General features: G+C 73.7%; 96 protein-coding genes, 1 tRNA gene and 5 pseudogenes (1 of these 102 running past the window's edge). 34 read left to right on the forward strand and 68 right to left on the reverse strand.

Going from position 1 to position 114,614, the window contains the following annotated elements:
- Positions 1-22 precede the first annotated feature (22 nt).
- Positions 23-94, forward strand: a tRNA-Val gene (locus P3T27_RS23500).
- Positions 95-392: 298 nt separating this feature from the next.
- Here P3T27_RS23500 and P3T27_RS23505 read toward each other — a convergent pair.
- A complete protein-coding gene (locus tag P3T27_RS23505) occupies positions 393-593 on the reverse strand; it encodes a hypothetical protein (RefSeq protein WP_280681610.1) in 201 nt (66 codons plus the stop codon).
- Positions 594-1,001: 408 nt separating this feature from the next.
- On the opposite strand from P3T27_RS23505, the pseudogene P3T27_RS23510 reads away from it, so the two are divergent.
- Positions 1,002-2,273, forward strand: a pseudogene (locus P3T27_RS23510) (protein kinase); the annotation flags it as partial.
- A 731-nt stretch (positions 2,274-3,004) separates the two neighbouring features.
- Here P3T27_RS23510 and P3T27_RS23515 read toward each other — a convergent pair.
- Positions 3,005-3,124, reverse strand: a pseudogene (locus tag P3T27_RS23515) (rRNA methyltransferase); the annotation flags it as partial.
- A 336-nt stretch (positions 3,125-3,460) separates the two neighbouring features.
- Here P3T27_RS23515 and P3T27_RS23520 point away from each other — a divergent pair.
- From P3T27_RS23520 to P3T27_RS23545, 6 genes are read left to right on the forward strand one after another with little or no spacing between them, the layout of a single operon-like run.
- Entirely contained in the window at positions 3,461-10,411 is a 6,951-nt protein-coding gene (locus P3T27_RS23520; protein WP_280681612.1) for a type I polyketide synthase, read from the forward strand.
- A gap of 8 nt (positions 10,412-10,419) precedes the next feature.
- Positions 10,420-15,096 carry a type I polyketide synthase gene (locus P3T27_RS23525; protein WP_280681614.1) on the forward strand — a complete coding sequence of 1,559 codons (4,677 nt, stop codon included), beginning with the start codon at positions 10,420-10,422 and terminating at the stop codon, positions 15,094-15,096.
- A 17-nt stretch (positions 15,097-15,113) separates the two neighbouring features.
- Positions 15,114-15,419, forward strand: coding sequence for a phosphopantetheine-binding protein (locus P3T27_RS23530; RefSeq protein ID WP_280681869.1), 306 nt, complete (start codon positions 15,114-15,116; stop codon positions 15,417-15,419).
- Between the two features lie 2 nt (positions 15,420-15,421).
- On the forward strand, positions 15,422-16,282 hold the full coding sequence (locus tag P3T27_RS23535) for an alpha/beta hydrolase (protein WP_280681615.1): 861 nt from the start codon (positions 15,422-15,424) through the stop codon (positions 16,280-16,282).
- Positions 16,279-17,475, forward strand: coding sequence for a glycosyltransferase (locus P3T27_RS23540; RefSeq protein ID WP_280681617.1), 1,197 nt, complete (start codon positions 16,279-16,281; stop codon positions 17,473-17,475). Before P3T27_RS23535 ends, P3T27_RS23540 begins: the two co-directional genes overlap by 4 nt.
- Positions 17,472-18,620 carry a class I SAM-dependent methyltransferase gene (locus tag P3T27_RS23545; protein WP_280681619.1) on the forward strand — a complete coding sequence of 383 codons (1,149 nt, stop codon included), beginning with the start codon at positions 17,472-17,474 and terminating at the stop codon, positions 18,618-18,620. Before P3T27_RS23540 ends, P3T27_RS23545 begins: the two co-directional genes overlap by 4 nt.
- An 82-nt stretch (positions 18,621-18,702) precedes the next feature.
- On the opposite strand, the gene P3T27_RS23550 is transcribed toward P3T27_RS23545, so the two are convergent.
- Positions 18,703-20,283 (reverse strand): Na+/H+ antiporter, encoded by a 1,581-nt coding sequence (locus tag P3T27_RS23550; RefSeq protein ID WP_280681621.1) that lies wholly within the window; start codon positions 20,281-20,283, stop codon positions 18,703-18,705.
- 288 nt (positions 20,284-20,571) lie between these two features.
- Complete coding sequence (locus P3T27_RS23555; protein WP_280681622.1) at positions 20,572-21,393, reverse strand: RNA methyltransferase; 822 nt, start codon at positions 21,391-21,393, stop codon at positions 20,572-20,574.
- Positions 21,394-21,493: 100 nt separating this feature from the next.
- On the opposite strand from P3T27_RS23555, the gene P3T27_RS23560 reads away from it, so the two are divergent.
- Positions 21,494-24,235, forward strand: coding sequence for a SpoIIE family protein phosphatase/ATP-binding protein (locus P3T27_RS23560; RefSeq protein ID WP_280681624.1), 2,742 nt, complete (start codon positions 21,494-21,496; stop codon positions 24,233-24,235).
- Between the two features lie 77 nt (positions 24,236-24,312).
- On the opposite strand, the gene cobA is transcribed toward P3T27_RS23560, so the two are convergent.
- From cobA to P3T27_RS23645, 17 genes are all read right to left on the reverse strand, one after another.
- Complete coding sequence (gene cobA / locus P3T27_RS23565) at positions 24,313-25,590, reverse strand: uroporphyrinogen-III C-methyltransferase (RefSeq protein WP_280681625.1); 1,278 nt, start codon at positions 25,588-25,590, stop codon at positions 24,313-24,315.
- Between the two features lie 104 nt (positions 25,591-25,694).
- Complete coding sequence (cobT, locus tag P3T27_RS23570) at positions 25,695-29,546, reverse strand: nicotinate-nucleotide--dimethylbenzimidazole phosphoribosyltransferase (protein WP_280681627.1); 3,852 nt, start codon at positions 29,544-29,546, stop codon at positions 25,695-25,697.
- 493 nt (positions 29,547-30,039) lie between these two features.
- Positions 30,040-31,311: a precorrin-6y C5,15-methyltransferase (decarboxylating) subunit CbiE gene (cbiE, locus tag P3T27_RS23575; protein ID WP_280681629.1), complete on the reverse strand. Its 1,272-nt coding sequence runs from the start codon at positions 31,309-31,311 to the stop codon at positions 30,040-30,042.
- A 235-nt stretch (positions 31,312-31,546) separates the two neighbouring features.
- Positions 31,547-32,182, reverse strand: a complete 636-nt coding sequence (locus P3T27_RS23580) for a GNAT family N-acetyltransferase (protein ID WP_280681631.1) — start codon at positions 32,180-32,182, stop codon at positions 31,547-31,549.
- Between the two features lie 198 nt (positions 32,183-32,380).
- Positions 32,381-33,205 (reverse strand): MetQ/NlpA family ABC transporter substrate-binding protein, encoded by an 825-nt coding sequence (locus tag P3T27_RS23585; RefSeq protein ID WP_280681633.1) that lies wholly within the window; start codon positions 33,203-33,205, stop codon positions 32,381-32,383.
- Between the two features lie 57 nt (positions 33,206-33,262).
- Positions 33,263-33,988 (reverse strand): methionine ABC transporter permease, encoded by a 726-nt coding sequence (locus P3T27_RS23590; RefSeq protein WP_280681635.1) that lies wholly within the window; start codon positions 33,986-33,988, stop codon positions 33,263-33,265.
- Positions 33,985-35,010, reverse strand: a complete 1,026-nt coding sequence (locus P3T27_RS23595) for an ATP-binding cassette domain-containing protein (protein ID WP_280681637.1) — start codon at positions 35,008-35,010, stop codon at positions 33,985-33,987. The genes P3T27_RS23590 and P3T27_RS23595 overlap by 4 nt, the downstream gene beginning before the upstream one ends.
- A 561-nt stretch (positions 35,011-35,571) precedes the next feature.
- Positions 35,572-36,075 (reverse strand): GNAT family N-acetyltransferase, encoded by a 504-nt coding sequence (locus tag P3T27_RS23600; RefSeq protein WP_280681639.1) that lies wholly within the window; start codon positions 36,073-36,075, stop codon positions 35,572-35,574.
- Positions 36,076-36,488: 413 nt separating this feature from the next.
- A complete protein-coding gene (locus P3T27_RS23605; RefSeq protein ID WP_280681641.1) occupies positions 36,489-36,746 on the reverse strand; it encodes a hypothetical protein in 258 nt (85 codons plus the stop codon).
- Positions 36,747-36,856: 110 nt separating this feature from the next.
- On the reverse strand, positions 36,857-38,281 hold the full coding sequence (argH, locus tag P3T27_RS23610) for an argininosuccinate lyase (RefSeq protein ID WP_280681643.1): 1,425 nt from the start codon (positions 38,279-38,281) through the stop codon (positions 36,857-36,859).
- Positions 38,282-38,327: 46 nt separating this feature from the next.
- Positions 38,328-39,521, reverse strand: coding sequence for an argininosuccinate synthase (locus P3T27_RS23615; RefSeq protein WP_280681645.1), 1,194 nt, complete (start codon positions 39,519-39,521; stop codon positions 38,328-38,330).
- A 132-nt stretch (positions 39,522-39,653) separates the two neighbouring features.
- Positions 39,654-40,202, reverse strand: coding sequence for an arginine repressor (locus P3T27_RS23620; RefSeq protein WP_280681647.1), 549 nt, complete (start codon positions 40,200-40,202; stop codon positions 39,654-39,656).
- Positions 40,203-40,225: 23 nt separating this feature from the next.
- Positions 40,226-41,431 carry an acetylornithine transaminase gene (locus P3T27_RS23625; RefSeq protein ID WP_280681649.1) on the reverse strand — a complete coding sequence of 402 codons (1,206 nt, stop codon included), beginning with the start codon at positions 41,429-41,431 and terminating at the stop codon, positions 40,226-40,228.
- Entirely contained in the window at positions 41,428-42,303 is an 876-nt protein-coding gene (argB, locus tag P3T27_RS23630; protein WP_280681871.1) for an acetylglutamate kinase, read from the reverse strand. Before argB ends, P3T27_RS23625 begins: the two co-directional genes overlap by 4 nt.
- Positions 42,304-42,405: 102 nt before the next feature.
- Complete coding sequence (gene argJ / locus P3T27_RS23635; protein ID WP_280681873.1) at positions 42,406-43,560, reverse strand: bifunctional glutamate N-acetyltransferase/amino-acid acetyltransferase ArgJ; 1,155 nt, start codon at positions 43,558-43,560, stop codon at positions 42,406-42,408.
- A gap of 14 nt (positions 43,561-43,574) precedes the next feature.
- Complete coding sequence (gene argC, locus P3T27_RS23640; RefSeq protein WP_280681651.1) at positions 43,575-44,603, reverse strand: N-acetyl-gamma-glutamyl-phosphate reductase; 1,029 nt, start codon at positions 44,601-44,603, stop codon at positions 43,575-43,577.
- A gap of 129 nt (positions 44,604-44,732) precedes the next feature.
- Entirely contained in the window at positions 44,733-45,932 is a 1,200-nt protein-coding gene (locus P3T27_RS23645) for a methyltransferase (protein WP_280681653.1), read from the reverse strand.
- Positions 45,933-46,014: 82 nt separating this feature from the next.
- Here P3T27_RS23645 and P3T27_RS23650 point away from each other — a divergent pair, with 82 nt between their 5' ends.
- Both P3T27_RS23650 and P3T27_RS23655 read left to right on the forward strand, forming a co-directional pair.
- Complete coding sequence (locus P3T27_RS23650) at positions 46,015-46,419, forward strand: VOC family protein (protein WP_280681655.1); 405 nt, start codon at positions 46,015-46,017, stop codon at positions 46,417-46,419.
- A 50-nt stretch (positions 46,420-46,469) separates the two neighbouring features.
- The gene (locus P3T27_RS23655) at positions 46,470-46,844 is read left to right on the forward strand and encodes a S4 domain-containing protein (protein WP_280681657.1); all 375 of its coding nucleotides are present in this window, start codon (positions 46,470-46,472) and stop codon (positions 46,842-46,844) included.
- Between the two features lie 5 nt (positions 46,845-46,849).
- Here P3T27_RS23655 and P3T27_RS23660 read toward each other — a convergent pair whose 3' ends face one another.
- The gene (locus P3T27_RS23660; RefSeq protein ID WP_280681659.1) at positions 46,850-47,356 is read right to left on the reverse strand and encodes an FBP domain-containing protein; all 507 of its coding nucleotides are present in this window, start codon (positions 47,354-47,356) and stop codon (positions 46,850-46,852) included.
- Positions 47,357-47,517: 161 nt separating this feature from the next.
- Complete coding sequence (locus tag P3T27_RS23665; protein ID WP_280681661.1) at positions 47,518-48,402, reverse strand: SAM-dependent methyltransferase; 885 nt, start codon at positions 48,400-48,402, stop codon at positions 47,518-47,520.
- A 275-nt stretch (positions 48,403-48,677) separates the two neighbouring features.
- Here P3T27_RS23665 and P3T27_RS23670 point away from each other — a divergent pair, with 275 nt between their 5' ends.
- On the forward strand, positions 48,678-49,583 hold the full coding sequence (locus P3T27_RS23670; protein ID WP_280681663.1) for a polysaccharide deacetylase family protein: 906 nt from the start codon (positions 48,678-48,680) through the stop codon (positions 49,581-49,583).
- A 21-nt stretch (positions 49,584-49,604) separates the two neighbouring features.
- On the opposite strand, the gene P3T27_RS23675 is transcribed toward P3T27_RS23670, so the two are convergent.
- The gene (locus tag P3T27_RS23675; protein WP_280681665.1) at positions 49,605-50,423 is read right to left on the reverse strand and encodes an SDR family oxidoreductase; all 819 of its coding nucleotides are present in this window, start codon (positions 50,421-50,423) and stop codon (positions 49,605-49,607) included.
- A gap of 282 nt (positions 50,424-50,705) precedes the next feature.
- Here P3T27_RS23675 and P3T27_RS23680 point away from each other — a divergent pair, with 282 nt between their 5' ends.
- The 3 genes from P3T27_RS23680 (at position 50,706) to P3T27_RS23690 (ending at position 53,611) form a co-directional block, all read left to right on the forward strand.
- Complete coding sequence (locus P3T27_RS23680; RefSeq protein WP_280681667.1) at positions 50,706-51,575, forward strand: 3-hydroxybutyryl-CoA dehydrogenase; 870 nt, start codon at positions 50,706-50,708, stop codon at positions 51,573-51,575.
- 124 nt (positions 51,576-51,699) lie between these two features.
- Positions 51,700-52,326, forward strand: a complete 627-nt coding sequence (locus P3T27_RS23685) for an HAD family hydrolase (RefSeq protein WP_280681670.1) — start codon at positions 51,700-51,702, stop codon at positions 52,324-52,326.
- 100 nt (positions 52,327-52,426) lie between these two features.
- Positions 52,427-53,611: a helix-turn-helix transcriptional regulator gene (locus tag P3T27_RS23690; RefSeq protein WP_280681674.1), complete on the forward strand. Its 1,185-nt coding sequence runs from the start codon at positions 52,427-52,429 to the stop codon at positions 53,609-53,611.
- 229 nt (positions 53,612-53,840) lie between these two features.
- Here P3T27_RS23690 and P3T27_RS23695 read toward each other — a convergent pair whose 3' ends face one another.
- Positions 53,841-54,200, reverse strand: coding sequence for a hypothetical protein (locus P3T27_RS23695; RefSeq protein ID WP_280681676.1), 360 nt, complete (start codon positions 54,198-54,200; stop codon positions 53,841-53,843).
- A 199-nt stretch (positions 54,201-54,399) separates the two neighbouring features.
- On the opposite strand from P3T27_RS23695, the gene P3T27_RS23700 reads away from it, so the two are divergent.
- From P3T27_RS23700 to P3T27_RS23710, 3 genes and pseudogenes are all read left to right on the forward strand, one after another.
- Positions 54,400-54,882, forward strand: coding sequence for a hypothetical protein (locus tag P3T27_RS23700; RefSeq protein ID WP_280681678.1), 483 nt, complete (start codon positions 54,400-54,402; stop codon positions 54,880-54,882).
- Between the two features lie 41 nt (positions 54,883-54,923).
- Positions 54,924-55,091, forward strand: a complete 168-nt coding sequence (locus P3T27_RS23705; protein WP_280681680.1) for a hypothetical protein — start codon at positions 54,924-54,926, stop codon at positions 55,089-55,091.
- Positions 55,092-55,139: 48 nt separating this feature from the next.
- Positions 55,140-55,241: pseudogene (locus P3T27_RS23710) on the forward strand (3-hydroxyacyl-CoA dehydrogenase family protein); the annotation flags it as partial.
- Between the two features lie 66 nt (positions 55,242-55,307).
- On the opposite strand, the gene P3T27_RS23715 reads toward P3T27_RS23710, so the two are convergent.
- The 11 genes from P3T27_RS23715 to infC form a co-directional block, all read right to left on the reverse strand.
- On the reverse strand, positions 55,308-56,150 hold the full coding sequence (locus P3T27_RS23715) for a chitosanase (RefSeq protein WP_280681682.1): 843 nt from the start codon (positions 56,148-56,150) through the stop codon (positions 55,308-55,310).
- 178 nt (positions 56,151-56,328) lie between these two features.
- Positions 56,329-57,303, reverse strand: coding sequence for an ABC transporter permease subunit (locus tag P3T27_RS23720; RefSeq protein WP_280681684.1), 975 nt, complete (start codon positions 57,301-57,303; stop codon positions 56,329-56,331).
- The gene (locus P3T27_RS23725) at positions 57,300-58,226 is read right to left on the reverse strand and encodes an ATP-binding cassette domain-containing protein (protein WP_280681686.1); all 927 of its coding nucleotides are present in this window, start codon (positions 58,224-58,226) and stop codon (positions 57,300-57,302) included. The genes P3T27_RS23720 and P3T27_RS23725 overlap by 4 nt, the downstream gene beginning before the upstream one ends.
- Entirely contained in the window at positions 58,226-58,663 is a 438-nt protein-coding gene (locus P3T27_RS23730) for a GntR family transcriptional regulator (RefSeq protein WP_280681688.1), read from the reverse strand. Before P3T27_RS23730 ends, P3T27_RS23725 begins: the two co-directional genes overlap by 1 nt.
- A 103-nt stretch (positions 58,664-58,766) precedes the next feature.
- Positions 58,767-61,268 (reverse strand): phenylalanine--tRNA ligase subunit beta, encoded by a 2,502-nt coding sequence (gene pheT, locus P3T27_RS23735; protein ID WP_280681690.1) that lies wholly within the window; start codon positions 61,266-61,268, stop codon positions 58,767-58,769.
- On the reverse strand, positions 61,268-62,389 hold the full coding sequence (pheS, locus tag P3T27_RS23740) for a phenylalanine--tRNA ligase subunit alpha (protein ID WP_280681692.1): 1,122 nt from the start codon (positions 62,387-62,389) through the stop codon (positions 61,268-61,270). The genes pheT and pheS overlap by 1 nt, the downstream gene beginning before the upstream one ends.
- 246 nt (positions 62,390-62,635) lie before the next feature.
- Positions 62,636-63,739 (reverse strand): ATP-binding protein, encoded by a 1,104-nt coding sequence (locus P3T27_RS23745; protein WP_280681694.1) that lies wholly within the window; start codon positions 63,737-63,739, stop codon positions 62,636-62,638.
- 120 nt (positions 63,740-63,859) lie between these two features.
- Positions 63,860-64,726: an RNA methyltransferase gene (locus P3T27_RS23750; RefSeq protein WP_280681696.1), complete on the reverse strand. Its 867-nt coding sequence runs from the start codon at positions 64,724-64,726 to the stop codon at positions 63,860-63,862.
- A 125-nt stretch (positions 64,727-64,851) separates the two neighbouring features.
- The gene (gene rplT, locus P3T27_RS23755; protein ID WP_030055649.1) at positions 64,852-65,247 is read right to left on the reverse strand and encodes a 50S ribosomal protein L20; all 396 of its coding nucleotides are present in this window, start codon (positions 65,245-65,247) and stop codon (positions 64,852-64,854) included.
- A 108-nt stretch (positions 65,248-65,355) separates the two neighbouring features.
- Complete coding sequence (gene rpmI, locus P3T27_RS23760) at positions 65,356-65,550, reverse strand: 50S ribosomal protein L35 (RefSeq protein WP_030055648.1); 195 nt, start codon at positions 65,548-65,550, stop codon at positions 65,356-65,358.
- Positions 65,551-65,693: 143 nt separating this feature from the next.
- The gene (gene infC, locus P3T27_RS23765) at positions 65,694-66,413 is read right to left on the reverse strand and encodes a translation initiation factor IF-3 (protein ID WP_280681875.1); all 720 of its coding nucleotides are present in this window, start codon (positions 66,411-66,413) and stop codon (positions 65,694-65,696) included.
- Positions 66,414-66,873: 460 nt separating this feature from the next.
- Between infC and P3T27_RS23770 the strand changes: the two genes are divergently transcribed.
- Entirely contained in the window at positions 66,874-67,251 is a 378-nt protein-coding gene (locus tag P3T27_RS23770; RefSeq protein WP_280681703.1) for a DUF1844 domain-containing protein, read from the forward strand.
- Positions 67,252-67,324: 73 nt separating this feature from the next.
- On the opposite strand, the gene P3T27_RS23775 is transcribed toward P3T27_RS23770, so the two are convergent.
- The gene (locus P3T27_RS23775) at positions 67,325-68,068 is read right to left on the reverse strand and encodes an SseB family protein (RefSeq protein WP_280681705.1); all 744 of its coding nucleotides are present in this window, start codon (positions 68,066-68,068) and stop codon (positions 67,325-67,327) included.
- 90 nt (positions 68,069-68,158) lie between these two features.
- Here P3T27_RS23775 and P3T27_RS23780 point away from each other — a divergent pair, with 90 nt between their 5' ends.
- From P3T27_RS23780 to P3T27_RS23790, 3 genes are all read left to right on the forward strand, one after another.
- Positions 68,159-69,376 carry an alanine racemase gene (locus tag P3T27_RS23780; RefSeq protein WP_280681706.1) on the forward strand — a complete coding sequence of 406 codons (1,218 nt, stop codon included), beginning with the start codon at positions 68,159-68,161 and terminating at the stop codon, positions 69,374-69,376.
- 64 nt (positions 69,377-69,440) lie between these two features.
- Entirely contained in the window at positions 69,441-69,851 is a 411-nt protein-coding gene (locus P3T27_RS23785) for a hypothetical protein (protein ID WP_280681707.1), read from the forward strand.
- 249 nt (positions 69,852-70,100) lie between these two features.
- On the forward strand, positions 70,101-71,015 hold the full coding sequence (locus tag P3T27_RS23790; protein ID WP_280681708.1) for a lytic polysaccharide monooxygenase: 915 nt from the start codon (positions 70,101-70,103) through the stop codon (positions 71,013-71,015).
- Between the two features lie 286 nt (positions 71,016-71,301).
- On the opposite strand, the gene P3T27_RS23795 is transcribed toward P3T27_RS23790, so the two are convergent.
- From P3T27_RS23795 to P3T27_RS23810, 4 genes are all read right to left on the reverse strand, one after another.
- Positions 71,302-72,477, reverse strand: coding sequence for a DUF2510 domain-containing protein (locus P3T27_RS23795; RefSeq protein ID WP_280681709.1), 1,176 nt, complete (start codon positions 72,475-72,477; stop codon positions 71,302-71,304).
- A gap of 101 nt (positions 72,478-72,578) precedes the next feature.
- Positions 72,579-73,367: a 3-oxoacyl-ACP reductase gene (locus P3T27_RS23800; protein ID WP_280681711.1), complete on the reverse strand. Its 789-nt coding sequence runs from the start codon at positions 73,365-73,367 to the stop codon at positions 72,579-72,581.
- A 7-nt stretch (positions 73,368-73,374) separates the two neighbouring features.
- Complete coding sequence (locus tag P3T27_RS23805) at positions 73,375-74,757, reverse strand: aldehyde dehydrogenase family protein (protein WP_280681713.1); 1,383 nt, start codon at positions 74,755-74,757, stop codon at positions 73,375-73,377.
- Positions 74,758-74,762: 5 nt separating this feature from the next.
- Positions 74,763-76,148 carry a glutamine synthetase family protein gene (locus tag P3T27_RS23810; RefSeq protein WP_280681716.1) on the reverse strand — a complete coding sequence of 462 codons (1,386 nt, stop codon included), beginning with the start codon at positions 76,146-76,148 and terminating at the stop codon, positions 74,763-74,765.
- 155 nt (positions 76,149-76,303) lie between these two features.
- Between P3T27_RS23810 and P3T27_RS23815 the strand changes: the two genes are divergently transcribed.
- Complete coding sequence (locus P3T27_RS23815; protein ID WP_280681718.1) at positions 76,304-77,053, forward strand: gamma-glutamyl-gamma-aminobutyrate hydrolase family protein; 750 nt, start codon at positions 76,304-76,306, stop codon at positions 77,051-77,053.
- A 110-nt stretch (positions 77,054-77,163) separates the two neighbouring features.
- On the opposite strand, the gene P3T27_RS23820 is transcribed toward P3T27_RS23815, so the two are convergent.
- The 8 genes and pseudogenes from P3T27_RS23820 to P3T27_RS23855 all read right to left on the reverse strand — a co-directional run.
- Positions 77,164-77,910 carry an SGNH/GDSL hydrolase family protein gene (locus P3T27_RS23820; protein ID WP_280681720.1) on the reverse strand — a complete coding sequence of 249 codons (747 nt, stop codon included), beginning with the start codon at positions 77,908-77,910 and terminating at the stop codon, positions 77,164-77,166.
- A 15-nt stretch (positions 77,911-77,925) separates the two neighbouring features.
- A complete protein-coding gene (locus P3T27_RS23825; RefSeq protein WP_280681722.1) occupies positions 77,926-79,134 on the reverse strand; it encodes a beta-ketoacyl-[acyl-carrier-protein] synthase family protein in 1,209 nt (402 codons plus the stop codon).
- A gap of 11 nt (positions 79,135-79,145) precedes the next feature.
- Entirely contained in the window at positions 79,146-79,388 is a 243-nt protein-coding gene (locus P3T27_RS23830) for an acyl carrier protein (protein WP_280681724.1), read from the reverse strand.
- A gap of 13 nt (positions 79,389-79,401) precedes the next feature.
- The gene (locus P3T27_RS23835; protein ID WP_280681727.1) at positions 79,402-80,847 is read right to left on the reverse strand and encodes an MFS transporter; all 1,446 of its coding nucleotides are present in this window, start codon (positions 80,845-80,847) and stop codon (positions 79,402-79,404) included.
- 9 nt (positions 80,848-80,856) lie between these two features.
- The gene (locus P3T27_RS23840; RefSeq protein ID WP_280681877.1) at positions 80,857-81,762 is read right to left on the reverse strand and encodes a cyclopropane-fatty-acyl-phospholipid synthase family protein; all 906 of its coding nucleotides are present in this window, start codon (positions 81,760-81,762) and stop codon (positions 80,857-80,859) included.
- A 37-nt stretch (positions 81,763-81,799) separates the two neighbouring features.
- Positions 81,800-82,021 carry a hypothetical protein gene (locus P3T27_RS23845; RefSeq protein ID WP_280681895.1) on the reverse strand — a complete coding sequence of 74 codons (222 nt, stop codon included), beginning with the start codon at positions 82,019-82,021 and terminating at the stop codon, positions 81,800-81,802.
- A 54-nt stretch (positions 82,022-82,075) separates the two neighbouring features.
- Positions 82,076-82,252: pseudogene (locus P3T27_RS23850) on the reverse strand (hypothetical protein); the annotation flags it as partial.
- Positions 82,210-82,350: pseudogene (locus P3T27_RS23855) on the reverse strand (acyl-ACP desaturase); the annotation flags it as partial. The pseudogenes P3T27_RS23855 and P3T27_RS23850, both read right to left, overlap by 43 nt.
- A 390-nt stretch (positions 82,351-82,740) precedes the next feature.
- Between P3T27_RS23855 and P3T27_RS23860 the strand changes: the two are divergent.
- The 3 genes from P3T27_RS23860 to P3T27_RS23870 all read left to right on the forward strand — a co-directional run bounded on the left by P3T27_RS23860 (position 82,741) and on the right by P3T27_RS23870 (position 85,666).
- Positions 82,741-83,850, forward strand: coding sequence for a cation diffusion facilitator family transporter (locus P3T27_RS23860; protein ID WP_280681729.1), 1,110 nt, complete (start codon positions 82,741-82,743; stop codon positions 83,848-83,850).
- Between the two features lie 58 nt (positions 83,851-83,908).
- Entirely contained in the window at positions 83,909-84,811 is a 903-nt protein-coding gene (locus P3T27_RS23865) for a 5'-3' exonuclease (protein WP_280681879.1), read from the forward strand.
- 366 nt (positions 84,812-85,177) lie between these two features.
- Positions 85,178-85,666 carry an SAM-dependent methyltransferase gene (locus tag P3T27_RS23870; RefSeq protein ID WP_280681731.1) on the forward strand — a complete coding sequence of 163 codons (489 nt, stop codon included), beginning with the start codon at positions 85,178-85,180 and terminating at the stop codon, positions 85,664-85,666.
- Positions 85,667-85,945: 279 nt separating this feature from the next.
- On the opposite strand, the gene P3T27_RS23875 is transcribed toward P3T27_RS23870, so the two are convergent.
- The gene (locus tag P3T27_RS23875) at positions 85,946-88,801 is read right to left on the reverse strand and encodes a DEAD/DEAH box helicase (protein WP_280681881.1); all 2,856 of its coding nucleotides are present in this window, start codon (positions 88,799-88,801) and stop codon (positions 85,946-85,948) included.
- A gap of 266 nt (positions 88,802-89,067) precedes the next feature.
- Between P3T27_RS23875 and P3T27_RS23880 the strand changes: the two genes are divergently transcribed.
- Entirely contained in the window at positions 89,068-89,442 is a 375-nt protein-coding gene (locus P3T27_RS23880; protein ID WP_280681732.1) for a hypothetical protein, read from the forward strand.
- A 28-nt stretch (positions 89,443-89,470) separates the two neighbouring features.
- On the forward strand, positions 89,471-89,803 hold the full coding sequence (locus P3T27_RS23885; protein WP_280681733.1) for a metalloregulator ArsR/SmtB family transcription factor: 333 nt from the start codon (positions 89,471-89,473) through the stop codon (positions 89,801-89,803).
- An 83-nt stretch (positions 89,804-89,886) separates the two neighbouring features.
- On the opposite strand, the gene P3T27_RS23890 is transcribed toward P3T27_RS23885, so the two are convergent.
- Positions 89,887-91,059 (reverse strand): aminotransferase class V-fold PLP-dependent enzyme, encoded by a 1,173-nt coding sequence (locus P3T27_RS23890; protein ID WP_280681735.1) that lies wholly within the window; start codon positions 91,057-91,059, stop codon positions 89,887-89,889.
- Positions 91,060-91,142: 83 nt separating this feature from the next.
- On the opposite strand from P3T27_RS23890, the gene P3T27_RS23895 reads away from it, so the two are divergent.
- Together P3T27_RS23895 and P3T27_RS23900 are read left to right on the forward strand one after the other, a co-directional pair.
- On the forward strand, positions 91,143-93,209 hold the full coding sequence (locus P3T27_RS23895; protein ID WP_280681737.1) for a prolyl oligopeptidase family serine peptidase: 2,067 nt from the start codon (positions 91,143-91,145) through the stop codon (positions 93,207-93,209).
- Between the two features lie 148 nt (positions 93,210-93,357).
- Positions 93,358-95,730, forward strand: a complete 2,373-nt coding sequence (locus P3T27_RS23900; protein WP_280681739.1) for an immune inhibitor A domain-containing protein — start codon at positions 93,358-93,360, stop codon at positions 95,728-95,730.
- A 75-nt stretch (positions 95,731-95,805) separates the two neighbouring features.
- Here the strand turns inward: P3T27_RS23900 and P3T27_RS23905 are convergent, their stop codons facing one another.
- Positions 95,806-95,985 (reverse strand): hypothetical protein, encoded by a 180-nt coding sequence (locus P3T27_RS23905; RefSeq protein WP_280681745.1) that lies wholly within the window; start codon positions 95,983-95,985, stop codon positions 95,806-95,808.
- 83 nt (positions 95,986-96,068) lie between these two features.
- On the opposite strand from P3T27_RS23905, the gene soxR reads away from it, so the two are divergent.
- The gene (soxR, locus tag P3T27_RS23910) at positions 96,069-96,569 is read left to right on the forward strand and encodes a redox-sensitive transcriptional activator SoxR (RefSeq protein WP_280681747.1); all 501 of its coding nucleotides are present in this window, start codon (positions 96,069-96,071) and stop codon (positions 96,567-96,569) included.
- Positions 96,570-96,772: 203 nt separating this feature from the next.
- On the opposite strand, the gene P3T27_RS23915 is transcribed toward soxR, so the two are convergent.
- The 10 genes from P3T27_RS23915 to P3T27_RS23960 form a co-directional block, all read right to left on the reverse strand.
- Positions 96,773-97,750 carry an oligopeptide/dipeptide ABC transporter ATP-binding protein gene (locus tag P3T27_RS23915; RefSeq protein WP_280681749.1) on the reverse strand — a complete coding sequence of 326 codons (978 nt, stop codon included), beginning with the start codon at positions 97,748-97,750 and terminating at the stop codon, positions 96,773-96,775.
- Complete coding sequence (locus tag P3T27_RS23920; protein ID WP_280681751.1) at positions 97,747-98,745, reverse strand: ABC transporter ATP-binding protein; 999 nt, start codon at positions 98,743-98,745, stop codon at positions 97,747-97,749. Before P3T27_RS23920 ends, P3T27_RS23915 begins: the two co-directional genes overlap by 4 nt.
- Complete coding sequence (locus tag P3T27_RS23925) at positions 98,745-99,731, reverse strand: ABC transporter permease (RefSeq protein ID WP_280681753.1); 987 nt, start codon at positions 99,729-99,731, stop codon at positions 98,745-98,747. Before P3T27_RS23925 ends, P3T27_RS23920 begins: the two co-directional genes overlap by 1 nt.
- Positions 99,728-100,687 (reverse strand): ABC transporter permease, encoded by a 960-nt coding sequence (locus P3T27_RS23930; RefSeq protein WP_280681755.1) that lies wholly within the window; start codon positions 100,685-100,687, stop codon positions 99,728-99,730. The genes P3T27_RS23925 and P3T27_RS23930 overlap by 4 nt, the downstream gene beginning before the upstream one ends.
- Positions 100,688-100,700: 13 nt before the next feature.
- A complete protein-coding gene (locus P3T27_RS23935; RefSeq protein ID WP_280681757.1) occupies positions 100,701-102,452 on the reverse strand; it encodes an ABC transporter substrate-binding protein in 1,752 nt (583 codons plus the stop codon).
- A gap of 261 nt (positions 102,453-102,713) precedes the next feature.
- Positions 102,714-103,043 carry an XRE family transcriptional regulator gene (locus tag P3T27_RS23940; RefSeq protein WP_280681759.1) on the reverse strand — a complete coding sequence of 110 codons (330 nt, stop codon included), beginning with the start codon at positions 103,041-103,043 and terminating at the stop codon, positions 102,714-102,716.
- Complete coding sequence (locus tag P3T27_RS23945; protein ID WP_280681761.1) at positions 103,040-103,270, reverse strand: type II toxin-antitoxin system RelE/ParE family toxin; 231 nt, start codon at positions 103,268-103,270, stop codon at positions 103,040-103,042. The genes P3T27_RS23940 and P3T27_RS23945 overlap by 4 nt, the downstream gene beginning before the upstream one ends.
- A 20-nt stretch (positions 103,271-103,290) precedes the next feature.
- Positions 103,291-104,313, reverse strand: coding sequence for a nitronate monooxygenase (locus P3T27_RS23950; RefSeq protein ID WP_280681763.1), 1,023 nt, complete (start codon positions 104,311-104,313; stop codon positions 103,291-103,293).
- A gap of 58 nt (positions 104,314-104,371) precedes the next feature.
- A complete protein-coding gene (locus P3T27_RS23955; RefSeq protein ID WP_280681765.1) occupies positions 104,372-105,010 on the reverse strand; it encodes a response regulator transcription factor in 639 nt (212 codons plus the stop codon).
- Positions 105,007-106,296: a sensor histidine kinase gene (locus P3T27_RS23960; protein ID WP_280681767.1), complete on the reverse strand. Its 1,290-nt coding sequence runs from the start codon at positions 106,294-106,296 to the stop codon at positions 105,007-105,009. Before P3T27_RS23960 ends, P3T27_RS23955 begins: the two co-directional genes overlap by 4 nt.
- A 165-nt stretch (positions 106,297-106,461) precedes the next feature.
- Between P3T27_RS23960 and P3T27_RS23965 the strand changes: the two genes are divergently transcribed.
- Entirely contained in the window at positions 106,462-107,538 is a 1,077-nt protein-coding gene (locus P3T27_RS23965) for an ABC transporter permease (RefSeq protein ID WP_280681769.1), read from the forward strand.
- Complete coding sequence (locus tag P3T27_RS23970) at positions 107,535-108,218, forward strand: ABC transporter ATP-binding protein (protein ID WP_280681771.1); 684 nt, start codon at positions 107,535-107,537, stop codon at positions 108,216-108,218. The genes P3T27_RS23965 and P3T27_RS23970 overlap by 4 nt, the downstream gene beginning before the upstream one ends.
- 157 nt (positions 108,219-108,375) lie before the next feature.
- On the opposite strand, the gene P3T27_RS23975 is transcribed toward P3T27_RS23970, so the two are convergent.
- Positions 108,376-109,086, reverse strand: coding sequence for a GntR family transcriptional regulator (locus tag P3T27_RS23975; RefSeq protein ID WP_280681773.1), 711 nt, complete (start codon positions 109,084-109,086; stop codon positions 108,376-108,378).
- 302 nt (positions 109,087-109,388) lie between these two features.
- On the opposite strand from P3T27_RS23975, the gene P3T27_RS23980 reads away from it, so the two are divergent.
- Positions 109,389-109,535 carry a hypothetical protein gene (locus tag P3T27_RS23980; RefSeq protein WP_280681774.1) on the forward strand — a complete coding sequence of 49 codons (147 nt, stop codon included), beginning with the start codon at positions 109,389-109,391 and terminating at the stop codon, positions 109,533-109,535.
- A 3-nt stretch (positions 109,536-109,538) separates the two neighbouring features.
- On the opposite strand, the gene P3T27_RS23985 is transcribed toward P3T27_RS23980, so the two are convergent.
- The 5 genes from P3T27_RS23985 to P3T27_RS24005 form a co-directional block, all read right to left on the reverse strand.
- Positions 109,539-110,435, reverse strand: a complete 897-nt coding sequence (locus P3T27_RS23985) for an ornithine cyclodeaminase family protein (protein ID WP_280681882.1) — start codon at positions 110,433-110,435, stop codon at positions 109,539-109,541.
- Positions 110,436-110,548: 113 nt separating this feature from the next.
- Complete coding sequence (locus P3T27_RS23990) at positions 110,549-111,577, reverse strand: proline racemase family protein (RefSeq protein WP_280681775.1); 1,029 nt, start codon at positions 111,575-111,577, stop codon at positions 110,549-110,551.
- Complete coding sequence (locus P3T27_RS23995) at positions 111,577-112,941, reverse strand: aldehyde dehydrogenase family protein (RefSeq protein ID WP_280681776.1); 1,365 nt, start codon at positions 112,939-112,941, stop codon at positions 111,577-111,579. The genes P3T27_RS23990 and P3T27_RS23995 overlap by 1 nt, the downstream gene beginning before the upstream one ends.
- Before the next feature lie 50 nt (positions 112,942-112,991).
- On the reverse strand, positions 112,992-113,996 hold the full coding sequence (locus P3T27_RS24000; protein ID WP_280681777.1) for a proline racemase family protein: 1,005 nt from the start codon (positions 113,994-113,996) through the stop codon (positions 112,992-112,994).
- Between the two features lie 109 nt (positions 113,997-114,105).
- A protein-coding gene (locus P3T27_RS24005; protein ID WP_280681779.1) for a dihydrodipicolinate synthase family protein crosses the window boundary here: on the reverse strand, positions 114,106-114,614 show its 3' portion. It continues 400 nt past the right edge of the window; the window shows 509 of its 909 coding nt (coding positions 401-909); its start codon lies beyond the right edge, outside the window; it ends in the stop codon at positions 114,106-114,108.

Consider the following 114,614-nt stretch of genomic DNA (forward strand, 5'->3'; position numbering starts at 1 on the left):
TGCTGCAGGACCGCCACACCAGGCGCGATTAGCTCAGCGGGAGAGCACTACCTTGACACGGTAGGGGTCACTGGTTCAATCCCAGTATCGCGCACAGTAACGGCCGGGGCCGTGACCCGTAAGGGTTGCGGCCCCGGCCGTTTTGGCGTTGTCGTGACCTCGGGCCGCAGGGCCGTCCGACCGTCGGGAAGAAGATCAGGAAAAGAGAAGAGCCGCGTACGGTCGCCCTCACCGACGTCCGTACGCGGCGTCTCCGCCTGCCGGGGCGCTCTGCGCACCACTCACGCCCGTCCGCGTGTCATTGCGGCCGCGGCCTCCCCGGCGGCACTGCTCCCCGTCCCCAGGGGACCAGTGCCCGTTCTGTGGCCGACCCCGTCGGGGCCGGCGTGATCTCAGCGGCCGATCAGATCGGCGACGGCCTGAGCCTGGTTCGCCATCTGGTCCCAGCCGCCGAACAACATCACCAGCAGCACCGCGCACGGCAGGGCCATGGCCAACGCCACGGCCGGGTGCCGGGTGGGCTGCTCCGTCGACCGGGACTGGGTGACGGCCGGCCGACGGCGGCGGGAGGTTCCCGTGAGCTGCGGTGCCATGCCCTTACTCCTGTGATCCGGTCGAGTTGGCGCGGTGGACGGCTTACCTCGGGGGACGAGCTCCCCGTCCACCGCTGAACACAACGCTATTGCTCAGGGGGCCGTCCGGGCGTCATGCCGTCGTACTGTTCCTCGGGCATCCCGGAGTATGACGCTCAGACCCAAGGCGTACTACCGCAGGGGGAGAGAGCCTTGCCCGCACCCCCGGGGGAACCCTGAGGGGCAACCCCGAGAAACGATTCGGCACCCCTATGACCTGCGGGTCAACGCAAGATCCGACAATCGCACGGCTGGTTGAGGCGTTGCGTATCAGCACACCGCAGTGGGCAGTCCGTAAGCTGTGCCAGACAGGAACTGACGATGCCCCACCCGACGGGGCCTCACCCACAGGCTGACGGGGAACGAAACATGGCGATGATGCGGCTGAGGCGTGAGGACCCCCGCATCGTCGGGCCGTACCGCCTGCACCGGCGACTGGGCGCCGGCGGCATGGGTGTGGTCTACCTCGGCTCCGACCGCCGCGGGCAGCGCGTCGCCCTCAAGCTGATCCGCGCCGAACTCGCCGAGGACCAGGAGTTCCGCACCCGCTTCGCCCGGGAGATCGCCGCCGCCTCCCGCATCCGGGGCGGCTGCACCGCCCGCGTCGTCGGCTCCGACATCGAGGCCGACCGCCCCTGGCTCGCCACCGCGTACGTGCCCGGGCCCTCGCTCTACAAGCGGGTCGGCGACGAGGGGCCGCTGAGCTGGCCCGAGGCCGCCCGGATCGGCGCCGCGCTCGCCGACGGGCTGGTCAAGGTGCACGAGGCCGGGGTCGTCCACCGCGACCTCAAGCCCTCCAACATCCTGCTGTCGCCCCGGGGCCCGCGCATCATCGACTTCGGCATCGCCTGGTCGCGCGGCGCCAGCACGCTCACCCACGTCGGCACCGCGGTCGGCTCACCCGGCTTCCTCGCGCCCGAGCAGGTGCGCGGCGCCGCCGTCACGCCCGCCACCGACGTCTTCGCCTTCGGGGCCACCCTCGCCTACGCGCTCACCGGGGACACCCCGTTCGGGTCGGGCGCGTCCTCCGAGGTCATGCTCTACCGGGTCGTCCACGAGGAACCCGACCTCTCGGCCGTACCGCCGCAGCTGGCACCGCTCATCCGGGCCTGCCTCGCCAAGGAATCCGCCGAACGGCCCGGCGCGGCCGCCCTGCACGAGCGGCTCAGCGAACTGGCGGCGCGCGGCGCGGCGACGGGAGCCGGCAGCGGCTCGCGCAGTGCACGGCCCGGCCACGGGCGGGCCGCAGCCCAGGCCTCGGCAGGCCCGACGGCCCCGTCCGCCCCCGACGGCGCGCGGCACGGCGTGCCCGCCCCCGGACGCTCCCCCGAACCCGCCGCCCCCGCGCGGGCCCGGGCTGCCGCCGCGGCTGCGGCACGGCACCCGCAGGGGGTCACCGCCCCGCTCCCCCGGCCCGAGGCGACACCGGCGACCCGCCCGCTGCGGGCCCGGCCGCAGACCCCTCCCCCCGGCCGGCCCGGCGCCCCTGACCGGGGGCGTCCCCGGGACCGCCAGCACACCCCCGCCCCGGGCGGGCGGCCCGTCGGCGCGCGGCAGCGGCTGCTGCGGCAACGCCTCATCGTCTTCGTCACCGTGACGGTCGGTGTCGCGCTGGCCATCGCGGCCGCGCAAGGGTGCGAGAACCGCAGCAACCAGGGTCTGCGGCCCTCGGGAGGATCGACCGCCAGTGCGCCGGCCACGGCCGGTGAGCGGGCTCTGGCCGGGACCTCGGTGGACGGGGCCGCCGTGTCCTCCACCGCCGCCCGGCCCTCCGCCGCCGTCCCGTCCCCCGCCGCCACCCAGCCGTCGGCCACGCCGCTCGCGGCGGCCGCGCACGGCGGCGCGGGCGACAGCCCGTTGGCGCCGCCTCAGGGAGCGGGGCCGGTGGTGGACTGGCCCAACCGCAGCTACCCCGACGGGGCCGGCGGGCCCGGCATCGCGCTGCGGGACGGCCGATCGGTCGGGGCCGGCCCGCAGGTCGCCCTCAGCACCGTACTGCCGGCCCGGTACAAGGGCGCCCCGGCAGCGGTCGTCGTGCTGCGGCGGGCTGAAGGCTCGGTGCCCGTCGACCTCGTCCAACTCTTCACCTTCACCGGGGACACCCCGGTCGCCGCCACCTCCCGCACCTCGGCGGCCGACCCGCAGGCGACGGCCGCCTGGCGGCTCGACGGCGGGACGGTCGTGCGGGAGGAGCGGGTCGCCGCGACCGGCGCGGCCACCTCCACCCGCTACACCGTCCGCGCCGACGGCACGCTGGAGGAGTCCTGGCCCGGCGCCTCCACCTCCGGCCCCGCCACGCCGCCCCCGGCCGCCGCCCCGGCTCCGCCCACCGCCCCGGCAGGCTGAGCGCAGGAAGTCGGCTGATCGATTCTGCTGGCGACGGCGTAGCAGGAGACGGCGCCGGCGCGCCGGTAGAGCGGGTCGGCGCGGTCGGGCGAGAGCAGGACGGCGTCCATGCCGAGGGCGGCGGCACTGCGGAAGACGGCGCCGACCGTCTCGGGAGCTTTCGGGCGTGCGGATGTCGGTCGTCGACGGACGCCTGTGGAAGACGGCGATCGGCCAGCGTGGGGCTCGCGGGCCGGAGCGGCACCGTGGGGCCGGCGGTGGGGCTGGATCCGGGTTCGAGCGGCTCCCCTCTGCCGATCTGTTGACATGCACTCGCCATATGGGTTTAACCTGGCGGGCCTTACCACTCAGTAGCCTTGATGTTGGACCGGATCACGGGATGGCGCAATGGTGCCCTCGCGTCCGCGGTGAGGGGTTGCCCGTGGCACCCTTCCGAATTCGCTCATGCCCCGACCTGCACCACGATGCATACCGGAGAGTCCATGAGACCCCATTGCTCACTGACCGACGTCGTCATCGGGATCACCCCGTTCCACTTACCGGACGCCGGGCTCGCCGAAGCCGTCTGCCGTGCGGGCGCACTGGGCGTGCTGGACCTGGGAGTTGGTGATCGGCGGTCGCGCGAGGAGCTCGCCGGGCTGCGGGAGCGGGCCCCGGCCGGGTTCGGTGTCCGGGTGGGCCCCGGCTGCCGGATGGTTCCCGAGGAGCTCCGCTCCGCAGGGGGCGCCGGCCCGCAGGTGGTCGTGCTGGCGGTGGACACGCCCGGCTGGGACATTGCGGCGCTCCGTGCCGAGTACCGCCTGCTGGTGGAGGTGACGGACCTGGCGCAGGCCCTGGCCGCCGTCCGCGCCGGGGCCCACGGGCTGATCGCGCGCGGCTGCGAGAGCGGCGGCCGGGTCGGGGAGTTGAGCACGTTCGTGCTGCTGCAGCAGCTGCTGGCCGCGCCCGGGATCGAGACACCGGTCTGGGCCTGGGGCGGGATCGGGCCGCGCACGGCGATGGCGGCCGTGGCCGGCGGGGCGGCCGGGGTGGTGCTGGACAGCCAGCTCGCGCTGCTGGCGGAGTCGGCGGTGCCGGAGGAGATCGCGGCGGCCGTGCGCGGCATGGACGGTTCCGAGACCGTCGTGGTCGACGGGCGGCGCGTGCTGCGCCGCAGCCGGCCGGGCGCGGCCCCGCAGGCAGACCTGACTGTCGGTCAGGACGGCTTCCTGGCCGAGCGGTTCGCCGAGCGCTGGGAGACGGTCCCACGCGCGGTGCGGGCCGTACGGGAGGCCGTCCTGGACGGCCTGCGGGCGGCGGCGGAGCCGGGTGCGGCGGCGGACCTGCTCGGGCCCGGGGCGCGGCTGGGCGAGGCGCTGGGCACTCGGCTGCCGGTGGTGCAGGGGCCGATGACCCGGGTCAGTGACCAGCCGGGATTCGCGGCGGCGGTGGCCGCGGCCGGCGCGTTGCCGTGCGTGGCGCTGGCGCTGGCCGGCGCGGAGCAGACCCGTGAGCTGCTCGCCCGGACCGCCGCGATGGTCGATGGACTCCCCTGGGGTGTCGGCGTGCTGGGATTCGCGCCGGAGGAGGTGCGCAGCGCACAGCTTGCGGAGGTCCTGGTCGCGAGACCCAGCCACGCGGTGATCGCCGGTGGGCGGCCGTCGCAGGCACGGGTGCTGGAGGAGGCGGGCATCCGCACCTTCCTGCACGTACCCTCGCCGGGGTTGCTGAGGCAGTTCCTGGAGGACGGGGCCCGCAGGTTCGTCTTCGAGGGTTCGGAGTGCGGCGGGCATGTCGGGCCGCGGCACAGCTTCCCGCTCTGGGAGGCGCAGTTGGCGGTCCTGGAGGACTTCCTGGCCGCCGCGCCGGCTGACCCGCAGGTGGAGGTGCTCTTCGCGGGCGGCGTGCACGACGCGCGCTCCGCGGCGATGGTGGCGGCGATGGCCGCGGCGCCGGCGGCCCGGGGGGTCGCCGCGGGGGTGCTGATGGGCACGGCGTACCTGTTCACCGAGGAGGCGGTGGCCTGCGGGGCGGTGCGGCCGCAGTTCCAGCGGCAGGTGCTGGCGGCGCGCGGGACGGAGCTGCTGCAGACGGCGCCCGGGCACGCCACCCGCTGTGTGCCGAGCCCCTTCACGGTGGAGTTCCGCCAGGCGCGCGAGCGGTTGCGGGCGGAGGGGGTGCCGGACCGGGAGGCCTGGGAGCAGCTGGAACGGCTGAACGTCGGCCGGCTGCGGATCGCCGCCAAGGGCGTCGACCGGGTGGCGGGGGCGCTGACCGAGGTGGACGAGCAGGGGCAGCTGGACCAGGGCATGTTCATGGCCGGGCAGGTCGCGGTGCTGCGCTCGGCCACCACGACGCTGGCCGAGCTGCACGCCGCGGTGAGCACCGGGGCGGCCCGCTTCCTGGCCGCCCGGGCCGTGGAGCTGACGGAGCGCCTGGGCCTGCTCCCCCTCGCCGAACCGGAGCCGGCGCCCGCGCCGCTGGACATCGCGGTGATCGGCATGGCGGGCATGTTCCCGCAGGCTCCCGACCTGCCCGCGTTCTGGGCGAACGTGGTGGGCGGGGTGGACGCGGTGACCGAGGTGCCGGCCGAGCGCTGGGACCCGGCGCGCTACCACGCGGCGGACGGCGGGCCCGGCACCACGCCGTCCAAGTGGGGCGGCTTCCTGCCGCGGATCCCCTTCGACCCGCTGAGCTACGGCATCCCGCCCACCGCGCTGGGCAGCATCGAGCCGGTGCAGCTGCTGGCGCTGGAGGCGGCGCGCCGGGCGCTGCTGGACGCCGGGTACGACGGCGGCGGAGAGGGCGGCGGTCGGGCCTTCGAGCGCTCGCGGACCAGCGTGGTGTTCGGCGCGGAGGCGGGCAGCGACCTCTCGAACGCCGGGGTGCTGTCGGCGGTGCTGCCCGCCTACCTGGACACGGTCCCGGAGGCGATCGCGCAGCAGCTACCGAAGCTCACCGAGGACTCGTTCCCCGGCATGCTGGCCAATGTCATCTCCGGGCGGATCGCCAACCGGCTGGACCTGGGCGGCGCCAACTTCACGGTCGACGCGGCGTGCGCCTCCTCGCTGGCGGCGTTGGACGTGGCGTGCAGGGAACTCGTCGCGGGCGCCAGCGACCTGGTGCTGTGCGGCGGAGCGGACCTGCACAACGGGATCAACGACTACCTGCTCTTCGCCTCGGTGCACGCGCTCTCGCCGACCGGCAGCTCCCGCCCGTTCGACGCGTCGGCGGACGGGATCGCACTCGGCGAGGGGGTGGGCTGCCTGGTGCTGAAGCGGCTGGCGGACGCGGAGCGCGACGGCGACCGGGTGTACGCGGTGGTGCAGGGGATCGGCAGCGCGAGTGACGGCCGGTCGCTGGGCCTGACGGCTCCCCGGCCCGAGGGGCAGCGGGCAGCGCTGGAGCGCGCCTACCGCAGTGCCGGGATCGGGCCGGCCGAGGTGGGACTGGTGGAGGCGCACGGCACCGGGACGGTGGTCGGCGACCGTACCGAACTGGCCACGCTGAGCGCGGTCTTCGCGGAGGCGGGTGCGGCGCCGCAGAGTTGCGCGCTGGGGTCGGTGAAGTCGCAGATCGGACACACCAAGTGCGCGGCCGGTCTGGCCGGGCTGATCAAGGCCTCGCTGGCTCTGTACACCGGGATCAAGCCGCCGACGCTGCACCTGACGCAGCCGAACTCGGCGTGGCAGGAAGACGTCAGCCCGTTCGCGTTCCACGCCGAGGCCCGGCCGTGGGTCGCACCGCCCGCCGAACGGGTGGCCGGTGTCAGCGCGTTCGGTTTCGGCGGCACCAACTTCCACGCCGTGCTGCGCGGTTACGACGGACCGCCGCCGGTGCACGGGCTGCAGGAGTGGCCGGCCGAGCTCTTCACCTTCCGGGGCACCGATCGGGCACGGGCGCTGCGCACAGTGGCGGAGCTGCTGCGGCAGGTGGAGGCGGACGGGTCGCCGTGGCGGCTGCGCGACCTGGCACTGACCGCCGCCGAGCGGGCGGAGTCGGCGGCCGGGCCCGTCCAGGTGGCGGTGGTGGCCTCGGACGTCGCGGAGCTGGCCGCGCTACTGCGGCTGGCGATGGCGGGGCAGGGCGACCCGGCGGCCGGGCTGCACCTGGCCGAGCCGGACGGCGCGGGACTGGGCGAGGCGGCACAGGGCGGGGCGGCGCAGGGCGAGGTGGCGCAGGGCGAGGTGGCGCAGGGCGAGGTGGCGTTCCTCTTCCCCGGGCAGGGCAGCCAGCGTCCGGGAATGTTCGCGGAGCTGTTCTCGGCGTTCCCCGCAGTGCGGCGGCATCTGCGGCTGGGGCAGGCGTACACGGACGTGCTGTACCCGCCGATGGCCTTCACGCCGCAGGCACGCGAACGGCAGCGTGCCGCGCTGACCGACACCACCGTGGCCCAGCCCGCGCTCGGGATGACCGGCCTGGCGGCGTACGAGCTACTGGGGCTCGTAGGGGTGCGTCCGCAGCTGGCGGCCGGCCACAGCTACGGTGAGCTGGTGGCGCTGTGCGCGGCGGGCGCGCTGGCGGCCGAGGACCTGCCCTCGATCAGCGCGGATCGTGCGCGCGCGATCCTGGACGCGGTCGGCGAGGGCGGCGACCCCGGGTCGATGGCCGCGGTGGCGGCCGGCGCCGAGCAGGTCGAGCAGGTGCTGGTGGCCGCCGGGCTGGCGGGTCGCGTGGTGGCGGCGAACCGCAACTCACCGCGCCAGACGGTCATCTCCGGTGGGACGCCGGAGCTGACGGCCGCGGTGCGACTGCTGGCGGAGGCCGGGTACGGCGCGAAGCGGCTGCCGGTCGCGTGCGCCTTCCACAGCCCGCTGGTCGCGGGCGCGGGCGAGCGGTTCGCCCGGGCGCTGACCGACCGCACGGTGCGCAGCCCGGAGTTCCCGGTCTGGTCGAACCGCACGGCCGCGCGCTATCCGGCGGATCCCGCCGCGGTGCGTGGCGAGCTCGCCGCGCAGCTCGGCGCCCCGGTGCGCTTCGCGGAGCAGATCGAGGCGATGTACGAGGCGGGCGCCCGGGTGTTCGTCGAGGCCGGCCCCGGCTCGGTGCTGACCCGGCTGGTCTCGGCGGTGCTGGGCGACCGGCCGCACCGGGCGGTCTCGGTGGAGGGGCGGCGCGGCGGCCTGCACGGCTTTCTCGACGCGCTGGCCGAGCTGGCCGTCGCCGGACTGCCGGTGCGTACCGGCCGGTTGCTGCGCGGCCGTGACGCGGTGGCCGCGGGCCGGACGCGGAGCACGCGCCGGCCGGGCTGGACGGTGGACGGGCAGCTGGTGCGCACCGCCGCCGGAGAACTTCTGCCCGGTGCGCTGGCACCGGCCCGACCCGTACCTGGAGCCCTCATGACGACGCAGGAACCGCACGCGAACGGTCAACAGTCTGCTGGGGACGCCCTGGTGTCGGAGTTCCTGCGGAGCAGCCGGGAGATGATCGCGGCTCAGCGGGACGTGCTGCTCACGTATCTCGGCGGGTCGGGCGTCGCGCCGGCCGTCCCGCTGCCGGTCCCGCCGACGCCGTACCCGGTGACGCAGGTCCTGCCGATGCCGGTCAGAGCGGCGGCCCTGCCCGAGTCCGCCGCCGCACCCGCTGCCGGGCTGGTGGCTCAGCCGCAGGACGGGGCGCGGCCCGCCCTCGATGAGGCCGACGTACTGCGCACGGTGGTCGAGGTGATCAGCGAACGCACCGGCTACCCGGCCGACATGATCGAACCCGACCTGGACCTCGAAGCCGACCTCAGCATCGACTCGATCAAGCGCACCGAGATCATCGGCCAACTCGCCCGCCGGCTGGCCGCCGGCCCGGGCGGCGAGCTCGTCACGCTCGGCGACGAGGGGCTGGAGCGGCTTTCCGGCGCCCGCACCGCCGCCGCCATCACCCGCTGGCTGACCGACCGGCTGGACGGGGCCGCTCCCGAGCGCAGGCCGGCCCCGGAGTCAACGGTGGCAGCAGCGTCGGCAGCGGAGCTTCCCGAGCCGTCGGACGTCGTCGGTGACGAGCCCGCCCGCCTGGAGTTCGCCGCCGTGCCGCTGGCCGGGCCCGCCCTGGCACCCCAGTCGCTGGCCGGCCGGCGCTTCGCCGTGCTGGGCTCGGACGGCGGCGCGGTCGCCGAGGCCCTGGCGGCGCGGCTCACCGCGGCCGGGGCGCAGCTGCTGGCCCTGGACGCCGGGCACCAACTGTCCACGGCAGACGGCCCGGTGGACGGTGTGCTGCTGCTGGACCCGCTCCGCGAGGACGGTGCGCCGGTGCTGCCGGGCCTTGTGCCCGCGCTCCAGAGCGCCTTGGCCGGCGCTCCCCGCTGGCTGCTCGGCGCCCGCACCGCGGCACCGGCCGGCCGCGGCCGGACGGACGGACTGCGCGGGCTGTTCCGCACCGTGAGTCGCGAGTACCCGCAGACCACCGCCCGGCTGGTCGAGTTCGGCCTCGGGGTCGGTCCGGCGCAGGTGGCGAACGCGCTGGTCGGCGAGCTGCTGGCCGAGGACCGCGAGCCGGTGGTGCTGCACGGGCCGGACGGACGCCAGGGCCTGGCGCTGGTGGAGCGCGGCCTAGGGGTGCTGGGCAGTACCGGGGCAGGGCCGGCCGGTGACGGAGTGGCGGAGGCCGCCGCGCTGGGTCTGGACCGCGACGCGGTGGTGCTGCTGGTCGGCGGGGCGCGCGGAATCACCGCGCGGTTCGCCGCGGCCCTCGCGGCGGCCTCGCGCTGCCGCCTGGAACTGCTGGGCCGCACCGCGCCGCCGGAGGGCGTCGAGGCCCCGGCGGTGGCCGCCGCCCAGGACCGGTCGGCGCTGCGGGCCGTGCTCGCCCGGCAGGGTGTGCCACTGGCCGACGTCGACCGCACCGCCGCCGGGCTGCTGGCCGGACGCGAGATCGCGGCGACGCTCGACGAGCTGTCCGCGCTGGGCTCGACGGCTCGCTACCAGGTCGTGGACGCGGCCGATCCGGCGGCCCTGCGGCAGGCGGTCAAGGAGGTGTACGCGGAACACGGCCGGCTGGACGGCGTCGTCTTCGCCGCGGGCGTGATCGAGGACAAGGTGCTCGCCGAGAAGGACCCGCAGTCGTTCCGGCGGGTCTTCGCCACCAAGGCGGACGGCGCGCGGGCCCTGCTCGACGCGCTGGCCGAGCTGCCGGCCGGGCCGCGCTTCACGGTGCTCTTCGGCAGCATCGCCGCCGCCCTGGGCAACCGCGGGCAGGCCGACTACGCGGCGGCCAACGACGCGCTGGAGGAGCTGGGCGCCCGCTGGTCGGACCGCACCGGGCGCCGGGCGCTGACCGTCCACTGGGGCCCGTGGGCACCGTCCGGCCCGCACGGCGGCATGGTCTCGCCGGAGCTGGCCCGGGACTACGCCCGCCGGGGCGTGCGGCTGATCGACCCGGGTGCGGGCACGCTGGCGCTGCTGCGCGAGCTGGCCTGGGGCGAGGAGTCGGTCCGGTCCGTGGTCTACACCGCCTCGGGCTGGTGAGGGGAGCGGTGACCGGCACTCAACTGCCGCCAGTGGCCGTGGTGGGCATGGCGGTGCTGCTGCCCGGTGCCCCGGACCTCGCGACGTACTGGCAGAACCTGGTGGGCGGCGTCGATGCGATCACCGACGTCCCCGAGGGCCGCTGGGACGCGGACTACTACGACCCGGCGGCGGCCGCCGGACCGGCCGCGCCGGACCGGCTGTACTGCCGGCGCGGCGGCTTCGTGGACCAACTGGCCGAGGTGTGTCCGACCCGGTTCGGCATCATGCCGACCTCGGTGCCCGGCACCGAGCCCGACCAGTTGATCGCGCTGCAGGTCGCCGCCGCCGCCATCGCCGACGCGGGCGGCCCGGAGCGGCTGCCCGATCGCGACCGGGTCGGCGTGGTGCTGGGCCGGGGCGGCTACCTGACGCCGGGCCTGGTCCGGCTCGACCAGCGGGTCCGCGGTGCCCACCAGCTGGTGCGCACCCTCGGCGAGCTGCTGCCCGAGCTGACCGCCGGCCAACTCGACCGGGTGCGGGCCGCGTTCACCGACCGGCTCGGCCCGGACCGGCCGGAGTCGGCGATCGGCCTAGTGCCCAACCTCGCGGCCTCCCGGCTGGCCAACCGGCTCGACCTGCGCGGCCCCGCGTACACGGTGGACGCCGCCTGCGCGTCGTCGCTGGTCGCGGTGGACCAGGCGGTCGGCGAGCTGGCGAGCGGGCGCTGCGACCTGGTGCTGGCGGGCGGCGTGCACCACTGTCACGACGTCACGCTGTGGAGCGTGTTCGCGCAGCTGCGGGCGCTCTCCCGGAGCCAGCGGATCCGCCCGTTCCACCGGGGCGCCGACGGGCTGCTGATCGGCGAGGGCACCGGTGTGGTGGTGCTCAAGCGGCTCGCCGACGCGCAGCGCGACGGCGACCGGGTGTACGCGGTGATCCGCGGCACCGGCGTGGCGAGCGACGGCCGGACCGCAGGGCCGGCCACCCCCGACCCGGGTGGCCAGAGCCGGGCGGTGCGGGCGGCCTGGCGGGCGGCCGGACTCGACCCTGCGGCCGGCGGCGCTCTCGGCCTGCTGGAGGCCCACGGCACCGCGACCCCGGCCGGGGACGCGGCCGAACTCGCCACGCTGGCCGAGGTTTTCGGCCCTGCGATGGCGGGTGAGGAGCGAGCGGTGCTCGGCTCCGTGAAGTCGATGATCGGCCACACCATGCCGGCCGCCGGCGTCGCCGGACTGGTCAAGGCGGCGCTGGCCGTGCACCACGCGGTCCTGCTGCCCACCCTGCACTGCGACGAACCGCACCCCGCGCTGGCCCGCACCCGGTTCCGGACCGTCGACACCGCGCAGCCCTGGGAGACCGCCGACGGCACGCCCCGTCGCGCCGGGGTGAACGCCTTCGGCTTCGGCGGGATCAACGCCCACGTGGTGCTGGAGCAGGCCCCGGGCCCGGCCCGGGTAGGCGCGGCAGCCGTGCGACCCACCGCGGTCGTGGCCGACACGGCCGTACGGACCACCGCGGTCGTGTCCGAACCCGAGCGGGTGCTGCGGCTCGCCGCCGACGGGCCCGAGCAGCTCGCGGAGCTGCTCGCGGCCGACGACCGCGCGCTGCTCGCCGCAGGCCTGCCCGAGCCGGGCGGCCCCGCGCCGCGCTGCCGAGTGGCGATCGCCGACCCGACCGGAAAGCGGCTGGCGCTGGCTCGCCGCGCGGTCGCCAACGGACGGGCCTGGCGCGGGCGCAGCGACGTCTGGTTCGCGCCCGAGCCGCTGCTCGCCGCCGATCGGGGAGGCCGGGCAGGCCGGGTGGCGTTCCTCTTCCCGGGCCTGGAGGCCGAGTTCGCCCCGCGGGTGGACGACGTCGCCGACCACTTCGGCCTGCCCCGCCCCGTCCTGGCGGGCGGCGTGGGCGACATCGGGCGGCACGGCGTCGGGGTCTTCGCCGTCGGCCGGCTGCTCGACGCGGCCCTGCGCCGGATCGGCGTGCGGCCGGACGCCGTGGCCGGACACAGCGTCGGCGAGTGGACGGCGATGGCCGCCGGCGGCCTCTACTCCGGTGCCTCGGTGGACGCCTTCCTGGAGGCGTTCGACCCCGACACGCTCCGCGTCCCGGGGCTCGCCTTCGCCGCGCTCGGTGCCCCGGCCGCACGGGTGCTCGACGCACTGGCGACGGTGGACGGCATGTCGCAGGTCGTGCTGTCGCACGACAACGCGCCGCAGCAGTCGATCGTCTGCGGTCCGGAGCGGCCCGTCGCCGAGCTGGTGCGCTGGTTCCGCGCGCACGGCGTGCTGGGCCAGGTGCTGCCGTTCCAGTCCGGCTTCCACACGCCGATGCTGGCCCCGTACCTGGCGCCGATCCAGCGGGCGGCCGAGGGATTCGAACTCCACCGGCCGACCGTGCCCGTCTGGTCCGGCACGACGGCCGCACCCTTCCCGGCCGCCGAGGCCGAGGTGCGCGCCCTGTTCCTCCGTCACCTGGTCGAGCCGGTGCGGTTCCGGCCGCTGGTCGAAGCCCTGTACGCGGCCGGCTTCCGCGCGTTCGTCCAGCTGGGCGGCGGGCAGCTCGCCTCGCTGGTGGGCGACACGCTGGGCGACCGGGAGCACCTGACGGTCGCGGCGAACTCCCCGCACCGCGACGGGATGGCCCAGCTGCGCCGGGTCGCCGCCGCGCTCTGGGCGGACGGCGCCGAACCGGACACGGACGCGCTGCGGCCGGCGGGTGCCCGCGCGGCGGTGGCCGGCGCCGGGGTGGCGGAACGGGCGCACCCGGCGGTACGGCTGGACCTCGGCGGTGCGCTCGTCTCGCTGGACGCGGCCGCGCTCGGCGGGCTCCGCGCCGAACTGGTCGCCGGGGCGCGGAAGTCGAGCCCGCCCGCGGCGCCGCCGCACCGGCCGGGCCCGGGCGGTGCGGACCTCGCCGAGCTGGCCGACCGCTTCCCGGTGGCGGCCGAACTCGACGCGCTGCTGCGCGACACCGAGCGGGCCGCAGTCGAACTGCTCGGCGCGGGGCGGCCCGTGAGCGAACCGCCCCGGCCGGTGAGCGATCGGCCGCGGTCGCCGACCGACCGGACGCGGTCCGTGCGCACCAGCAGCGTGCACATCTCGTGTGACGCCATGCCCTACCTGCGCGACCACTGCTTCTTCCGGCAGCGCCCCGACTGGCCCGACCTGGCGGACCGCTGGCCCGTCGTCCCGGCCACCACGATCGTGCAGCACCTGATGGACGCCGCCGAGCGGGCCGAGCCCGGCCGAGTGGCCGGCGGTGTGCGGGAGATGCGGTTCGGGCAGTGGGTGCCGGCCGCGACACCGATGGACGTGCAACTCACCCTGCAGGAGGCCGGCCCGGGCCTGTACACCGCGTCGTTCGGCGAATACGCGCGCGGCACGGTCGAACTGATGGATCGTCACGAGCCGCCGCCGGCCCCCTGGCCGGTGGACCCGGGAGGCGAGCGCACCCCGGAGCTGACGGCAGCCGGGCTGTACGAGGAGCGGTGGATGTTCCACGGCCCGGCGTTCCAGGGGCTGACCGAGCTGACCGCGCTCGGCGAGCGGCACGTACGCGGCGTGATCACCGCGCCGCCCGCCCCCGGCGCGCTGCTGGACAACGTCGGTCAGCTGCTCGGCTACTGGATCATGGCCACCCACACCGAGCGCACCGTCGTCTTCCCCGTCGGCCTGCGGCAGCTCCGCTTCCACGGACGACCGCCGCGGCCCGGCACCGAGCTCCACTGCCACATCCGGATCACCGAACTCACCGACACCACCCTCGAAGCCGACGTGCAGCTGCAGTCGGGCGGCACGGTCTGGGCTCAGCTACGCGGCTGGCAGGACCGCCGCTTCGACAGCCACCCCGAGGCCCGCCCAGTCGAGCGGTTCGTCGAGCGCAACACCCTCTCGACGCCGCAGCGCGGCGGCTGGGTGCTGCTGCACGAGCGCTGGCCCGACCTCGCCTCCCGCGACCTGATCATGCGCAACCACCTGGGTGCCGCCGAACGGGCCCGGTACGAGCAACAGCCGCCGCGCGGCCGCCGGGCGTGGCTGCTGGGGCGGATCGCGGTGAAGGACGCGGTGCGGCGGTGGCTGTGGGAGCAGGGCGAGGGTCCGGTGTTCCCCGCCGAGATCGAGGTGCGCGACGACCCGGGCGGCCGACCCCGGGTGGTCGGGCTGCACGGCCGACAGGTCCCCGAACTCGACGTCTCCCTCGCGCACCGGGACGAGGTGGCGGTCGCCCTCGTCCGGCCGCCCGGGGCCGCCGGCGGGACGGGCCCGGGCATCGGCCTGGAGGAGGTGGCGGACCGTCCGGCCCAGCCGCAGCCGCTCGCGCCAGGTCCGGCGGAGCTGGCTCTGCTGGCGACCTGCCGCGCGGCCCACGGCGGCACCGAGACGCTCTGGTTCACCCGCTTCCGGGCCGCGAAGGAGGCGGTGGCCAAGGCCGAGGGCACCGGACCCCGGGGTCTGCCACGCGACTTCACGGTCGTCCGCGCCGATCCGACCGCCCTGCTGGTCAGGGTCGCCGGGCCCGGCGGCCCACGTGCCCACCGGGTGCGCTGCACGCTGGTCGGCGGCCCGCCCGGCCTCCCGGACCGCCGCTACGTCGTGGCCTGGACCACGGACGACGCCGAGAGCCAGCACACCGAGAACCGCACCACCGAGAACGACCTCGTGGTGGACCACCTTGCCGAGACGCACGAAGGGGCAGTGACCAAGTGACCGTCAGCGAGCAGACCATGGAGCAGCGCCCGCCCACCGAGCAGGAGATTCTCGGCGAGATCGCCGGCATGCTGGCCACCGTGCTCGGCGAGTACGGCCTCGACGAGGCCGAGGTCACCATGGAGGCCCGATTCACCGAGGACCTCGAACTGGAGAGCATCGACCTGGTGACCCTGGCCGGGAAGCTCCAGGAACGCTGGGGCGCCCGGATCAACTTCGCCGAGTTCATCGCGGGCATGGAGCTCGAGGAGATCATCGGCCTGACGGTGGGCCGGTTGGTCGGCTACGTCGCGGACCGGCTGCGGACCGCGGAGCTGAGCTGACCATGGTCTTCATCGACCTCGACGGACTCAGTTTCCACGTGCAGCGGCTCGGCCCGCAGGACGCGGGCCCGCCCGCCGCGACCGTCGTCCTGCTGCACGGGCTGCTCACCGACAGCCTCGCCAGCTACTACTTCACCCTGGCCCCCACGCTCGCCGCCGCCGGGGTGGAGGTGCTGATGTACGACCAGCGCGGCCACGGCCGCACCGGGCGGCCACCGACCGGCTACCGGCTGGAGCGGTTCGTCGACGACCTGGAAGCCCTGCTGGACCGGTGGGAGGTGACCGGGCCCGTCCACCTGCTGGGCAACTCCTTCGGCGGCACGGTGGCGTTCGGCCTCGCCGCCCGGCGGCCGGAGCAGGTCGTCGGCATCCTGGCCATCGAGTCCGAGCCGGCCACCGCGGCCTGGGCCGCCAAGCTGGACGGCATCCTGCGGCGGGCCGAGACCGAGCTGGTCAAGAAGTCCACACTGGCCTGGGTGGCGGCCAAACGCGGCCGGCACACCGCCCGGCTCGCCCGCTCGGCCGGCACGATCCTGGCCGAGACCTCGCTGGCGCGGGAGATCCCCGCCAGCCGGCTGCCCGACGAGGCGCAGCTGCGGGCGATCCGCTGCCCGGTGCTGGCCGTCTACGGCACCCGGTCCGATCTGGCCGCCCAGGCCGCCTGGCTGGACGGGCTGCTGCCCGACTGCCGCAGCACCTTCGTCCCCGGGCAGGAGCACTCCGTCCTGATCGAGACCCCGGACGTGGTCCGCGAACTCGCGTTGTCCTGGCTGCGCGAGCAGGGCGCGGAGCTGCGCGGCCGGGCCGCCGACCCGCCCGTTCGCGAAGCCGTCCGGAAGCCTGCCCGGGGAGCCGTCCGGTGAGCCGCTTCCTCTTCGTCGTCCCGCCGCTGGTCGGACACGTGAACCCGGCCGTGGGCGTCGCGGCCGAGCTGGCCGCCCGCGGGCACACGACGGCCTGGGCGGGGCTGCCCGAGGTGGTCGGCGCGCTCGCCGGCCCGGATGCCGAGGTCTTCCCCTGCGCCGTCCCCGCGGCGGACGAGGCGCAGCGGCCACCGGAGCTGCGCGGGCCGGCGGCGCTGAAGTTCCTGTGGGAGGACTTCCTGGTCCCGCTCGCCGAGGCGATGGCCCCCGGCGTGGCGGAAGCGGTGCGGCGCTTCGGCCCCGACGTGGTCGTGGTGGACCAGCAGGCGGTCGCCGGCGCGCTGGTCGCCGAGCGGCTCGGCCTGCCGTGGGCCACCTCGGCGACCACCTCGGCCGAGTTCGCCGGCGCGCTGGACGGCATGCCCCTGGTGGACGCCTGGATCTCCGGCCTCCTCGCCGACCTGCGCAAGCTCATCGGTGCCCCGGACGGGACGGCCGACCCGCGGTTCTCCCCGCTGCTGACCCTCGCCTTCACCACCGCGGAGCTCGCCGGGCCCGTCGCGTCACCGGCGGGCCCGATCCGGTTCGTCGGCCCGTCGATCACGAGCCGCCCGACGGCCCCGCCGTTCCCCTGGGACTGGCTGGCCCCGGACCGCGCGACGGTGCTGGTCAGCCTCGGTACGGTCAACACCGACACGGGCGCCGCGTTCCTGACGGCCGCTCGGCAGGCACTGCGGGCCCGCGCCGAGCGGCTGCAGGCGGTGATCGTCGACCCGGGCGGGGCCCTGGGGAGCCCCGCACCCGACCCCGACGTCCTGGTACTGCCCTCCGTACCGCAGGTGCGGTTGCTGGCCCGCACCGCCGCCGTGGTCTGCCACGCCGGTCACAACACCGTCTGCGAGGCACTGTGGCACGGCGTCCCGCTGGTGGTCGCCCCGATCCGGGACGACCAGCCGGTGGTGGCCGGCCAGGTGGCGGCGGCCGGAGCCGGCGTCCGGGTGCGCTTCGGCCGGGCCGACGCGGCCAGGCTCGGCCAGGCGCTTGACGCGGTGCTCGACGATCCCGCCCACCGGGTCGCGGCGCGCCGGATCGGTGCCTCCTTCCGGTCGGCGGGCGGCGCGGCCGCGGCCGCCACCCACCTCGAACAGTTGCTGCCCGCAGGCCCGCAGCAGACGGACAGGGAGACCCGATGACCACGACCGAAGCAGGCTCGCCGGCACCCGGCCCGTCCGCAGCTCGCCCGTCCACGGGCAAGGCGGCGGCCCGCGCCGAGCGGGTCGCCGCGCTCCGTCCCGGCTACCAGGCCGACCTGGCCGACGGCACCGACCGGTTCTTCGAACCGCGCCGCACCGACTGCCCGTGGTGCGGCTCCACCCTGCTGCGGGTCCGCCTGCGCACCCGCGACCTGCTGCAGCACAAGCCGGGGCAGTTCGTGCTGGACGAGTGCCGGGACTGCGGGCACGTCTTCCAGAATCCCCGACTGACCGGTGCCGGACTGGAGTTCTACTACCGCGACTTCTACGACGGCCTCGGCGAGCAGCGGCTCGGCGGGGTGTTCGCGACCCGGGCCGGGGTCTACCGGAGCCGCGCCCGGTCGGTGGCCCCGTTCACCACCGCGCCGAGCAGGTGGCTGGACGTCGGGACAGGACACGGGCACTTCTGCGAGAGTGCCCGCGAGGTCTTCCCCGACACGCCATTCGACGGCCTGGACCTCAGCGAGGGCGTTCAACTGGCCGAGCGGGAGGGCCGGTTGGCCCGCGGCTTCCGCGGCTCCTTCACCGAGCTGGCGCCCACCATGGCCGGGCGGTACGAGGTGGTGAGCATGTTCCACTACCTGGAGCACAGCACGGACCCGGCGCGGGAACTGGCGGCCGCGCGGGAGGCGCTGCGCCCCGGCGGGTTCCTGCTGATCGAGGTCCCCGACCCGCAATGCCGCTTCGCCCGGTTGCTGGGCCGCTGGTGGCTGCCCTGGCTGCAGCCGCAGCACCTGAACCTGATGCCTGCGGCCAACCTGCGCCGTCGCCTCGGCGAGTTGGGCTTCGACGTGGTGCTGGAAGAGCACGGCGAGCCGCACGACCCGGTGGACCTGCTGGCCGCCTGCTGGCTGCTGCTGGACGCCGTCGCACCGCGCGAGGACGTGCCATGGCTGCCGGGGGCACCGCCCGGGCGGCTGCGGCGGCTGCTGCGCGGCGCCCTCTTCCTGGCCGGCGCCCCGGTGCTGCTGCCGGCAACCGTGCTCGACCGCCTGGTCGCCCGCTTCGCCGGACGCGCGCGGCTGTCCAACGCCTACCGCCTGCTCGCCCGCCGGGACGCGGCGCCGGACCAGCAGGTGCCGTAGGAGCCGTCGGTGGCCTGCTGCTCGCCCTGGGCGCCGATCCGGGGCGGCCGCCCGTGCGGACCCCCGTTTTCGCCGCCGGTGGTTACGGCGGCGGATCGGTGAGGTCACGCAGGGCCAGCTCGACCCTGATCTCCTCGACGTCCAGGAGCAGCTGCAGTCGGCGCAGGACGATGTCGTCGATGCTGCGCTGGTCCCGCAGGCGGATCAGGGCGCCGCGTTTGACGTCGATCAGGGCGCGGCGCAGTTCGAGCCCGGCACGCGCGCCGGAATCGTCCAGTGGTTCCGCGTCCTCGGCGGCGTACTGGCGCAGTTCGCTCAGGATGGCCTCGGCGGTCCTCGGCGGCGTTTGCAGGCGCTCGGCGTGCTCGGGGAGGGCTTCCATCGCGGCGGCGGCGATGTGGCGGTGGGCGCGGCGTTCCTCGGTGGTCTCCTCGGGATCTCCGTGCAGTCCGGACCAGCGGATCACCGCAGGCATGGTCGTCCCCTGGAGGACCAGTGTGACCAGGATGACGGTGACGGCGGTGAAGACCAGCAGACCGTGTCCCGCGAGCGGCCGGCCCGCGGTGGTGGTGGCCGGGACGCCGAGGACGGCTGCCAGCGACACGGCCCCGCGCACCCCGCTCCAGGCGAGTGGGAACCTCTGCCGGGCACCGGCACGCAGTGTGCGCTGGATGGGGCGGCGGTCGACGGCGCGGATGAGGTAGGGCACCGAGTACAGCCACAGCAGGCGGGTGGCGATCACGACGCCGCTGACCAGCAAGGCGGTGATGGCCGCGTGTCCCGGAGAGACGGAGCCGATCGCGCTGACGATGGCGGGTGTCTGAATGCCGACCAGGACGAAGAGAGCGCTGTTGAGGATGGAGGTGCTCACCTCCCAGAAGCAGGTGATCTGCACTCTCGCGCCCGCGCTGATCACCTTGGGGCCCGCCTGACTGAGGATGAGACCACAGGTGACCACCGCCAGGACGCCGGAGACGCCCACGGCCTGCGCGGGCAGATAGGTGGCGAACGGGGTGAGCACGCCCAAGGCGTTCTCCACCGTGCGGTCACGCAACCGCCTGCGCAGGGCCACCACGGCGGCGGCACATGCGGAGCCGATCGCGGCACCGCCCACGTAGGCGAGCAGGAATCGCACGGCGGTACCCGACCAGCTGACGGCCAGTTGCTGAACGGCGACGCCGACCACCACCGTGTACAGGGCGAGCGCGGTGCCGTCGTTGATCAGGCTCTCCGCCCGGAGGATGGTCCGGACCCTGCGGGGCAGCTTCCGGGCGACCGTCGCCACGGCGATGGCGTCGGTGGGGGCGACGACAGCACCCAGAACCCAGGCGAGCGGCCAGGAAAGGCCCAGCGCGTGCCCTACCGCGGCCACGGCGGCGGCGGTGGCCAGCACCAGGCCGGTCCCGAGCAGCACGATGGCGCGCAGGTTCGTCCGGATCTCACGGAGCGAGGTGGTCAGCGACTCCCAGTAGAGCAGTGGGGGCAGGAACAGCAGCAGGACCACCTCGGGAGGCAGGGCCAGCCTGTGGAAGTCGGGGGTCAGGCCGATCAGGCAGCCGCCCGCCACCAGCAGGACCGGCTCGTTCCACTGCAGGCGGCGAGCCAGCCACGTCATGGTCAGCACGGCCGCGAGGACCACCACGGTGACTTCCAGGCCACGCATCCGGCACCGCCTTCCTGCTGGGGCGAGTAGCCCTCGCCCTCGTGACCGGCTGCTCCCCGATGCCCGCCGGGTATCGCTCCTCCCATACTGGACAGCTGTCGGCCTTCGGCGACGGAAGGCGGGCGACGACGGCCGAGAAGGCAGCCAGGCAGCGGACATGGCGGAGGCGCCGCCTGAGCGGGGTCCTGCCAAGATCCGGCACTCCGCTCCGGGGGGCGACACTCGGCGCGGCAGGAGTGATCCGCCGGGTTGGCGGAGCGTGGGCGCCCATGAGTTGCCCTGAGTGACCTACTGGACCAGCTCACCTCGCGGGCGGGTCGCGTAGAAGGCCACCGCCGAGGCTGCTGCGACGTTGAGCGAGTCGACACCGGCATCCATCGGGATGCGGACATGCTCGTCGACCGAAGCGAGTGTGTCGGCGGCGAGGCCCGTACCCTCCGTGCCGAAAACCAGGGCGAGCTTCTCGTCGTTCCGCGCAGCGAGTTCGTCGAGGGTGATCGCCTGGTCGCTCAGGCACAGTGCCGCTACCGTGAAGCCTGCGGAACGCAGGATCTCGATGTCCTTCGGCCAGGCCTCCAGACGAGTCCACGGCACCTGGAAGACGGCGCCCATCGACACCTTCACGGACCGGCGGTAGAGGGGATCGGCACAGCGCGGGGTGAGGAGGATCCCGTCAACGCCCAGCGCAGCCGCATTCCTGAAGGCCGCCCCCATGTTGGCGTGGTCGACGATGTCCTCGAAGACGGCGACCCGGCGGGCCCCGGCGAGCAGCTCCGCGGCCTGCGGCAGCGGCGTGCGCTCCATCGAGGCGAGCGCGCCGCGGTGGACGTGGTACCCGGTGACGGCTTCGGCGAGCGCGGGTTCGACGACGTGGACGGGCGCGTCGGCCTCGGCGATGACATCGGCCATCACGTCCAGCCACTTGGAGGTCAGCAGCATCGACCGCATCCGGTAGCCGGCGGCGAGGGCGCGGCGGATGACCTTCTCCCCCTCGGCGATGAACAGGCCTTCGGCGGGTTCGCGCCGGCGGCGCAGTTCGACGTCGGTGAGGCCGGTGTAGTCGCCGAGACGAGGGTCGGCGGGGTCGGTGATGGTGCTGGGTTCGGACACCCTGCGATCCTGCCAAGGCCGGACGGGGAAGGCCAAACGGCCCAAGCCGCGGGGTGGGCTGGCCTTGGCCCTGTGCCAGCCATGGTGCAAATATGATCGTATGGCCCAGTTTCCGGGCCGATCCTGGGCTCCGTCGGCCTCTGGTGCTACTGGTTCCGCCGGCTCCTCCGGTGGGCGCCCAAACGGTCGGCAACAGCTGCCACGCCCGAAGCGGCCGTGGCCCGGGCGGCTCCGCTCGGTGGCCGGGCAGGTGTTCGCGCTGCAGATCCTCGTCGTGCTGCTGCTGGTGGCGGCGGCCGCGGTCGCGCTCGTGGTGCAGTCGGACAGCGACGTCGACCACGAGGCGCGCAGCCGGTCCGTTGCGGTCGCACAGACCTTCGCCGGCTCGCCGGGCATCGTCGAGGCCCTCCGCTCCCCCGATCCGACCGCGATCCTGCAACCGAAGGCGGAGGCCGCTCGGGTCGGGTCGGGTGTCGACTTCATCGTCGTGCTGAACGACGACGGCATCCGCTACACCCACCCCGACCCGGACCTGATCGGCCGGAAATTCGTCGGCACCTACCTGCCCGCGCTGCACGGACAGGTGGTGACCGAGCAGGTCACCAGCAGACTCGGCCCGCTGGTCCAGGCGGTGGTCCCGGTGAACGCCCCGGACGGCTCGGTGGCCGGGCTGGTCTCGGCGGGCATCACGGTGAAGCACGTCAGGAGCGCGAGCGAGCGGCAGCTGCCGGTGGTGCTGGGCACCGCCGCGGGCGCGGTCGGGCTGGCCGTCCTCGGCACGGCGCTGATCAGCCGTCGGCTGCGGCGCCACACCCGCGGCCTGGGCCCGTCCGAGATGACCCGGATGTACGAGCACCACGCGGCCGTGCTGCACGCGGTGCGCGAGGGCGTCGTGATCGTCGGCGCGGACGGTCGGCTGCTGCTCTGCAACGACGAGGCGCGGCGCCTGCTGGACCTGCCGCCGGACGCCGAGGGCCGGCCGGTGGCCGAGTTGGGGCTGGAGCCCGCGCCGCTGGCCCTGCTGACCGGCGACCGGCCGGTGACCGACGAGGTGGTGCTGGCCGGGGAGCGGCTGCTGGCGGTGAACGTCCGGCTCACCGACCAGGTGGGCGGCCCGCCGGGCTGCGTCGCCACGCTGCGCGACTCCACCGAGCTGCTGGCGCTGTCCGGCCGGGCCGAGGGCGCGCAGCGACGGCTGCGGCTGCTGTACGACGCCGGGGTGTCGGTGGGCAGTTCGCTGGACGCGACGCGGACGGCGGAGGAGCTGGCGCAGGTCGCGGTGCCCCGGTTCGCGGACTTCGTCACGGTGGACCTGGCGGACGAGGTGCTGACGGGCGACGAGCCGCCGCCGGGCTCCTCGCTGGCGCGGATGCGGCGCGCGGCCGTCGCCGGGATCCGCGACGACTCGCCGTTCTACCCGGTGGGCACGGTGCTGGACGTGGTGCCGGCCACCCCGCTGGCCGGGGCGCTGCACAGCGGGGCCCCGGGGCTGGAGCCTCGGCTGGCCGAGGCCCTGGGGTGGCGGGAGCAGGATCCGGAGCGGTCCGCGCAGGCGCTGGCGTACGGGGTGCACTCGCTGGTGCGGGTGCCGCTGCGGGCGCGCGGGGTGCTGCTGGGAGTGGCCCGGTTCTGGCGGGCGGATCGGCCGGAGCCGTTCGAGGCGGAAGACCTGACCCTGGCCGAGGAGCTGGTGGCGCACGCGGCGGTGTGCATCGACAACGCGCGCCGCTACACCCGTGAGCACGCGATGGCGGTGACCCTGCAGCACAGCCTGCTGCCGCGCAACCTGCCGCCGCAGAACGCGCTGGAGATCGCGCACCGCTACCTGCCGGCGCAGGCCGGGGTGGGTGGGGACTGGTTCGACGTGATCCCGCTGCCGGGCGCGCGGGTGGCGCTGGTGGTGGGGGACGTGGTGGGGCACGGGCTGCACGCGGCGGCGACGATGGGGCGGCTGCGGACGGCGATCCACAACTTCTCGACGCTGGACCTGCCACCGGACGAGTTGCTGGGGCACCTGGACGACCTGGTGAACCGGATCGACCAGGACGAGGCCGCGAGCGGCGAGGGCTCGGCCCTGGCCGGGGCGACCTGCCTGTACGCGATCTACGACCCGGTGTCCCGGCGGTGCACGCTGGCCAGTGCCGGGCATCCGCCGCCGGCCGTGGTGGACCCGGACGGGCGGGTGGTGTTCCCGGAGCTGGCGACCGGGCCGCCGCTGGGGCTGTCGGTGCTGCCGTTCGAGACGGTCGAGCTGGACCTCGCGGAGGGCAGCCGCCTGGTGCTGTACACGGACGGGCTGGTCGAGGACCGCGAACGGGACATCGGCGTGGGGATCGACCTGCTGCGGGCGGCGCTGACCGGGCCGCCGCGCACGCCGGAGCAGACCTGCTCGGACGTGCTCGGGGCCTTGCTGCCGGAGCATCCGCTGGACGACATCGCGCTGCTGGTCGCGCAGACCAGGGTGCTGGCGCCGGACCAGGTGGCGGAGTGGGACGTGCCGTCCGAGCCGGCGGCGGTGGGCGAGGTCCGGGCCGCGGTGGCGGAGCGGCTGGCGGCCTGGGGGCTGGACGAGGTGGCGTTCGTCACCGAGCTGATCCTGAGCGAGCTGGTGACCAATGCGATCCGGTACAGCACCGGGCCGATCCGGGTGCGGCTGCTGCGGGACCAGACGCTGATCTGCGAGGTGTCGGACGGCAGCAGCACCTCGCCGCACCTGCGGTACGCGGCGACCACGGACGAGGGCGGGCGCGGGCTGTTCCTGGTCGCGCAGTTCGCGGACCGCTGGGGGACGCGCTACACGGCGACGGGGAAGGTGATCTGGACGGAGCAGCCGCTGGAGTAGCCGGACCGGAGTAGCCGGACCGGAGTAGCCGGACCGGAGTGGGAAGTCGGCGGGACCGACTTCCCACTCCGTGGCGCTCAGTGCCGGAAGGCGGCCGCCAGGACGTTGACCACGTCGCCGACGACGATCACGGCCGGGGGCTTGATCCCCTCGGCCTCGACGGTCGCGGCGACGGTGGCCAGGGTGGCGTCCACCCGGCGCTGGGCCGCGGTGGTGCCCTCCTGGACGATCGCCACCGGGGTGTCGGCCGGGCGGCCGTGCTCGACGAGCTTCGCGGCGATCTCGCCGATCTTGTCCACGGCCATCAGCAGCACCAGGGTGCCGCGCATCTTCGCGGCGGCCTCCCAGTTGGTGAGCGAACGCTCGTCGTCCGGACCGACGTGGCCGGAGATCACGGTGAACTCGTGCGTCATGCCCCGGTGGGTGACCGGGACGCCGGCCGCCGCCGGGACGCTGATCGAGCTGGAGATGCCCGGGACGACCGTGACCGGGAGCCCGGCCTCGGCGCAGGCCAGCAGCTCCTCGCCGCCGCGCCCGAAGACGTACGGGTCGCCGCCCTTGAGCCGGACCACGAACCGGCCCGCCTTGGCGTGCTCGATCAGCGTCCGGTTGATCGCCTCCTGGGCCATGAACCGGCCGTACGGGATCTTGGACGCGTCGATCACCTCGACGTGCTCGGGCAGTTCGGCGAGCAGCTCACGCGGGGCGAGACGGTCGGCGACCACCACGTCCGCGTCGGCGAGCAGGCGGCGGCCGCGCACGGTGATGAGGTCCGGGTCGCCCGGGCCGCCGCCGACCAGGGCGACGCTCCCCTGGCCCGGCAGCCCGGAGGCACCCTCGACGCCGTGCGCACGGAACTGGCGGACGGCCAGCGAGCCGTCCCGCAGGCCGCCCACGATGGCGTCGCGCAGGGCGGCGGAGTGGCGCGGGTCGCCGGTGAGGACCGCGACGGTGGCACCCGCGTCACGACCACTGGCCGGGGTCCAGGCGGTCGCGGCGGCGGCGTCGTCGCTGCGGGCGCAGAACACCCGCTCGCGCTCAGCCTCGGCGCTGACCGCGCCGTTGACCGCCGGGTCGTCGGTGGCCACCAGGGCGTACCAGGCGCCGGCCAGGTCGCCGTCCCGGTACGGACGGACGTGCCAGGTGAGCTCGCCCGCGTCGGCCATCGCCTGGACGGCCGGGGTCGTGTCCGGCGATATCAGGTGCAGCTCCGCGCCGGTGGCGATCAGCGCCGGGAGCCGGCGCTGCGCGACCTGGCCGCCGCCGACCACGACCACGCGGCGGCCGGCGAGCAGCAGGCCGACCGGGTACGGGGTACGGCCTTCGGTGCTGGGGTGCGGGGTCGGCGCGGTCATCGGCGGTGCTCCTGATCGGGGATTCGTGGGTGCGGGTGCGGCGTGATGCCGCTCCGCGGACCGGCGCGCCCTCGGGCCGGTCCGCGGAGTGGTGACGTCGAGCGTCAGGCCTTCTCGGTGACCCCGGCGGAGTCGAAGGTGGCTACATCGTGCATCGCCCGGGCCGCACTCTGCACCAGCGGCAGGGCCAGCAGGGCACCGGTGCCCTCACCGAGCCGCAGGTCCAGGTCGATCAGCGGACGCAGGCCCAGCTTCGCCAGCGCGGCCTGGTGGCCGGGCTCGGCGGAGCGGTGCCCGGCGATGCAGGCGGCGAGCACCTCGGGGGCGATCGCCTTGGCCACCAGCGCGGCCGAACCCGCGATGACGCCGTCCAGGACCACCGGGGTGCGCAGCGAGGCCGCGCCCAGCAGGAAGCCGGCGAGGGCCGCGTGCTCCAGGCCGCCGACGGCGGCCAGGACGCCGATCGGGTCGGCCGGGTCGGGCCGGTGCAGGGCCAGCGCGGCGCGGATGACCTCGATCTTGCGGGCGTGCGTCTCGTCGTCGATGCCGGTGCCGCGGCCGGTGACCTCGGCCGGGTCGAGGCCGGTGAACACCGAGATCAGGGCGGCCGAGGCGGTGGTGTTGGCGATCCCCATGTCGCCGGTGACCAGTGCCTTGTTGCCGGCCGCGACCAGGTCGCGGGCGGTCTCGATGCCGACCTCGATGGCCTTGAGGGCCTCCTCGCGGGTCATCGCCGGGCCCTGGGTCATGTCGGCGGTGCCGGGCTTGACCTTGCGCGGCAGCAGGCCGGTGGTGCGGCCCTGCTGGATGGCGTCCGGCAGCTCGGCGGCGACGCCGACGTCGACCACGCAGACCTCGGTGCCGATCTGCTTGGCGAAGGAGTTGATCACCGCTCCCCCGGCCAGGAAGTTGCCGACCATCTGGGCGGTCACCTCCTGCGGCCACGGGCTGACGCCCTGCGCGTGCACGCCGTGGTCGCCGGCGAAGATCGCCACGCAGGCGGGCTCCGGGATCGGCGGCGGGCACTTGCGGGACAGGCCGCACAGCTGGGCGGAGATGATCTCCAGCATGCCGAGCGAGCCGGCCGGCTTGGTCATCCGCTTCTGCCGGTCCCAGGCCTCGCCGAGCGCCTTGGCGTCCAGCGGGCGGATGCCGCGCAGGGTCTCGGAGAGCAGGCTCTGCGGCTCCTCGCCGGGCAGCGCGCGGTTGCCGTACTGCTCCTCGTGGACGACCCAGGACAGCGGGCGCTTCTTGGCCCAGCCCTGCTGCTGCAGCTCGGGCTCGTCCGGGAAGGCGTCGACGTAGCCGACGCAGAGGTAGGCGACGACCTCCAGGTGTTCGGGCAGGCCGAGCTCGCGGACCAGCTCCTCGTCGTCGAAGAAGCTCACCCAGCCGACGCCCAGGCCCTCGGCGCGGGCGGCCAGCCAGAGGTTCTCGACGGCCAGGGCGGCCGAGTACGGGGCCATCTGGGGCTGGGTGTGCCGGCCCAGCGTGTGCCGACCGCCGCGGGTGCGGTCGGCCGTCACCACGATGTTGACCGGCGTCTCGAGGATGGCCTCGATCTTGATTTCCTTGAACTGCTTGGCCCGGCCCTTGGGCAGCGAGTCCGCGTACGCCTCGCGCTGGCGCTCGGCCAGGGCGTGCATCCGCCGGCGGGTCTTGGCCGAACGGATCACCACGAAGTCCCAGGGCTGCGAGTAGCCGACGCTGGGCGCGGTGTGGGCGGCCTCCAGGACGCGGATCAGCACCTCGTGCGGGATCGGGTCCGGGCGGAAGCCGTTGCGGACGTCGCGGCGCTCGCGGATGACCTGGTGAACGGCCTCGCGGCCGATCTCGTCGAAGCCGGCGGCGGCCGGGCCGCGCGGTTCGGCCGACTCCTCGGACTGCGTCTCCTCGGCCGGGTGTTCCTCGGCCGGGTGTTCCTCGGCCGGCTGCTCGTCGACCTGGGGGGCGGCCGACTGCTCGGCGGGCTGCTGGACCGGCTGTTCCTCGGCGACGGCCTCGGGGGTCTCAGCGGCTTCAGGAGTCTCGGGGGTCTCCGGGGCCTCCGGTGCCTCGGGGGCCTGGTCGGCGGCCGGGGCCTCCGGCTGGGCGGCCTCCACGGCGACGGGCTCGGCGACGGCGGACTCCGCGGCGGCCGGGGCCTGCTCGGCGGGCACGGCGGGCTCAGCGACCGGCTCGGCGACGGGCTCCGCCTGGGCCGGGATCTGAGCCTCCGACGTCGCCGGGGCCTCGACGGCGGTCTCGACGACAGCCTCGGCGGGTACGGCCGCCGGCTCGGCGACCTCGGTCGCATCAGCGGCCGGCTGTGCCCCGGCCTCCGGTGCGACGACCTCGGCCCCGGGCTCGGCCACGACGACCTCGGCGGCGGGCTCGACCGCGACCTCGGCGGCCTGGTCCACCACCGGCTCGGCCGGGACCTCGGCCGCGACGACTTCCTGCTGCGGCTGCCCGCCCTCGACGACGGGCTCGCCGACAGGCTCGCCGACGGCCTGGCCGGACGGCATCTCACCGGTACCGGCGGCGGTCTCGGCCACCGCCGCGACGACGGGCTCCGGCGCGGGCTCCACGGTCTCGGCGGTCTCCCCGGCCTCGGCGGGAGGGACGGCCTGGGCCTGCTCGGCGGCCGCTATGGGAGCGGGCTGCTGCGGCGCGGCCTCCTCGGCCACCGGGGCCACCGGGGCCACCGGGGCCTGACCGGCCGCCGAGACCGGGGGCAGGCCGTGCGGGGTGGGTGCGGCGAGGAACGCGGAGATGCGCCGCGGCTGGCCGGCCGGGGCGGCCGCCTCGGCCTGCTCCACGGGCGCGGCCACCTGCTCGGCCACCTCGGCCAGGGGCTCGACAGCGGCCTCGGCCGGGGCCGGCACGACGGACCCGGCGAGGGGCGAGGAGATCGGCGTGCCCGCCGGATCGGCGACCGGCCGACCGGCCTCCGCCGGAACCGGCTCGGCGACGACGGCCCGGGACGCGTCCGCCACGGCCTCGGCGACAGCGACGGTCTCCGGAGTCTCGACGACCTCGATCACCTCGATCGCCCCGACCATCTCGACGGCCAGCACGGCCTCGACCGGCTGCGCGGCCAGCGGCACCTGCTGGAACTCCGGAGCCTCCGCCGGCGGAGCCGCCGGAGTCACGGGCGCCACCGGCACCGGCGCCGCCGGAACGGCCTGCGGCACGGCGGCCTGCGCCGGGGCGGCGGCCTCGGCCATCGGCGGCCGACCGACCACCGGGATGCCGTGCGCGGGCGTACCGCCCTGCGACGGGCCACGGTCGGCGAGCGAACGGACCGGGACCTGGCCGGTCATCAGCGACGGGTCCGGGACCGGCGGGCCGGCGTGCAGCGGTCGGCGCGGCGGCTGAGCCGCCGTCATCGCCTCCGGGGCCTGGAGGTGCGGCGGGACGACGTGGACGGGCTGCTGCGCCTGCTCGGCGCCGAGCACCGGCGGCTCCAGCGGCGGCCACGAAGGCTCGACCGCCAGGCCGTCCTGCTGCGGTGCGAGCGGCGTCTGCTCGGTCGGGACGGACGCCAGCGGCTCGCCCCAGGAGCCCTGCGGACCGGGCATCAGCAGCACGTCGTCCTCGTCGTCCAGCAGGTCCGGCGCGTCGGGCTGGTCGAGGAAGTGGAAGGCCGGGCGCGGGGCGCCCTGGTCGACGCCCCAGTCCTCACCGGGCACGCCGTGAGCCGGAACGCCGGCCCCTGCCATGCCGGGGGCCGGAACACCGAAGCCGGACGCGCCCAGCGGCCGGCCCTGCGGCGGGATGACACCCGCGCCGGGGGGCACCGCTCCGGCCAGGCCGTGGCCCGGCACCGTCGGGTTCGGGATCACGCCACCGTCCGTCGCGACGCCCTGCAGGGGTGCAACGCCCGCGACGCCCTCCGGTCCGCCGAGCGGGTCCGGCCCGGCGTGCAGGTGCTCCGGCAGTCCCTCGCCCGGGACGTGGCCGCCATCGGTCATTGTCAAACGCTCCTTCCAGGCCGCTGCCGCGCCCTTGGCGACACGATCACCGACCGCAGCGCCCATCCGCACGGGCCGGGCCTGCACCGACCCGCTCCTCAACCACACGCGGCCGCCGCGCCGAGGCGCTGCGGCCCACGTCCTTCCGGCGCGCTGCGGCACCCCGGCCCGCGCGCCGCCCGCACGGGCGACGCACCATCTGAAACAACGACAACCCGGGGCAACCGGCACGACCGCACCGGACCCTACGGCATTCTCCAGGTCCGGCACGCGGCCCGTCGAATTGCCCACACTTCGAGCGGAACCTGGTTGCACCGCGTCAAAAAGGCGACAAACCGACCGAATCGGGTGGATCACCGACCGTCGCAGCGGCCCCAGGACGCCACACTACCGGCCCCGCACGGTCACCTCTCGAATCGGTGTCCGGATGCGACCTGGATCACCGCCGGGCCCCGTTGCGGCCACCCGGCCGCACAGGACGAGCCCGAGGCCTTCACGCGATCTGCTCACCCCAGAGCAGCAGCACACCGGTTCCACCCGCCCCCAGCGCCAGCCCCCCACCACCGTCACCGCCGGCCGCCAGCAGCGGGGTGGACTGCAGGAGCGCGCCGTCCGCCCGGTAGCCGGCCTCGGCGATCGACCGGTGCACCGTCTCCGCCTCGGCGAGGGTCCGGGGCAGCGCGACGAACCGTTCCGGCCGGCGGGCCAGCACCGCACGCACCACGTCGAGGCCGCCGGACTCCACCACCGCCGCGTCCGGCTCCGGCAGCCCGCCCAGCACCTCGGGGCCCTGCCCGTGCACGGTCTCCACCTCGACGCCGTACCGGCGGGCGTTCACGGCGAGCCGGGCGCAGGCCGAACGGGACGCCTCGACCGCGACCACGGCGGCGCCGAAGCGGGCCGCCTCCACCGCGAGGGCGCCGCTGCCCGCGCCGACCGACCAGACCAGGTCCCCGGGACGAGCACCCAGACGGGCCAGCACCAGGGCGCGCACGTGCGCGGGGAGCGCCTCCGACGCGCCCGGCTCGTCCCCCGCGCGCCCGGCGCCCGCGTAGGCGTCGCCGGGGAGCGCCCAGCCGCGGTCCGCGCCGGGGAAGCCGACCGGGCGCCCCGCCAGCCAGCCGGCCGCCGCGCCGACGCCGCCGGACTGCGGGCCGCCGCTGTTGCCGCCGATCACCAGCACCACGTTGGGGTCGCGCCACACGTGGTCGGCGATCCGGTCGGAGGTGAGGACGGTGACGTCCTCGTCCGGGGTGCCGAGGGCCTCGCAGACCACGAAGGTCCGGTGCACGCCGCGCAGCATGAGGGCCAGTTCGCTCGGGCCGGCGCCCGGCGCGGTCAGCACCGCGACCTTGGGGTGGGCCCGGCAGATGTTGGCCGCGCGGCGCAGCCGTCCGCCGTGGGCGCTGACCACCTGGGCGTCCTCCCAGGGCATGCCGGCCCGGGCGAAGGCGGCGGCGACCGAGGAGACGGCGGGCAGGACCTCCAGTTCGAGGCCGAACTCGGGGCGGCGCAGCGCGCGAACGACGCCGAAGAAGCCGGGATCGCCCTCGGCGACCACGACGGCGGCACCCCGGTGCTCGGCGATCCGCCGGGCGGCCTGCTGGACGTTGCCGAGCGTGATCCGCTCGGCGGCGTCCGGCACCGGAAGGGCGCTCAGCTGGTAGGGGGCTCCGGCCACCAGGGTCGCGGCGGCGAGCGCCGCACCGGCGGCCTCGGTCAGCGGCGTGCCGTCCCACCCGATGACCGTGATCCGGTCAGCCATCTGCGGCCGTTCTCCCTCGACTCGGTGCGCGACCCGGCAGGCGGTCCGGTGTGCCCCTGTAGTGCCAACCGGTACGCGCCTCGGTGCGCCGACAAACCGCGCCGGTGTGCGGCGCCGGTCCAGAGGCTACCGGGTGTGATCCCCTCGACGCCGACATCTCGCACACATGTCCGTGACGGGCGGGTGGCGGGTCGGCGGCGCGGGCGGCTCGGGCGGCCTTCGCGGAACGGGCGGCTCAGTCCCGCAGCACGTACCGGTGGTCGCCGTGCCAGCCGCCCCGGTGCGGCTCGGGCGCCTCCATGTCCTCCGGGAGCAGGCTCCACAGGATGAGGTCGCTGCGGCTCTCCACGACGACCTCGCCGGTTTCGCCGCGGACTATCCAGGCGCTGCGCAGCACGCCCTCGCTGATGCCGCCGATCTTCTGGGCGACCTGCTGGGCGGCGGTGTTCCCGGCGGCGGTGCGCATCTCCAGGCGCAGGAAGTCGCGGTCCTCGAACAGCCACTGGGCGACGCCGAGGACGGCCTCCGGCGCGTAGCCCTCGCCGCGGGCCCAGGGGGCGGTGACGTAGGAGATCTCGGTGGTGCGCAGCCGCCAGTCGGTGTTGCGCAGTTCGACCAGGCCGACCAGGCGCTGGGTGAGGTGCTCGGTGACGGCGAAGACGATGCCGCGGCCGGCGGCCCGGTGGGCGGGGGCGAGGGTGCGGGCGAGCTCGGCCGCGTACGCCTCGGTGAACGGGTGCGGCAGGTCCGTCCAGGCCAGGACGAGGTCGTCGGCCATCATCTCGGCCAGGCCGGGCGCGTCGTCCTCCGCAAGGGGCCGCAGCAGAAGCCGTTCGGTGCTGATGGCGGTCTCGGGGAAGCTCGCTGCCATGCCGTCTCTCCTCGCCGGGTCGTGAACACAACACCGTACGCCTCCGCCGCGCCAGGGTTACCACGCGGTGCGCCGGCCGCACGACGGTGCGTCAGAGCGCCACCGGCCAGGGCGTCCCTGGTGCATCCTGCCCGACCGGGCCCCCGCCGAGGTGCGGCGGGGGCCCGGTCGGGATCAGGGCGTGGATCGGGTGCCGGCTCAGAAGGCCGGGATGACCGAGCCCTGGAAGGTGTCGTCGATGTACTTCTTGACCTCGTCGGAGTGCAGCAGCTCGGCGAGCTTCTTCACGCGCGGGTCGTTCTCCTTGCCCTTCTTCACGGCGAGGATGTTGGCGTACGGGTTGCCCTCGGCCTTCTCCAGCACCAGCGCGTCGGTGGCCGGCTTCAGGCCGGAGTCGAGCGCGTAGTTGCCGTTGATGACGGCGGCGTCGAGGTCGGCGATGGAGCGGGGCAGCTGGGCGGCCTCCAGCTCCTTCCACTTGAGGTTCTTCGGGTTGCCCGTCACGTCGGCCGGGGTGGCGGCGGTGCCGGCGCCGTCCTTGAGGGTGATGAGCTTGTTGTCGGCGAGCAGCTTGAGCGCGCGGCCCTCGTTGGTGGCGTCGTTGGGCAGGCCGACGGTGGCGCCGTCCGGCAGGTCGGCGATCGCCTTGACCTTCTTGGAGTAGACGCCCAGCGGCTCCAGGTGCACGGGCTCCACCGAGACGATCTCGGTGCCGTGCTTCTTGTTGAAGTCCTCCAGGTACGGGACGTGCTGGAAGTAGTTGGCGTCGGCCGAACCGTCCTGCACCGCCGTGTTGGGGGTCACGTAGTCGGTGACCTCCTTGATGTCGAGCTTGAGGCCCGCCTTCTCCGCGAGGTTGTCCTTGACGAACTTGAGGATCTGCCCGTGCGGGGTGGGGCTTGCGACGACCTTGAGCGGCGCGTTCGGGTCCGAGGAGGACGACCCGGAGCTGCCGCACGCGGCCAGCGAGAGGGCGATGCCGGCGGTGGCGAGGATGCTGGTGAACTTCAGGGCGTTGCGCACGAAAAGTGCCTTTCTGCGTGATGCGGGGAGCCGCGTCCGGAGTCGGACGAGGGAGGTCTAGGAGGCGACGAGGTCCTCGTCGGGGGCGGCCGGGGTGCGGTCCCGGGAGCCGAACAGGCCGGACCGGCCGCGGTTGCCGAGGCGGCGGACGGCGTAGTCGCCGAGCATCTGGATGATCTGGACGATGATCACCAGCTCCGCGACGATGACCCACATGAAGGCGGTCTCGAAGCGGTAGTAGCCGTAGTTGACGGCGAGGGTGCCGAGGCCGCCGCCGCCGACCACGCCGGCCATCGCGGAGTAGCTGACCAGCGTGATGATCGTGGTGGTCACCGAGGCCGCCAGCGCCGGCAGCGCCTCGGGGAGCAGCGTCTTGCGGACGATCGTCCAGGTGCTGCCGCCCATCGACTGGACGGCCTCGACCAGGCCGCGGTCCACCTCGCGGACGGAGGTCTCGACCAGGCGGGCGAAGAACGGGATGGCGCCGATGGTGAGCGGCACGGTCGCCGCCTGCCAGCCGATGGAGGTGCCGACCAGCCAGCGGGTGAAGGTGATCAGCGCGATCATCAGGATGATGAACGGCACCGAGCGGGCGATGTTCACCACGAAGGCGAGGACCTTGTTGACGGCCCGGTTGGCCAGCAGGCCGCCCTTGTCGGTGAGCACCAGCAGGACGCCCAGCGGCAGGCCGATCAGCACGGTGACGACCGTGGACACCCCGACCATCTGGAGGGTCTCCTGCGTGGCGGGCCACATCAGTTCCTGCATCTGGTCCCAGGTCATGCCACCGCTCCGTCCGCCGCGCCGAGTACGTCCACCTGCAGGCCCTGCTCGCGCAGGTAGCCGATCGGCACCACGTTGTCCTGGTGGCCGCCGGACAGCTCGACCCGCATCCGGCCGACCATCCGGCCGGCGATGGTCTCCACGGCGGCGCCGAGGATGTTGATGTCGATCTGGTAGGTGCGGGCCAGCTGGGAGACGAACGGCCGAGCCGAGGTGTCGCCCTGGAAGGTGATCTCCAGCACGGTCGAGCCGGGGTGGCCGGTGCCGAACTCGCTGAGCGGGAACAGCTCGCGGGCCAGCTCGGAGCCGGGCTTGGCCAGCAGGTCGGTCAGCTCGCCGGACTCGACCACCCGGCCGCCGCGCATCAGGGCCGCGGAGTCGCAGACGGACTTGATGACGTCCATCTCGTGGGTGATCAGCAGGACGGTGAGGCCGAGCTGCTGGTTGAGGTCGCGCAGCAGCTTGAGGATCGAGCGGGTGGTCTCCGGGTCGAGCGCCGAGGTGGCCTCGTCGGAGAGCAGCACCTTGGGGTCACCGGCCAGGGCACGGGCGATGCCGACGCGCTGCTTCTGGCCGCCGGAGAGCTGGTTGGGGAAGCTGCCGGCCTTGTCGCCGAGGCCGACCAGGTCGAGCAGTTCGGCGGCCTTGCGGCGGCGCTGGGTGCGGTCCAGGCCGATGATCTCCAGCGGGAGCTCGACGTTCTGCTGGACGGTGCGCGAGGAGAGCAGGTTGAAGTGCTGGAAGACCATGCCGATCCGGCGCCGCGCCTCGCGCAGTTCCCGGCCGGCCCGGTTCTCGCCGCCCGACAGCGCGGTGAGCTCGACCCCGTCGACCGTGACGGTGCCGGACGACGGACGCTCCAGCATGTTCACGCAGCGGATGAGGGTGGACTTCCCGGCGCCGCTGGTGCCGACGACTCCGTAGACCTCACCCGGGCGGACGTGCAGGTCGACGCCGGCGAGGGCGGTCACCTCGCGGCCTCGCGAGCGGTAGACCTTCGTGAGGTCCGTGGTGGTGATCACAGCTGCTTCCGTGGGTCGGGGGCGGGCGGCGGGCGGCCACCCGACCGGGTTGCGGTCGGCGGTGCGCACGGCGCTTCGCCAGGGGGATCCGGACCTGCCACCTCTTGATCGTGGCCGCTGGACGGCCGGGCCGCGCGACGGCGTGGCCCTTACGAGTCATCGGGCACGAGGAGCCGTGGACGACCACCCGCCCATGGGTGGGCAGGGGGGAGAGGCGTGGCAGGCTGGGCGCGCTCGTACGGACGGGAACGACGCCGGGTCTCGCTTCGGGGCGCGAGGTGGGGCACCCTCGGTCGGGTGCCGGGGGCGATGGCCCTCAGCGGTGACACATTCGACGGCACATGGCGCGCTCACCTGCCGGCAGGGCGCCGGTGGGGGTCCATTTCGTCGTCGCAGTCATGTGAGCCAGTAAATCAGATGGGCCGATTTGGGCCCAATTACTTGGATGTGATGTCCGCAATGCGGACGGCCAGCCCCGCCACCAGCGACGATACGGCTCGGCGCCGCCACCGGGATGTCCGGATGGTGGCAGCGCCGGGCGGGCCGGAACGGGCGGAGGGCTCAGGCGGTCGCGGCGAGCGGCACCACGACGGGCTTCTCCAGGTGCACCATGCTGAGCCGGTCGCTGATCGGCTCGACCGCGGCCTGCCGGTAGCCCAGGCGGGCGTACAGGCGCAGGTTGCCGAGGCTGCGGTGGCCGGTGGACAGGCGGTAGGAGGTCAGCGGGCGGCCGCCCTCGGCGAGGCGGCGCTCCAGCGCGTCCAGCAGCCGGCCGCCCAGGCCGTGCCGCTGCATCCTCGGGTGGACGACCAGGCGCCCTATCCGGCCGACGCCGTCGGCGTCGACCCGGCCGCGCACGGTGCCGACCACCTCGTCGCCGAGCCGGGCGACCAGGACGTGCTGCTCGGACAGCTCGGCGCGCAGGCTCTCCAGGGTCTGCGTCAGGGGCTCGATCGCCCAGTCGCCGTACAGCTCCGCCTCGGGCTGGTAGCCGAGGTACTGGAGCTTGAGGATCTGCTCCGCGTCCTCGACGCCCGCCGCCGAGATGATCACGCTCATGCCCATGTGCTGGGGCCTCCCCATCGTCGTGCCCGGCGCGCAAACGTGAGGGTGCCGCACCGGATGCCCTGCCGGAGATGTCCCGGCCGGGGATCTGCCCTGGCCGGGGGTGGCGCACGAACGTACCAGCCGTGCGGCCCGGAAGTGACCCGGGTCGACGGCGACGCGCTCACGCTCAGTATCCGAGTGATCGCGGCACCGTCAAGAGCTACGTTCGCCAGCGCTCTACCCGCGTGTCAGCTGCTCTCAACCTCCAGGGCGTTCGACGTGGCGAGGGTCACGCGGAGATCCGGGCGGGCGGCGGACGCCGCGCGGAGGACGGGCCGGAAAGCGGCGACGGCCGGACGCGAGGGGCGTCACCCGGCCGGAGCCAGCCTCCGGGGTGACCGGGGTGAGAAGCGTCGCCCCGGCCCCTCGACTCACAGGAACCGCTCGGCGTGCAGGAGGACGCGCAGGCAGGCGAAGCAGCGGGATCGGGTGGGCCCGATCGAGCCGCGCGGCATCCCGAGGCGTTCGGAGAGCTCCCGGTAGGTGGGCGGCGGGTCCTCGGCGAGGGCGGCGACCAGCTCGGGGCAGCGGCCCGGCAGGCCGGCCACGGTCTCGCGGACCACGCGGCGGCGGCGTTCGGCGAGGTAGACGTCCTCGGCGGAGGGAACGGGCGGAAGGGTTGTGCACACACCGTGCATGACGGGCCGGGGCGGGGCCGGTTACGCCCGACCGGGGGCGCGGACACGGGAGGGGGCGCGACGGTCGGACCGTCGCGCCCCCTCCCCCGGTCGACCAGAGGTCAGCCCTGGACCCACTCCTGCTGCCGCGCCAGGTCCGCCTTCACCTCGGCGAGCTGGACCGCCACCGCCGACGGCGCGGTGCCGCCGCGCCCGTTGCGGGAGGCGATGGCGCCGTGCACGCTGAGCACCGACCGGACGTCGGGCGTCAGGTGCACCGAGATCGCGGCGAACTGCTCGTCCGTCAGGTCGGAAAGCTCGATGCCCTCGGCCTCGCAGACCTTGACGCAGGCGCCGGCCACCTCGTGCGCGACCCGGAACGGCACGCCCTGCTTGACCAGCCACTCGGCGATGTCGGTGGCGAGCGAGAAGCCCGCCGGGGCCAGCTCCTCCAGCCGCTCCCGGTGCACGGTGAGGGTGGCCATCATCCCGGTGAACGCGGGCAGCAGCACCTCCAGCGTGTCGCAGGAGTCGAAGACCGGCTCCTTGTCCTCCTGGAGGTCCCGGTTGTAGGCGAGCGGCAGGGCCTTGAGGGTGGCCAGCAGGCCGGTCAGGTTGCCGATCAGCCGGCCGGACTTGCCACGGGCGAGCTCGGCGATGTCCGGGTTCTTCTTCTGCGGCATGATCGAGGAACCGGTGGAGAAGGCGTCGTGCAGCGTGATGAAGCCGAACTCCTTGGTGTTCCAGATGATCACCTCCTCCGCGATCCGGGAGAGGTTGATGCCGATCATCGCGGTCACGAACGCGAACTCGGCGACGAAGTCGCGCGAGGCCGTGCCGTCGATGGAGTTGCCGACCGAGCCGCCCTCGAAGCCGAGGTCGGCGGCGACGGCCTGCGGGTCGAGGCCGAGCGAGGAGCCGGCCAGCGCCCCGGAGCCGTACGGGGAGACGGCGGTGCGGGCGTCCCACTGGCGCAGCCGCTCGGCGTCCCGGCCGAGGGCCTGCACGTGCGCGAGGACGTGGTGGGCGAAGAGGACGGGCTGGGCGTGCTGGAGGTGGGTGCGGCCCGGCATCGCGGTGTCCGGGTGCGCCTCGGCGAGGCCGACCAGGGCGTGCTGGAGGTCGAGCACCAGGGCGCCGATGGTCTTCGCGTGGTCCCGCAGGTACATCCGGAACAAGGTGGCGATCTGGTCGTTGCGCGAGCGTCCGGCCCGCAGCTTGCCGCCGAGTTCGGCGCCGAGGCGCTCCAGCAGGCCGCGTTCCAGGGCGGTGTGCACGTCCTCGTCGGCGACGGTGCCGGTGAAGGTGCCCGCCTGGACGTCGGCGAGCAGGGCGTCGAGGCCGGCCAGCATCGCGGCGAGCTCGTCGTCGGACAGCAGGCCGGCCTTGTGCAGGACCCGGGCGTGGGCCTTGGAGCCGGCGATGTCGTACGGCGCGAGGCGCCAGTCGAAGTGGACCGAGGCGGAGAGCTTGGCCAGCGCCTCGGACGGGCCGTCGGCGAAGCGCGCGCCCCAGAGGCGGACGTCGGCGTTCTGATCGGCGGTCATCGCGTGGGCTCCTTGCAGTGGGCGGGAGTTGGGGAGGTCAGCGGGATCAGGCCAGGTCACGGCGGGCGGCGAGCTTCGAGGACATCCCGAAGATCTCGATGAAGCCCTTGGACATCGACTGGTCGAAGGTGTCGCCGGTGTCGTAGGTGGCGAGGTTGAAGTCGTACAGCGACTGGCCGGACTTGCGGCCGTTGACCACGGCCCGGCCGCCGTGCAGGACCATCCGGATCTCGCCGGACACGTGCTGGTTCGCCTCGTTCACGAAGCCGTCCAGCGCGCGCTTGAGCGGGGAGAACCAGAGGCCGTCGTAGACGAGCTCGGCCCAGCGCTGCTCCACCTGCCGCTTGTAGCGGGCGAGTTCGCGCTCGACGGTGACGTTCTCCAGGGCCTGGTGGGCGGTGATCAGGGCGATCGCGCCGGGGGCCTCGTAGATCTCCCGGGACTTGATGCCGACCAGCCGGTCCTCGACCATGTCCAGCCGGCCGACGCCCTGGGCACCGGCCCGCCGGTTGAGCTCCTCGATCGCCTGCAGGACGGTGACCTTGCGGCCGTCGACGGCGACCGGGACGCCGGCGTCGAAGGTGATGACCACCTCGTCGGCCTCGCGCGGGGCGGCCGGGTCCTGGGTGTACTCGTAGACGTCCTCGATCGGGGCGTTCCAGATGTCCTCCAGGAAGCCGGTCTCGACGGCCCGACCGAAGACGTTCTGGTCGATCGAGTACGGGGACTTCTTGGTGGTGGCGATCGGCAGGCCCTTGGCCTCCGCGAAGGCGATCGCCTTGTCCCGGGTCATCGCGTAGTCGCGCACCGGGGCGATGCACTTCAGGCCGGGGGCCAGGGAGTTGATGCCGACCTCGAAGCGGACCTGGTCGTTGCCCTTGCCGGTGCAGCCGTGCGCGACGGTGGTGGCGCCGTGCTTGCGGGCGGCGGCGGCCAGGTGCTTGACGATGACCGGCCGGGAGAGCGCGGAGACCAGCGGGTACTGGCCCTGGTAGAGCGCGTTGGCCTTGACGGCCGGGAGGCAGTACTCGTCGGCGAACTCGTCGCGGGCGTCCGCGACCTCGGCCTCGACGGCGCCGCAGTCCAGCGCGCGCTGACGGATGACGTCCAGGTCCTCGCCGCCCTGGCCGACGTCGACGGCGACGGCGATGACCTCGGCACCGGTCTCCTCGGCGATCCAGCCGATGCAGACGGACGTGTCCAGACCGCCCGAGTAGGCGAGTACGACGCGCTCGGCCACGGCTTTCTCCTCACTGTGCTGTGTACAGGTCGTACAGGTTTGCGGCGATGGGCATAAGTATGCACTACTCCGTATGAAACACAAAACCCCGGCCGGTGGAATCCACCGGCCGGGGTCTGCGGGGGTGCCGCGCTACTGCGCCTTGGCCTGGGCGAGTTGCATGAGGTGGTCGGCGAGCGCCTGACCGCCCGCCGGATCGCGGCTGATCAGCAGGACGGTGTCGTCGCCGGCGATGGTGCCGATGATCTCGAACACCTCGGCCTGGTCGATCGCCGAGGCGAGGAACTGCGCGGCCCCCGGCGGGGTGCGCAGCACCACCAGGTTGCCGGAGGCCGTCGCGGAGACCATCAGCTCGCCGGCCAGCCGGGCCATCCGGCCCTCGCTGGCCGACTCCCCCATCGGAGCGCGCGGCGTACGGTCGCCGCCCTCCGCCGGGACGGCGTAGATCAGCGCGCCGTCCCGGTTGCGGATCTTGACCGCGCCCAGCTCGTCCAGGTCCCGGGAGAGGGTCGCCTGGGTGACCACGAGTCCGTCGTCGGCGAGCAGCTTGGCGAGCTGGCTCTGCGAGCGCACGGGCTGGCGGGTGAGCAGGTCCACGATCCGCCGGTGGCGCGCGGTGCGGGTCTGCGGCACCTGCGGCGACGGGCTTGCGGCGGACGGGCCGGACTGGGAAGCGGTCATGTGATTATTCTCCCGGACGACGGTCAACTCGCATCGGCCGGGGCGCTCTCGCGCACCGCCTGCAGGACGCCCGGCAGCGCGGCGAGGAAGGCATCCGCCTCCTGCTCGGTCAGCACCAGCGGCGGGGCCAGTCGGACGGCGTCCGGGACGGCCGCGTTGACCAGGAAGCCCGCCTCCTGCGCGGCGGCCTGCACCTTCGCCGACACCGGCTCGGTGAGCACGATGCCGAGCAGCAGGCCGGCGCCGCGCACGTGCGAGACCAGCGGGTCGCCGATCGCCTCGACGCCGTGGCGCAGCCGCTCGCTCAGCTTGCGGACGTGCTCCAGCAGGCCCTCGGACTCGATGGTGTCCAGCACCGCGAGCCCGGCCGCCGCGGCCACCGGGTTGCCGCCGAAGGTGGTGCCGTGCTGGCCCGGGGTGAGCAGTTCGGCAGCCTCGCCGAAGGCCAGCACCGCGCCCATCGGCAGCCCGCCGCCGAGCGCCTTGGCGAGGGTGACGACGTCCGGCTCGACGCCCTCGACGGCCTGGTGGGCGAACCAGTACCCGGTGCGGCCGACGCCGGTCTGGATCTCGTCCAGGACCAGCAGGGTGCCCGTCGCCCGGGTGATCTCGCGGGCCGCCCGGAGGTAGCCCTCGGGCAGCGGGACGGCGCCGTTCTCGCCCTGGATCGGCTCCAGGAAGACCGCCGCGGTCTCGGTGGTGACGGCCGCGCGCAGCGCCTCGACGTCGCCGAACGGGACGTGCGTGACGTCGCCGGGCAGCGGGCGGAACGGCTCCTGCTTGGCGGGCTGGCCGGTCAGCGCGAGGGCGCCCATCGTCCGGCCGTGGAAGGCGCCCTGGAGGGCGACCAGGTGGGTGCGGCCGGTCCGGCGGCTGATCTTGAACGCGGCCTCGTTGGCCTCGGCGCCGGAGTTGCAGAAGAACACCCGGCCGCCCTCCCGGCCGTCCAGCGCCAGCAGCCGCTCGGCGAGGGCGATGGTCGGCTCGGCCATGAAGAGGTTGGAGACGTGACCGAGGGTGGCGATCTGCCGGCTGACCGCCTCGACGACCGCCGGGTGGGCGGTGCCGAGGGCGTTGACGGCGATGCCGCCGAGCAGGTCGGTGTACTCCTTGCCGTCGGCGTCCCAGAGCTTGGCGCCGGCGCCGCGCACCAGCGGGATCCGCGGGGTGCCGTAGTTGTCGGTGAAGGTGTGCTGCCACCGGCCGGTCAGTTGCTCGTTCGCGGTCATGCCAGTCCCCCGGTCACCATCGTCTCGTCGTCCGGCACGACCATCGTGCCGATGCCCTCGTCGGTGAAGATCTCCAGCAGCAGGCTGTGCTGCACCCGGCCGTCCAGGACGCGGGCGGTGCCCACCCCGGAGCGGACGGCGCGCAGGCAGCCCTCCATCTTGGGGAGCATGCCGCTGGCCAGGCCCGGCAGCAACTCGTCCAGCTCGCTCGCGCTGAGCTGGCTGATCACGTCGTCGGAGTTCGGCCAGTCCTTGTAGAGGCCCTCGACGTCGGTCAGGACCACCAGCATCTCGGCGCCGAGCGAGACCGCCAGGGCGGCGGCGGCGGTGTCGGCGTTGATGTTGTAGACGTGGCCGTCGGCGCCGCGGGCGATCGAGGAGATGACCGGGATCCGGCCGTCGGCGATCAGCGCCTTCACCGCGCCGGCCTCGATGTTGACGATGTCGCCGACCAGGCCGATGTCGACCTGCTCGCCGTCCACCACCGCGTACCGCTTGACCGCCGTCATGGTGTGCGCGTCCTCGCCGGTCATGCCGACCGCGAACGGGCCGTGCCCGTTGAGCAGGCCGACCAGCTCGCGCTGCACCTGGCCGGCCAGCACCATCCGGACCACGTCCATGGTCTCGGGGGTGGTGACCCGCAGCCCGTTGGTGAAGTTGGACTCCAGGCCGAGCCGGTCCAGCTGGGCGCTGATCTGCGGGCCGCCGCCGTGCACCACGACGGGGTGCAGGCCGGCGTAGCGGAGGAAGACGACGTCCTGGGCGAAGGCCGCCTTGAGGCCCTCGTCCACCATGGCGTTGCCGCCGAACTTGATCACGACGGTCTTGCCGTGGAAGCGCTCCAGCCACGGCAGCGCCTCGATCAGCGTCATCGCCTTGGGCAACGCGGTGTTGTTCCGGGCCTGTTCGCCCTTGGGTGCGATCTTCACGGGTGTCCCTCGTCCGAACGGGTGTCGCGCGTCAGGTGTCGCGGATCAGGTGGAGTAGGCGCTGTTCTCGTGGACGTAGTCGGCGGTGAGGTCGTTGGTCCACAGCGAGGCGCTCGCCGTGCCGGCGTTGAGGTTCGCGGTGATGACGACCTCGCGGCCGCTCATGTCCACCAGGTCGCGGTCCTCGCCCACGCTGCCGCTCCGGCAGACCCAGACGCCGTTGATGGCCACGTCCAGCCGGTCCGGGTCGAAGGCGGCGTCGGTGGTGCCGATGGCGGCCAGCACCCGGCCCCAGTTGGGGTCCTCGCCGTGGATGGCGCACTTGAGCAGGTTGTTGCGGCTGATCGTCCGGGCGACGTCGACGGCCTCGCCCTCGGTGGCGGCGCCGGTGACGTCGATCCGGATCTCCTTGCTGGCACCCTCGGCGTCGGCGATCAGCTGGCGGGCCAGGTCGGCGCTGACGGTGCGGACGGCTTCGGCGAACTCGGCCTGGTCCGGGGTGACGCCGGAGGCGGCCGAGGCGAGCAGCAGCACGGTGTCGTTGGTGGACATGCAGCCGTCGGAGTCGATCCGGTCGAAGGTGGTACGGGTGGCGCCGCGCAGCGCGGCGTCCAGGGCGGCGCCGTCCAGGTCGGCGTCGGTGGTGATCACGACCAGCATGGTGGCCAGGCTCGGAGCGAGCATGCCCGCGCCCTTGGCCATGCCGCCGACCGTCCAGCCGGCCGGGCTGGTGACCTGGGCGGTCTTGTGCACGGTGTCGGTGGTCTTGATGGCGATCGCGGCGGCCTCGCCGCCGGTCGCGCTCAGCTCCTGGGCGGCCAGCGTGACGCCGGGCAGCAGGACGTGCATCGGGAGGCGCTCGCCGATCAGACCGGTGGAGGCGACGGCGACCTCGCCGGCGTTGAGCTTCAGCTCCTCGGCGACCTTCTCCGCGGTGGCGTGGGTGTCCTGGAAGCCGAGCGGGCCGGTGCAGGCATTGGCGCCACCGGAGTTGAGGATCACGGCGGAGACCTGGCCGCCCTTGAGGACCTGCTCGGACCAGAGGACCGGCGCGGCCTTGACCCGGTTGGCGGTGAAGACGCCGGCGGCGGCGAGCGCGGGGCCGTCGTTGACCACCAGGGCGAGGTCCGGGGTGCCGGAGGCCTTGATGCCGGCGGTGACGCCGGCGGCGCGGAAGCCCTTGGCGGCCGTCACCCCCACGTTCGTGCTGCTGCTCACGGTGCGACTCCGTTCACGGGAAGGCCCAGCTCCTCGGGCAGGCCCAGGGCGATGTTCATGCTCTGCACCGCGCCGCCCGCGGTGCCCTTCACCAGGTTGTCGATCGCGCTGATCGCGATGATCCGCCCGGCGGTGGCGTCCAGCGCGACCTGGACGAGGGCGGTGTTGGCGCCGTAGACGCTGCTGGTCTGCGGCCACTGCCCCTCGGGCAGCAGGTGGACGAACGGCTCGGCCGCGAACGCGTCGCGGTAGGCGGCGCGCAGGCTCGCGGCCGTCACCCCGGGCTTCGCCTTGGCGGAGCAGGTGGCGAGGATGCCGCGCGGCATCGGGACGAGGGTCGGCGTGAAGGAGACGGTGACCGGCTCGCCCGCGACCGGGGTGAGGTTCTGCACCATCTCCGGGGTGTGCCGGTGCACGCCGCCGACGCCGTACGGGCTGACGCTGCCCATGACCTCGCTGCCCAGCAGGTGGGTCTTGGCGGCCTTGCCCGCGCCGGAGGTGCCGGAGGCGGCGACCACGACGGCCTCCGGCTCGGCGAGCCCGGCCGCGTACGCCGGGAACAGCGCCAGAGACACGGCCGTCGGGTAGCAGCCGGGTACGGCGATCCGGTTGCTGCCCTTCAACGCGGCCCGGTGGCCGGGCAGTTCGGGCAGGCCGTAGGGCCAGGTGCCGGCGTGCGCGGAGCCGTAGAACTGCTCCCAGTCGGTGGCGGCCCGGAGCCGGAAGTCGGCGCCGCAGTCGACCACCAGGACGTTGCCGCCGAGCGCCTCAGCGACGGCCGCGGACTGGCCGTGCGGCAGCGCCAGGAACACCACGTCGTGGTCGGCCAGCACCTCGGGGGTGGTGGGTTCGAGGACGCGGTCGGCGAGCGGGATCAGGTGCGGCTGGAGCGCGCCCAGCCGGGTGCCCGCGTTCGAGCCGCCGGTCAGCGCCCCGATCTCCACCTCGGGGTGGCCGAGCAGCAGGCGCAGCACCTCGCCGCCCGCGTATCCGCTCGCGCCGGCGACGGCGACTCGCAATGCCATGGCGTTCCTCCTTTGTCGTGGCATGAATATACGCAGCACGGAACATCCATGCAAGAAGCTCCTGCCGGGACCGCGGAGAACGCCCGAAAACCGCCCCTCGCCCGCCCGGCGGACCGGGCGGGCGCCGGACTACCGCTTGACCGCGCGCAGCACCACGAACTTGGGGTTCCCCGCCACCAGTTGGCAGTTGCCGAAGAGACGGCGCAGCTTGACGTGGTAACCGAGGTGGCGGTTTCCGACCACCCACAGCTCCCCACCCGGCTTCAGTGCCCGCCGGGAACCGGTGAACATCCGCCAGGCGGTGGCGTCCGTGGTGGCCTGATGCGAGTGGAACGGCGGATTGTTCAGGACGAGGTCCACCGAACCCGGGGCGATCACCTCCGCCGCGAGCGCGTCGGCGGTCAGGAACTCGGCCCGGGCGTCCGGGCCCAGGTTGGTGCGGAAGGTCTCCTCCGCCGAGGCCACCGCCTGGTGGGACTCGTCGACGAACACCAGCTCCATACCCGGCCCGGCCAGCGCGGCGGCCGTACCGACCACGCCGTTGCCACAGCCCAGGTCGACCACCCGGGCCCCGGGGGCGGGGGTCGGCAGGTGACCGAGGAAGAAGCGGGTGCCGATGTCGAGGCGCTCGGCGCAGAAGGTGCCGGCGTGGTTGACCACCGTGCGCCCGGAGACCGGGCCGACGTCCGGCGGCAGCGCGTAGCGGTGCGGCCACGGGCTGGGGCCGGGGTCCAGCGCCGGGTCCGGGGTGCAGAAGATCAGCCGGGCCTTGCGGGCGGCGAGCGAGGTGCGGGTCGGGCCGAGGATCCGCTCGAAGAGCTGGAGGGTCGAGGTGTGGATCTCGGTGACCATGCCGGTGCCGATCACCACGGTGCCCGGGTGGACGGCGGGGGCGAGCCGGTGCAGCTGGTCCTCCAGCAGCGCCAGGCTCTTGGGGACGCGCACCAGCAGGACGTCGATCCGCTCCGGCGGGGTGTCCCGGGTGGTGCGCAGCCGGGCCGGGTCGGCGGGGGCGCCGGCCCGGGCCAGGTTGGCCAGGGTGGCCCGGCGGCCGAGGTGGGAGTCGACGATCTGGACCGGCTCGTGGGCGGCGAGCGCGGTGGTCAACGCGCCCCAGCGGTCGCCCAGGACGACGATCCGGCGGCCGGCGAGGTCCGTGGCGCCGTCGGCGCCGTCCGCCTCGCCCGCGAGGTGGCGCAGCAGGTACTCGTCGGCGGCGTCCCAGGCCCGCAGCCGCTCGCGCGGGTCCTCGGGGAAGCGGGTGAGGTCGAAGACGCCCCACGGCGTGCTGAACGGGGTCGCCGCGGCGGGCGTGATCTCGGGATTCATCGTGTTCTCAGGCTATCCGACACCCCGACGGGGAACCGTTTCGACGGATACTGAAAGAGCCCGGCCGAGAGGGGTGAGGGCGATGGACTGGAAGCTCGAGGTCTTGGTGGTCCCGGTGTCCGACGTGGACCGCGCGAAGCTGTTCTACGAGGAGCGGGCCGGCTTCACGGTCGACCACGACACCCGGCTGCGGGACGGGGTCCGGGTCGTCCAGCTGACTCCCCCGGGCTCGGCGTGCTCCATCGTGGTCGGCACCGGGGTGATCACGTCGCCGCCCGGATCGGTGAAGGGGCTGCAGCTGGTCGTGCCGGACATCGAGCGGGCCCACGACGAACTCGCGGCGCGGGGCGTCGAGGTCAGCCCGGTCCAGCACTTCGAGGCGGGGCTGCGGGTGAACGGGCACGGGGAGGCGTGGAACTCCTTCGTGTTCTTCAACGACCCGGACGGCAACGGCTGGGCGGTCCAGGAGGAGCCGCAGGCGGCTTAGCGCCCGGGTCGGCCCGGCCGGTCTCGGCCCGCGCTGGGTAGGCTCCAGGGATGGCTGAACACGAGGGAAGCGTGCGGGTGGACAGCTGGATCTGGTCGGTCCGGCTCGCCAGGACGCGGGCGCTGGCGGCCGCCGCCTGCCGGGCCGGGCACGTGCGGGTGAACGGCGAGCGGGTCAAGCCGGCCCAGGCGCTGCGCCCCGGGGACGAGGTGCGGGTGCGCGAGGAGGGCTACGAGCGGGTCGTCGTGGTGCGGAAGCTGATCCGCAAGCGGGTCGGCGCCACGGTGGCGGCGGAGTGCCTGATCGACAACAGCCCGCCGCGGCCGCCGCGCGAGGTCGTCGTGGCGGCCGGCGAGCGGGACCGGGGCGCGGGGCGCCCGACCAAGCGCGAACGGCGCGACCTCAACCACCTGCGCGGGCGCTGATCCCGTCAGGGCGTGGTGTCGCCGAGCACCTTGGCGAGGAAGGCGTCCAGGTTGCCGACCGTCCGGTCGATCTGCAGCTCCAGCGGCAGCGACTCGTCCGGCCTGGTGATCAAGGTGGACTTCTTCAGCCCGCGCACGTACAGCGAGCAGGCGAGGTCGGCGCAGATGTACGTGCCGACGGTGTTGCCCTCGCGCCCGGCCGCCCCGGCCCGGCGGCCGGCGAGCAGCGCGACGCCGGAGCCGGCGTGCGCGGTGATGCACAGTGAGCAGACGTTCGTCTTGGTGAGGCTGCGGCGGATCGTCGGCACCCGCAGCGTCACGCCGACCGGCTCGCCCGCGTACGGCGCCACCAGGTACGCCCGGTCGGGCGCGCCCTGGTCCCGCCAGCCGAGGAAGTCCAGGTTCTGCCAGGGAAGTTCGGCCAGGCCCCGGGGAAGGCTGAGCCGACGGGCCTCGCCCTTGGAGCAGTTGACGAAGGACGCGCGGATCTCGTTCTCGCTCAGGGGTTCCATGCCGCGGAAGCTAACACTCGCCCGGGCCCGGTGTCGCAGCAATTTCTCCCGATACGTCCCCGGGGCCGGGTGACGGGCTGTCAGTGCTCGACCCTAGAGTTCGGTGTGCGGGCCCGGTCCCGGCGCAGGAGGGAGGCGCCGGGACCGGTCCGCGGGTGGGGCTACTTCTTGAAGGCGACGCCCGCGTAGGCGGAGACGTCCTGCCAGCCCTCGGGGAGTTCGGTGGTCGGGACGTGGCCGGAGGTGGGGCGCCAGAGCGGGAGCTGGACCAGGCCGGGGCCGGCGAACTCGAAGTCGCCGAAGAAGGGTTCGACGTCGGCGCGCGGGCGCAGCACCAGGGGGGCGCTGGCGCTGCGGTAGATGCGGGTGCCTTCGGCGGCGCTCTCCCGGGAGGCGAAGTCGGGGCTGCCGTGGGAGAGGATCAGCGCGCTGCCGGGGGCGAGCGCGTCGCGCAGGGTGCGGACGATCTGCTGGGCACCGTCCTCGTCGCGGATGAAGTGCAGCACGGCGACCAGCATCAGCGCGACCGGCTCGGACAGGTCGACGGCGGCGCGCAGCCCCGGGTGGTCGAGGATCTCGGCCGGGTCGCGCAGGTCGGCCTCGATGACCGAGGTGTGCCCGGCGGGGTGACCGGCCAGCAGGGCGCGGGCGTGGGTGGCGACGATCGGGTCGTTGTCGACGTACACCACCCGGGCGTCCGGGGCGACCCGCTGGGCGACCTCGCTGGTGGAGCCGACGGCCGGGATGCCGGTGCCGATGTCGATGAACTGGCGGATACCCCGACCGGCGGCGAACTCGACCGCGTCGCCGAGGAACCGGCGGTTGGTGCGGGCCAGCAGCGGCAGCGCGGGGTAGGCGGCTATGGCGGCCTGGGCGGCCTTGCGGTCCGCCTCGAAGTTGTCCTTGCCGCCCAGGTAGTAGTCGTACATCCGGGCGGTGTGCGGGACGCCGGTGTCGAGCTCGCTCGGCGGCTGCCAGTCGTCCGCTCTGGCCCAGTCCCAGTCGGTGCCGGTGGCCTCGCCGACCGCCGCGGTGTCCTCGTGCATCCTGTTCCGCCCCCCAATGCAATGCTCACTGCCGGACATGGTCACCGCCGCGGCGGTCGGCGGGCCCGTCCGGTACGGCCGGTTGACCCGCCTCCGACCCCGCCATCGTTGCGTGGCGTACGGTGCGCCGTGATCGTATCCGACGACACGCCGGGGAAACAGCGGGAGTTCAGGTTTACGCAACACCCGGCCGGTGGAGTGTGTGCACGTCAACGGCGGTATCCGGACGCTCCCCGGATCGCCCCGGAGGTCCGCCCTCTCTATGCTGACTGCCGATGACTGCCGACCGCCGCACCGTACTGCGCACCGCCGCCCAGCTGGCCGCCCTGACCGCCGCCGGCGGGCTCCTGACGTCGTGCACCAGCGGCACCCCGCATCGGGCCGACACCGGAACGCTCGCCGTGCACCCGGGCACCGTCGACCCGCAGCACACCACCGACCCGGCCTGGAACGGCGGCGAGGGCCCGGCCTCCGCCGCGCCGAGCGCCCCGCCGGAGCCGCAGCCCACCGCGACCGAAACGGCCACCGCGGCCGCCACCCAGCCGCCGACGCCGCCCGTGCTGCCGCCGCTCGCCCCCGGCACCCCGGTCGAGGTGGTGAACGGGCCGCGCACCGGCAAGAACGTGGCACTCACCGTCCACGGCAGCGGTGATCCGAAGCTGGCCACCGCGCTGCTGGAGGCCGCCGAGCAGCGCGGCGCCAAGCTGACCGTGATGGCGGTCGGCAGCTGGCTCGACCAGCAGCCGCAGATGGCCCGCCGGATCCTGGACGCCGGCCACGAGCTGGGCAACCACACCCAGAACCACCTCAACATCTCCGCGATGAGCCCCGACCAGGCGCGCGCCGAGATCGCCCAGTGCGCCGACCGGCTGCAGCGGCTCACCGGCTCGATCGGCCGCTGGTTCCGCCCGTCCGCCACGCAGTACGCCAACCGGATGGTGCGCGAGCAGGCCAGGGCGGTCGGCTACGAGCACGTGCTCTCCTTCGACGTCGACCCGCGCGACTACAACGACCCGACGGCCGCCGAGCTGCAGCGCCGGGTGCTGGGCTCGGTGCGCGGCGGCTCGGTGGTCGCCCTGCACATGGGCCACCAGTGCACGGTGGACGCGCTGCCGGCCATCCTGGACGGCCTCGCCAAGGCGGGCCTGAAGCCGGTGACCGCCAGTCAGCTGTGCGCTTAGGATCCCGCCACCCGGGCCTGTTCAGCCCATCGGGTCGTCCTCCTTGTACGGGCGGAGCCGCAGCGTCCGGGCGTCCGCCGTACGGATCTCCTCGGCCCGGTTGACCAGCTCCTCCAGGTCGTCCCGCTCGGCGTGGATGAACCGTCCGTGCAGGCCGTCGAAGCGGCCGCGGGCCACGTCCGCGGTGACCGCGACCATGTACGGGATGGAGCCCCAGGTCTTCTTGTCCTTGAACATCGGCATCCCGGCGGTCATGTCGGTGGCCACCGCGCCCGGGCTGATGTCGAGGATGACGACGCCGTGCTGGGCGAGCGAGTCCGCCATGTTGTCGGAGAGCTGCAGCAGCGCGCCCTTGGAGGTGGCGTACGCGGTGTAGTCCCCGTCCGGGCGCAGCGCGAAGCCGGAGTTGAGGTTGACCACCCGGCCGTGCCGCCGGGACACCATGCCGGGCAGGACGCAGCGCAGCAGGTTGTAGGGGCCGCGCAGGTTGGTCTCGATCACCTGCCACCACTGGTTGGCGTCGGTCTCCCAGAGCGGCACCTCGGCGCGGTCGACCAGGCCGGCGTTGTTGATCAGCAGGTCGACCGGGCCGAGGTCGCGTTCGACGAGCCGGACGGCCTCCCGGACCGAGCCCGGGCGGGTGACGTCGGCGGTGACGGCGACGCCCCGGGAGCCGTGCCGGACGCACTCCTTGAGGGTGTCGGTCAGCGTCTCGTGGGTACGGCCGACCAGGCCGACGGCCATGCCCTCGGCGGCCAGGCCGATGGCGATCTCCCGGCCGATGCCCCGGCCTGCGCCGGTGATCAGGGCGACCTGTCCTGTGAGCGATACCGTCGACACCACGTGCTCCCTTCCCGTCCCCGGCCCCCGTCTGCGGCATTCTCGCGGCCACCGGGCGGGCGCGGCCCCGGGCGCACGGGCGGCGGGCGCGGCCTCACCCGATCGGGCGATCGGAAGCGGTGGCACCCGCCCGGGGAGGGGGTGACCTACTGGCCGGTACGGAGTAGTAACGTCGTCGGGGCGGTGACCGGTGCACCCATACCGGTACCCCGGCCCGCAGACCAGCAGCTCGCTGGGCCACCAGTCGCTGGGCGACCCCCAGCACCACCGAAGGGCAACTGAGTGAGTGACATCGCGCGCGTCGGAGTGATCGGCTGCGGCCTGATGGGGTCGGGCATCGCGGAGGTCTTCGCCCGGGCGGGGCTGGACGTCCTGGTGGCGGAGGCCAGCGGTGAGGCGCTGGAGTTCGGCCGCACCCGGCTGACCAACTCCCTGGACACGGCGGTCAAGCGCGGCAAGCTGACCCCCGAGCAGCGGGACGAGGCGATGGCCCGGCTGACCTTCACCGTCGAGCTGTCCGACTTCGCCGACCGAGACCTGGTGGTCGAGGCGGTCGCCGAGCGCGAGGACGTCAAGGTCAAGATCTTCCAGACCCTGGACCAGGTGGTCGAGCGCCGCGACGCGATCCTCGCCTCCAACACCTCCTCGATCCCGATCGTGAAGCTGGCCGCCGCCACCTCCCGCCCCGAGCAGGTGATCGGCCTGCACTTCTTCAACCCCGCGCCGGTGCAGAAGCTGGTCGAGGTCATCCCGACCCTGACCACCTCGGCGGTCACCACCGAGCGGGTCGAGGCCTTCGCCTCGCAGGAACTCGGCAAGGAGCCGATCCGCGCCCGGGACCGGGCCGGCTTCGTGGTCAACGCGCTGCTGGTGCCCTACCTGCTGTCCGCGGTGCGGATGTTCGAATCGGGCGTGGCCACCGCCTCCGACATCGACAAGGGCATGGAGGCCGGCTGCGCCCACCCGATGGGCCCGCTGCGGCTGTGCGACCTGATCGGCCTGGACACCATCGTCTCGATCGCCGAGTCGATGTACGACGAGTACAAGGAGCCGCTGTACGCCGCTCCCCCGCTGCTCTCCCGGATGGTCGACGCGGGCCTGCTGGGCCGCAAGTCCGGCCGCGGCTTCTACGACTACACCGCGAGCGCCTGACCTGCACGAACGCACCTCAGTTAGCTGGCGCCCAGTCAGCACAATGCGGTGTGGCCGAGACCTCGAAGGTCTCGGCCACACCGTTTGATCTTGCCCTGGAAGGCCCCCGTATAGGCTCAACTCCATGCGCTCTGTGGTGTTCGACATCGGCGAGACCTTGACCAGCGACACCCGCTACTGGGGCGACTGGGCCCGGTGGCTCGGCGTCCCAACACACACGATGTCGGCTCTGGTGGGGGCCGTACTTGCCCATGGCCGCGACAACGCGGACGCGATCCGGATCGCCCGGCCGGACGTGGACGTGGCCGCAGAGTGGCGGGCCCGGGAGGCTGCCGGACAGGGAGACCACCTCGAGGAGTCGGACCTCTACTCGGACGTGCGCCCCGCGCTGGCCAGGCTGCGGGCGGCCGGGCTGTGGGTCGGGATCGCAGGCAACCAGAACTCGGGCGTGTCGGAGCTGTTGCGCGCGCTGGACCTGTCGGCCGACGCCATCGCTACGTCCGGAGAGTGGGGGGTGTCCAAGCCGAGCCCGGCCTTCTTCGAGCGGGTGACGACGTGGGCGCCCGGTGAGCCTCACGAGATCGTGTACGTCGGCGATCACCCGGCGAACGACGTCACGCCGGCCCGGGCGGCAGGTTTGCGCGCCGCGCATCTTCGCCGGGGGCCGATCGGCCTTACGACCAGCGCGTCAGACGCGGACTGGACGGTCACCTCGCTGACCGAGCTGGCTGAGTTGCTCGTCGGCCCGTAGCAGGACCGCACCGACGGCATGACCGTCGGGGCGAATCCGCCCAGCTCCCGCTCGGGCGCCGGTACCGTTCCGCGTGCGACCACGGAACGGAGGCCGGACTATGCCCGGAACGACTGCTGCCGCACTCGGTCTGCGAATCGAAACCGCGCGCAAGGCTGCGGGGTTGAGTCGACGCCAGGTCTGGGAGTCATCTGGCGTCAGCGTCAGCATGATCCGCAAGGTGGAGGATGGCGAGCGCCGGCCCAGTGACTCGGTACTCGATGCGCTGGCCAGGACGATCGGGACCGCCCCGGAGGACCTGACGGAGGGACCGCGGCGCACGGATAGCAGGGTGCACCAGGCTATCCCTGAGCTGCAGCGTGTCATCGCCGCCTACGACCTGCCGGACGACGGCCCGGTGCGGCCGGTGTCCGCGATCGCGGGCGACGTCGATCGGACTGTCGATGACCGGGTGCAGTCCCAGTACGTCAGTCTCGCCCAGCAGATACCGCCCCTGCTGGCGGAGCTGTTTCGCGCCGTTGATCAGGCGCGCGGCGTTGAGCGTGAGCGGGCCGCGCGGCTCTTGGCGCTGGCGGTCAGGTCGGCAGACGCGGTGGCCTACAAATACGGCTACCGGGACTTAAGCGCCCGGCTGGTCGAGTTGATGCGGTGGGCGGCGGGGCTCACCAACGACCCGGCGCTGGAAGCTGCTGCCGCCTACGTCCGCATGGAGACGTTCTTCTCCGCAGGCCAGCTCGATCCTGGTCTGCGGTCGCTCCGGGCCGCAGCCGACCAAATGCCGGCGCCAACGACGGAGCCGCTGGCCGCTGCGGCTGCAGCGCTTCACATGCGGGCAGCAGTCGTGGCTGGACGAATGCGGCGCCCGGACGCGGCCCGAGAGCACCTTCGGGACGCCGAGGTGCTGTCCCGACGCGTTCGGGAGGGACTGTACGACGGGACCGCGGTTGGTCCGGACTCGCTGGAGATCCACCGGCTCTCGGTGGCAGTCGAGGTCGGCGAGCAGGAGGACCTCCGGGCGGCGGTGGAGACAGCGGCCCGGTGGGCGCCCCCGCGGGACCTCCCCGCAGAACGGCGGTCGCACTACTACATCGACCTCGGGCGCGCCCAGATGACGCTGGGACAGCCGCAGCACGCGAAGGAGTCGCTGCTGGTGGCGCGGCAGATCGCGCCCCAGCATGTTCGTGAACACGGCCAGGTGCGTGCGGAGTTGGCCACGATGGTCCGGCTGTCTCGTGGCCGGGACGAGCAGCTGCTCCAGTTCGCGCGGTGGGCCAAGGCGGTCTGAGGGGGTGCCACAGGTTGTGGCACTTTCGGGGATGGCTGCCGGGGACGCTTAGTGGCGTGACGGGGACAGCGAACCGGCAGGTTGTCGACCCGGGGTCAATAGGCCCCGCGCGGCTCCACGGGGAGGCGTGCATCAGCTGTGGCTCTCCTGAGCCTCCGATGGTTGCGGCTGGCCACGTCTACACGTCGACCGGCTCCAGGACGGCGCCGCTCGGCTGGGCTGTTGTTGCTCACCCGGCTTGCGCCGAGGAGGACCCGCGTTGATCGATGACGACCTGACCGTTTCGGTGGACAGCCGCTTGGAGCCGGTCACCGCGCCGGCGCTGCAGGCTCTGGACATCCTGTGGCAGACGCTGCGCGAGCTGCCGATCGGCGAGTACCAGCTGCGGGCGATGGAGCGGCTGGTGGGCAGCGGCGACACGCGCGACTTGGAGCGCTGGATGCACGGCGACGAGGCCACCGACTGGACGCTCGCCCTCGAAGGGGATGCCGTCGCTGTCGCGCGGGTGTCGTACGGCGACCGCCTGACCTGTCGGCAGCGCGTCGCCGCCCGCTACCGCCCGGAGCTGGTGGAACGCCCAGCTGGCCACCCCGACCAGTGGGTCGCCCTGGATCTGGTGACCGGCTACCCGGCTACCGAGCGGCCTACGAGTAGACCCGCCTCGGGACAGATCCGACCGTCCGCACGGCGGTCGTCGAACACTGCCCTGTTCTCGTTTCCTCCCAGCCTGGCGACAACACCGGGTCCGGGAGGTAGCGCCACTCGATATCACCGAGAGGAGCATCATCATGATCAGCTCGCCGATTCCGCTCGTGAGCGCGACGACGTTCGGCTCTGTCGTGTCCACCGTGCTCGACAACAACGAGGGCATGACGGTCGAGATGGCGGAGCGCATCGTTCGCGAGGCGCTCGCGTTCGTCGTCACCGGCGCCCGGCGCCCCCACCTGGCCATGGCGCCGAGTCGCATCGTGGACGAGGGCTGGCACGCACTCATCGTCCACACCGAGGTCTACTCCGAGTTGTGCGCCCGTGAGGGCGTGTTCGTCCACCACAGTCCCGGCTTCGACCCGGACAACTTCGACCCGAACATCCTGGATCAGACCCAGGACGCCATTCGGGCCGCCGGGTTCGAGGTCGACCCGGAGCTGTGGCGGGCGCCCACGGACGACTCCCTCGTATCCGTCGCGGCGAACTGCCAGCACGCGCCGCGCTGCAAGATCCGGCCCATGCCGAAACCGGAGAAGCCCTGCAACAAGCCGGCCGTTGCCTGACGGACGCGTACGCTGCCGGACAGTCGACAGGAGGTTCTCCCATGGGTGAGTACATCAACCCGCGCTACGCGCACGTTGTCGAGTGGTACCGGCAGCAGCAGGTGAGTCCCGACCCGGAACAGGCGCTCGGCCGGCCAGTCTTCCGGGCTGACGACGAGCCTGTACCTCCTCGTCTCGGGTTCCTCATGGAACCGGTCCCGAGCGAGTAGCACGCCCCTGGCCGGCCGTACGGCGACACGGCCGGCCAGGGCCTGCCGCCGCTGTACGCCGCTCCCCCGCTGCTCTCCCGGATGGTCGACGCGGGCCTGCTGGGCCGCAAGTCCGGCCGCGGCTTCTACGACTACACCGCGAGCGCCTGAGCACCGGCCGGCGGACGGCGACGGGGCCCGGGAGCATGCCGCTCCCGGGCCCAGGCCTACGTCACGTCAGCTGTTGATGGCGTAACTGTCGCCGTAGACCTTCCACTTGAGCGGCGGGTTGAGGTCGAAGTTCTTCGCGTTGAGGAAGACCGACTGCTCGGTGTCGACCCGGCTGGTGTCGGAATGCGCCTCCTCCTTCTTCATGACCACCTTGCGGGCGTCCAGGAAGGCCTTGAGGTAGGTGGCCTCGTCGCCGCCCTGGGCGGGGGTCTTGGCCTTCTTCATGGCGGCGGCGCGGATGCCACCGAAGCTGTCCGAGCTGTTGCCGGGGCCGTGCATGACGATGGCGTCGTAGTAGGCGAACTGGCCGAGCGCGCGCAGGCCGTCCGACTTGGCCTGGTTGACGGAGGGGTTGAAGTACACCCGGTCGCGCTCGTCGTCCTGGGCCTTCTGGAAGACGGTGTCCTTGGCGGCGGTGGCCCAGTCCTTGACGAAGGGGGTGCCGAGGCCGGAGTGCGAGGCGCTGCCGTTGACCTTCTTCAGGGCCGGCAGGTACTTGGCGAGGATGTTGCCGGGCTTGAGGTCCGTGTAGTGCTGGACGAGGTCGAGCATGTCACCGGTGCCGGAACAGAAGCCGATGATGCCGGCGGTGTAGCCGCGCCCGTCGCCGATGTCCTCGATGTACTTGTACTGGGCCTTCCAGTCCAGCGAGGAGTTCTCCGCGCTGGACACCAGCTGCATCGCGATGTCCTTCTTGTGCGGGTCGTCCAGCCCGACTCCCTTGAGCTGGACGGATGCCGCGGCCGCCGGGGCGGCGGCGGCCGCGCCGGCGGCCGCGACCGTGGCGGGTGCGGCCACCAGGGCGGCGGCGAGGGCTATGCGCAGGGCACGGTGGTACTGGGGACGCATACGATGCTCCGTTTCCTCGGGCGGTTAGGAAACTTTCCTAACGGGAAATTAGCGCCTCGAACCCCCGCCTCCGCAAGGGTTTTGACAGAACCTCTTCAAATTTCTTCGCTACCGGACGAAGGGCCCGGAGGCGGCCGCCACGGCAAGGGCTTTGACCGACCGTCCTCGATCTCTCCGCTCAGACCGCCCGGCGGCGCACCCACCAGACCGTCGCCGCGCACAGCGCCACCGCGAGCAGGAGCATCCACCCCAGCTCGATGAACTGGAACGACCAGTAGCGCCCGTCCGGCTGGTACGTCTCGTGCACCGAGTAGCCTCCCTCGCTCACCAGCTTCTGGGCGCCGTAGTAGTCGTGTCCCAGGTCGTAGATCTCACCACTGCGAATCCGATTCCCGGCCGGGTCGGCGTACCACACGCTCAACTCCCAGCGGTGGTCGACCGAGGACTGGGCCAGCGTGTGCACCGTCTCCTCCAGCGGGGTTCGGTAGTGGAAGCGCAGGGACTCGGCCACCAGAGTGGTCACGACCGAGGCCACCACACCGATCCCGACCGCCACCACCGTCCGCCGCAGCACCGCGCCCGCGAGCGCGGCCACCGCGAAGACCAGCAGGACCCGGCCGACCAGGGCGGGCGGAGCGGCCGAGAAGAGCAGGGGCAGGAAGCGGCCCGACTCCCCCGCCATCGGCGCGATCCACCAGCTGAACACCACGGCCACCAGTACCGTCGCGGCCGCCAGCACACCGCCCACGACGGCCAGCACACCCACCGTCCACCGGGTCCGCCCGGCCCCCTGGGTCCAGGCGAAGCGGACCGTGCCGTGCTCGAACTCCCGCGCCAGCAACGGGCCGCCCACGAAAGCGCCGAGGGCTCCGCCCAGGAAGTAGACGATGTTCCCACCGACCGTCAGCTCGGTACCGTACTCGCGCAGGAACTCCTTCCACCGCTCGTTGCAGGCCCGCGTCGTCATGTCGCAGCCACCCGCACCGGAACGCTCGAACCCGGCGTGCAGGAAGTACCCGGTGACGGCCAGCAGCAGGGTGAGCCCGGCGAGGACGCCCAGCAGGGTCCGCAGCGCGGACCGGTGGCGGAGCCAGGCCGCCCGGATCGCGCCGCTGCGGGGCAGCGCGGCGGGAACGGCGGTGACGGCACTCATGACAGCATCGCTTTCTCGGACGTACGGACGGCCCCGCGCGGGCCAGGCAGGGCGGAGACGGCCGGCTCGCGCAAGTAGGAGAGCACCAGCTCCTCCAGGCCGACACGCTGTTGGCGCCAGCCCCCGGAGACCGGCGCGTCCACGCCGCCGGTGCGGACCAGCAGGTGGGACTGGACGCCGGCCCGGCGGTCGCGGACCACCGGCAGGCGGGCGGCGAGCTCGTCCGCCTCGGCCGTCGGGCCGGTCAGCATCCGGTGGCCGCCGACCAGGTCGTCCACCTCCCCCGCCACCTGGACCCGGCCACCGCCGAGCACCACCAGGTAGTCGCAGGTCTGCTCCAGCTCGTTGACGGCGTGCGAGGAGAACACCACCGACAGGCCGTCCTCGGCCACGGCCGTCAGCAGCACGGCCATGAAGTCGTGCCGGGCCAGCGGATCCAGGGCCGCCAACGGCTCGTCCAGCAGCAGCAGTTCAGGACGCTTGGCGAGGGCCAGGGCGAGCGACACCTGGGCCTGCTGGCCGCCGGAGAGCCGGCCGTACTTGCGGTCCAGCGGGATGCCGAGACCGTCCAGGTGGGTACGCGCCCGGGCCCCGTCCCAGCGGCGGTTCAGGTGGCCGCCCATCCGGAGCAGATCGCGGACGGGCAGGCCCGGGTAGAGCGAGGCGTTCTGGGCGACGACGCCGATCCGGCCCAACGCCTCTGGTGAGCCCGGGAGTTGACCGCCGAGGACGGACAGCATGCCCTCGCTCGGCAGGGTCAGGCCGGCGGCCAGGCCCAGCAGGGTGGACTTGCCGGCGCCGTTCGGGCCGACCAGCGCCACCACGCGCCCGGCCGGGACGGCGAGGTTGCAGTCCCGCAGCGCCCAGGAGCGGCGGTAGCGCTTACCCAGCCCGCCGCAGTCGATCACCGTGTCCGCGGCCATCAGGCCACCACCCCGTCCCGTCCCTCGCGCAGGTCGCGCAGCGCGTCCTCGAACACCGCGACCATCCCCCCTTCGTCCAGCCCGGCGTTCCGCGCCGAGCGCATCCAGTCCAGCAGCCCCCGCCGCAGCGCGGCCCGTTCGCGCAGCGGCACCACTCCGGCGGGCAGCCCACGCACGAAGGTGCCCTGACCGCGCCGGCCGACCGCCAGGCCGCGGTGCTCCAGTTCGCGGTACGCCTTGAGCACGGTGTTGGGGTTGATCGCCAGCCCCGCCACCACCTCGCGTACCCGGGGCAAGCGGTCCCCCTCGGTCAACCAGCCCATCCGCAGCGCCTGTTCGACCTGCTGCACGAGTTGCAGGTAGGTCGGGACACCGGAGGCCGGGTCCAGACGGAACTCGATCGGGGAGGGCTGGTCGGCACCTTTGTCTAGTTCCATAGTTAATGAGTTAAGTGGCGATGGCGACGGGCCGTCAACCCAAGGAAAGGCAAAGGGCCCCGCCCGGACCGAGGTCCGGACGGGGCCCTTGGGCCGGGCGTGATCAGGCGCCGCGCAGCACCGCGCCGGTGCGGGCGACGGCCTCGGCGACGGCCGCTTCACGGGCGGCGGTCGCCTCCTCGGCGGTCAGCGTGCGGTCCGCGGCGCGGAAGCGCAGCGCGTACGCCAGCGACTTGCGGCCCTCGCCGACCTGCTCGCCGGTGAAGACGTCGAACAGCCGGATGGCCTCCAGCAGTTCGCCCGCGCCGGAGCGCAGCGCGGCCTCCACGTCGGCGGCCGGGACGGCGGCGTCGACGATCAGCGCGACGTCCTGGGTGGCCACCGGGAAGCCGGAGACGGCCGGGCCGTTGACCTTCTCGGCACCGTCGGCGGTGAGCAGGTCGATGTCGACCTCCATCGCGCTGGTGCGGGCCGGCAGGCCGAGCGCCTTGACGACGCGCGGGTGCAGCTCACCGGCGTGGCCGACCACCCGGTCGGTGCCGGCGACGAGCAGCTCGGCGCAGCGGCCCGGGTGCCAGGGCGCCTGCTGCCCCTGGCGGACGGTCAGCTCGACACCGGCCGCGCGGGCCACCGTGCGGGCCGCCTCGACGGCGTCCGCCCAGAACGCCTGGGCGCCCTGGCCCCACCAGCCGGAGGGCAGCCGCTCGCCCGCGAGGGCGACCGCGACCCGGCGCGGCTGGTCCGGCAGCGCGGCGTCCAGCTCGGCCAGCTCCTCGTTGCTCGGCCGGTGGTCGACGGCCGGGCGCGGGGCCACGGTCAGCTCGTCCTTGGGCAGGAAGACGGTGCCGGTCTCGTAGATCGCCAGGTCGGTGTTGCCCCGGCCGACGTTGCGGCGCAGCGCGCCGAGCAGGCCCGGCAGCAGCGTGGTGCGCAGCGCCGGCTCCTCGTCGTTGAGCGGGTTGACCAGCTTGACGGTGCGGCGGCGCCGGTCCTCCGGCTCCAGGCCGAGCGCCTCGAAGGCGCTCTCGCCGAGGAACGGGTAGTTGTTGACCTCGACGTAGCCGGCCCCGGCCAGCGCGACGCCGATCCGGCGGTGGGTGCGCTGGGCCTCGGTCAGTCCCTTGCCCGGGGGCACATTGGGCATCCGGGCGGGGACGTTGTCGTAGCCCTCCAGCCGGATGACCTCCTCCGCGAGGTCGTACGGGTCGGTGAGGTCGGGCCGCCAGGTCGGCGGGGTGACCTCCAGGATGTCGGCGCCGGCGACCGAGCAGCCGATCTCCTGCAGGCGCCGGGTGACGGTCTCGCGGCCGTACGCGGTGCCGGCGACCCGGTCGGGCAGGTCGGCGGCGATGGTGATGGTGCGCACCGGGTGCGGGGCGGCGATGTCGGTGACCCCGGCCTCGGCGGTGCCGCCGGCGATCAGGACCAGTAGGTCGACGGCGCGCTGGGCGGCGGCGCGGGCGGCCTCCGGGTCGACGCCGCGCTCGAAGCGCTTGGACGCCTCGGAGGGCAGCTTGTGCCGCTTGGCGGCGCGGGCGATGGCGACCGCGTCGAAGTGCGCCGCCTCGATGATCACCTCGGTGGTGCCCGGGCCGGCGGCCGGGTCGAGGATCTCGGTGGAGGCGCCGCCCATGACGCCGGCCAGGCCGATCGGGCCGCTGTTGTCGCAGATCAGCAGGTCCTCGGCGGAGAGCGTGCGCTTCACGCCGTCGAGGGTGGTGAGGGTCTCGCCCTGCTCCGCCCGACGGACCGTGATCGGGCCCTCCACGCGCTGCTTGTCGTAGGCGTGCAGCGGCTGGCCGACCTCCAGCATCACGTAGTTGGTGATGTCGACGGTCAGCGAGATCGGGCGGATGCCGGCCTTCTGCAGGCGGCGCTGCAGCCAGATCGGGGACTTGGCGGTCGGGTCGACGCCGACGACCGTACGGGCCACGAAGCGGTCGCAGCCGGCCGGGTCGGCGACCTTGACCAGGTAGCCGAAGGAGTTGGCCGGCGGCACGTCGAGCAGCGCCGGGTCGGCCAGCGGCAGCCCGTACGCGGCGGCGGCCTCGCGGGCGACGCCGCGCAGGGACAGGCAGTAGCCGCGGTCCGGGGTGACGGCGATGTCCAGCACCTCGTCGACCAGCTGGAGCAGCTCGATCGCGTCGGTGCCGGGCTCGAACTCCGGCGGCAGCACGATGATGCCGTCGTGGTCGTCGCCCATGCCGAGCTCGCGGGCGGAGCAGATCATGCCGGCCGAGGTCTGGCCGTAGGTCTGGCGGGCCGAGATCGGGAAGGGGCCGGGCAGCACGGCGCCCGGGAGCACCACGACGACCTTGTCGCCGACGGCGAAGTTGGTGGCACCGCAGACGATCTCCTGCGGCTCACCGGTGCCGTTGGCGTCGCCGACGTTGACGAAGCAGTGCCGGATCGGCTTCTTGAAGCCGGTCAGCTCCTCGATGGAGAGCACCTCGCCGACCACCAGCGGGCCCTTGAGGTCGCCGCCGAGCTGCTCGACGGTCTCGACCTCCAGGCCGGCCCGGACCAGGCGCTCCGCCACGTCACGGCCGGTCTCGCCGGCCGGCAGGTCGACGTACTCACGCAGCCAGGAAAGCGGGACGCGCATCAGATCTCCATCCCGAACGGGAGGGTGAAACGCACGTCACCCTCGACCATGTCGCGCATGTCGGCGACGTTGTGACGATTCATCAGGATCCGCTCCAGGCCCAGGCCGAAGGCGAACCCGCTGTAGCGGTTCGGATCGACGCCGCAGGCGACCAGCACGCGCGGGTTGACCACACCGCAGCCGCCGAGCTCGATCCAGCCCTCGGACGAGCAGGTGCGGCAGGGGCGGTCCGGGTTGCCGACGCTCTCGCCGCGGCACACGAAGCACTGCAGGTCGATCTCGGCGCTCGGCTCGGTGAACGGGAAGTACGAGGGGCGCCAGCGCAGCTCCAGGCCGCCGCCGATCAGCTTCTCGACCAGCACCTCGATGGTGCCCTTGAGGTCGGCGAAGGTGATGCCCTCGTCCACCGCGAGGCCCTCGACCTGGCGGAACACCGGGGTGTGGGTGGCGTCCAGCTCGTCGGTGCGGTAGACCCGGCCGGGGCAGACGACGTAGACGGGGGGCTCGCGGTCGAGCAGGGTGCGGGCCTGGACCGGGGAGGTCTGGGTGCGCAGCACCACGCCGGAGTCGGCGGAGCCGTCCGGGGCCTGGACGAAGAAGGTGTCCTGCATCGAGCGGGCCGGGTGGTCCGGGCCCAGGTTGAGGGCGTCGAAGTTGAGCCACTCGGCCTCGACCTCGGGGCCCTCGGCGACCTGGTAGCCCATCGCGACGAAGGTGTCCTCGATGCGCTCGGCCAGCGTGGTCAGCGGGTGCCGGGCGCCGCGCGGAGCGCGGTCGTACGGCAGCGTGACGTCCACCGCCTCCTCGACCAGCACGCGGGCGTCGCGCTCCGCCTCCAGTTCGACCTGCCGCTTGGCGAGGGCCTGGTTGACGGCGCCGCGGGCCTGGCCGATCAGCTTGCCTGCGGCGGCCTTGGCGTGCGGGGGCAGGGCGCCGATCTCGCGGTTGGCGAGGGAGAGCGCGGAGCGGTCGCCGGTGTGGGCGACCTTGGCCTGCTTCAGCTCGTCGAGCGTGCTGGCGGCGGCGAAGGCGGCGACGGCCTCGTCCCGCGCCTGCTCCACCACCTCGGGCTTGAGGGCCTCGACCTCGACCGGGTCGTACGACTTGTTGGGTGCCGACATCTCTATCTTTCCCGTGCTCCTGCTCGTCCGTGCTCAGGTAAGGGTGGCTCTCCCTCCTTGCCCGCCCTCGGGCAGGAGGGGACCTTTGCGCTACGCCCGGCGTGGCCGGGGCACGGGCAGCCGTTCTCCGCACGACGGGGAAGAGGGGTGTCCGCGGCTCAGCCGCACAGGGCGTCCCACAACGCCAAAGGTCGAGTGTAGTCGCAGCGCGTAGCGCGGCTGCCGCGATGCCCGTCCAGCGGGACCTCAGAACATGAAGTCCGGAACGCTGGCGGGCAGGATAAATCGGAACCGGGCGCCGCCGCAGGGGGCGCGGTCGACCCGGATCGAACCGCCGTGGGCCTCCACGATGCCCTTGACGATGTACAGGCCCAGACCGGTGCCGCCGCGCTTGGACCCGCGCCAGAAGCGGGTGAAGACGCGCGGCATCGACTCCTCGGGAATGCCGCTTCCTTCGTCGCTCACGGTGACCGCGGTGCCTTCCACGATGCGGGGCGGGGTGCCGGAGCGCTCCCAGACGGGTGCCTCGACGACCTCCTTGGCCGGTGCCACCTCGATCGTGACAGTTCCCTCGCCGTGGCGCACCGCGTTTTCCAGCAGGTTGGCCAGCACCTGGTCGACCTTGTCCGGGTCGGCCCACAGGACGGTCAGCGACTCGCTGATCCGGACGTCGAAGCGCTCCTCCGGGATGCCGGTGGCAACCTTGCGCTCGACGTGCCGGCGCACCGCGGCGGCCAGGTCCACCACCTGCTTGCGCAGCTCCAGCCGGCCCGCGTCGATCCGGGAGATGTCCAGCAGCTCGGCGATCAGCCGGGTGACCCGGTCGGCGTCGGCGTCCACGGTCTCCAGCATCAGCCGCTTCTGCCCGTCGGTGAACCGCTCCCACTTCGCCAGCAGCGTGGCCGTGAAGCCCTTGACGCTGGTCAGCGGCGAGCGCAGCTCGTGCGCGACGGTGGCGATCAGCTCGGCGTGGCTGCGCTCGGTGCGGCGCCGGGCCTCGGTGCCGCGCAGCGCGATCACCAGGCGCTCCGGCGGGCCCAGCGGTACGGCCCGGACGTACCGGGCGGAGACCAGCACCTCACGGCCGCCGGGCAGCAGCAGGTTGCGCTCCGGCTGGCCGGTACGGGTGGCCAGGCCGCCGTACGGGTCGGTCAGCTGCCACCAGCGGCGGCCGTCCAGGTCCTCCAGCGGGAGGACGTCCTCCAGCTCCTGCCCGAGCGCGACCTCCCGGAGCACGCCGGTGAGCCGGACCGCGGCCCGGTTGAAGCAGACCACCCGGCCCCGCCCATCGGCGACCACCAGGCCGTCCGGTAGGTCGTCCGGGTCGAGCTCTGGCCCGCTGCCGACCATGGGTGTCCTCCCCGATTACCCACCGTGCCGTTCCCCCCACCGAGGCAGACCCTAGCGCCTCGCAGCCCCCCGCAGTAGGGCCCGCGGCGGGGTGATCCGGGCGCACCACGAGCGCGCGGTTCAGGCGTTCGAGCGGCAGCCGCCGGGCGAACGCTGCGCCCGGGCCGAGGCGTACAGGCAGACGGCCGCTGCGGTGGCCAGGTTGAGGCTCTCGGCGTGCCCGTGGATCGGGACGCGCACGACCTCGTCGGCGAGCGCGCGGGTCTCCTCCGGGAGCCCCCACGCCTCGTTGCCGAACACCCACGCGCCGGGCGCGCCCAGGGTGCCCTCGTCGAGCTCCTGGTCGAGGTCGCGCTCCCCCGCGCCGTCCGCGGCGAGCACCCGGACTCCGGCCGCGCGCAGCTGCCCGACCGCCTCCTCGACCGGCACGCCGACCGCCACCGGCAGGTGGAACAGGCTGCCGACGGAGGCCCGGACGGCCTTCGGGTTGTACAGGTCCACCGAGGCGTCGGTGAGCACCACGGCGTCCGCGCCGGCCGCGTCGGCGGTGCGCAGCACGGTGCCGGCGTTGCCGGGGTCACGGACGTGGGCGAGCACCGCGACGAGCCTCGGGCGGCCCTTGAGCACCTCGGCGAACGGGGTGTCGATGAAGCGGCAGAGCGCCACGATGCCCTGCGGGGTCACCGTGTCGCAGATCTCCGCGATCACCTCGTCGGTGGCGGTCAGCACCGGCAGTCCCTCGGCCAGCGCCGCCTCGACGATGCCGGCGTGCCGCTCGGCGGCCTCCGGGGTCACGTACACCTCGACCACGGCGTGCTCGGCCGATCCCGGCAGCTGCCCGAAGGCGACGGCCTCCCGGACGGCCTGCGGGCCCTCGGCCAGGAAGCGGCGCTCCTTGGTGCGCTGGTTCCGCTTGGCGAGCCGGCGGGCGGCGACGACGCGCGGCGAGCGCACGGAGGTGAGCAGGGGGATGTCGGTGCTCGGCATGGTCTCGTTCTCTGTGGCGGGCGGCTCTGAGGATCCGGGGAAACCGCTGAAGATCCGGGGGAACGCAGAACCGGACCCGCAGGAGGGCCTGCGGGTCCGGTCAGAGCTCAACTGATCTCGGAAGATCAGGCGGCGTCGGCGGCAGCCTTGGGGGCGTTGACGTCGGCCGGCAGCGCCTTCTGGGCGACCTCGACCAGCGACGCGAAGGCGCCCGGGTCGTTGACGGCCAGGTCGGCCAGCATCTTGCGGTCGATCTCGACGCTGGCGGCCTTCAGGCCCTGCACGAAGCGGTTGTAGGTGATGCCGTTGGCACGGGCCGCAGCGTTGATGCGCTGGATCCACAGCTGACGGAAGTCGCCCTTGCGCTTCTTGCGGTCGTTGAAGTTGTAGACCAGCGAGTGGGTGACCTGCTCCTTGGCCTTGCGGTACAGCCGCGAACGCTGGCCACGGTAGCCGCTGGCGCGCTCCAGGATGACCCGGCGCTTCTTGTGGGCGTTGACTGCCCGCTTGACGCGTGCCACTTGATTACTCCTTGGATTGGACCACGGACTACTTCACGTGGTCCGTCATTCGAATGGGTCGGGAAGGATCAGCTGCCCCGCTCGGGCTCGCGCCGAGCGGGAGGGCGATCACTTGCCGAGAAGCTTCTTGATCTTCTTGGCGTCAGCGGGGGCCAGCTCGACGGTCCCGGCCAGCTTGCGGGTCAGCGTCGAGGGCTTGTGCTCCAGGAGGTGGCGGCGGCCGGCGCGCTCGCGCAGCACCTTGCCAGAGCCACTGATCTTGAAGCGCTTGCTGGCGCCACTGTGCGTCTTCTGCTTCGGCATTTCGCCGTATCTCCTCGTCGGTCCCGTCCGCGCCCGCGCGGCCTGAGCCACGCGGGCGTGAACTGGATGGATCTACGGTGACCGGGCGGGCCGCCCCGTCACCTCTGGTGGCCGGTCCCCCGGGCCGCCCTGGCCGTAACGGCTCAGGCGTCCTGGGAGGCCTCGGCCGGCTGCTCGACCTCGGCGGCGTCCTCGACGTCAGCCTCGTCGGCTTCCGCCTCGGCCGCGGCGTTCTCGGCCTCGAGCGCTGCGTCCTCGTCAGCCGCGGCGGCGTCGGAACCGGGGGTCCGGCCCTGACGCTCGGCCTTGCGGGCGTCGGCGAGCGCGCGGGCCTCGGCCATCGCCTCGGTCTTCTTCTTGTGCGGGCCAAGAACCATGATCATGTTTCGGCCGTCCTGCTTCGGCGAGGACTCGACGAAGCCCAGGTCCTGGACGTCGTCGGCGAGCCGCTGCAGCAGACGGAAGCCCAGCTCGGGGCGGGACTGCTCACGACCGCGGAACATGATCGTGATCTTGACCTTGTCGCCCTGCTTGAGGAACCGAACGACGTGACCCTTCTTGGTGTCATAGTCGTGCGGGTCGATCTTCGGCCGGAGCTTCATCTCCTTGATGACCGTGTGCGCCTGGTTCTTGCGCGCCTCACGGGCCTTCATGGCCGACTCGTACTTGAACTTGCCGTAGTCCATGAGCTTGCACACCGGCGGCCGGGCGGTCGCCGCGACCTCGACCAGGTCGAGGTCGTACTCCTGCGCGAGCTCCAGCGCCTTGGCAAGCGGCACGATGCCGACCTGCTCGCCGCTGGGACCGACGAGTCGCACCTCCGGGACGCGAATCCGGTCGTTGATGCGGGGCTCGGTGCTGATGGGGCCTCCTCGGTTGCACCTTCTGCGATGCGGCCGTCGGACGGCGGTCGCACGTAGTGGACTCGACCACTGGGCGGGGCTTCATTCGTGCTGCGCTGCCAGGCACCTGCTCGGTACCGTGTGCACCGCGACACGAAAAAAGCCCCGCTCGGTACAAGCGGGGCTCCACACAACCGGGGGCGGCGCCCTGGTGAGGAGCGCTGCGGCGACTCGGCGCCGTGGCGCCCGTCGCGGACCGGGACCCGTCGACCGCGAGGTCGACCAGGTGGGAGACTTTCGCGGTTGCCCTCTCGGGCCTCCTGGGTGGAGCCTCCTCTTGCTGGCCAGGCTCCCCTGCGGGATCCCGGCCGGTCAGTCTCGAAGCATACAGCGTTGGGCCGTAGAACACTATTCCGCCCCACTTCGGACCAACTTGTACGCTCCAGGGGTACGGACACCGGCACGACGGAACGAGCCCCCCTTGAGCAGCGAGCCCACCCAGACCCCCGGCGCGGACGACGACGCGATCGGCTTCGACGACCTCACCCGGGACATCGCCGAGGTCCCGGCCGTCGAGGTGATCACCACCGTCGCGGTGCACCTGATGAGCGCCGCCGCGGTCAAGTGCGGCCTGGCCGAGGGCGGCGACAAGGACAAGGACCTCGACGAGGCCCGCAAGCTGATCACCGCGCTGGCCGGGCTGATCACCGCCGGCGCCCCGGAGATCAGCAACTTCCACGCGGCACCGCTGCGGGACGGCCTGCGCTCGCTGCAGCTGGCCTTCCGCGAGGCCTCCATCGTCCCGGACGCCCCGGGCACGGGCCCGGGCGAGAAGTTCACCGGGCCGGTCTACTCCTGACCCGCGCACGCAGCAGGGGCAGTGGCTCTCGTGAGCCACTGCCCCTGTTCCGTTCCTCCCGCCCGAGGTGTTCCTACCGCCGGTAGAGCGGCTCGCCGGGCAGCTGCGCGGTCGCCGGCAGCACCGCCAGGTCCAGCCCCCGGTCCAGCCGCACCCGCAGCACCGGGTCCGCGGCCACCGCCCGCCCCACCCGCTGCGCGGCCGCCTGGACGCCCGGCTGGTCCAGTTCCGGGTCGAACACCACGGCGAGCACCCCGTCCGCGCCCTCAGCGGCCGCCAGCAGCCCGGTGAGCACCTGCGGCTCGGCCGCCAGCAGCGCCCGTACCGCCTCGCGCACCTCGGGGTCGCGCACCGGCGGCAGGTACGGCCGGTTCTCCGCCAGCGCCCGCAGCCGGGCCCCGGCCACCTGGTAGGCGACCGGGCCGGCCGGGTCGATCAGCAGGGTGTCGGCGCGCTCGGAGAAGGCCACCATCGCGGCCTGCGGAGCGGCCACCGGCGCCGGGCGGGCGTCGGCGCGCCAGCGGGCCATCGTCTCCAGCGACGTGAAGGCCGGCAGCGCGCGGCGCCCGTCCGGGGCCTCCAGCACCGGGACGGCCATGTCGCTGGTCTTCTCGTGCTTGTGCCCGTGCTCGTCCACCTCGACCTCGCCGAGGAGGGCGACGATCGGGACCATCAGCCGGGTCGGAGTCAGCGCCGCCAGCAGCTCGGGCTCCGCCGCGCGGTCCTGCGACCAGCGGGCGAGGGCCTCGGTGAGCGCCGGGTCGGCGGTGCCGTCGTCGTCGGCGAAGCCGGGGTTCGGGATGTTCTTGCGGTCCACCCGCCGACCCTATGCCACCGCGCGCCCCCGACCCCATTTCCCTGCACGCGGGGCCTACCCACGGGTAGGACGGTGTGGCACCCTGCGCGCATGGTCATGCTCGAAACCGCCGCCCCCGCCCCGGTCTCCGACCGCCACCGGTACGACCGGGCCACCGCACACCTGGACGGGCCGGTGGCCGTCGTCGACCTCGCCGCCTTCGACGCCAACGCCGCCGATCTGGTACGCCGGGCCGCCGGCAAGCCGATCCGGGTCGCCAGCAAGTCGGTGCGCTGCCGGGCCCTGCTGGAGCGCGCACTGGCCGTGGACGGCTTCGCCGGGGTGATGAGCTTCACCCTCGACGAGTCGCTCTGGCTGGCGCGCACCGGCGTCCGCGACATCCTGCTCGCCTATCCCTCCGCCGACCGGACCGGCTACGCCGAACTGACCGCCGATCCGGCGCTCGCCCGCGAGATCACCGTCGTCCTCGACGACCCCGCCCAGCTGGACCTGATCGACAAGGCCCGCGGCGGCGACGCCGAGGTGCGGGTCTGCCTGGAACTGGACACCGCGCTGCACCTGCTCGGCGGACGCGTCCGGGTGGGCGCCCGACGCTCCCCGCTGCGAACCCCCGAGGACCTCGGTGCCTTCGCCGAACTCGTCCAGCACCGCCGGGGGTTCCGGGTGGTCGGCCTGATGGCCTACGAGGGGCACGTCGCCGGGGTGGGCGACCAGGTGCCCGGACGGCCGGCGCGCTCGCGGCTGATCCGGCTGATGCAGGCCAAGTCCAGGACCGAACTGGCCGAGCGGCGCGCGGCCGTGGTCAGGCGGCTGCGGCGGGTGGCCGAGCTGGAGTTCGTCAACGGCGGCGGCACCGGCAGTGTGGAGTCCACCGTGGCCGAGCGCGCCGTCACCGAGGTCGCGGCCGGCTCCGGGCTCTACCTGCCCCGGCTGTTCGACAACTACCGCTCGTTCCAGGGCCGTCCGGCCGCGCTGTTCGGCCAGCCGGTGGTGCGCCGGCCCGGCGTCGGGGTGGTGACGGTGCTCGGCGGCGGCTACCCCGCCTCGGGCGCGGCCGGCCCGGACCGCTCCCCGGTGCCGTACCTGCCGCAGGGGCTGCGGTACGACCCGGTGGAGGGCGCCGGCGAGGTGCAGACCCCGTTGCTCGGCTCGGCCGCGGACGACCTGCTGATCGGCGACCGGGTCTGGTTCCGGCACGCCAAGGCGGGCGAGCTGTGCGAGCGCTTCGCCGAACTGCACCTGGTCGAGCGGGATCGGGTGGTGCGGACCGTCCCGACGTACCGGGGTGAGGGGAAGACGTTCCTCTGACCAGGCGGCCTTCGGTGCTCTACCGTGGTGCCGATACTGCGGAGCAGGGCGAGAAGGGGGCGGCATGGAAGCCGAGATCGTGCAGCAGATGGTGACGTCGGGCGCCACGTCGTTGGCCACGCTGATGGCCACCGCAGCTTGGGAGCAGGTCAGTTCGCGGATCGCCCGGCTGTTCGGGCGGGGCGAGGGTGACGAGCAGGCCGGCGCCGAGCTGGAAGCGGTCCGGACCGGACTGCTGGAGGCGGGCGAGGACCAGGAGGCCCGCGACGACCAGACCGCGGTGCTGCGCACCCGACTGCGCACGCTGTTCCGCGAGAGCCCGGAGGCCGTCGACGAACTCCGGCGGATCCTGGACGAGTTGGCACCGCAGGTGCCCACGCAGCCCGGCACGGTGCACAACGAGATCAGCGGCACCGCCACGATCCACGGCAAGGTCGTCCAGGCCCACACGATCAACGGCAGCCTGAACTTCTGACGCCCGACCTTTCCGGAGCCTTAAGCGGGCCCGATGGAACACCTAACCCGGGTGTTCCATCGGGCCTTTGCGCTGCTCCTGGGCCTACGGTCCGTCAAGAAGCGCGGCGCGCACAGCTATTGCCAGCTGGTCCAGACCAATCATACGCTCTGGCCAGGGGCCCGCGGTCCGGGTCGGCGGCCCCCGAACGGGCAGGCGTGTCCGCTCCCCCACACTCGCCCGGAACGACGGTCAAGGAGTCCCCACCCCATGTCCATCAAGCGAAGTGCCCTGTCCGTCGGTGTGGTCGGCACCGCGGTCCTCGCGGTGGCCGTTTCCACCGCCGGCACCGCCAGCGCCCACGGCACGATGACCAACCCGGTCAGCCGGGTCGCCGCCTGCTACGCCGAGGGCCCCGAGCACCCGGTGTCCCAGGTCTGCAAGGACCTCGTCGCCGCGAGCGGCACCCAGCCGCTGTACGACTGGAACGAGGTCAACATCGCCAACGCGGCCGGCAACCACCAGGCGCTGATCCCGGACGGCAAGCTCTGCTCGGCCAACCGCGACAAGTACCAGGCCCTCGACTGGCCGCGCACCGACTGGCCGGCCACCGCGGTCAAGACGGGCGCCTTCACCTTCCAGTTCCGCACCACCGCACCGCACGTCGGCACCCAGACCGTCTACATCACCAAGCCGAGCTACGACCCCACCAAGCCGCTGAAGTGGTCGGACCTCGACCCGACCCCGGTCGCCCAGGTGCAGGTCGACCGGACCGCCACCAACGGCTTCTACACCTACTCCGGCACCCTGCCGCAGCGCACCGGCCGCCAGCTGCTGTACACGGTCTGGCAGCGCAGCGACAGCCCGGAGGCGTTCTACAGCTGCTCCGACATCGACTTCGGCACGGCCGGCGCCCCGGCCGGCACGGCGCTCGCCGCGCAGGCCCCGGCCGCGCCCAGCGACGCGCAGATCGCGGCCGACGCGTCCAAGTCCACGGTCGCCCACCACGGCCACGGCGGTGACCCCAACTCCCCGGCCGGCGCGGTGATCCCGACCACCGCCGCGGCCGTCGGCACGTCGGCCACCGGTCCGCTGCTGCTGGCCGGTGCCGCCGCGATCAGCGTCGGCTGGGCCGGCATGGTGCTCCGGCGCCGTCGCATCGAGGCTGTTCGACGCGACTCCTGACGCCGGGCGCGGGACCGGGCCGGCCATACCCCCGTCCGACCCGGTTCCGTGGCTCCACCCCGTGTGAAACGAACGGCGGCGGGCCCCCCCGGGTTTGGGTTTAAGGGTGGGGGGCCGCCGCGGGTGGTGGGGGGGGGGCCGGGGGGGGTGGGGGCGGGGGCGGGGGGCCCCCCCCCGGGGCACCCGCCGGGGGGGCGTGCCCCCCCCCTGTTCCACCCGCCGGGGGCCGCCCCCGCGGCGGGGGGGGGGGGGGGGGGCCCCCCCCGCCGGGTGAGGAGCGGGTGGCTCAGGTGCTGGTGCCGCCGGTTCCGGCGGCACCACCGCCGGGAACTCCACCGGGGACGCCGCCGGGGACGCCGCCGGGCAGTCCGCCGCCCGGGAGGGACGGCAGCTTGCCCTTGTAGTCGGTGATGCCGTTGAGGATGGTGTCCATCACGCCGGGGTCCGGCGCCTTGTCGGCGATGTCGAAGCCGAAGTGCACCGAGACCAGCGCCTTGCCGTCGGCGGACGGGAAGACCACCGTCTGCACGTAGCCGTTGTTGCCCTTGGGCGCGTCGACCTTCCAGCGGACCAGGTAGCCGTCCTGGCCGTTGACCTTGACCGCCTCGGACTTCAGCTCCTGGTGCCCGGTGATGTCGCCGTACGACTCCTTGGCCGCCTTGTCGATGTCGGCCTTGGCCGCCGCCTGGGCGTCGGTGCCGCCGCCGTCGATCCGGCCGGTGGTCACGCCGCCGAGGGTGCACGTGCTGCTGCCGTCCGGGCAGGTGTACGAGCCGACGGTGAGCACGGCGTAGCCGTCGTTGGTGGCGTCGGCCCGCCAGCCGGAGGGGACGGGCAGGGTGAGCCGGTTCACCAGGTCGATCGCGTTCCCGGCGCCGGGCCTGGTCTTGCCGCTGCCGTTGCCGCCGTTCCCACCGCTCCCGTTGCCGCCACTCCCGTTGCCGCCGCTCCCGCTCCCACCGTTGCCGCTGTCGCCGTTGCCGCCGCCGAGGCCCGGGAAGCCGTTCCAGGGCCCGTTCTCGCCGTTCGGCACGACCGGTCGGGCGCTACGCTGCGTGCGGTTGTCGCCGTGGCCGTCCATCGCCAGGTAGGTGATCCCGGAACCGGCGCCCAGGCCGAGCAGCGCCGCCACGGCGGTGGCGATCACCAGCCGGGACGGGCGGCGCCGGGGCCCCCGCGGCGGGGGCGGCGCCGCGGCACCGTAGGCGGTGCCGAAGGGCGGCGGCTCCGGGTAGCGGACCGTCGGTCCGCTGTCCAGCACCTCGCCCTCCAGGACCGTGGGCTCCTCGGCCGACCCCGGCCCCGGAGACCCGGCCGCCGGGGGCACCGGCTCCGGGGCGTCCGAGGGTGCGGGCCGGGTGCTGGCCGTCCAACCCCTGCCGTCCCACCAGCGCTGCGGCCTCGGGTCGCTGCCGGTGTCCTTCGGGTCCGGGTACCACCCGGCGGGAATCTGCTCACTCACAACAGAGAATCTAAAGGCACGTGGATAAGCGCGAAATCAGCGCAGCCCGGAATTCCGGCGGTTTTCGATGAGATTACGGTGAGAAGGGCCCCGCCGCGCGGCTACAGCGGGGTCACGTACGCGCCCGAGATGCCGCCGTCCACCAGGAACTCGCTCGCCGTGATGAAGGACGAGTCGTCGCTCGCCAGGAAGGCCACCGCGGCGGCGATCTCCTCCGCCCGGGCGAACCGGCCCAACGGGATGTGCACCAGCCGGCGGGCCGCCCGCTCCGGGTCCTCGGCGAACAGCTCCCGCAGCAGCGGGGTGTCCACCGGCCCCGGCGACAGCGCGTTCACCCGGATCCCCTCCCGGGCGAACTGCACGCCCAGTTCGCGGGACATCGCGAGCACCCCGCCCTTGGAGGCGGTGTACGAGATCTGCGAGGTGGCCGCGCCCATCCGGGCCACGAAGCTGGCGGTGTTGATGATCGAGCCCCGCCCGTGCCGCCGCATGTACGGCAGCGCGGCCTTGCAACACAGGTACACCGAGGTCAGGTTGACCTCCTGGACCTTGCGCCAGGCGTCCAGCCCGGTGGTCAGGATCGAGTCGTCCTCCGGCGGCGAGATGCCCGCGTTGTTGAACGCGACGTCCACGCTGCCGTACGTCTCGTAGGCCTCGTCGAACAGCGCCTCGACCATGTACGGGTCGGTGACGTCGGTGTGCACGAACAGGCCGCCGACCTCCTTGGCGGCTGCCCGCCCCGACTCCTCGTCCAGGTCCGCGCAGACCACCTTCGCGCCCTCCGAGGCGAGCCGGCGGGCGGCCGCCAGGCCGATCCCGCTGCCCGCGCCGGTGATCACGGCGGTGCGGTCGACCAGCCGGCGGCACACCGTGGCGTCGTTGTCGGTCATCGGGCTCCTACTCCTCGCTGTGGATGAAGACGTTCTTGGTCTCGGTGAACTGGCGCAGCGCGTCCGGCCCCAGCTCCCGGCCGACGCCGGACTCGCCGTAGCCGCCGAACGGCGTCCAGTACCGCACCGAGGAGTGCGAGTTGACCGACAGGTTGCCCGCCGCGACGCCCCGGGCCAGCCGCAGCGCCCGGCCGAGGTCCCTGGTCCAGATCGAGCCGGACAGGCCGTAGCGGGTGGCGTTGGCCAACCGCAGCGCGTCCGCCTCGTCGGTGAACGGCAGCACGGCGGCGACCGGGCCGAAGATCTCCTCGGTGACCGCCGGCACCTGCGGGTCGGGCGGCGCGATCACCGTCGGCGGGTACCAGTAACCGGGCCCGTCCGGCACCGCGCCGCGGGCCAGCACCGGCAGCTCCGGGGTGAGGTAGGAGGCCACCCGGCGCACCTGGGCGGCCGAGATCAGCGGGCCGAGCCGGGTCTCGGGGTCCGCCGGGTCGCCGGTGCGCAGCGCCTCGACGGCGGGCAGCAGCAGGGCCAGGAAGTCGTCGTACACCTCCCGCTGGACCAGGATCCGGCTGCGGGCGCAGCAGTCCTGGCCGCTGTTGTCGGCGAAGGACATCGGGTCCGCGGCGCGGGCCAGGTCGGCGTCGGCGAAGACGATGCTGGGGCTCTTGCCGCCCAACTCCAGGGTGACCCGCTTGGCCCGGGCCGCGCAGCGGGCGGCCACCTCCTTGCCGACCACGGTCGAGCCGGTGAAGACGATCTTGCGGACCGCCGGATGGTCCACCAGGGCCCGCCCGGTCGTCCCGCCCGCGCCCGGCAGCACCTGGAACAGGCCCTCCGGCAGCCCTGCCGCCAGGGCGAGTTCGGCCAGGCGCAGTGCCGTCAGCGGGGTCGCCTCGGCGGGCTTCAGCAGGACCGCGTTGCCCGCCGCCAGGGCGGGCGCGAAGCCCCAGGCGGCGATCGGCATCGGGAAGTTCCACGGCGCGATCACCCCGACCACGCCGACCGGTTCGTGGAAGGTCACGTCCAGGCCGCCCGCCACCGGGATCTGGCGGCCGGTCAGCCGCTCCACTCCCCCGGCCGCGTACTCCAGCAGGTCCCGGACGTTGCCGGCCTCCCAGCGGGCGTTGCCCACGGTGTGCCCGGCCTCGCGCACCTCCAGCGCGGCCAGCTCCGGGACGTGCACCTCGACCTGGTCGGCGAACCGGCGCAGCAGCCGGGCCCGTTCACCCGGTGCCAGCGCCGCCCAGCCCGACTGGGCCTTCAGCGCGCGCTGCACCGCCGCTTCCAGCTGCTCGGCGGTGGTGTCCGGGACGGTGGCGAGCACCTCGCCGGTGGTCGGATTGCGGACGGTGCTGCTGGTGGGCCCGGTGGTAGCCGGCTCGGTCATCGGCCTCACATCCGTTCGAAGGAGCGGTAGCGCTCCCAGTCGGTCACGGCCCCGTCGAAGGCGCACTGCTCCACCCGGGCCATGTTCAGGTAGTGCTCGACCACGTCGTCGCCGAAGGCGGCCCGGGCCGGCTCGCTCTGCGCCCACAGCTCCGCCGCCTCGCGCAGCGAACCCGGCACCCGGGCGTACTCCTGCACCGCGTAGGCGTTGCCCAGGCACGGCGCGGGCAGCTCCAGCTTGCGCTGCAGTCCGTGCAGGCCGGCCGCGATCATCCCGGCCACCGCCAGGTACGGGTTGACGTCCCCGCCCGGCACCCGGTTCTCCATCCGCAGGCCGGGGCCGTGGCCGACCACCCGGTAGGCGCAGGTCCGGTTGTCCCGGCCCCAGGCCACCGCCGTCGGGGCGAACGAGCCCGGGCGGTACCGCTTGTACGAGTTGATGTTCGGCGCGTACAGCAGGCTGAACTCGCGCAGCGCCGTCAGCTGGCCGGCCAGGAAGTGCCGCATGGTGTCGGTCATCCGGCCGTCCCGGTCGGCGAAGGCCGGCGCGCCCACCGCGTCGCGCAGCGACAGGTGGATGTGGCAGCTGTTGCCCTCGCGCTCGTTGTACTTGGCCATGAAGGTCAGCGCGCAGCCCTGTTGCGCGGCGATCTCCTTCGCGCCCGTCTTGTAGACGCTGTGCTGGTCGCAGGTGGTCAGCGCGTCCGCGTAGCGGAAGGCGATCTCGTGCTGGCCCAGGTTGCACTCGCCCTTCGCGGACTCCACCACCAGGCCCGCGCCCGCCATTTCGGTGCGGATCCGGGACAGCAGCGGCTCCACCCGGGCCGTGCCCAGCATCGAGTAGTCCACGTTGTACAGGTTCGCCGGCGTCAGACCGCGGTAGCCGCCCAACCAGGCCTGCTCGTAGGTGTCCCGGAACACCAGGAACTCCAACTCGGTGCCGATGTCGGCGGCCAGCCCGTACTCCGCCAGCCGCGCGATCTGGCGGCGCAGCAGCTGGCGCGGGGCGGCGTCGACCGGGCGGCCGCCGTGCCGGGCCAGGTCCGCGGTCACCTGTGCGGTGCCCGGCTGCCAGGGGGTCAGCCGCAGGGTGCCGAGGTCGGGGCGCATCGCGAAGTCGCCGTAGCCGGTCGCCCAGGAGGAGAAGGCGTAGCCGTCCACGGTGTTCAGGTCCACGTCGACGGCCAGCAGGTAGTCGCAGGCCTCGGCGCCGTGCTCGACCACCTCGTCCAGGAAGAAGCGGGCGGCGAAGCGCTTGCCCTGCAGGCGCCCCTGCATGTCCGTGAACGCCAGCGCGACGGTGTGGACTTCTCCGGTGTCCACCAGGGTGCGCAGCTCGTCCAGGGTCAACGGCGGACGGGGCGGCACGCCCGCGGCGGCGTTCTCGGGCATGACGGAACCCTTCTCCTCGATCACTCTTCGAGATCAAGCGGTCACAGCGAACCGTACGGCCTGCGGCGGACGGCGCGGAAGAGGGCGGGCGGGTGTGGCGCGCCGATGTGCGCGATTGACGAGGGATCAGGCGGTACGGGAGGAGAATGCGCGCCATGGATCGCAGGCCTTTCATCGGCGTCAGCACCTACGTGGTCGACGCGAGTTGGAGCAACTGGCGGGGCCGCCGGGTGGCCCTGTTGCCCGAGCGGTACACCGCGTACGTCCAGGACTCCGGCGGGATCGCGGTACTCCTGCCGCCCGACGCCCCCGAACGCGCACCCGAGGTGCTCGCCCGGCTCGACGCCCTCGTCATCGCCGGCGGGCCGGACATCGACCCCGCCTACTACGGGCAGTCCGCCCACCCCCGCACCGAGGTCGACTCCCCGGAGCGGGACCAGTGGGAGGCGGCCCTGCTCCGGGCGGCCCTGGCGGCCGGGATGCCGCTGCTGGGGATCTGCCGGGGCATGCAGGTGCTCAACGTCGTCTGCGGGGGGACGCTCGTCCAACACCTCCCGGACGTCCTGCCGGTGGACGTCCACGGCGGTACCGACGGCGGGTACGGGACGCACCTGGTGCGTCCCGTACCGGGGACGCTGCTCGGCGGACTGCTGCCGGAGAGCGAGGTGGAGGTGCCGACCTTCCACCACCAGGCCGTCGACCGGGTCGGGACGGGCCTGCGGGTCGGCGCCCATGCGCCGGACGGGACGGTGGAGGCGGTCGAGGGTCCGGGGTTCACCCTGGGCGTGCAGTGGCACCCGGAGCAGGGGGACGACCTGCGGGTCATGCGGGCCCTCGTCCGGGCGGCCACCGCGGCGCAGTTGGACGCGGTGCAGGTGGACGTGGACGCGGTGCTGCCGGGGTAGCCGGGGCGCCGCCGACCGGCCGCCGGGGAGTCGGGTTTCGGCCCGGGAGGCTCCCGCGCTCCGTCCGGAGCGCGGGAGCCTCCGCGTTCGCGGGCCCCGGTGTTCCGGGGTCAGACGTGCGCGGCCGGTTCGGGGAGGTGGGCGGCGGCGAGCAGGGTGGGCAGCATCCGGGCGGCGTGGGTGGCATAGCCGTGGGGCGAGGGGTGGACGCCGTCGGGGCCGAGGAGGTGGGCCGCCTGGTCGCGGAACTCGGGGCCCGAGGTGGCGGCCAGGTGGGCGCCGACCCGGTCGGCGGTGCGGGTGTGGCGGCGGGCGAGGCGGCGGGAGCGGTGGTGGCCGATCCAGCGGGCGTGGACGCGGAAGCCGGGGGCGTGACCGGGGTCGGGGCAGGGCACCACGACCAGCTGCCAGCCGGCGTCGCGCAGGTTCTGGGCGAGGTGGGCGAAGCGGCGGGCGGCGCGGCCGAGCGGGCTCGGCAGCAGGACGTCGTTGCCACCGACGATCAGGACCGCGATGCCGGGCCGCAGCCGGGCGGCGCGCGACACCTGGCGGCCGACCGCGGCGGTGGTGGCGCCGACCCGGGCCAGGACCCGGAGGTCCACCGGGCGGCCGGTGCCCTCGGCGAGTCCCTGGGCGAGCCGGGCGCCGAGGGTCTGCTCGGGCCGGTGGGCGCCGAAGCTCTGGGCGAGCGAGTCGCCGAGCATCAGCAGGGTGAGCGGCCGGTCTTCGGCGGCGGGTTCGGCCGGCCCGTACCGCCCGTCGGCGACCGGGACGGACCAGTCGGCGGGCGGGCGGTGGGCCAGCAGGTGGGTGTACAGCCGGGCGAGCCGGGCGAGCCGGGTGGCGGGGCGGCGCATGACGGTGCTCCGGGATCAGGCGGCGGTGAGGACGAGGGCGGCGTTCTGCCCGCCGAAGCCGCTGGAGACGGACAGGGCGGCCGGGACGGCGAGCGGGCGCGGCGCCTTGGCGACCACGTCGAGGTCGATCGCGTCATCGAGCCGGTCGAGGTTGGCGGTGGGCGGGATGAGCCGGTGCTGGAGGGTGAGGACGGTGACGGCGGCCTCGATCGCGCCGGCCGCGCCCATGGTGTGGCCGATGACGCTCTTGTTGGCGGTGACCGGCGGCGGCCGGTGGAAGACCTGCCGCAGGGCGGCCGCCTCGGCGGGGTCGTTGAGCGCGGTGCCGGTGCCGTGCGCGTTGACGTGCCCGATCTCGTACGGGGCGAGCCCGGCGTCCGCGAGGGCCGCGCGGACGGCGCGGGCGAGGCCGTCGCCGCCGGGGTGCGGGGCGGTGAAGTGGTGGGCGTCGCCGGCGGCGCCGTGTCCGGCCAGGTAGGCGCGGGGGCGCGCGCCGCGGGCGCGGGCGTGTTCGGCGCGTTCGAGGACGAGGACGCCGGCGCCCTCGCCGAGGACGAAGCCGTCCCGGTCGGCGTCGAAGGGGCGGGAGGCGCCGGCCGGGTCGTGCCGTCGGCGGGAGAGCGCGCCGAGCCGGTCGAAGGCGACGGCCGTCATCGGGGTGCGGGGGCTGTCGGTGCCGCCGGCGAGGACGAGGTCGCAGGTGCCGGCCCGGATCAGGTCGGCGCCGAGGGCGAGCGCGGTGGTGCCGGAGGCGCAGGCGGTGCTGACCACCAGGCCGGGGCCGCAGATGCCCAGGTCGAGGCCGACCTCGCCGGCCGCCATGTTGGGGATGCTGCGCGGCAGCATCAGCGGGGAGACCCGGTCGGCCCGGCCCTGCTCCAGCCGGGCGTACTCGACCGCGTAGGTCTGCACGCTGTTGGCGCTGACGCCGAGGACCACGCCGACCCGGGTACCGTCCCAGGCGGCCGGGTCGAGCGCGGCGTCGGCGACGGCCTGCCGGGCGGCGACCAGGGCGAGTTGGGTGAAGCGGTCGAGGCGGCGGGCGAGCCGCCCGCCGAGGAGCGCGGACGGGTCGAAGTCGGCCACCTGGCAGGAGAAGTCGACGTTCAGGCCGGCGAGTTCGGGGTCGGGCCCGGCGGTGGGCTCGGCGCCGAGGAAGCGCTCCCAGACGGCGGCCGCCCCGGTGCCGGCGGGCGTGACCAGCCCGAGCCCGGTGACGGCCACGGCGCCGGCGCTCAACTGACGGCGCCGGCGGCCAGAGTGGCGTCCGCGTGGGCGGCGAGTTCACCGAGGGTGCGGTCCGGGGTGACGTCGGCGACGGTGACGCCGAGCCGCTCCTCCACCACCAGGGAGAGCTCGACCAGGGCGAGGCTGTCGAGCGCCAGCGAGGCGAGGGTGGCGTCGGGGGTGACCACGGTGGGGTCGACGTCGAACTCGTCGACGAGGCTGGCGCGGATCGTTTCGTAGGCGGTGGACATGGTGAACTGCCTTTCAGTTCGAGGTGGTTGAGAGGTCGCGGTCGGGCACGAGGACGGGCCGGGGCCGGCGCCCGGGCAGCCGGAACCAGGCGAGGACGGCGGCGACCAGGGCGACGGCGCCGCCCACGACGGCCGCCGCGGTGAGGCCTTCGGTGAAGGCGATCTGGTCGCCGGGCGCGGTGTCGGTGAGCGAGGTGGCGAGGACGGAACCGAGCACCGCGACTCCGAGGGTCGAACCGACCTGTCGGGTGGCGTCGTTGAGCGCGGAGCCGACGCCGGCCGCGGCGGCCGGGACGGCGCCCATCACCAGTTCGGTGGCGACCGGCGCGAGCAGCCCGGCGCCGAACCCGGCGAGGGCCTCGAAGAGCAGCACCGGGACGTCCCCCGATCCGGCTTCCAGCCCACCGAGTTGGACGAACCCGGCGGCGATCAGCAGCAGCCCCCCGGCGCACGGCATCCGCGCGCCCGACCGCCGTGCCAGCAGCGGCCCGAGGACCGCGCCGACGGCGAGGCCGAGCGAGAGCGGGATCATCCGCAACCCGGCCTGCCAGGCGGTCAGGCCGCGGATCTGCTGGAGGTAGAGGGTGAGCAGGAACATCGCGCCGAACATCGCGAAGGACATCAGGGCGAGCGCGGCAGTGGCCGGCCAGACCGGTCCGCCGCTCAGCAGCCGGACGGGCACCATCGGTGCCGCGCAGCGGAGTTGACGCCGGACGAAGGCGGCCAGCAGCAGGACGGCGAGCGCGCCGGCGGCCAGCACCCCGGGGCTGGTCCAGCCGCGGCCCGGGGCCTCGATCACGCCCCAGACCAGCGCGAGCAGCCCGGTGCAGGACAGCAGCGCGCCGGGCCCGTCCAGCGGGCGGGCATCGGGGTCGCGGGACTCGGGCAGCAGGACGACCGCCGCCGCGGCGATCACCGCGATGACCGGGACGTTCAGCCAGAACGCCGACTGCCAGCCGTACCGTTCGACCAGCAGGCCGCCGGCGACCGGGCCGAACACCGCGCCGACCCCGGCCACCGCCGCCCAGATCCCGACCGCCCGCTTCCGGGCGGCCGGTTCGGGCAGCACGTACACGACGGTGGAGAGGGTCGCGGGCATGAACAGGGCCGCGCCGAGGCCCATCCCGCACCGGGCGGCGACCAGCTGGGCGGCACCGGTGCCGAGCGTGCCGGCCGCCGAGGCGGCCGCGCAGAGCGCCAGGCCCGCGAGGAAGGCCTTCCGCCGGCCGTACCGGTCGCCGAGCGCGCCGGCGGCCAGCACGCAGCCGCCGAGCGCGAGGGCGTAGCCGTCGACGATCCACTGGGTCTCGGCGAGGGTGGGGCCGAGGTCGGTGCGCAGGCGGGGGATCGCCACGTTGAGGACGGTGAAGTCCAGACCGAGCAGGAACAGCGCGGCGCAGACCACCGTGACGGCCGCCCAGGCCCGGTGCGGCGGGAGCGCCGTGTCCGAGGGGTGCACGCCCGGGCCTCAGACCGACAGCCGGAGCGGTTCGGCACGCCGCCGGAAGCCGATCCGGTACAGCGTGGCCGCGCCGCGCAGGAAGGTCACCTCGCTGGCCCGCAGGTAGCGCCGGTAGCGCCGGTAGCCCTCGGGGCCGACCAGCCGCTCGGCCTCCTCGCGGGCCCGCAGCAGCCGCGCCGACCAGGAGGCCAGGGTGCGGGCGTAGTCCTCGGCCGAGGCGGTGAGCGCGACCACCGAGAAGTACGGGTCGCAGGCGGCGGCGATCTCGCTCAGCCGGGGCAGCCGGCCGCCCGGGAAGATGTCGCTGCCGACGAACTCGCCGACCGGGCCGGAGCCGTCGGCGGCGCCGTCGTAGGCGATGGTCTGCAGCGACATCCGGCCGCCGGGGCGCAGCCAGCGGTGGCAGGCCTCGAAGTAGCGGGCGTAACCGTCGAGCCGCTCGGCCCTGGTCATCCCGGCGGTGGCGAAGTGCTCGAAGGCGCCCATCGAGACGACGGCGTCGTAGGCGCGCTCGGGGGTGTGGTCCTCCCAGCTCTCCAGCCGGGGTTCGACGCCGGGCAGGGCGCGGGCGGTGAGGAACTCGTACTGGGCGCGGGAGATGGTCAGGCCGACGGCCTCGGCGACCCGGTCGTCGCGGCTCGCGTGCTCCAGCATCGCGCCCCAGCCGCAGCCGACGTCCAGCAACCGCAGGCCGTCGCCGGGGCGGGCGCCGACCAGGTCCAGGTGGTGGTCGAGCTTGGCGCGCTGGGCGCGGGGCAGCGCGGTGGCGTCCGGCTCGTCGCGGGCGATGCCGTCCCACCGGGCGGCGGTGTAGGCGAGCGTCTCGTCGAGCCAGAGGGCGTAGAAGTCGTTGCCGAGGTCGTAGTGGAACTCGATGTCGGCGGCGCTGCTGCCGGCGGTGGTGATGGTCATGCGGTTCCTGTTCGCTTGGGCGGCGAAGGGGCGGGGCTCAGGCGGATCCGGCGCGGCGGGCCCGGACGGCGAGGGTCCGGGCGCGGCGTTCGACGAAGCGGGCGGCCCGGGCGTCCAGCTGCTCGACGTGCGAGGCGATCCGGTCGCGGGCCTGCTCCCCGGCGGGGCCGAGCCCGGCCAGGTCGTGGACCCGGAGGGCCCGCAGCAACGGGACGAGCACCTCGTCGTGGTGCACCCGCGGGTCGTAGTCCCCGGCCACCGCGAGGACGACCGGGTCGACGGCGCGGGTGGCGTGCAGGTATCCGCGCAGGGCGGAGGCGTGCCGGTCCTCCTCGGCGGTCCACTGGTGCAGCCAGGCCCCCAGGCGCCGTCCCGGGAGGTCTGCGCGCCGACGATCCAGTGGTAGGCGGGCAGGTTGTCCTCGGTCAGCAGGTTGACGACCAGGGCGGAGCGCAGGGCGGGGCCGAGCGCGGACTGCCCGGGATGCCAGGGCTCGCCGTCGAGCGGGCCGTCGAAGTCCCGGCCGAGGCTCCACGGGACGTACTGGTATGGGAACCACTCGCGCGCCGCCGTGAGATGACGGTTCATCAGCTCTTCGGCTGTTGCCTCGAGTTCGACGAGCCGGCGGACGGTGTCCGCGGTAGCGATCTTCACGGGCCATGATCGTCGTCGAATCCCGCGTCGCCGCGCAAACTCACCTCACCCGTTCGAGTGACGCCGTCATCCGGCTCCGACCAGGGTCTATGCCACCGGCGATCCGGCCGCCGCAGCCCCCGGGTAACCCGCCGAGGGCGGCCGCGTTGAGCAGTCGGGAGGCCGCCCCGCGGGCCGCGCCACCCGTTCGGCGCAGGGCATCCGAACGGCAACGACAACGGTCACCAGTACAGCCTTTGGATCTTTGTCCGATCTGAGGTTCACTTCGGATGCGGGGCGATCGCGACCCCGCCCCTCCCACCTGTGCGTCCAGAGAGGACTTCGATGGCCGGGCACGAGCATTCCCTCGATGATCATGCGCATGACCACCAGCACGCGCACGACCACGGCCCGAAAGGCCGCGGCCACGGCGGGCACTCGCACGGCGGTCACTCGCACGGCGGTCACGGCCACGGAGGCCACGGCGGCCACTCGCACGGCGTCGCCGCCGACGCCGACCGCCGCTGGCTGCTCAGCGCCCTCGCCCTCATCGTCGTCTTCATGGCCGGCGAGGTCGTGGTCGGCTTCGCCGCGAAGTCCCTGGCCCTGATCTCCGACGCGGCGCACATGCTCACCGACGCCGCCTCGATCGTCCTCGCGCTGGTCGCGATGCGCCTCGCCGCCCGCCCGGCCCGCGGCGGCTACACCTACGGCCTCAAGCGCGCCGAGATCCTGTCCGCGCAGGCCAACGGCGTCACCCTGCTGGTGCTGTCCGCCTGGCTCGGCTACGAGGCGATCACCCGGCTGTTCGAGCCGCCGGAGGTCGCCGGCTCGCTGGTGCTGGTCACCGCGCTGATCGGGATCGTGGTCAACCTGGCCGCCGCCTGGTGCATGTCGAAGGCCAACCGCAGTTCGCTGAACGTCGAGGGTGCCTTCCAGCACGTGCTGACCGACCTGTACGCGTTCATCGCCACCGCCGTCGCCGGCGCGGTCATGCTGACCACCGGCTTCGCCCGGGCCGACGCGATCGCCTCGCTGATCGTGGTCGCGCTGATGCTCAAGGCCAGCATCGGCCTGGTCCGCGACTCCGGGCGGATCTTCCTGGAGGCCGCTCCGGCCGGGATCGACCCGGACGCGGTGGCCGACCGGATGGTCGCCCAGCCGCTGGTGGAGGAGATCCACGACCTGCACATCTGGGAGATCACCTCCGGCCAGCCGGCGCTGTCCGCGCACATCCTGGTCACCCCCGGCGGCGACTGCCACGCCGTCCGGCGCGAGCTGCAGCGCCGACTGGGCGACGAGTACGGCATCACGCACAGCACGCTCCAGGTCGACCACGTCGGCGAGGACGCGGCGGGCGCGCTGCTGCAGATCGCCGCCCCGGGCGAGCAGCCGGCCGAGCACTGCGCCGACGCGCACGGCCCGGTGCACCGCGCCGGCCCGCACGAGCACTGAAGACCGCCGGCTGTCGCCCCCGTACGGCATGATCTGACCCGTGACCGCACCGCGACTGATGCTCCTCGACTCCGCCAGCCTGTACTTCCGGGCCTACTACGGCGTGCCGGACACCCTGCGCTCCCCGCAGGGTGAACCGGTCAACGCAGTCCGCGGCCTGCTGGACTTCATCGCCCGGCTGGTACACGACCACCGCCCCGACCAGCTCGTCGCCTGCATGGACGCCGACTGGCGCCCGCAGTGGCGGGTGGACCTCATCCCCTCGTACAAGACCCACCGGGTCGCCGAGGCCGCCGAGGACGGCGAGGAGGAGGTGCCGGACACGCTGGCCCCGCAGGTCCCGGTGATCGAGCAGGTGCTGGACGCGCTCGGCATCGCCCGGATCGGCTCCCCCGGCTACGAGGCGGACGACGTGATCGGCACCCTGACCGCCCACGCGAAGGGGCCGGTGCAGATCGTCACCGGCGACCGCGACCTGTTCCAACTGGTCGACGACGCCCGCGGGATCACCGTGCTCTACCCGGTCAAGGGCATGGGCAACCTCCAGGTCACCGACGACGCGCTGCTGCTGGAGAAGTACGGCGTGCGCGGCGCCCAGTACGCCGACATGGCCGCTCTGCGCGGGGACCCGAGCGACGGCCTGCCCGGGGTCAAGGGCATCGGCGAGAAGACCGCCGCCCAGCTGATCGACGAGTACGGGGACCTCGCGGGCATCCGGGCGGCCGCACTGGACGTCGGCTCCCGGCTGACTCCGGCCCGCCGGCGCAACATCGTCGAGGGCGCGGCCTACCTCGACGTCGCCCCGACGGTGGTCCGGGTCGCCGCCGACGCCCCGCTGCCCGAGGTCGACCCGGCGCTCCCCCGCGAGCCGCTGGACCCGATGACCCTGGAGGAGCTCTCCGCCCGCTGGGGCCTCGGCACCTCCCTGGAACGCCTCCTGGAGTCCCTGGCCGCCCGCTGACCCCGCACCCGCGAAGGGGCCCGCACGTTCGAGACGGGACACCCCGTTGCTGGTCATTCCGACGCTCAGCCCCTGTTCCGGTGAGCACCGCGACCAGCGCGGACACCTCGGCGTGGAGGGTGGGTTCCCCTCCGGGGAGGTGAACCTCGCTGATGTCAAACGCCCTCGCCACGGTTCGCACCGCCCGCCGGAAGGAGATGTCCGGGGCTATCTTGGCGGAGCGGAAGTTGATGCCGTTCGTCTCGCTGTAGATCGACACGCGCCAACTTTTGCCCGGGCCCGCGACGAAGGGCGCGCCGCCGACTATCTGGCAGCCACCATCTGACCCGCCGTCCTGGCGCGGTCCGTTCACAGGAGGGGAAGCACGTGGGTGAGGTCTTCAACGTGGAAGCGCTCGGGCATGTTGTGGGAGGCCGTACGGAACCGACCGACGACTACTGGGGAGGGACGCGTGCCATCATCCGGCTCGACGGCGACAGGTTTCCGCTCGACGCGACGAAGGGGCTGGAGGAGTTCTCCCATCTCGACGTGATCTTCCGGTTCCACAAGACCGACCCGGCCGACCTGAACCTCGGCGCGCGCCGCCCCCGGGACAACCCGGACTGGCCCGAGGTCGGCGTGTTCGGCCACCGGAACATGCGGCGCATCAACTGGCTCGGTTCCTCCCGCTGCCGACTCGTCAAGGTCGATGGACTGGACCTGCACGTCGAGGACCTGGACGCCATCGACGGCACGCCAGTCATCGAAGTGAAGCCCTGGTTCGAGGAGTTCGGCCCGCGCGGAGAGGTGCGCCAACCCGCGTGGACGATGGGGATGCTCCGTGACTACTTCGCCCCGGTGGACCCTGCTCACTGAACATCTCGCCTGGGATCGCCTTGCTTCTGCCCCTGCCGATGGCAGGGGCAGAAGCGTCTTCATCCCATCCTTCGGCCCGCGCCCCAGTTCCCTGGGGCGCGGGCCTTCCACTTCCTTACGTCCCTATCAACGCGGGCCTCAGAGCTTGGAAGCAACGCCGCCGCTTCGGCTGAGCCGAAGCGGCGGCGGGAAAGGCCGGGGGTGGGGGGTGGGGTGGGTGGGGAAGCCGCCAGGTCTTCGGCCTCGGCGGCTTCCCCACCCAATTCATCGATAGGGTGTTCAGCTCACCGAGGAGTAGGCGATGATGCCCCGGCGCAGCCCGTCGACGGCCTTGCGGGCCGTCCGGCGCAGCTCGGCGTCCTCGCCGGCCGCGTCCTGGATCTGGCCGAGCACGTCGATCAGCTGCTTGGTCCAGCGGACGAAGTCGCCGGCCGGCATGTCGGCGTCGCGCAGCACCTGGTCCAGGCTGTGGCCGAGCGCCCAGCGGTGGGCGGCCCAGGCGAAGCCCAGGTCGGGCTCGCGCTGGCCGACGCCCTCGGCGGTGTTGATCCGGTGCTGCTCCTCCAGGGCGTCCAGGTGGCCCCAGATCCGGACCATCTGGCCCAGCGCCTCCTTGGCCGCGCCCTCCGGCACCCGGGGGGCGGTGGCGTCGTCCGACTGGCGCGCCTCGAAGACCAACGCCGAGGCGCAGGCTGCGAGTTCGGCGGCGTCCAGGCCGCTCCAGACGCCCTCGCGAATGCATTCGGAGGCGAGCAGGTCGAGTTCGCCGTAGAGCCGGCCGAGCCGCTTGCCGTCGTCGGTGACGGTGTCGCCGCTCAGGTAGCCGAGGTCGGTGAGCAGCCCGCAGACCCGGTCGAAGGTGCGGGCGATGGTGTGGGTGCGCGAGCGCATCCGGCGTTCCAGCAGCTCGGTGTCGCGGTGCAGGCGGTGGTAGCGCTCGGCCCAGCGGGCGTGGTCCTCGCGCTCGTCGCAGCCGTGGCAGGGGTGCTGGCGCAGTTCGGTGCGCAGCCGGGTGATCTCCGGGTCGTCGGCGGCGGCCGCCCGGCCCCGGCGGAACCGCTCGGGCTCCAGGTGGCCGGCCTTGGTACGCAGCGCGGAGGCGAGGTCCCGACGGGACTGCGGGCTGCGCGGGTTGAAGGACTTCGGGATGCGCAGCCGATCGACGGCGGCGACCGGGTACGGGAAGTCGATCATGGCGAGCCGCTTGACCTGCCGCTCGGCGGTGAGCACCACCGGGCGCGGCCCGTCCTGGAAGTCGGGGTGGCGGGCGCCGACCCGGCCGTTGCGGCTGACCGGCGGCAGGCCCGGGTCGAGGACCAGGGCGAGGCCGGCGAACTTGCCGGTGGGCACGTGGATCACGTCGCCCGGCTTGAGCTGCTCGATGGACTCGATGGCGGCGGCGCGGCGCTGGCTGCTGCCCTCGCGGGCGAGTTCGTTCTCCCGGTCCTTGAGCCGGCGGCGCAGCTCCATGTACTCGTCGAAGTCGCCGAGGTGGCAGGTCATCGACTCGCGGTAACCCTCCAGCCCCTCCTCGTTGCGCTGGACCTGGCGGGCGATGCCGACCACCGAGCGGTCGGCCTGGAACTGGGCGAAGGAGGTCTCCAGCAGTTCGCGCGAACGGTGCCGGCCGAACTGGGAGACCAGGTTGACGGCCATGTTGTAGGAGGGCCGGAACGAGGACTTGAGCGGGTAGGTGCGGGTGCCGGCCAGGCCGGCCAGCGCCTCCGGGTCGAGGCCGCGCTGCCAGAGCACCACGGCGTGGCCCTCGACGTCGATGCCGCGGCGCCCGGCCCGGCCGGTGAGCTGGGTGTACTCGCCGGGGGTGATGTCGGCGTGGGTCTCGCCGTTCCACTTGACCAGCTTCTCCATGACCACCGAGCGGGCGGGCATGTTGATGCCGAGCGCCAGGGTCTCGGTCGCGAAGACGGCCTTGACCAGGCCCTTCACGAACAGCTCCTCGACCACCTCCTTGAACCGCGGCAGCATCCCGGCGTGGTGGGCGGCGATGCCGCGCTCCAGCCCGTCCAGCCACTCGAAGTAACCGAGGACGTGCAGGTCCTCGTCGGGGATGTCGGCGCAGCGCTCCTCGACGATGGCCCGGACCCGGGCGCGGTCCGCGTCCTTGTTGAGTCGCAGGCCGGAGCTGAGGCACTGCTGGACGGCGGCCTCGCAGCCGGCCCGGCTGAAGATGAAGGTGATCGCGGGCAGCAGGCCCTCGGCGTCGAGCCGGTCGATGACGTCCACCCGGCCCGGCGTCCAGACCTTGCCCGGGCGGCCGTTGGGCATGCTGCGGCCCCGGCCGCGGCCGAACCGGTCGCGCGGGTTGCGGTCGAGCTCGGAGCGGGCGAGCCGGACCAGCTCGGGGTTGACGGCCTTGCCGGGGTTGCGAGGGCCGTCCTTGGGGCGGCCGTCCCGGTCGGGGTTGGCGAACAGGTCGTACATCCGGTTGCCGGCCATCACGTGCTGCCACAGCGGTACGGGCCGGGTCTCGGAGACGATCACCCGGGTGCCGCCGCGCACGGTGTCCAGCCAGTCGCCGAACTCCTCGGCGTTGGAGACGGTCGCGGAGAGCGAGACGAGGGTGACCGACTCGGGGAGGTGGATGATGACCTCCTCCCAGACGGCGCCGCGGAAGCGGTCGGCGAGGTAGTGCACCTCGTCCATGACGACGTAGCCGAGGCCGTCGAGGGTGCTGGAGCCCGCGTAGAGCATGTTGCGCAGCACCTCGGTGGTCATGACCACCACGGGGGCGTCGCCGTTGACGGTGTTGTCGCCGGTGAGTAGGCCGACCTTGGCGGCGCCGTAGCGCTTGACCAGGTCGCCGTACTTCTGGTTGGACAGTGCCTTGATCGGCGTCGTGTAGAAGCACTTGCGCCCGCCCAGGAGGGCCAGGTGCACGGCGAACTCGCCGACGATGGTCTTCCCGGAGCCGGTGGGCGCGGCGACCAGGACGCCGGAGCCGGCCTCCAGCGCCTCGCAGGCCTCCAGCTGGAAGTCGTCCAGCGGGAAGTCGTACAGCTGCTGGAAGCCGTGGAGGGCGGTCGCCTGCTCCTTGGCCCGGCGGCGACTGGCCGCGTACGCCTCGGCGGGGCTGAGCTCCTGGTCGACGTGGGGCTGGGGCTCAGGGGTGTTCATCGCCGTCCGGGTGTGGTTGGTGTGATCTCGCATCTCAGCGAGAGGTTACCCGGCGGCACTGACATCGATAGCACCGTTTTTCCGCAGCGCGGGATCGGCTGCGGGATCACTCCGGGATCGCTTCCCTCTCACATCCATAGTTGCAAACATCTTCAAGTGATCAGAGTCCGACCAGCTTCGGACGTCTCCGGTCATCCCCGGTGGAACCCGGCGTCGCTTCCCTACCTTCGGTGCCACAGCCACCAACTCACGGGAGGACACCGACGATGGCGAACCTGGAGACGTCCCTCAAAGAGGCCATGTCGATCGACGGCGCGATCGGCGTCGCGCTGGTCGACTACAGCAGCGGCATGGCGCTCGGCAGCCTCAGCGACGGCGGCGAACTGGATCTCAACCTCGCCGCCGCCGGGAACACCGACGTGGTTCGCGCCAAGATGCGGGCGATGGAGATGCTCAACCTCCTCGACAACGAGATCGAGGACATCCTGATCAGTCTCACCAACCAGTACCACCTGGTCCGGCCGATCACCACGCCCACCGGACGCGGCCTCTTCCTCTTCCTGGCGCTCAACCGCGGGCGTTCCAACCTGGCGATGGCCCGCCACCACCTCAGGCGGATCGAACTCTCGCTGGAGGTCTGAGCGGACCGACACCAGGAAAGGGGGCCTCGTGGCGGTAGCGCTCTACCAGGCCAAGGCCGAGTTCTTCCGGATGCTCGGCCATCCCGTCCGGATCCGGGTGCTGGAACTGCTCCAGGCCGGACCGACGCCCGTCCGCGGCCTGCTCGCCGAGCTGGAGGTCGAACGCTCCAGCCTCTCCCAGCAGCTCGCGGTGCTGCGCCGGTCCGGCATCGTCACCGCCACCCGGGAGGGCAGCACGGTGGTGTACGCACTGGCCGGCGGCGATGTCGCCGACCTGCTGCGAGCGGCCCGGCGGATCCTCACCGGGCTGCTCGCCGACCAGAACCTGCTGCTCGCCGAGCTGCGGGCCGGCTCCGAGTGATCCGGGTGACCCGCCAGCCGTTCAGGCCCGCCAGCCCTTCAACAAGGCGGCCAGCCCACCAGCCCACCAGCCCTCCAGACCCGTCAGCCCTTCAACAAGGCGGCCAGCCCGTCCGCCAGCCGCTCGTACTCCTGCGGCCGGTTGTACAGCTGCGCGCTGATCCGCAGCACCCCGCCGCCGTCCCACGGGCGGATCGCGATCCGGGTGCCGAGGCGCCGCCGCACCTCGTCCTTCAGCGGCCGCACGTCCTGCTCCGCCTCGACCCACCCGGCCGGCAGCCGCAGGGAGCGCATCCACACCCCGGGCGTCGCGGGCAGCGGCGCCAGACCGGCCCGCTCGGCGAGCACCCGCTGGCCGTACCGGGCGAGCCCGGCGTTGTGCGCGGCCACCGCCTCCGCGCCGAGCTCGCGCAGCAGGTCGAACCCGGCCGGGGCGGCCAGCCAGGGCGTGTAGTCGCAGGTGCCGCGCCACTCGACGTTGCCCGGGAAGCCCTGGTCGTGCTCCCAGGAGAGGGCGAGCGGGCGCACCCGGTCCGTCCACTGCGGGCCGACGGAGAGCACGCCGGTGGCGCGCGGGGCGAAGGCCCACTTGTGCAGGTTGCCGAACCAGAAGTCGGCGTTCGGGTCGACCGGGTCGGGCAGCATGCCGGGCGCGTGGGCGCCGTCCACGACGGTGGTCACGCCGCGTTCGCGCAGGTCGGCGAGCAGGGCCGGGCCGGCGACCAGGCGGGCGGTGGGCGAGGTGATCTGGTCCAGCACGGCGACGGTGACGCGCTCGTCGACGGCGGCGAGCACCGCCTCGCGGACGGCCTGATCGTCCGGAGCGTCCAAGGGCACCGCCGCGACGACCAGTTCGGCGCCGGTCTCGGCGGCCCTGCGGGCCACCGCCTGGGTGACCGCGCCGTAGCCGTGGTCGGTGACCAGGATCCGGTCACCGGGCGCGAACGGGATGGTGTCCAGGGCTATCGCGGCCGCCTCGGTGACGTTGGAGACCAGGGCGAGCCGGTCCGGATCGGTGGCCAGGTCGGCGGCGATCCGGCGGCGCGCCGCGCCGACCCGGGCCGGCAGGTCGGCGAAGAAGTCGTCCGGGTCCAGCTCGTGCTCGGTCCGCAACCGCTCCTGCACCCGCTGCACCGGGACGGGCACCGCGCCGAACGAACCGTGGTTCAGGTGCGCCGCGTCCGCCGAGACGCTGAACAGCCCGTCGGCGGCGGGCAACGGGGCAGGGGGTTCGGCGGTCCACAGGTCCTCGATCACGGCATCCTCCCTGATAATGATGTGTGACATTTCACATGCCAGACTACTGGTCGGGCGGCGCGCCCCGCGACCACGATCGGGCCGTGACCATCACCGACGCCTTCCTGTCCCTCAGCGCCCGTACCGGCCGGTTCGCCTTCGGTGCGCCACGCGCGTTCACCCTCGCCGAGGACGGTACCCGGCTGCTGCTGCTCCGCTCGGCCGGCCCCGAGGACCCGGTCGACCGCCTCCACCTGCTCGACGCCACCACCGGTGAGGAACGGCTGGTCGCCGACCCGGCGGTGCTCGCGCCCGGACGCGCCGGCCACCGCGACGACCTGCCCGCCGTCGAGCGCCGCCTGCGCGAACGCACCCGCCTGGTCGCCGCCGGCATCGGCACGTACGCGGCCACCGCCGACCTCGCGACCGCCGTCCTCGCCCTCGACGGCCGACTGTTCCGCATCGACACCGCGACCGGAACCGGCACCGAACTGCCCGTCGCCGGCCCCGCGTTCGACCCCCGACCGGACGCCGCCGGCGAGCGCGTCGCCTACGTCGCCGACGACGCCCTGTACGCCACCCCCGACCCCGAACCGCTCTCGCCCTCCGACGGCGCCCGCTGGGGCGTCGCCGAGTTCGCCGCCGCCGAGGAGCTCGGGCGCTCCCGCGGCCACTGGTGGCGCCCGGACGGCGGCGCGTTGCTGGCCGCCCGGGTGGACGAATCCGCCCTCCCCCGGCGCTACTTCGCCGACCCGGCCCACCCCGGCGAGCCCGCCGAGGACTTCGCCTACCCGCTGGCCGGCGGCCCCAACGCGGACGTCCAGCTCTGGGTGCTCGGCCTCGACCGCAGCCGGGTCCGCCTGCGCTGGGACACCGCCGCGTTCCCGTACCTCTGCGCCGCCGCCTGGGCCTCGGACGACGAGGTGCTGCTCACCGTCGCCGACCGGCTGCAGCAGCACGTGCTGCTGCTGACCGCCGACCCGGCCACCGGCGAGACCCGCGAACTCTCCCGCACCACCGACGAGTTCTGGGTCGACGACCTGCCCGGCACCCCCGCCCGGCTGGCCGACGGACGGCTCCTCACCGTCCACGACACCCCGCAGGCCCGCGGCCTCGCCCTGGACGGCAAGCCGCTGGACACCACCGGCCTGCAGATCCGCCGGGTGGTCGGACGGCTGCGCGGCAGGCTGCTCTGCGAGACCGGCCAGGGCGACCCGGCCGACCAGTACGTCCACCTGATCGACCCGGACGGCGGCGCGCCCGAGGCCGTCACCACCGGCCCCGGCGTGCACTCCGCGCTCGCCGCCGCCGACACCCTGCTGCTCACCACCGCCGACGCCGACGGCATCCGCCGCCGCCTGCTGCTGGACGGGCGCGAACTGCCGCTCACCGACCTGAGCGCCGCCCTGCCCCACCGGGTCCGGCCGCAGCTCGCCCGGGTCACCGAACTCGCCCTGCCCACCGCGGTGGTGTACCCGCGCGACCACGCCGCCGGCCGCCGGCTGCCGGTGCTGCTGGACGTCTACGGCGGGCCCGGCTTCCAGGCCGTGGCGGCCGAGCCGCGCCGCTGGCAGCTCCGCCAGTGGTGGGCCGACCAGGGCTTCGCCGTCGTCACCACCGACAACCGCGGCACTCCGTTCGTCTCGCCGGACTTCACCCGGGCGATCTTCCGCCGCTTCTCCCAGGTGGCGCTGGACGACCAGGTGAACGCCCTGCGGGCGCTCTCCGACGAACACCCCGACCTCGACCTCGGCCGGGTCGGCGTGCGCGGCTGGTCCTACGGCGGGTACTTCGCGGCGCTCGCCGTGCTGCGCCGCCCGGACGTCTTCCACGCCGCCTGCGCGGGCGCCCCGCCCACCGACTTCCGGCACTACGACACCGCGTACACCGAGCGCTACCTCGGACTGCCGCAGGACAACCCCGCGGGCTACGCCGACGACTGCCTGGTCACCGACGCGCCGGGGCTGACCCGGCCGCTGCTGCTGATCCACGGGCTGGCCGACGACAACGTCCACCCCTCGCACACCCTGCTGCTCTCCGAGGCCCTCACCAAGGCCGGCCGCCCGCACGCCGTGCTGCCGCTGCCGGGTGTCACCCACATGACCCCGGGCGGGGTGAACGAGCAGGTCACCCAGGCCGAACTGGCCTTCCTGCGCGCCTCCTTGGGCTGAGCCTTCGGATCCTCCGGGCAGGGGCGTCGCACCGGTGGTGCGGCGCCCTTTCCACTGCCGCCAGCTCTTCCACGTGACCCGTGACATGTGAAATATTACCTGCGCTTCACCGGACGATTACTCCCCTCCCCCGGAAAGGACCGGTCAGTTGCGCAGACTGTCCGCGGTACTCGCGGCGGCGCTCACCACGAGCGCGATAGCGGCCACCCTGCTGGGCACCCCCGCCCAGGCCGCACCGCCCGCCCCCGCCACGATCGCCGCCGCCGCCGAACAGGGCGCCGAAGCCGGCGGCGCCGAAGCCCCGCCCGCGCCGCTCGCCCCCCAGGAACGGGAGCGCCAGGCACTCCGCACCAAGGCCCTGGAACAGCTCAACAAGGGCACGGTCGCCAAGACCGCCGACAAGCGGGCCCCCGCCAAGGTGAAGGTCGGCAACGACTACGTCCAGCTGGCGCACCAGCGCACGGACAAGGTCTTCGTGATCCTCGCCCAGTTCGGCGACGAGGTCGACAACACCACCCAGTACGGCGGCCAGCCCCGCTACGGCGGCACCCCCGGCCCGCGCCACAACCAGATCCCCAAGCCGGGCAAGGACGACAACCACACGCTGTGGGCCTCGGACTTCAGCCGCGACCACTACCAGAAGATGTTCTTCGACGACACGCCCGGCGCCGTGTCGATGCGCAACTACTACCGCACCCAGTCCTCCGGCCGCTACGACGTCCAGGGCACCGTCAGCGACTGGGTCACCGTCCCGTACAACGAGGCCCGCTACGGTAGCAACAAGGGCCCGCAGGGCTCCGGCGCCTGGACCCAGGGGCAGGAGTTCATCCGGGACGCCGTCAAGGCCTGGTACGACGGCGAGATCGCCAAGGGCCGCAGCGTCGCCGACATCAGGGCGCAGCTCGCCCAGTACGACGTCCAGGACCGCTACGACCACACCAAGACCGGCGAGTTCGACCAGCCCGACGGCTACCTCGACAACGTCATCGTGGTGCACGCGGGCGTCGACGAGACCTGGGGCGGCGGCGCCCAGGGCGCCGACGCGCTGTGGGCGCACCGCAGTTGGACCTTCCCCGACGCGACCGGCCAGACCGGCCCGGAGGGCAACAAGATCGGCGGCGCGCCGGTCGGCGACACCGGCCTCTACGTCTACGACTACGTCCAGGCGGGCGAGAACAGCGGCGTCGGCCTGTTCGCCCACGAGTACGGCCACAACCTCGGCCTGCCCGACCTGTACAGCACCAACGGCGGCGACAACAGCGTCAACTTCTGGTCGCTGATGTCCTCCGGCTCGTACCTGGGCAAGGGCCCGAACACCACCGGCGGCTACCCCGGCGACCTCGACGCCTGGAGCAAGCTCCAGTTCGGCTGGCTCAACTACGACGAGGCGCAGGCCGCCACCCGCTCCAGCCACGCCCTCGGGGTGAGCAGCTACAACACCGATCAGGCCCAGGCCGTCCTGGTCCACCTGCCGGACGGCACCACCAGCACCGACCTCGCCGACCCGTACGAGGGCGGCAAACAGTGGTGGAGCGACACCGGCGACAACCTCGACAACTCCCTCAGCCGGGACGTCGACCTGCGCACCGCCACCGGCCCGGCCGCCCTGGACGCCGCGGCCTGGTACGACACCGAGCAGGACTACGACTTCCTCACCGTCGAGGCCTCCACCGACCAGGGCAAGCACTGGACCGCCCTCGGCGGCACCGTCGACGGCGCGCCGATCGGCAACACCAACGCCAACACTCCCGGCCTCAGCGGCAGTTCCGGCACCTACCGGAAGCTGCACATCCCGCTGGACGGCTACCTCGGCCAGCAGGTCCGGCTGCGTTTCCACGCCACCTCGGACAACAACACCCACGGCCGGGGCGTGCTGGTCGACGCCGTGAAGATCACCGCCGGCGGCGCCGAGCTGTTCGCCGACGGCGCCGAGAACGGCGCCAACGGCTGGACCGCCAACGGGTTCACCGTCATCACCGGCCGCACCGCCGTCAAGCAGCACCCGCGCGCCTACCTCGCCGAGAACCGCCGCTACACCGGCTACGGCGCGTTCCTGAAGACCGGCCCGTACAACTTCGGGTACGGCGGCGTCACCGGCAAGGCCAACGTCGTCGACAACTACCCCTACCAGGAGGGCGTCCTGCTCTGGCTGTGGGACACCGCGTACGGCGACAACAACACCAAGGACCACCCCGGCGGCGGGCTGATCCTGCCGATCGACGCCCACCCGGCGCCGATCCGCTTCACCGACGGCACCCTGGTCAACGCGCGGGCGCAGACCTACGACGCGCCGTTCTCGCTCAAGCCGACCACACCGTTCACCCTGCACAAGGGCGGCGTCGCGGTGCGGATCCCGTCCGAGCCGGCCGTCCCGGTCTTCAACGACCACACCGGTGTGTACGGCGACCCGGCCACCCCGCAGCTCACGGTGAAGGTGCCGGACACCAACACCAGGATCGAGGTCGTCCGGGAGTCCCAGGGCGGGCGGATCACCACCGTCCGGGTGGGCCCGGCCTCCTGAGCCGTACCCGTGCACGAAGGCCCCGGGCCCCCGACGAAAAGGGACCCGGGGCCGCTCGGAGTCACCGGCCTGAGCTCACCGCCCGCGGCGGCGGGCGGTGAGCACGGCCGTGGCCACCCCCAGCAGGGTGGCCGCGGCGATGCCGGAGGTCAGGATCGACGCCGCGGCGAGGTAACGCCCGGAGAACAGTTCACGCCAACCGCCGGCGGGCTCCTTCGACCCCGACTCCGGCGGGTAACTGTCCTGCTCCGCCATGGCAGTAGCGCTTCGTAAGGAGAATGATCCGGTCCCGTCCGGTACGCTTGATCTTCAACAGGACTTGAAGTCGAGGAGCCGTCATGGACACCGCACCGGTCGACCTGCTGAGCGTCGGCGAGGTGGCCCGGCGGGCCGGGATCGCCACCTCGGCGGTGCGCTTCTACGAGGACCAGGGCCTGATCTCCTCCGAGCGGACGACGGGCAACCAGCGCCGCTACCGACGGCACGTGCTGCGCCGGATCTCGCTGATCCTGGTCGCCAAGCGGCTCGGCATCCCGCTCTCCGAGGTGGCCGAGGTGTTCACCGGGCTCCCCGAGGACCGGATGCCGGGCAAGCACGACTGGGACCGCATCTCGCGGCGGTGGGCCGAGCAGCTGCGCGCCCGGCGGGCCGAGCTGGAGCGCCTGGAGGCGGAGCTGACCGGCTGCATCGGCTGCGGCTGCGTGTCGCTGCGCCGCTGCCGGGTGCTCAACCCCGGGGACGAACTGGCCGCCGAGGGGCCGGGCCCGCGCCGGCTGCTGCCGGGTACGGCGGGCGAGGCCAGTGCGGCGGGCGGGGCCGGCGGGGCGGCCGGGGCGTAGCAACGGCGGAACCCGGTCGGACGCGGCCCTCGTGAGGTTCCCCGCCACGTCCGACCGGGCGTGTGCGGCGAGGGGGTGCGTCCCTCGCCGGTTGGATGCCGTACCGCCCGGCGTGGGGGCAGCTGGGCGGTACGGCGGCTCTGGTGGTGGCCTCGGACCTCGGGGAGCCGCAGACTCCCCAAGGGCTCAGGCCCGGGAGAGGCTCAGGCCTCCGGGAAGTGGCAGGCCGCCTGCCGGCTGCCCGCCCCGGTGATCTGCAGCAGCGGGCGTTCCGTCCGGCAGACCTCCTGCGCCTTCGGGCAGCGCGGGTGGAAGCTGCACCCGGACGGCGGGTTCGCCGGGCTCGGCGGGTCCCCGAGCAGCACGATCCGCTCCCGCGCGCGCTCCGCCGCCGGGTCCGGCAGCGGCACGGCGGACAGCAGCGCCCTGGTGTACGGGTGCGCCGGGTTGCCGTACACCTCGCTCTTGTCGCCGATCTCGACGATCCGCCCGAGGTACATCACCGCCACCCGGTCGCAGACCCGCTTGACCACCGAGAGGTCGTGCGCGATGAACACGTACGCCAAGCCCAGCTCCTGCTGGAGCCGCTCCATCAGGTTGACCACCTGCGCCTGGATCGACACGTCGAGCGCGGAGACCGGCTCGTCGGCGATGACCAGCTTCGGCGAGGTCGCGAGCGAACGGGCGATGCCGATGCGCTGCGCCTGGCCGCCGGAGAACTCGTGCGGGTAGCGGTCGATGTGCTCGGGGATCAGCCCGACCAGTTCCATCAGCTCGCCGGCCCGCTTGCGCGCGTCGGCCGCGCTCGACCCCTGGACCAGCAGCGGCTCGGAGATGATCCGGGCCACCGTCTGCCGGGGGTTGAGCGAGGAGTACGGGTCCTGGAAGACCATCTGCAGGTGCTTGCGGTGCGGCCGCAGCTGGGCCTGGGAGAGCCCGCCGATCTCGGTGCCGCCGAAGGTGACGGTCCCCGAGGTCGGGTCGAGCAGCCGGACGATCATCCGCCCGGTGGTGGACTTGCCGCAGCCGGACTCGCCGACCAGGCCGAGCGTCTCGCCCGTGCCGACGTCGAAGCTGACGCCGTCGACGGCGCGGATCGGGGCGCCGGGCCGGCCGGTGCGCCCGCGCCGACCGGGGAAGGTCTTCACCAGGTCCCGTACGGACAGCAGGGTCTCGGTCATGCCCGGGCTCCTTCCGGCACCAGCGGCAGATGGCAGGCGGCCTGGTGGCCGGAGGCGAGCGGGCCGAGCACGGGGCGTTCGGCCAGGCAGCGGGCGTGTTCCTCGGCGGTGGCGGCGACGGTGCGGGCGCAGCGCGGGGCGAAGGCACAGCCGGGGGCGGGGGCGATCAGCGACGGCGGACTGCCGGGGATGGCCCGCAGCGGGGCGTCGTCGGTGTCGTCCAGGCGCGGCAGCGAGTCCAGCAGGCCGCGGGTGTACGGGTGCGCGGGGGTGGCGAACAGCCGGTCCACCGGGGCCTGTTCGGCGGCCCGGCCGCCGTACATGACCAGCACCTCGTGGGCGACCCGGGCGACCACGCCGAGGTCGTGGGTGATCATGACGACTCCGAGGCCGCGCTCCTGTTGGATGCGGGCGATCAGGTCGAGGATCTGCGCCTGGACGGTGACGTCGAGGGCCGTGGTGGGCTCGTCGGCGATCAGCAGTTCGGGCTCGCAGGCGAGCGCCATGGCGATCATGACGCGCTGGCGCATGCCGCCGGAGAACTGGTGCGGGTACTCGTCGACCCGGCGGGCCGGCTCCGGGATGCCGACCTCGGCCAGCATCTCGATCGCCCGCTCGCGGCCGGCCCTGCGGTTGGCCTTGAAGTGCACCCGGTAGTGCTCGGCGATCTGCTCCCCGACGGTGTAGAAGGGGTGCAGGCTGGACAGCGGGTCCTGGAAGATCATCGCGATCCGGCGGCCCCGGACGGTGCCCAGTGCCCGCTCGCCGAGCCCGTTGAGCTCCTGCCCGTTGAGCCGGATCGAGCCGGTGACGGCGGCACCGCGGTGCAGGCCCATCACGGCGAGCGAGGTGACCGACTTGCCGCTGCCGGACTCGCCGACCAGGCCGAGCGTGCGCCCGGCCTCGACGGCGAAGGAGATGCCGTCCACCGCCCGGACGACGCCGCGGGGCGTGTCGAAGGAGACCCTGAGGTCGTCGACCTCCAACAGAGTCATCAATACCTCACTCTCGGGTCGACGTACGCGTAGAGCAGGTCGACCAGCAGGTTCGCGGCGACGATGAAGGAGGCCGCGAGCAGGGTGACGCCGAGGATGACGGGCTGGTCGGAGCGGACCAGCGCGTCGTAGAACAGCCGTCCGACGCCGGGCAGGCCGAAGATGGACTCGGTGATGACGGCGCCGGCCAGCAGGCCGCCGAGGTCCATGCCGAAGATGGTGAGGATCGGCGTCATCCCGGCGCGCAGCCCGTGCTTGACGGCGACGGTGGCGGGCGGCAGGCCCTTGGCCCGGGCGGTGCGGATGTACGGCTCGGCCATCGCCTCGATCATCGAGTTGCGGCTCTGCCGGGCGTACATGGCCGCGTACAGCAGGGCCAGCGCGATCCACGGCAGCAGCAGGTTGGAGGCCCACTCGACCGGGTTGTCGGTGAACTGGTGGTACGACGGGTACGGCAGCAGGCCAGCCGTTCTGACGACGCCCCAGATCAGCATGATCGAGGTGAAGTAGACCGGAAGCGACGCGGCGCCGACCGAGGCCACCATCAGCGTCTTGTCGGTGAGGCTGCCCTTGCGCAGCGCCGAGGTGACACCGGCGCCCAGGCCGAGGACCAGCCAGAGCACGGCCGCGCCGACGGCGAGCGAGACGGAGACCGGCAGGCGGTCGGTGAGCAGGTCCCAGACCGGCAGCGAGTACTCGTAGGAGTAGCCGAGGCAGGGGAAGCCGCAGTGGGTGGCGCTGGCGCCGCTGCCGTAGTCGCGCCCGGCGAAGATGCCGGTGAGGTAGGTGGCGAACTGCTCCCAGACCGGCTTGTCCAGGCCCATCGCGATCTTGACCTCGGCGACCCGTTCGGGGCTGCAGGTCTTGCCGCAGGCGGCCACCGCCGGGTCGGAGGGCAGCAGGTAGAAGATGGTGAAGGTGATCGCGCAGACGGCCAGCAGGATGCCGGCCGCGGCGAGCAGTCGACGGCCGAGGTAGAGGATCACGACCGGCCTCCCCGGGGGTCGAGGATGTCGCGCAGCGCGTCGCCGAGCAGGGTGAAGGCGAGCACCGCGAGGAACAGGAAGACCGTCGGGATCAGGAAGTACGTCGGGTCGGTCTCGTAGTGGACGATGCTCTCGGCGATCATCTGGCCCCAGGACGGGGTCGGCGGGCGCACGCCCACGCCGAGGTAGCTGAGCGCGGCCTCGGTGGCGATCATGCCGGGGATGAGCAGCGTGGTGTAGGCGATGATCGGGCCGGAGACGTTCGGCAGGATCTCCCGGGTGAGGATCCGCCAGGAACGGGCGCCGCCGACCTTGGCCGCGTCGACGTACTCGCGGTGCTTGAGCGAGAGGGTCTGGCCGCGGACCACGCGGGCGATGCCGGGCCAGCCGAACAGGCCGATCACCAGGGTCATCAGCACGATCCGGTTGACGTCCTTGGCCACCGACATCATCGAGATCATGAAGATCAGGGACGGGAAGGACATGGTGAGGTCCATCACCCGGGAGAGCACGGCGTCGGTGCGGCCGCCGAAGTAGCCGGCGACGATGCCGGTCAGGGTGCCGACGACCACGACCACCGCGGTGGCGGTGAACGCGATCAGCAGCGAGGTCTGGCCGCCGTGCAGGACCCGGGCGAACAGGTCGCGCCCGGTCGCGGGTTCGACGCCCAGCCAGTGCCGGGTGCCGATCCCGCCGAAGTCACCGATCGGCAGGCCGCCGAGGTAGGGGTCGATCGCGCGTTTGTCGAACTCGTCGGGCGTCCAGCCGCCGAGCGCGCTCAGCGGTCCGGCCAGGGCGGTCAGCAGGACCATGAGGGCGACCGTGATCAGGCCGAAGCGGGCCGATCCCTTGGCCCACAACTGGTCCCAGACCAGCCGCCACGGCCCACGGCCGGCGGCTTTCGCGGGGCCCGCCACCGCGACCGGCGCGGCGGCGGGCTCAGTGGTTGTACTCATCGCGGACGGTCCCTCAGCCCTTGCTCTTCGAGGGGTCCTTGAGACCGATGGTGGCGAAGTCCCACTGGCCGGTCCAGACCGGGTGGCCGAAGGCGCCGGCCACGTTGGTGCCGGCCAGCAGCGGGCGGCGCTGCCACAGCATCGGCACGGTGGGCGCCTTCTTCAGCAGGTCGTCGCTGAGCTGCATCCAGGCCTTGTTGGCCTCGGTGACGTCGCTCATCGCGTTGATCTGGTCGATCCGGTCCGAGGTGGCCTGGTCGCGGAACTGCTCGACGTTGCCCTGGTTGCCCTTCTCCTTGATGGTGCGGCCGTCGAAGACCATGGGCAGGAAGGTGGCGCCCGACGGGTAGTCCGGACACCAGCCGACGATGGCGAGGTCGGGGGCGTTCTTGGTGTCGCCGATGGTGTCGTAGTAGACGGACGGGTCGGCGGTGGTGATGGTGACCTGGATGCCGACCTTGGACAGCGACTGCTGGAGCGCCTCGGCCCGGGTCTTGTCACCGGAGGAGGTGGTCAGCGAGACCTTGAGGTCGGTCTTGCCGGCGTCCTTGAGCAGCTGCTTGGCCTTCTCCGGGTCGCCGGTCGGGGCGATCTTCAGGGTGTCCTGCTTGGTGCCGCCGGTCAGCGCGGGCGGCAGGTAGGAGGTGGCCACGTCGGCCATCGCCGGGCCGCCGTACGCGGTGACCTGGGCGTCCCGGTCCACGGCGTACATCAGCGCCTCGCGCACCTTCGGGTCGTCGAACGGCGCCTTGGAGGTGTTGGGGTAGAGCATGTCGGTACAACCCTGCTGCTCGGCGATCAGCCGGGACTTCACGTCCGGCTTGGGCAGCACCTTGGAGATCGACTCCGGGCGCAGGTTCATCCACTCGATCGCGGAGGCGTCCGCGCCCTCGCTGGCGATGATCCGGTCGTCGACCTGTCCGCCCTTGAGGCCCTCGACGACCACGATCTTGTCCGGGTAGGCCTTGCGGACCGGGTCGGTGGACTGGTCCCACTTGTCGTTGCGGACCAGCGTCAGCTGCTTGCCGCGGTCGTAGGTCTCGATCTTGTACGGGCCGGAGGAGAACGGGCGCAGGTCGTACTGGGTGCCCTTGTCCTGGGACTGCGGCACCGGGGCGAAGGTCGACAGCGTCGTGGTGTAGGAGAACTCGGCGACCGGGCGCTTCAGGTGGAAGACGATGGTCTTGTCGTCCGGGGTCTCGATGCTGGACAGGTGCTCGCCGTTCAGCGGGCCCTTGTAGTTCTCGCCGTCGGCCAGGTACTGCTGGGCGTAGTCGGGGCCGCCGGTGAGGTCCGGGGCGAAGGAGCGCTCGACGTTGTACTTGACGTCGGCGGCCTTGATCGGCGTCCCGTCCTCGTACTTGACGCCGTCCTTGAGGGTGAACGACCAGGTCTTCCCGCCGTCGGAGGGGCGGCCGAGGTCGGTGGCGAGGTCGGGGACGAGCTCGCTGCCGGCGGCGCCCGGCTCGGCTTTGAAGGTGACCAGGGTGCGGTAGAGCAGCCGGATGCCGAAGTCCATGTTCGGCATGGTCCAGTTGCGGGCCGGGTCGAGGTGGGCGAAGTCCTGGTTGGACAGGACGGTGAGGGTGCCGCCCTTGACCGGGGTGCCGCCGACGATCGACCCGGACTCCGCACCCGGGCCCTTGGTGCTGGAGGGCGCGGCGTCGCCGCCACTGTCGCTCTTGTCGTTCTTGCAGGCCCCGAGGCCGAGGGTGAGGGTCGCCGCGAGGGCCGCCGCGAGGGCGGCGTGGGTGCGCCTGGTCATGTGCAACTCCGCTGTGGGGGGCCTGCCGTGAAGCCCGTGGTCCACCCCGGCAGGGATCCGGGGCCCGACCGGGAGGGCGACCGTCAAGGCCCGGCCACTCCGCGGTGTGACCCGTAACATAGTAATGTGAAATTGCACTGCACAAGAGGTGACGCCACCCGTTACCGAGCTGTGTCCGGGCCGCACCTCCCCCGCCTCCCACAGGAGTTCACCCGGGGCCCACACCCGACCCTGCTCAGCCGAGGCCCCGGGGTCGGGCGATCACGCCACCTTGACCGTCCGCTCCCCCTGCCGCACCGCCACCTCGACCTCTCCGCCGATCGCCGCCGCGTACGCCCGCAGATTTTCCAGGCTGTCCACCTGCCCGTGCTCGATCTGCGACACCCTCGCCTGGCTCACCCCCATCAGAGCGGCCACGTCCTTCTGCGTCAGCTCGGCCTTCCGCCGCAACTCGGCGAGCTCGTATCCGCGGATCCTCGCCAGCGTCTCCTGCCGGATGCGCGCCCGATCGGCCTCCGCCTCCGGCGTCGCCAGCTCGGGGTTGAGGCGGAGTGCCTCGGCCCGAACCTCCGTCCAGCTCCGACCCTTCATGCGCGCGCTCCCTTCCGCCGCTCCTCGACGTAGTCCGTATACCGCTTCTCCGCCAGAGGAATCGACTTGTCGTACCCCGACCAATGACCCGACTTGTCACCCGCCACGAGGATGATCGCCTCCCGCTCCTGGTCGAAGACGAAGAGCATGCGCACCTCGCTGCCGCCCGAGGACCCGGGCCTCAGTTCCTTGAGGTTGTGCAACCGGCTGCGGTGGATCCGGTCCACCGCAGGCCGCGCGGGGCGCGCTACCCCTGGGCGGACCGCCAGAGCCGGGTGACCAGGTCGGCCGCCGGGCCGGTGCGGGCGAGGTGGCGGGCGGTGCCGGCCCAGAGGTGCATGGCCTGGACGTCGGCACGACGGGTGGCGGCGGCGCGCAGCGGCTGGGTGAGGTGGTGCACCTCGGGGTAGGCGGGCGGCGCGTACGGACCGTGGCGGTCGATGAAGGCGTTGCGCAGGCCGCGGGCCGGGCGACCGGTGAAGGCCCGGGTGACGACCGTCTCCGGGAGGTCGGTGAGCGCCGCCCGGTGCACCGCCGAGGCGCCGGACTCGTCGGCGCGCAGCAGGGCCGTGCCCAGCTGCACCGCGACCGCCCCGGCGCGCAGCGCCGCCGCCACCGCCGGGCCGTCGCCGAGCCCGCCGGCCGCGATCAACGGCACCGTCGTCACCGCCCGTACGGCGGGCAGCAGTTCCAGCAGCGGGACGGCCCCGGGCTCGTCCTCGACGCGGTGGGTGGCGCGGTGCCCGCCGGCCTCCGGGCCCTGCACGCACAGCGCGTCCATCCCGACCGCCTCCGCCGCCCGCGCCTCGGCGGGCGTGGTGACGGTGCCGACCTGGAACGTCCCGGCCGCCCGGACCGCCGCCGCCTCCTCCGGCGCGGGCAGACCGAAGGTGTACGACACCACCGGCACCGGATCCGCCAGCAGTACGGCGAGCTTGGCCTCCCAGTCGTCCCGGTCCGGCCCGATCTCCTCGGGCAGCGCCACACCCCACCGCTCGGCCTCGGGCCGCAGCCGCTCCCGGTACGCGGCGACGGCCGCCGGATCGCCGGGCGGAGCCGGGACGAACAGGTTCACGCCGTACGGCCGATCGGTCAACTCCCGGACCAGTGCGATCTGTTCGGCCATCGTGGCGGCACTCCGGTACCCGGCGGCGAGGAACCCCAGCCCGCCGGCCCGGTTCACCGCGGCCACCAGTTCCGGGGTGGACGCCCCACCCGCCATCGGCGCGCCGACCACCGGTACGGCGAGTTCGTCGAGACGCACGGCCATCGGGAGTTCCTCCACTTCCTGCGGGCACGGACCATCCCACCCTATGCCCGGACCCGCCCTAGCGGATCAGCCCCCGCCCGCGCGCCGCCCGCACCGCCGCGGTACGCGAGTCCACCCCCAACTTGGTGTAGATGTGCACCAGATGGGACTTCACCGTGGCCTGGCTCAGGTGCAGTCGCTGGCTGATCTGCTGGTTGGTCAGCCCGTCCGCGACCAGCCCGAGCACCTCGGTCTCCCGCGCGCTGAGCGCAGCCGCGGGCGTCCGCATCCGTTCCAGCAGCCGGTCGGCGACGCTCGGCGCCAGCGCCGAGCGTCCCGCCGCGGCCGCCCGGACGGCCTGGGCCAGGTGCTCCGGCGGGGCGTCCTTGAGCAGGTAGCCGGTGGCGCCGGCCTCCAGCGCGGGCAGGGTGTCGGCGTCGGTGTCGTAGGTGGTGACGACGAGGACCCGGGGCGCGCCCGCCCGGGCGGTGATCTCGGCGGTCGCCTGGGCGCCGTTCATGGCCGAACCGGGCCCGAACTGGAGGTCCATCAGCACCACGTCGACCCCGCCCGCCGCCGCCAGCTCGACGGCCCGCTCGGCGGTCGCGGCCTCGGCGACGATGGCGAAGTCCGGTTCGCCCTCCAGCACCGCCCGCAGCCCGGCCCGCACCACCGGGTGGTCGTCCGCCAGCAGCAGCCGGATCACCGCGCCGCTCATCCGCGCTCCTCCCCACCCGGCAGATCCTCCGTACCGGGCAGATCGTCCGTACCGGGCAGATCCTCCGCGCCGGGCACGTCCTCCCCGCCAAGCGGCAGCCCCACGGCGGGCAACTGCACCGCGAGCGCCGTCCCCTCGCCGGGCGCCGACTCCACCGTGAAGGTGCCGCCCAGCGCCCGCGCCCGGGCCCGCATCGACGGCAGCCCGAACCCGCCGTCCGCACCGGTGCGACCCGCGACCGCCGCCGGATCGAATCCGGCCCCGTCGTCGAACACGTCCAACGCCACCTCGCCCTCCATGTAGCTGAGTGTCACCTCGGCGTGCGAGGCCTGCGCGTGCCGGACGGTGTTGCCGAGCGCGGACTGCGCGATCCGCAGCAACGCGACCTCCTGCGGTACCGGCAGCCGTACCGGCTCCCCGGAGACGTGCAGGTGGACGGGCAGGGCGCTGTGCGCCGTGGTGGTCGCGCAGAGCCGTTCCAGCGCGACCGGCAGTGGGTCGCCGTCCAACGCGGGCGGGGTGAGCGCGCGGACGAACCGCCGGGCCTCGTCCAGGTTGTCCTGGGCGGCCTGCCGGGCCTGTTCGACGTACCCGGCGGCGGCCTCGGTGCGTTCCGGCAGTTCCCGCTGGGCGGCCCGCAGCAGCAGCTGGATGGAGGTGAGGCTCTGCGCGAGGGTGTCGTGGATCTCCCGCGCGAGGCGCTCCCGCTCGGCGAGCACCCCGGTCATGTGGTGCGCGGCGGCGGCGTCGGCACGGGCGGCGGTCAGCTCGTCGATCAGCCGGCGCCGTTCCTCGCTCTCCCGGTACAGCGCCTGGTAGCCGAGCACGGTGGCGGTGGCGACGGCCGCGCCGAGCGCGGGCCCGATCGCGGCGGGCAGGCTGAAGGTGTGCTGGTGCCAGGACCAGGCGGCGATCGCGGTAGCGGCGGTCAGCCCGACCGCGGTGAGGCCGCCGCGCCGCCCGAGCAGGTGCAGTTCCAGGAAGTACAGCGGGAACGCCAGCCACACCCCGTCCTGGGTGGCGACCAGCACGCCCACCCAGGTCACGCCGAGCAGCGCCAGCCAGAGCGCGGCGGCCCGGCGCGAGCGGCGGACGGCGGCCAGTCGGGGCCCGACGGCGTAGACGGCGGCCATCGCGGTGGCCGCGGCGACGACGGACGCCGGCTCGGCGCCGCGGCCGACCACGGCGCGGGCGACGGCGAGTGCGAGCAGGCCCGCCACGAGCAGGTGCAGGCAGACCTGGAGGACGCGGGCGACGGGGGTGGTGCGGGATCGTTCGGTCGCCATCCGTCCAGCCTAGGTTCCGCGCCGGGCCCCGGCATCAATCAAAAGGTTGAACTCCGCTTCTGCCCTTTGATGCCGAGGATGCAATCCCCGGTGCGATGCCCGCGGGGCCCCTCCTCCGGGACGGTGGAAGCGTCGGAAAGCAGCTGTCCACAAGAAAGGCCCACCGTGTTCGTCGCCTGGAGGGATCTGGGGTTCGCCAAGGGGCGGTTCGCCCTGATGGGGACCGTCATCGTGCTGATCACCGTACTGGTCGGCCTGCTGTCCGGCCTGACCGCCGGGCTCGGCCGGCAGAACATCTCCGCGATCACCGGCCTGCCCGCCGACCACCTGGTGTTCGGCAAACCGGCCGACGGGCAGAAGCTCTCCTTCACCGACTCCCAGGTCACCCCCGAGCAGTGGCAGGCCTGGGCGCGCGAGCCGGGCGTCACCTCCGCCCAGCCGCTGGGCATCACCACCACCAAGGCCGCCGCCGGCGCCCGCACCGCCGCGCTGTCCGCCTTCGGCGTCCCGGACGGCTCCGGGCTGGCCCCGCAGGGCGCCCGGATCGCCCCCGGCCAGGCCGTCCTGTCGAAGACCGCCGCCGAGAACCTGGGCGGGCTCGCCCCCGGCGCCGACGTCACCCTGGCCGGCCACCACCTCCAGGTCGCGGCCGTCGACGGCGACGCCGCGTACAGCCACACCCCGGTGATCTGGACCAGCCTCACCGACTGGCAGCAGGCCGCCCCCGGCGGCGCCGGCCACGCGACCGTCATCGCGCTCACCACCGCCGAGGGCGCCGACCTGGGCGGCGCCGACGCCCGCCACGGCACCGTGACCCGCACCCGCGACGACGCCCTCGCCGCGATCGGCTCCTACACCTCCGAGAACGGCTCGCTGCAACTGATGCGCGGCTTCCTGTTCGCCATCTCCGCGCTGGTCATCGGCGCGTTCTTCACCGTCTGGACGATCCAGCGCAGCGGCGACATCGCGGTGCTGAAGGCCCTCGGCGCCTCCACCCGCTACCTGCTGCGCGACGCCCTCGGCCAGGCCGTCCTGCTGCTGGTGCTCGGCACCGCCCTCGGCACCGCCCTCGCGGCGGGCGTGGGGGCACTGGTCGGCTCCGCCGTGCCCTTCGTGCTGGACGCCCCGACCGTCCTGTTCCCGGCCGTGGTGATGATCGCGCTCGGCGCCGTCGGCGCGGCCCTGTCCATCCGCCGGATCACCTCCGTCGACCCGCTGACCGCCCTGGGGAGCGCCCGATGAGCCTTCACCTCGACCGCATCACCCTCACCTACCCGGACGGCGACGACCGGCTCACCGCCCTGGACGACGTCTCGCTGACCGTCCCCAAGGGCTCGATCACGGCCGTGGTCGGCCCGTCCGGCTCCGGAAAGTCCAGCCTGCTGGCGGTCGCCGCCACCCTGATCACCCCGGACTCCGGCCGGGTCGTGGTGGACGGCACCGACACCACGGGCCTCGGCCGCGCCGAGCTGACCGCGCTGCGCCGCACCCGGATCGGCATCGTCTTCCAGCAGGCCAACCTGCTGCCCTCGCTGACCGCCGCCGAACAGCTCCAGGTGATGGCCCACCTGGACGGCCGCTCCCCGCGCGCCGCCCTCCCCCGGGCCCTGGACCTGCTGGCCGCGGTCGGTCTGCGCGACCAGGCCGGCCGCCGCCCGCACCAGCTCTCCGGCGGTCAGCGCCAGCGCGTCAACATCGCCCGCGCGCTGATGAACGACCCCACCGTCCTGCTGATCGACGAACCCACCAGCGCCCTCGACCACGAGCGCGGCGCGGCCGTCCTCGACCTGATCACCGAGCTCACCCACCGCCGCGCCACCGCCACCGTCCTGGTCACCCACGACCGCACCCACCTGACCGCCGTCGACCAGGTCGCCGAGGTCCACGACGGCCGCCTGACGGTGCCCGCGGCGGCGGTCTGAGCTTCTTCCGCGCCGTCAGCACGTCGTCCACCGTGAGCGTCACCGACGCCCCGATCGACTCCGGCCGTGTGAACGGCTGCCCCGGGTGGTGGACGGCGTGCAGGCGCCTTCCGGCGCGCCCGATCCGCGGCCTTCACCCGACCGAGTGGTTTAACCCCTACCGCGCCCGCAACCGCAGCGCCGGGCGCTCCGCCTCGGCCGCCTCCTCCTGGCCCGCCCACAGCGAGCGGACGTGGCTGAGGTGGCGCGTCATGCAGGCCTCCGCCGCCTCCGCGTCGCCCGTGAGCATCAGGTCCAGCAGCTCCAGGTGCTCCTCCGCCGAGGAGGTCAGCTCACCGCGCTCGTCGAGCCGGTTGAGGCCGTACAGCCGCGAGCGCTTGCGCAGGTCGCTGACGACGTCGACGAGGCGGGCGTTCCCGGCCAGCCCCAGCAGGTCCAGGTGGAACTGCCGGTCCGCCTCCAGGTAGCCGATGAGGTCGTGCTTGCGGGCTGCGGCGACGATGGCCTCCGCCTGCGGGCGCAGCCGCTCCAGCTGCTCCTTGGTGGCGGTGCGGGTGACCCGGCCGACGGTGGGGACCTCGATCAGCGCGCGGATCTCGGTGTAGTCGTCGAGGTCGCGCTCGGTGAGCTCGGTGACCCGGAAGCCCTTGTTGCGGACGGCCTCGACGAGGCCTTCGCGGGCGAGGTCGAGCATGGCCTCGCGGACGGGGGTGGCGGAGACGCCGAAGTCGGCGGCGAGCGCGGGTGCGGAGTAGACGACGCCGGGGCGCAGTTCGCCGGAGATCAGGGCCGCCCGGAGCGCGTGGGCGACCTGGTCGCGAAGCCGCTCCTGTACGGAGATCAGGGTGCGGGGTTTGAGGTCGGCCATGGTGTTCCTCCGGGTGGGTGCAGAACACCAGTGTACAATGTCACGTTACGTTGAGTGTGCAACATTCCGCGATTCGAGCGACCTGTCAGCTACTGTCAGTTCGCCGAGCCCTCGCCGGCTCCGATCCGGCCGACGCCCATCGTGACAGCGGCCGCCGACCGTGACAACGGCCGGCGGCGCACGAGCTGCCACGCATTCTCACACGACGCTCCCCCGAGCAGACGAACGGAGCCGACGCGGCGGGGGATCCCTTCCCACCGCGCCGACCCCTGCTTCACGACTCCCGACAAGCGCCCGGAGTAATGGACTTGGGAATCGACATCGCGTTGTACGACGGCCCTTCGAACACCGGCCGCCGGCCCGGCCCGACGCTGCTGCACCTCTCCGGCGACCACGGCCCGGCACTCGCCGCCACCCCGGGCAGTCGGCGCCGCCTCCTCGGCGACTGAGCGTCAGGCGCTCCCGGCGGCCCCACCTGCCTCCGCACGCCCGGCGCTCCGGTACACCGCCGCCGCGACCGCCAGGTCCTCCCAGGCCATGCCGACGCTCTTGAAGAACCGCGGGCGGTCCCCCGGCACCGGCACCTCCCCGGCCACCAGCTCGGCCAGGTTCCACACCCGCCGCGAACCGTCCCCGCCCCCCGCGACCCCGGCCATCAGCAGGTCGCCCGCCTCCCGGGCCGCCACCGCCCGCGCCTCCACGTACAGTTCGGCCCGCTCGACCAGCACCTCGTCCACCTCCCGCGCGTCCGGCTCGTGCGAGCCGACCGCCGCGACAGCGGCGTGCGCGGGCACCAGCGCGCCGTCGAACAGCGGCGTGCGCGCGGTGGTGCAGCAGACCACCAGGTCCGCCCCGGCCACCGCCCCGGGCCCGCCGACCTCGGCCACCAGCCCGAACCCCCGCCCGTACGCGGCCAGTGCCCCGGCCCGTTCGGCGTTGCGCGCCACCACGGTGAGCCGGGTCAGCGGCCGGACGGCCAGCAGCGCGTCCAGGTGCCCGTACGCCTGCGGCCCGGAGCCGAACAGCACCAGGTGCGCGGCGTCCGGCACGGCCAGCCGGCGCAGTGCGACGGCGGTGACGGCGGGTGTGCGCAGCGTGGTGAGCGCGGCGCCGTCGAGCAGGGCGAGCGGCTGCAGGGTGGGCCCGTCGAGCAGCAGGTAGCTGCCGGTGATCCGGGGCAGCCCCCGCTCGGGGTTGGCGGGCGCGACCCCGGCGATCTTGACGCCGGCGTACGGCCCGGCGGCGGCCGGCATCATCAGCAGCTCGCCGGCCGGGACCGGGACGGCCGAGCGGGCCGGGGCCGGCTCCGGGTCGAACCCGTCGAGCAGCACCCGCTCGATCGCCGCCACGGCCCCGGCGGCCGTGACATCACCAACGCCCGGCACGGCGTACTGGAGCGGCTCAGCCGCCGCACCGGGCTGCGCGGGGGAAACCGGGACGGGGGGAATCGGGACGGGGCCGCTCACAGCAGGAACCCCGCACCCAGGTCGTCGTCCGGTTCCAGGACGAACCCGTGCTCGCCGGTGCGGTGCGCGCTGCCGGTGACCTCGGTGACGACGCCGCCCCCCAGCGGGTCGCCGCCGGGCAGGACGCGGCCGGTGAGGACCGTCCCGATGACGGACTCGTGCCGCAGCTCCTCCCCCGGCGCCAGCCGCCCCTCGGCGGCGAGCACGGCGAGCCGGGCCGAGGTGCCGGAGCCGCAGGGCGAACGGTCGATCTGCCCGTCCGCGAAGACGGTGACGTTCCGCTGGTTCACCCCCCCGTCCTCGGCCGGGAGTTCGTCGTAGAGGATGACCCCGTAGACGCCCGACAGCAGCGGGTCGGCCGGGTGCGCCACCGCCGCCGAGCCGGCCAGCAGTTCCCTGATCTCCCGCCCGGCGGCGGTGAGTTCGGGCAGCTGCCCGGGCTCCACCGCGAGGCCGAGGGCGGCCGCCGGCACCGAGGCGTAGCAGGCGCCCGCGTGCGCCACCGCGACCTCCACGGTGCCCCGCGAGGTGGCCAGCGCCAGCTTGAGCGCGCTGACCCGGGTGGGCACGTTGCGGAAGGTCACGCCGGTGGTCCGCCCGCCGGCCCGGTGCACCAGCGCGGTGACCCGGCCGGACGGCACGTCGATCCGCACCCGCGCCACGCCGTCGGCGGGGGCCGCGACCAGTCCGGAGTCCACCGCCCAGGCGCCGAGCGCGATGGTGCCGTGCCCACAGGCCGTCGAGTAGCCGTCCTTGTGCCAGAACAGCACCCCGAGGTGCGCCTCGTCGTCGTCCGGCGGCACCAGGAACCCGCCGTACATCCCGGCGTGGCCGCGCGGCTCGCGGCTGAGCAGCCGCCGGACGTCGTCCAGCGCGCTCGGCCGGGGCGCGGTCGCGCTGCCGCCGGCGCCGAGCGCGATGGCCCGCCGCTCGGCGACGGTGTCGCCGGGGATCGCCGGCACGCCGTCCAGCACGATCCGGAACGGCTCACCGGCCGCGTGGTAGTCGACGGTGCGGACGAACATCACGCACCACCGCCCGGCAGGACGCTGACCGTGCGGCTGACGGTGTAGAAGTCCAGCGCCGCCTGGCCCTGCTCGCGCTCGCCGTGGGCGGCTCCCTTGGCGCCGCCGAACGGCAGGTGGAAGTCGACGCCGCTGGACGGCGCGTTGACCCGGATCATGCCCGCGTCCAGCCGGTCGGCGGCGGCCAGCGCCACGTCCAGGCTGCGGGTGTGCACCGAGGTGGAGAGGCTGTGCGGGGTGTCGTTGGCGAGCGCGATCGCCTCGTCCAGGTCGGCGGCGGCGTGCAGCAGCGCGATCGGGCCGAAGAACTCCTCACGCGCCAGCGGGTGTTCGGCCGGCACGTCGGTGAGCAGGGCCGGTTCGACGTACCAGCCGTCCCGCTCGGGCGCCCGGCCGCCGGTGAGCAGGGTGGCCCCGGCGGCGGTGGCGGTGGCGACGGCGTCGGTGAGCCGGTCCCGGGCGGCGGCGTTGATGACCGGCCCGCAGGCCGCGTCGTCGACCAGCTCCAGCGCCTTGACCAGGGCGTCGCGCAGCGGCTCGTACGCGGCGCCGACCGCGATCACCCGGCTGGTGGCGGTGCACTTCTGCCCGGCGTACCCGGCGATGGCGGAGGCGATGTGGGCGGCGGCCTGCGCGAGGTCGGCGTCCGGCAGCACCAACGCGGCGTTCAGCCCGCCGAGTTCGGCCTGCACCGGCACGCCGCGCTCGGTGGCGGCCCGGACCACGGCCCGGCCGACGCCGGTCGAGCCGGTGAAGGAGACCACGTCCACCGCGTCGACCAGCGCCACGCCCTCCTCCGCGCCGCCCGGCAGCACGGTGAACACGTCCTCGGGCAGCCCGGCCCCCGCGGCCAGTTCGGCCAGCCGCAGCGCGCAGGCGGTCGCCTCGGGCGCCGGCTTGAGCACCGCGGTGTTGCCGACCGCCAGCGCCGGCGCGGCCTTCCAGGTCGGGATCGCCAGCGGGAAGTTCCACGGTGCGATCAGCCCGGCCACCCCGTACGGACGGCGCCGGGTGAGCAGCAGCCCGGGCCCGGCCGCGGTCTCGTGCACCGCCCCGGACGGCGCGAACGGCGCCTGTGCGTAGTACCGCCAGATCGCCGCGGTGCGGGCGACCTCGCCGCGCGCCTCGGCGAGCGGCTTGCCGACCTCGCGCACGATCAGCCCGGCCAGTTCCTCCGCGTGCGCCTCGACCGCCTCGGCGATCCGGCCGAGCGCCGCCGAGCGGGCGCCCGCACCGGCCGCGAGCCAGCCGGGCTGCGCGGCCCGGGCCCGCCCGACGGCGGCCCGGACGGCCTCCGCTCCGGGCTCCTCGACGGCGACGACGAGGTCCGCGGGGTCGGCGGGGTTGTACGAGGTGATGGTCACAACTAGCAGCCCTTCAGAGGTGGTTCAGCAGGCGTCGGAGCAGGCACCGCTCACAACAGGAATCCGGCCGGGAACGGGTCGCTCGGGTCCAGGAAGTACTGGGCGGTGCCGGTGATCCAGGCCCGCCCGGTGACGGTGGGCACCACGGCGGGCCGCCCGGCCACCTCGGTCTCCTCGACCAGGCGCCCGATGAAGGTCGTCCCGATGAAGGAGTCGTTGCGGAAGTCCCGCCCCAGCGGCAGTTCGCCGCGCGCGTGCAGCTGCGCCATCCGCGCCGAGGTGCCGGTGCCGCAGGGCGAGCGGTCGAACCAGCCGGGGTGGATGGCCATGGCGTGCCGGGAGTGCTCGGCGGTCGAACCGGGCGCGAGCAGCTGGACGTGGTGGCAGCCGTGGATGGACGCGTCCTCCGGGTGCACCGGGCGGTCGGGGCTCGCGTTGATGGCCTTCATCAGGGCCAGTCCGGCGTCCAGGATGTCCTGCTTGCGCTCGCGCTCGAACGGCAGCCCGAACTCGGCGAGCGGCAGGACGGCGTAGAAGTTGCCGCCGTACGCCAGGTCGTAGCCGACGGAGCCGTACCCGGGCACCTCGATCTTGCTGTCCAGCGCGACCGAGTAGGAGGGCACGTTGCGGATGGTCACCGCCGTCGCGGCGCCGTTCTCGACCCGCACCTCGGCGATCACCAGCCCGGCGGGCGTGTCCAGCCGGACCGTGGTGACCGGCTCGACCACGGGCACCATGCCGGTCTCGACCAGCACGGTGGCGACGCCGATGGTGCCGTGCCCGCACATCGGCAGCAGGCCGGAGACCTCGATGTAGAGCACGCCGAAGTCGGCGTCCGGCCGGGTCGGCGGCTGCAGGATGGCGCCGCTCATCGCGGCGTGGCCGCGCGGCTCGTACATCAGCAGGGTGCGGAAGTGGTCCAGGTGCTGCTGGAAGTGCACCCGGCGCTCGGCCATGGTGGCCCCGGGGATGACGCCGAAGCCGCCGGTGACGACCCGGGTCGGCATGCCCTCGGTGTGCGAGTCGACGGCGTGGAACACGTGACGGCTGCGCATGGCTTACGACTCCCGTCGGGTGGCCGTACGGACAGGACGACCGTACGGGATCGGATGGGTGGGCCGGGCCGGCTGCCCCCGCAGCCGGCCTGGTGACGATGTCCCGCAGTTACGCGAGGCCTTCGGCCAGCGCCTTCTCGGTGGCCGCGCGGACGGCCGCCTCGATCTCCGGGGTCAGCGGCTGGCGCGGCGCGCGGACCGGGCCGCCGGGGCGCCCGGCGATGTCCATGGACAGCTTGATGGCCTGCACGAACTCGGTCTTGGAGTCCCAGCGCAGCAGCGAGTGCAGCGACTTGTACAGCGGCAGCGCGGTGTCCAACTCGTGCGCCACGGCCGCCCGGTACAGCGCCACGCTGGCCTCCGGCAGCGCGTTCGGGTAGCCGGCGATCCAGCCGACCGCGCCGGCCAGCGCCAGCTCCAGCAGCACGTCGTCGGCGCCGATCAGCAGGTCCAGCCCGGGGGCCAGCTCGGCGATCTCGTAGGCCCGGCGGACGTCGCCGCTGAACTCCTTGACCGCGACGATCGAGCCCTCGCCGTGCAGCTGCGCGAGCAGCGCGGGGACGAGGTCGACCTTGGTGTCGATCGGGTTGTTGTACGCGACGACCGGCAGGCCGGCCT

This window comes from Kitasatospora sp. MAA19 (assembly GCF_029894125.1).
Classification (GTDB): domain Bacteria; phylum Actinomycetota; class Actinomycetes; order Streptomycetales; family Streptomycetaceae; genus Kitasatospora.

Bases quoted from the DNA above. Each gene is read 5' to 3' on its own strand.
- cobT (WP_280681627.1), bottom strand. From the start codon at position 29,546: ATGACCGATGGCGGCCACGTCCCGGGCGAGGGACTGCCGGAGCACCTG.
- P3T27_RS23645 (WP_280681653.1), bottom strand. From the start codon at position 45,932: ATGAATCCCGAGATCACGCCCGCCGCGGCGACCCCGTTCAGCACGCCG.
- P3T27_RS23920 (WP_280681751.1), bottom strand. From the start codon at position 98,745: ATGACTCTGTTGGAGGTCGACGACCTCAGGGTCTCCTTCGACACGCCC.
- P3T27_RS23750 (WP_280681696.1), bottom strand. From the start codon at position 64,726: ATGCCGAGCACCGACATCCCCCTGCTCACCTCCGTGCGCTCGCCGCGC.
- P3T27_RS23690 (WP_280681674.1), top strand. From the start codon at position 52,427: ATGCCCGGAACGACTGCTGCCGCACTCGGTCTGCGAATCGAAACCGCG.
- P3T27_RS23685 (WP_280681670.1), top strand. From the start codon at position 51,700: ATGCGCTCTGTGGTGTTCGACATCGGCGAGACCTTGACCAGCGACACC.
- P3T27_RS23800 (WP_280681711.1), bottom strand. From the start codon at position 73,367: ATGACCGACAACGACGCCACGGTGTGCCGCCGGCTGGTCGACCGCACC.
- argB (WP_280681871.1), bottom strand. From the start codon at position 42,303: ATGACGCTGATCGAGGCGCTGCCGTGGCTGGAGCGCTTCCACGGCAAG.
- P3T27_RS23780 (WP_280681706.1), top strand. From the start codon at position 68,159: ATGGTCATGCTCGAAACCGCCGCCCCCGCCCCGGTCTCCGACCGCCAC.
- P3T27_RS23700 (WP_280681678.1), top strand. From the start codon at position 54,400: ATGATCAGCTCGCCGATTCCGCTCGTGAGCGCGACGACGTTCGGCTCT.
- P3T27_RS23665 (WP_280681661.1), bottom strand. From the start codon at position 48,402: ATGCACGAGGACACCGCGGCGGTCGGCGAGGCCACCGGCACCGACTGG.
- pheT (WP_280681690.1), bottom strand. From the start codon at position 61,268: ATGCGCGTCCCGCTTTCCTGGCTGCGTGAGTACGTCGACCTGCCGGCC.
- P3T27_RS23725 (WP_280681686.1), bottom strand. From the start codon at position 58,226: ATGGCCGCGGACACGGTGATCGACTGCGGCGGGCTGGGTAAGCGCTAC.
- P3T27_RS23660 (WP_280681659.1), bottom strand. From the start codon at position 47,356: ATGGAACCCCTGAGCGAGAACGAGATCCGCGCGTCCTTCGTCAACTGC.
- P3T27_RS23650 (WP_280681655.1), top strand. From the start codon at position 46,015: ATGGACTGGAAGCTCGAGGTCTTGGTGGTCCCGGTGTCCGACGTGGAC.
- P3T27_RS23550 (WP_280681621.1), bottom strand. From the start codon at position 20,283: ATGCGTGGCCTGGAAGTCACCGTGGTGGTCCTCGCGGCCGTGCTGACC.
- P3T27_RS23705 (WP_280681680.1), top strand. From the start codon at position 54,924: ATGGGTGAGTACATCAACCCGCGCTACGCGCACGTTGTCGAGTGGTAC.
- P3T27_RS23980 (WP_280681774.1), top strand. From the start codon at position 109,389: ATGGACTTGGGAATCGACATCGCGTTGTACGACGGCCCTTCGAACACC.
- P3T27_RS23940 (WP_280681759.1), bottom strand. From the start codon at position 103,043: ATGAAGGGTCGGAGCTGGACGGAGGTTCGGGCCGAGGCACTCCGCCTC.
- P3T27_RS23865 (WP_280681879.1), top strand. From the start codon at position 83,909: ATGCTCCTCGACTCCGCCAGCCTGTACTTCCGGGCCTACTACGGCGTG.
- P3T27_RS23820 (WP_280681720.1), bottom strand. From the start codon at position 77,910: ATGCGCCGCCCCGCCACCCGGCTCGCCCGGCTCGCCCGGCTGTACACC.
- P3T27_RS23520 (WP_280681612.1), top strand. From the start codon at position 3,461: ATGAGACCCCATTGCTCACTGACCGACGTCGTCATCGGGATCACCCCG.
- P3T27_RS23905 (WP_280681745.1), bottom strand. From the start codon at position 95,985: ATGGCGGAGCAGGACAGTTACCCGCCGGAGTCGGGGTCGAAGGAGCCC.
- P3T27_RS23915 (WP_280681749.1), bottom strand. From the start codon at position 97,750: ATGACCGAGACCCTGCTGTCCGTACGGGACCTGGTGAAGACCTTCCCC.
- P3T27_RS23535 (WP_280681615.1), top strand. From the start codon at position 15,422: ATGGTCTTCATCGACCTCGACGGACTCAGTTTCCACGTGCAGCGGCTC.
- P3T27_RS23950 (WP_280681763.1), bottom strand. From the start codon at position 104,313: ATGGCCGTGCGTCTCGACGAACTCGCCGTACCGGTGGTCGGCGCGCCG.
- P3T27_RS23720 (WP_280681684.1), bottom strand. From the start codon at position 57,303: ATGAGTGCCGTCACCGCCGTTCCCGCCGCGCTGCCCCGCAGCGGCGCG.
- P3T27_RS23935 (WP_280681757.1), bottom strand. From the start codon at position 102,452: ATGACCAGGCGCACCCACGCCGCCCTCGCGGCGGCCCTCGCGGCGACC.
- P3T27_RS23600 (WP_280681639.1), bottom strand. From the start codon at position 36,075: ATGGGCATGAGCGTGATCATCTCGGCGGCGGGCGTCGAGGACGCGGAG.
- P3T27_RS23970 (WP_280681771.1), top strand. From the start codon at position 107,535: ATGAGCCTTCACCTCGACCGCATCACCCTCACCTACCCGGACGGCGAC.
- P3T27_RS23810 (WP_280681716.1), bottom strand. From the start codon at position 76,148: ATGCCCGAGAACGCCGCCGCGGGCGTGCCGCCCCGTCCGCCGTTGACC.
- soxR (WP_280681747.1), top strand. From the start codon at position 96,069: ATGGACACCGCACCGGTCGACCTGCTGAGCGTCGGCGAGGTGGCCCGG.
- P3T27_RS23830 (WP_280681724.1), bottom strand. From the start codon at position 79,388: ATGTCCACCGCCTACGAAACGATCCGCGCCAGCCTCGTCGACGAGTTC.
- P3T27_RS23875 (WP_280681881.1), bottom strand. From the start codon at position 88,801: ATGAACACCCCTGAGCCCCAGCCCCACGTCGACCAGGAGCTCAGCCCC.
- rpmI (WP_030055648.1), bottom strand. From the start codon at position 65,550: ATGCCGAAGCAGAAGACGCACAGTGGCGCCAGCAAGCGCTTCAAGATC.
- P3T27_RS23815 (WP_280681718.1), top strand. From the start codon at position 76,304: ATGGATCGCAGGCCTTTCATCGGCGTCAGCACCTACGTGGTCGACGCG.
- P3T27_RS23655 (WP_280681657.1), top strand. From the start codon at position 46,470: ATGGCTGAACACGAGGGAAGCGTGCGGGTGGACAGCTGGATCTGGTCG.
- P3T27_RS23620 (WP_280681647.1), bottom strand. From the start codon at position 40,202: ATGACCGCTTCCCAGTCCGGCCCGTCCGCCGCAAGCCCGTCGCCGCAG.
- P3T27_RS23785 (WP_280681707.1), top strand. From the start codon at position 69,441: ATGGAAGCCGAGATCGTGCAGCAGATGGTGACGTCGGGCGCCACGTCG.
- P3T27_RS23545 (WP_280681619.1), top strand. From the start codon at position 17,472: ATGACCACGACCGAAGCAGGCTCGCCGGCACCCGGCCCGTCCGCAGCT.
- P3T27_RS23715 (WP_280681682.1), bottom strand. From the start codon at position 56,150: ATGCGTCCCCAGTACCACCGTGCCCTGCGCATAGCCCTCGCCGCCGCC.
- P3T27_RS23840 (WP_280681877.1), bottom strand. From the start codon at position 81,762: ATGACCATCACCACCGCCGGCAGCAGCGCCGCCGACATCGAGTTCCAC.
- P3T27_RS23505 (WP_280681610.1), bottom strand. From the start codon at position 593: ATGGCACCGCAGCTCACGGGAACCTCCCGCCGCCGTCGGCCGGCCGTC.
- P3T27_RS23955 (WP_280681765.1), bottom strand. From the start codon at position 105,010: ATGAGCGGCGCGGTGATCCGGCTGCTGCTGGCGGACGACCACCCGGTG.
- pheS (WP_280681692.1), bottom strand. From the start codon at position 62,389: ATGTCGGCACCCAACAAGTCGTACGACCCGGTCGAGGTCGAGGCCCTC.
- cobA (WP_280681625.1), bottom strand. From the start codon at position 25,590: ATGACCGCGCCGACCCCGCACCCCAGCACCGAAGGCCGTACCCCGTAC.
- P3T27_RS23670 (WP_280681663.1), top strand. From the start codon at position 48,678: ATGACTGCCGACCGCCGCACCGTACTGCGCACCGCCGCCCAGCTGGCC.
- P3T27_RS23745 (WP_280681694.1), bottom strand. From the start codon at position 63,739: ATGGTCGGCAGCGGGCCAGAGCTCGACCCGGACGACCTACCGGACGGC.
- P3T27_RS23790 (WP_280681708.1), top strand. From the start codon at position 70,101: ATGTCCATCAAGCGAAGTGCCCTGTCCGTCGGTGTGGTCGGCACCGCG.
- P3T27_RS23960 (WP_280681767.1), bottom strand. From the start codon at position 106,296: ATGGCGACCGAACGATCCCGCACCACCCCCGTCGCCCGCGTCCTCCAG.
- argC (WP_280681651.1), bottom strand. From the start codon at position 44,603: ATGGCATTGCGAGTCGCCGTCGCCGGCGCGAGCGGATACGCGGGCGGC.
- P3T27_RS23990 (WP_280681775.1), bottom strand. From the start codon at position 111,577: ATGTTCGTCCGCACCGTCGACTACCACGCGGCCGGTGAGCCGTTCCGG.
- argH (WP_280681643.1), bottom strand. From the start codon at position 38,281: ATGACCGCCGATCAGAACGCCGACGTCCGCCTCTGGGGCGCGCGCTTC.
- P3T27_RS23560 (WP_280681624.1), top strand. From the start codon at position 21,494: ATGGCCCAGTTTCCGGGCCGATCCTGGGCTCCGTCGGCCTCTGGTGCT.
- P3T27_RS23930 (WP_280681755.1), bottom strand. From the start codon at position 100,687: ATGAGTACAACCACTGAGCCCGCCGCCGCGCCGGTCGCGGTGGCGGGC.
- P3T27_RS23530 (WP_280681869.1), top strand. From the start codon at position 15,114: ATGGAGCAGCGCCCGCCCACCGAGCAGGAGATTCTCGGCGAGATCGCC.
- P3T27_RS23805 (WP_280681713.1), bottom strand. From the start codon at position 74,757: ATGACCGAGCCGGCTACCACCGGGCCCACCAGCAGCACCGTCCGCAAT.
- P3T27_RS23975 (WP_280681773.1), bottom strand. From the start codon at position 109,086: ATGGCCGACCTCAAACCCCGCACCCTGATCTCCGTACAGGAGCGGCTT.
- P3T27_RS23580 (WP_280681631.1), bottom strand. From the start codon at position 32,182: ATGGCAGCGAGCTTCCCCGAGACCGCCATCAGCACCGAACGGCTTCTG.
- cbiE (WP_280681629.1), bottom strand. From the start codon at position 31,311: ATGGCTGACCGGATCACGGTCATCGGGTGGGACGGCACGCCGCTGACC.
- P3T27_RS23860 (WP_280681729.1), top strand. From the start codon at position 82,741: ATGGCCGGGCACGAGCATTCCCTCGATGATCATGCGCATGACCACCAG.
- P3T27_RS23590 (WP_280681635.1), bottom strand. From the start codon at position 33,988: ATGACCTGGGACCAGATGCAGGAACTGATGTGGCCCGCCACGCAGGAG.
- P3T27_RS23730 (WP_280681688.1), bottom strand. From the start codon at position 58,663: ATGGAACTAGACAAAGGTGCCGACCAGCCCTCCCCGATCGAGTTCCGT.
- P3T27_RS23880 (WP_280681732.1), top strand. From the start codon at position 89,068: ATGGCGAACCTGGAGACGTCCCTCAAAGAGGCCATGTCGATCGACGGC.
- P3T27_RS23625 (WP_280681649.1), bottom strand. From the start codon at position 41,431: ATGACCGCGAACGAGCAACTGACCGGCCGGTGGCAGCACACCTTCACC.
- P3T27_RS24000 (WP_280681777.1), bottom strand. From the start codon at position 113,996: ATGCGCAGCCGTCACGTGTTCCACGCCGTCGACTCGCACACCGAGGGC.